Source organism: Microthrixaceae bacterium (assembly GCA_016702505.1).
GTDB lineage: Bacteria > Actinomycetota > Acidimicrobiia > Acidimicrobiales > Iamiaceae > Aquihabitans.
The window spans coordinates 1-115343 of the sequence record JADJDU010000011.1; the positions used below are offsets into that span (position 1 = coordinate 1).

Sequence of the window (115343 nt, forward strand, 5' to 3'; positions counted from 1 at the left end):
CACCGGGGATGTGGCGCAGGATCCACTCGACTTGGGGCAAGAACCCCATGTCTGCCATTCGGTCGGCCTCGTCGAGAACCACAACTCCTACGTCGACGAGATCGACCTCTTTGCGATCGATCAGGTCGATCATTCGCCCGGGTGTGGCTGCCACCACCTCGACGCCATCTTGGAGCTCTCGGATCTGACGCTCGATGTCGGCACCGCCGTACACGGCTGCCACCGTGATATCTCGCGCTTGGCCGATCAGACCCAGCTCATCTTTGACCTGGGTGGCCAACTCTCGGGTTGGTACCAAGATCAGTGCCCGTGGCCGCCGAGCCTCGGCCTTCTTGACAGCCTGGAGAACCGGCAGCCCGAAGGCGAGCGTCTTGCCCGACCCGGTCTTGGCCTTGCCACAGACGTCCCGGCCAGCAAGCGCATCGGCGATGGTCAGTTCCTGGATGGCGAAGGCGGTGGTGATTCCTCGGGCCGCTAAGGCTGCGACTAGGTCGGGGGCGACGCCGAGTGCGTCGAACGAGGTGGTCATGGTCTGAGCTCCGATGGCGTCTGCGGCTGGAGGGTCCGGCCTCCGGCGTCAGGCTTCGAGCACGCATTGGAAGTAGACCCACGGGGCCGCCCGGAAACGAGGGTGGGCGCCGCCCCGTCTCACCAGGGTACCGTGCCGAACCTCACCGCCTGAGATCGCCACGCCCGATGCGCACCTGACTCGGCACTACCCTCGGCTGGCGACATGTGCGAACCCACCAAGGCGACGGGGCTCGAAGGACCCACTCGTCCACCCCTCGACGCGAACGACCATGGTTGACCTGCTCGACGAGGCGTTGGCCCAGACCGCCACATGGCCCGCGGCCAACGTGTCGGCCGCGGTTGTGGCTCCTGACGGGCCCATCGCCACCGTTGGCGACCTGGACCACCGCTTCGCGCTCGCCTCGGTGACCAAACCGCTCGCCGCGCTGGGCTGCCTCATCGCCGTCGAGGAAGGCACCTTGGACCTAGACGAGCCAGCCGTTCCCGATGAGGCTCGAGATGTGACGGTCCGACACCTTCTAGCCCATGCCGGCGGATATGGGTTCGATACCGGTCTGCTCCAACCACCGGGACGCACCCGGATCTACTCGAACACCGGGTTCGACGCGCTGGCCAATCACCTGACGGCACGGGCCGGAATACCCGCCACCGAATACGTCACCGAAGCGGTATTCGTCGCGTTGGACATGCGGTCCACAGATTTGCGTCTGGACTCGCTGGCATACGGGGCCACCTCGACGGTCAGTGACATGATCAGAACTGCTCAGGAACTGATGCGACCGACCTTGGTACACACTGAAACGCTCCACTCTGCTCGGTCGGTCCAGTTCCCCGGGCTGGACGGCGTACTTCCCGGGTTCGGACGCCAGACCCCCAACGACTGGGGACTCGGGTTCGAGATCCGTGGTCACAAATCTCCGCACTGGACCGGGTCGGCCAACGCGCCATCGACGTTCGGCCACTTCGGAGCGGCCGGCACCTTCATCTGGGTAGATCCGAACCTGGACCATGCCCTCGTCGTGCTGACCGACGAGCCGTTCGGCCCCTGGGCTCGCCACCGGTGGCCCGAGCTGAACGACGCGGTGGTGTCAGCACTGTCCTGACACCGAAAGACCCGATCGTGACCGGACCGCTGGCAACGGTCAGAAGTCGTGGACGACCTCTCCGTTGAAACGATCCAGATACGAGCTACCTCGCAAGACGTTGGTCAACCGCCGGTAGGGGTGATGGCGGTGCAGGTTGCGCAGGGTGTCGCTGGGTGGGTACGCCAACATCTCCCGCACGTCCCACGCCACGCTGTACACCCGGGATCGGTCGAACTGGCGCGGATGTGCGAACAGCTCGGGGTAGTCCTCGGCCAACCACCACGGGACCTCGGCGTAGTCCTCGGGGCGGGTACGGGCCTCGTAATCGGGGGCCACGTGCAGTTGGGGCAGGCTGACGAAGCGGAGCAGCACGTCTAGATCGAGATCGGCTGGGGCGGGGCGGGCGAACTCGAAGTCCAACATGGCCGCGATGTCGGTCCCGTTCCACATGATGTTCTCGAAGGTCAGGTCGCCGTGAACGATGGTCGAGGAATCGAACGGGTCGAGCGCCGAACAGATCGAGGTGACCAGGTCGGCCGCTTCGCCCATGACCGCAGGATCGACGTTGGGAAGGCGAGCCGCCTCGTCGATCGATTCCAACAGCCGGGTGACGGCCTGGGCCCCGGTCGGAGCCGAGTCCAAGAGCTGAGGCACCGAGCCAAGACCGTCGAGACGAGGACAGATGGTGGAGTGGATCACCTTCAGCCGGTCGGCGAGCTGGGACACGGCTCGGCGTCGCTGCTGCATGGTCATGTTGGGCCACGCCCGACTCAACGGAACGCCGGGGATCCGTTCCAGGATCAGCCAGTCGCTACCGATCTCTCCGCCGTGTTGAACGATCGGCGGATACCCGACCTCGGACGGCAGGACTTGGGACAACACCGCCTCGCGGTACAGGCGGGGGCTGGCATCTCGGTTAACCCGGACCACGTAGCTACCGGTGAACCACACCTCGTTGGTGACGCTGTCGGCTCGGACCAGACCATCTGACGGCAACCCGACCTCGGCGAGGGCGCGCACGGCCCGCGCCCGGGCCAGGCCCGTCGACATGGCTGAGGTCATGGCCTCCGAGACTTGGTATTTCTGCACTGTCAGTGCCAATCGGCAGGCATCAGGCCGAACTGAGGACCGCCCGCCCTAAACCCGGTTCCGGATCTAGGGTTCGACTCCGACGGCAACGTGGACCTTCCACGCCGAGGTTCAGTTCACCACCAAAGGCGCGCGCGGTGAGGCGAAGCTCTCGCGCGCGCCTTTGGTCGGACCTCCTGGCGACTAGAACTGGTCGGCGGTCAACGCGAACAGGTCGGTCTTGCCGGCCTTGACCGGTGCCACCAGCCCGTGGACCTGGGGTAGCAGGTGTTCGGCGAAGAAGCGGGCCGACACCAACTTGGCCCGGGCCTGGTCGGCGCCAGAGGTGCCTTCTCCCACCGACACCGCGGCCAGGGCCTGCTGAGCCATCAGCCAGCCGGCCACAGTGGTGGCGAAGAGCCGCTGGTAGGGCGTGGCGGCCGAGAGAGCCTGAACCGGATCAGCGAGCCCCTCGGAGAGGATCCAGTTGGTGGCGTCTTCCAGCGCGTCGAGGGCGGCAGCCAACTCCCGGGCCACGGGAACCAGCTGATCGTTCCCGGCCAGGTCACCCAACGTAGAACGCATGCGGGCCAACTGGTCCTGGTAAACACCGCCAGCACGCATGGGCAGCTTGCGTCCCACCAGGTCCATGGCCTGAATGCCATTGGTTCCTTCGTAGATCTGGGTGATCTTGGCGTCCCGGTAGTGCTGGGCCGCACCGGTCTCCTCGATGAACCCCATGCCACCGTGCACCTGGATGCCGATCGAGGTGACGGTCTCGGCCACGTCGGTGCAGTAGCTCTTGGTGAGCGGGATCAGCAGGTCGACCATCTCCTGGGCCTCCGTGCGGGTGGCCTCGTCGGCGCCGTGGCGGGCGATGTCGATCTGCTCGGCAACCTTGTAGCAAAGGGCGCGCATCGAGTCTGTGTACGACCTCATGGTCAGGAGCTGACGGCGAACATCGGGGTGCTCGATGATGAAGGATTTCTCGCCGCGGACCGCTCCGGGGGCATAGCCCTGCTTGCGCTCCTTGGCGTAGGCGAGGGCTTGCTGGTAGCTCCGCTCGGCCAGACCCAAGCCTTCGACACCGACCCCCAGGCGGGCGTTGTTCATCATGGTGAACATGTAGCGCATGCCCGCGTTCTCCTCGCCGACGAGGAAGCCCACCGCGCCATCGGAGTTGTCGCCGTAGGCCAACACGCAGGTCGGGCTGGCCCGGATGCCCATCTTGTGCTCGACCGACACCACGTGGACGTCGTTGCGTTCGCCAAGCGATCCGTCGTCGTTGACCATGAACTTGGGCACGATGAACAGCGAGATCCCCTTGGTCCCGGCGGGAGCATCTGGGGTGCGGGCCAGGACGAGGTGGACGATGTTGTCGGTGAAGGAGTGCTCACCGAAGGTGATGAAGATCTTCTGGCCGCTGATCAGGTAGCTGCCGTCACCGGCAGGCACCGCCTTGGCCCGCAGCGCGCCCACGTCTGAACCGGCGTCGGGTTCGGTGAGGTTCATGGTGCCCGTCCACTCGCCCGACACCATCTTGAGCAGGTAGGTCTCCTTCTGCTCCTCACTTCCGTGGTGCAAGATCGCGTCGATGGCACCCTGGGTGAGCAGTGGAGCCATGGCCAGCGCCATGTTGGCGCTGTTGAGCATCTCCTGCATCACGATGCCCACGATCCACGGGAAGCCGCCGCCGCCGTAGGCCTCCTCGAAGGGAACCGCTCCCCACCCGGCATCGCGGTAAGCCTGGTAGGCCTCCTTGTGCCCGGTGGCAGTCCGAACGGTGTCTCCCTCTACATGGCTGCCCTCGTTGTCTCCCGCCGCGTTGGTAGGAGCCCAGACGTCGGCCATTAGCCGCCCGAACTCTTCTAGGACACCGTCGACCGACTCCCGGTCGACGCCGGAGTAGGCGTCGAGCGCGGTGAGGCCTGCGATCGGCGTGATGTGGTCGAGCAGGAAGGCGATGTCGCTCAGTGGCGGGGTGTAGTCGGACATGGGGTTGACGCTAGAGCACCTCCCGGGGGCTGCCGCCACCCCCTGACGGTCCGTCAGATCCGTGCGATCCGGCCCTTTCAACGGCCTCGTTGCTCCCATGCTGACTTGGCCGAACAACGGGTCACGACCCCGCACCTGCAACTCGCCGGGAAGAAGGGTTGGCCTGAGCAACGCCGGGCCCGCCGGTACCCTGGCCCAATGGCCCGGAAGATCCTTGTGATAGAGGACGAACCTCTCATCGCCGACGCGGTGGCAGCCCGGCTGCGCACCGAGGGCCACGAGGTGCACACCGCACCAGACGGGCTGAGCGGACTGGCCCAAGCCGATTCCTGGCAGCCAGACCTGGTCATCTTGGACCTGATGCTGCCGGGGATGGACGGGCTGGAGGTGTGCCGAAGGATCCAGCGAGATCGACATGTTCCGGTTCTCATGTTGACCGCCCGCGACGACGAGACCGATCTGGTCGTGGGCTTGGCCGTGGGCGCCGACGACTACCTGACCAAGCCGTTCTCCATGCGAGAGCTCCAGGCTCGAGTCCAGGCCCTGTTCCGTCGGATAGATGCCCTGTCGGGCGCTCAACCGACGCGCACCATCACCCTCGACGACGGGATCGAGATCGACGTCGAGGCCCGAAGGGTCCGAACCCACGGTGAACCGCTCCACCTGACCCCCACCGAATTCGACCTCCTCGTCTGTCTGGCCGAACGGCCGGGTCGGATACTCACCCGTGAACAGCTTCTGGCCGACGTTTGGGGTTATCGCGACGGATCAGGCGCTCGCACCGTCGACTCTCACGTCCGGGCCTTGCGCCGCAAGCTCGGCGACGACGTGATCAGAACGGTCCACGGTGTGGGTTACGGCCTGGGAGATCAGCCCGACCAAGCCGAAGGTGCTGGCCGCGGCGCCACCGGGCCAGCACCGCCGACCCTGGGTTGAGCCATGGCCAGTCCCCTCAGCCAACTTCGCTCGATCAAGGTCAAGTTGTCGATCGTCATCGTGGCCGCGGTTGCGGTGACCCTTGCCGTCAACGAGCTGGGAATCGTGCTCAACTTCAGAGCCCAGTTTCGTGCTGGCGTGGCGGCGTTGATCGCCTTGGGGATGGTCCAGCTGCTCAGTCGTGGCATGACCTCACCGTTGCGGTCCATGGAACGGGCCGCCACGTCCATGGCCGCCGGCAACGTGGCCGAACGGATCGAGGTGTCCTCAGCCGATGAGGTGGGGCGCCTGGCCGACGCCTTCAACCACATGGCCCGAGAGCTGGCCGAGGTGGACCGCCAACGACGGGACCTGGTGGCCAACGTCTCCCACGAGCTCCGAACACCCATCTCCGCCTTGAGAGCAACGTTGGAGAATGTGGTCGACGGGGTGGTCGAGCCTGATCCCACCCTGTTGAGGACCATGCTGGCTCAGACCGAAAGACTCCAGCGCCTGGTCACCCAGCTCCTCGATCTGAGTCGTCTGGAATCGGGTGGAACCCTGCTCCACCGGCTCCCGTTCCTGGTGGCCGCGATGCTCGAGGATGTCGCCGACGAGGCGGCGTTGCACTCCCCCCGGATCGAGTTCAGGGTCGACGTACAGCCGATCGACCTGACTCTCGACGGCGATCCCGAGCGTCTCCACCAGGTGTTCGCCAACCTTGCCGACAACGCCGCTCGTTTCACCCCCGATGGCGGCGAGGTCGTGTTGACGGCACGGCTGGTTGAAGGCGCGGTGGTGATGGAGGTGCTCGACACCGGGCCGGGGATCCCACCGGAGGCAGCGTCACGGGTGTTCGAACGCTTCTACCGAACAGATGAGGCCAGGTCGGCCGACGAAGGGGGATCCGGCTTGGGTCTCGCCATTGCCCGATGGATCGTCGAATTGCACGACGGCCGGATCCGGGCCGAGCAGCGCCACCCCAAGGGCTGTCGGATGGTGGTGGAACTGCCGTCTCGCTGAGGAGGCGAACGGATACGCGAGCCGACCCATCACCACGGCAGGGCTGGTCAGGATTCGTCGAGCAGGAGGTTCCGGGTCAGCACCGGGTCAGAAGCCATCTCCTCGGGTGTCGCCGTGTCGGTGTGAAGGGTTCCGTCCCGGCTGAGCTGGGCGATGCTCCCCACACCCAACTGCACCGAGCCGACCGGCCGATCCAGCGAGGCCGTGCCGCGCACCACGCTTACGAACACCGAGCCATCGGCTTCCACCACGGTCAAGGCGCTGGTCCCAGCCGGGATGCTCAGCGTGCCTGTGGTCAACGTGAGCAGAACCGGCTCGGCCCCGGCTGGCGAGGCGACCCAGCACCATCCAGCGTCCACCCGCAGGCCGATTGTCCCCCCGAGCCTCGACACCTCTCGCACCAGACCCGGAGCCAGCCTGATGCTGCCGACCTCGACCGCCACGGTCCCATCTGAGCGAACATCGAGGATGTCCATCCCAGCGATGGCGGGCGGAGACGGTACGCCCACAGCCCCAAGGTCCACCGCTGATGAGGGGTCGAGCGTGGTCGACATGTCGTCGGGTTCGACCGAAGGATGACCTGTCGGGGCGGGCACCGGGTTCCCGAACAACGAACGCCGGGCGGTGGGAGTGGTCATGGGCCCAGACGGTGCCGGCGGCATCGAACCAACCGACTCAGGCCCTTCGGCCGGGGCGGCGGCCGGTGTGGCTACATGTGAATCCTCGCCACGGAGCGAACCGTCCGAGATTCGGAAGCGCTTCCCGATCGGCCGGCTCGGAATGGGCTCGATGCCCTTGGGTTGGGGCGGAACAACGTCGAAGACATCGGACGGTGGCGGTATCCGGGCAGGTGGCAGGTCCGGGCTCGCTACTGGTTCGATGGGTGGGGACACACCCCAGTCCGCGGGGCTGGAACCGATCAGCGGTTCGGCCGGCTCTACCCCCAGGTCCGAGGCATCGAATACGTCATAGGGCGGCGGGGCCGAGTCGGCAGGATCTACACCGGCATCACCGTCACCGCCCACCCCCAGTCCAAGGGCATCGAAGGAGCCCCCACCCAAGGAGAGGTCACCAGCACTGACCGAACCATGCTCGACGGCCTGACCAGACGCTTCGCCCCCGTCCGGAACGATCACCTCCCCCGGCGAGAGACGTTCCTCATGTGCTGGTGGTTCCGGTGGGATCAGACCGATCGACAGGTCGGGGTGCCACAGCTCGCTTGGCCGTTCCCGATGTGGCTCGGGCCGGTGGTCGGGGGCCGGTTGAACCCGAGATGGTCGAGCTTCGTCGACCTCTGCCGTTTCGGAATCCCGCGGGGTGTTACCCGACGCTCCGATGCCGACTTCGGTGACTTCTGGTGGCTCGATGTGGTGGCCTTGCTCGCCCTCCCCGTCTGGTTCTGGTTCTGTGGCGTCAGGAACTTCGGAGGGATCGATGGAGATCGAGCCGGAAGGATCAACCTCCCGCATTGATTCGGCCGAATCGGGCCGTTCGATGTGGGGACGTTCATCCAGGCCGGCCGCATGGTCGCCAAGCGCATCGGTCCTGATGTCAGCCAGTTCTCCCAGCCATTCGTCTCGGGCCCGACGCCTGAACACCCCGAGCGGAGAGAGCGCACCCCCAACGAACAGGGCGAGGGTTCCAGGCTTCACCTTCACCTCATCGGCCCGAACCGAGAGTTCGTAAGGACCACGGAAACTCCACCCCACACCGATCGCGTCCGCCCGGTCGCTACCCTGCCAGCCGTGCCCGAGCTGCCCGAGGTCGAGACGGTCAGAAGGGGCCTGGCCCCGCTCGTGACCGGGCGACGAATACAGAATGCCGGCAGCCACCCCTCGGACCGCTTCCAGGCCGCTATCGAGGCCGAGGGGCACGTGATCACCGGCGTCGACCGACGGGGAAAGTACCTGTTGGTCACCCTCGACGACGGACGCCGGCTGGTCGTGCACCTGGGTATGACCGGTCAACTTCGAGTCGACCCCGAGTTCACACCCGCCGATCGGTACGACCGGGCTTGGTGGAATCTCGACGACGGGACCCGTTTGGCCTTGCGAGACGTTCGACGATTCGGTCGGGTGGCGGTGGTCGACCAGGACCTGTCATCGCTGCCCACGCTGGCCGCGCTCGGACCGGAGCCGTTCGATGCCGAGTTCACACCGGCCAGCCTGTGGTCGGCGCTGCGTCGAAGTAGCCAGCCGGTCAAGACCCAGCTCCTCAGCCAACGCCCGGTGGCTGGCGTCGGGAACATCTATGCCGATGAAGCCCTATGGTCCGCCCGGCTCCATCCAGCCAGCCGCCGGATTAGTCGCCCGGCGGCCACTCGGCTTCACGCCGCCATCCGCGAGGTCTTGTCCGCTGGCATCGATAACGGAGGCACGACGCTGCGCGACTACCGGGCGGTGGACGGCTCCACCGGTTCGAACCAGCTTCACCTGGCCTGCTACGGCCGAGCCGGCGAACCGTGCCCGCGATGCCAGACAACGCTCCGGCGGTCGGTGGTCGCGGGCCGCGGCACCACGCACTGCCCAACATGCCAGCGGCGGTGATCACCTGGGTATCCGCTCACCTCCTTATCCTGGATCCACCGATCGACCTTGGGTCGTGTTCGATTGTCCCTGGTCACCCGGGCGAATCCGGCTCTATGTGCGCCCACAATTGGGGCTCGACTGCCTGACGAGCTGAAGTCACAGGACTGGGCGGGGGTTCGGGGGCAGAGCCCTTCGTGGCGGAGCCCCCGAGACCTGCGGAGATCGGCTTCGCCGGTCGCAGCAGCGAAGACGTCGGCCGTCAGGCCGGCGACCCAACTCCGCCGGAAGGCTCTGCCTTTCGGCGGATCCAGGCTTATATTCCCCCACGTCGCCCCGGCATCGGGCGGCGCCCTGACCGGAACGGCCCCGGTGTACCTTGCCCGCCATGACCGACACTGACCACCACATCGCCCCCACCTCCCCAGCCGACCTGTTCTCGGTGGCCGGCAAGACGGTGGTCGTCACCGGTGGCACCAGCGGAATAGGCAAGATGATCGCAGCTGGGTTCGTGGCCGGCGGGGCCGAGGTGATCGTGGCGTCACGAAAGCCCGATGCCTGCCAGGCCACGGTGGACGATCTGTCTCGCTTCGGCACCATCAGCGCCATTCCCGCCAACCTGTCCACCGAGGATGGGTGCCGCACCTTCGCCGAATCGGTGGCCGCCAGCCATCCCGAGGTTCACGTGCTGGTCAACAACGCCGGAGCAACCTGGGGTGCTCCCTTGGACCAACACGACGCCTCGTCGTGGAACCGGGTCCTCGACCTCAACGTGCAAGGCGTGTTCCACACCACGAGGTACCTGCTTCCCCAGCTACGGGCTGCCGCCCGCCCCGAGGACCCGGCCAGGGTGATCAACGTCGGCTCCATCGACGGCATCCACGTGCCGATCCTGGAGACCTATTCGTACTCGTCGTCCAAAGCCGCCGTACATCAGTTGACGAGGCACCTGGCCAAGCATCTGGCCCCCGAGGTCACGGTGAACGCGGTAGCTCCCGGCCCGTTCCCGTCCAAGATGATGCGGGCCACGCTGGAGGTGGCCGGAGACGCCATCGCCGCCGGCACCGCTCTGAAGCGGATCGGCCGAGACGACGACATGGCCGGGGTGGCCTTGTTCTTGGCATCGCGAGCGGGCTCGTATCTGACGGGTACCGTCATCCCGGTTGACGGTGGCATGGCCACCACCAAATGACCTGGCTTCAGTGACCTGATCCTGCCGAGGAGAACCGGTGAGCGACGACAACGACCCGACCCGAGCCTGGCGACCCGACGACACCGGTGCTTGGGCTCCCACCTCTGGCGAGGACGCCACTCAGGCGTGGAGCACTGCGCCCACCGACGGAGCCATCGACCCCACACCCACTCCACCCGCGGGCTACTACGTCCCAGCCCCGGACCCCGCCGCTGTCGCCGCGGCTACCCCGGTTGGCGCAGCTCTGCCCGATGACCGATACCGGCCCGAGGAACCTCGTCGGTCGAGCACCGGCGCCCTGGTCGCCGTGGTCGTCTTGCTGACGCTCATCGCCGTGGTGGCGGTGGCGTTGGTGATCGTTTCGGGATCGGGCGACGACTCGCCGACCACCACCGTTCCGGTGGAAACCAGCACCACCACCAGTACCACCGAACCGACCACCACGACCGAGGCCACAACCACGACCACCGAGGCCACAACCACCACGACCGAGGCCACAACCACGACCACCGAGGCCACCACCACCACGACCGAGGCCACAACCACGACCACCGAGGCCACAACCACCACGACCGAGGCCGAGACACCCGGCGGCTGAAGCCCGGCATCGACCGACCGGCCTCGGGTGGTGGGTCGTGCTAGCGACCGTGGCACTGCCGAGCAACGGCGCGTGGATCACCAAGCCAAGCGGCGCTGATCGGTCAGATGGAGCTGCCAGTCAGATGGCGCTGCTCAGCTCCGCCTGACCGAGAGCGAAGGACTCGTACTCGTCGCTGGTGTCGGTCCAGTCCTCGAACTGGATCACGCCCAGCTCCCCGAACCGCTGACGGAGCCAGCCGTCCCCGGCATCGAGAAGTCCCAGCTTCTTACAGTTGGGCACGATCTTGGAGAACAGCATCTGCTGGAAGACCTGCCGTCCCGGATCGTTCATGGCGAACTGGACGGCGCCCTTGACGTCGACGTCGAGGCGGTGCAACACCTCCTGCATCAGGAGGCGGTCTCGCATTCGCACCGCGGCTTCGAAGGCGAACTCCTGACGTTCGCGGATCTCGGCCAGGGTGAGCTCCTGGTAGTACTCCTTGAGGGTGAGAACACCAAAGGCCACGTGGCGGGCTTCGTCGCTCATCACATAGCGCAGGAGTTGCTTGAGCAGCGGCTCAGGAGTGGTCATGTGCATGAAGCCGAAGGCGGCCAGGGCTAGGCCTTCAACCATGATCTGCATGCCGAGGTAGGTGAGGTCCCAGCGGGAATCTTCGATGATGTCGTCGAGCAGCAGGCCGAGGTGGGCGTTCAGCGGGTAGTGGCCGTCGAGCTTCGAGTCGAGGTAGCGGGCGAACACCTCGACGTGACGGGCCTCGTCCATCACCTGGGTGGCGGCGTAGTACTTGGCGTCGATCCACGGAACCGTCTCCACGATCTTGGCCGTGCAGATGAGCGCCCCCTGTTCGCCGTGCATGAACTGGCTCAACATCCAGTTGTTGGATTCGAGCGCCAGCTCGTCGAACTGGGCGTCCGACCACTTCTCGAACGGGGTTCCGCGGGTGTTCTCCTTGCGGAGCTCGGGGGTCATGCCGAACTGGGCTCGTTGCAGCTCGACGAGGTCCATGGGGTCGACGGCGGTCTCCCACGGGAGGTCGGTCTCACCGTTCCACTGGGACACCTTGGCCTTCTCGTAGAGCTTGTTGAGGGCCGGGCGTCGACCCTTCTCGTAGTCCCAGGTGAAGATGGCATCCGCGTGATCCTTGACCGCTCGGATGTTGGCCTCGCCGTCTTCGGCGGCGACGGCCATGATGGCCTCTATGGCCTCGATGTCGTTGACATCGGCACGGCCGATGAGGTCTTCGGTGGTGGACATTCCCCGGTCCCTTCAGTTCTCTACCGGCCGTCCCCTGACGACCGATAATGAACGTTATCGGGCCGAAGGGCCCAGATCCATGAGCAATTTGTCACAGCTCATTTTGGAGGCGAGCCATCAGGCGGGCTGACCCAGCAATACGGCATGGGTCACACCAAGTGTCGGCTCTGGTCGGGTCAGGCGATACCGGCCTGCCCGAACACCCGGTTGGCGTTCTCTCGCAGGAACTTGGGCCAGACTTCATCTCGCAACGGAACCGTCGGGAGTTCGGCGTGGATGCGATCCAGCGTCAGGCCTGCGGCCCAGTACCCGGCATGGATGATCTTGTCGGCCCCACGAGTGTTGGCGAAGTCCAAGATGTCCTTGGGGTAGTACTTCGGGGCGAAGGCCGACGTCGAGTAGTACAGGTTGGGGAACTTCAGCAGCATCTTGACCATCAGCTCGGTCCAGGGCTCCCCACCGTGGCGGGTCACGATCTTCAACTCGGGGAAGAAGCAGCAAACCTCGTCGAGCAGGATCGGCAGTTGGGGCGCCATGGGGATCCGAGGTCCGGGCACACCCACGTAGAGAACGATCGGCAGGTTGACCTCCACGCACTTGGCGTAGATCGGGTACATCTTCTTGTCGTCGATGGCCACCGACGGCTGGAGCGCCGTGCCCCACACGTGTACGGCCTTGAGTTGGGAACCCCACTCCTCCACCGCCCGGTCGATGGTTCGCAGGGCTTCCATACCCTGGTTGGGGTCGGCGTTGATGAGCCCCCAGAACCGATCCGGATGGTCTCTCAATGCCCGCTTGCCCAGTTCTCGCTCGGTGACGTTGGTGAGGAAGCGGGTGATCCCGAACCGGTCCATCTCGGCGAGGGTCAACTCCAGCGGGTCGTCGATCTCGTCCCAGCTCGGAACGTCCTTGAACATGTAGCCCGCTGGCATCTCCATGGTCTGGGTCTCTTGGTCCAGCGACGCCTTTCGGATGTAGTCGTAGACCTTGGCCTTGGCCGCCTTGACGTCGGGGAAGGACAGGAAGGTGTCGACTATTCCGCCGGCACGGGCGGCGTCGAAGGCAGCGTTTCCAGTGGGCTCAGGCATGCCCGCACCCTACCCGGCAGGACTAGAACACGTTCTAATAGGCCGGCGGCCAGATCCGGAGCCGTTCTTCCTCGGCCATGTAGCTCGTTTCCTCGGTCATGTTGTTCCGCGATCGGCCATCATTTGCCCATGCGAGGTGCCTGGGTTGCCGCCCTGTTGATGATCACCGCTCTCACCGGCTGTGGCGACGACGGCACCCCCGTCACCCAAACCGATACCTCCAGGGCGACCGTCACCACCGAAGCCACGGGCACCACCGAAGCGACCGGCACCACCCAAGCCACTGGCACCGAGTCCCAACCTGAGACCACGACCTCGAGCCCCGCTGGGGCGGTCACCTATCGGCACCGGGCCGAGGCGTTCACCTACGTGCAGCGAGGTGACGACACCGCCATCATCGGCGACTCAGATGTGATCATCACCCAGGCCGGGGAGGCCCCGATCGGCTGCTGGGACCGGGACCAAGGCTGGGAGTGCCTCTCCTTCGCTGCCGACTCCACGCTCGGCTCGCTGTCCGCCCTCGGGAGCTTCGCCGCCATCATCGACCAACTCCCGCCCGCCGACCAGCTCCCCGAGGCACAGACAGTGACGGGGCGCGCCGCTCGTTGTGGGTCCATCGACGCGTCCGAAGACCTCCTGGAAGCCATTACCTACTTCAGCGGGACCGACGTGAACCGAGGCGCCCTCGACAGGGACCCGACGGCTCTGTGCCTGGACGAGCAGACAGGTCTGCTCTTGTCATTGCGGACCCCGGTACCGGGCAAGGACGGGGCGGTCGAGATCATCTCGACCGACTTCCGCCCCGCCACCGACGAGGACTTCACCCCCCCGGCACCGGTACTACCCGGCGCCGAGATCGACCTGAACGACCCCGACCTGGACCAGGACTGCTGCGACGGTTCCTGACCGCGGTTCCAGTCGAGCCCGTGCGATCCCGACAGGGAGCAAACCTGGCGGCGAACGCTCTCAGGCGAAGGTCTCGTCCATGAGCTGGTTCTGCTCTTGGACATGGATGGCGTGGCTACCGGTTGCCGGGCTACCCGACCCGGTACGCGAAACCTGGCGGAACTTCATCCGTTCGGGTACCAGCGGCCGCAGCCTCTCTGACACGAACGCCCGCGGCCCCATGTTGTCTGGCTCTTCTTGCAGCCAGGTGACGTCGGCGGCATTGGGGTAGCTGGCCAGCAGGTCGGTGATCTGGGCGTATGGGAACGGGTAGAGCTGCTCGATCCTCACCACCGCGGCGGAGTGGTTGCGCTCGTCCCGACGGGCCATGGCGTCGTAGGCGACCTTGCCCGAACAGAACACCACCCTGGTGACCGCCGAGCGGTCGGTGACGTGGGGATCGTCGATCAGCTCCCGGAACGAACCCTGGGTCAGCTCCTCGATCGGCGAACGGGCCTGCTTGGCCCGCAGCAACGACTTGGGGGTCATCACCACCAACGGCTTGCGGACATCGCGACGGATCTGGCGGCGCAGCAGGTGGAAGTACTGGGCCGAGGTGGTGGCGTTGGCCACCTGGATGTTGTCCTCGGCGCACAGCGTGAGGAAGCGCTCCACCCGTCCCGAGGAATGCTCGGGTCCCTGACCCTCGAGACCGTGGGGCAGCAGCAACACCAGACCAGAGGTCTGGCCCCACTTGTCCTCGGCCGCCACCATGTACTGGTCGATCACGATCATGGCCCCGTTGACGAAGTCTCCGAACTGCGCCTCCCAGCACACCAGAGCGTCCTTGGCCACCACCGAGTAGCCGTACTCGAAGCCCATGGCCGCGTACTCGCTAAGCAGCGAGTCATAGATCCAAAACTTGCCCTGATCGTCGGCCAGGTGGGCCAGAGGCGCGTATTCCTCGCCAGTGCCATAGTCCGACAGCACCGAGTGTCGTTGGGAGAACGTGCCCCGCCGTGAGTCCTGGCCGGCGAAACGGATGTTGTTCCCCTCCAGCAGGATCGAGCCCATGGCCAGGGCTTCTGCCGTAGCCCAGTCGACCTCGCCATCGTTGACCATCTTCGTTCGGGCCTCGAACTGCTTGGCCAGCTTGGGGTGAACGGTGAAGCCCTCGGGCACGCTCGACATCACCGAGTAGATGCGGTCGAGGGTGGGCCGATCGACTCCGGTGTCGATGGTGGGTAGCACGCCGACCGCGGGCGGCACCGGCTTGGCGATCACCTCGGTGTCGGGCTTGGCATCACGGGTCTCTGTCAGCGCGGTCTGGAGCCGGGCGCTGAAGTCGTCCAGCGCCTTCTCGGCGTCTTCGATCGAGATGTCTCCCCGCTTGACCAGAGCTTCGGTGTAGATCTTGCGGACCGATCGGCGGGCGTCGATCCGCTTGTACATGAGGGGCTGGGTGTAGCTGGGGTCGTCGCCCTCGTTGTGACCGTGGCGGCGGTAGCAGACCATGTCGATGACGACGTCCTTGCGGAAGGTCTGACGGAACCGGTAGGCGAGGCGGGCAACCCGAACGCACGCCTCGGGATCATCACCGTTCACGTGGAAGATCGGCGCCTCGATCATCTTGGCCACATCGGTGCAGTACTCAGATGAACGAGCCGAGTCAGGTGAAGTGGTGAACCCGAGTTGGTTGTTGATGATCAGGTGGATCGTTCCACCGACCCGGTAGCCCTTGATCGTCGAGCAGTTGAGGGTCTCGGCCACCACGCCTTGGCCGGCGAAGGCGGCATCGCCGTGCAACAGCACAGGCAGCACCGAGAACGCCTCGGGATCGTTGATGCGGTCCTGCATGGCCCGCACCATGCCTTCGACCACCGGGTTGACCGTCTCGAGGTGGCTCGGGTTGGCCGCCAGCTCCAGCTCGATGGAGTTGCCGGCCCGGCTGGTGAAGGTGCCGGTCTGACCCAGGTGGTACTTGACGTCGCCCGACCCTTGGGTGGATTCGGGGTCGATGAACCCCTCGAACTCCCGGAAGAGCTGGTCGTAGCTCTTGCCCACGATGTTGGTGAGCACGTTGAGCCGACCGCGGTGGGCCATGCCCATGACCGCACCCTTCAGGCCATCGTCGGCGGCGGCGCCGAGCACCGCGTCGAGCACCGGAATGGCCGACTCGGCACCCTCGATACCGAACCGCTTCTGCCCCACGTACTTTGTGGCCAGGAACTTCTCGATGGCTTCGGCCGCGTTCAGGCGCCCCAGGATGTGACGTTGCTCGTCAGCGTCGATCCGGTCGGTGACGCCCTCGACCTGGGACTGGATCCACCGCTTCTGCTCGGGATCTGAGATGTGCATGTACTCGATGCCCACGGTCCGGCAATAGGCGTCGCGCAACACGTGGAGGAGGTCACCCAGCTTCATGCGGGTACGCCCTGACACTCCACCGCACAAGAACTCCCGATCGAGGTCCCAGATCGTCAGGCCGTAGGTGGCGGGGTCGAGCTCGGTGTGCAGCACCGGTTCCTTCCACGCCAGCGGGTCCAGATCCGCGATCAAGTGGCCCCGCACCCGGTGCTGGTTGATCAGCGTCTGCACGTGCATCTGCTTTTCCAGCCGGGCTTGTTCCTTGTCTGCGGGGTTGTCGTCTACCCGCCACTGAACCGCCTCGTAGGGAACTCCCAGCGACCGGAAGGCATCGTCGTAGAAGCCGTCTCCACCCATTAGGAGCTCTTGGATCCGCTTGAGGAACAACCCCGATTCGGCACCCTGGATGATGCGGTGGTCGTAGGTGGAGGTGATGGTCATCACCTTGGACACACCGAGCTCGGCCAGTGCCTGCTCATCGGCCCCTCCGAAGGCCGCCGGGTAGTCCAGACGGCCGACGCCCACGATCACGCCTTGGCCCGGCATGAGACGAGGTACCGACTGGACCGTGCCGATCGTGCCGGGGTTGGTGAGGGTGATGGTGGCGCCGGCGAAGTCGTCGGGGGTGAGCTTGTTGTTGCGGACTTTTCGGATCAGGTCCTCATAGGCACCCCAAAAACCCCGGAAGTCGAGGGTGTCGGCGTCCTTGATCACCGGCACCAGCAGGGTGCGGGACCCATCGGCCTTCTCCACGTCCACCGCCAGACCCAGTCCCACGCTCTGGTTGCGGATCACCCGAGGCTTACCGTCGGGCCCCTCCAGGTAGGAGTTGTTCATGACCGGGACGGAGTCGGCGGCAGCCCGAACGATGGCGTAGCCGATCAGGTGGGTGAAGCTGACCTTGCCCCCGCGGGTTCGCCCCAGATAGCCGTTGATGACCCGGCGGTTGACCTCCAAGAGCTTGGCCGGCACCTCGCGGAACGAGGTGGCCGTCGGGACGGCGAGGCTGGCCTCCATGTTGGTGACGATCCGTGCCGCCGCACCCCGCAGCGGCTCACCCGGGGTCTCGACGGTGCCGTCAGCGGCGATGCCCGTCGACGGAGTGGCGCCGCCGGCCGTAGGCGCTTTGGCGGCACCGACTCCGACCGCGGGGATCTGGCTGGTGTCTCCCACCCGCCCGGTGGCGGGCAATGCCGCGTCGGGGGTGCTGGCCACCACGTCTCGGTCACGCTGGTAATCGGCGAAGAAGTCCCGCCAGCTCTCGCTCACCGACCCCGGGTCAGCGAGGTACTGCTCGTACATCTCGTCGACCAACCAGGCGTTGGGCCCCAGGACTTCGGTGGAGTTTGGTGTTTCGGCCATCGCGGCCGATCCTACCGATGGTCCCAGCGCACAACTTCCTTCGACCGCTGTGAGCGGCTGTGAACTAGGCGATATCAGCCCGCTTTTCCACCAGATCCAGGGCGAAGCGGTACAGGTCCATGTCCATCTCGCACTGGTCCCTGATCAACTCCAGAATGCGGTCAGGAACGTCGGTGGGGTCGGTCGTGTTGGAGTGGGGTGGCGGACCCAGATCCCAACCGAAGGTCGAGTCGAGCGCCCGGTAGAACACGTCTATGTGCTCGAGCACACCGACCACGTCAATGTCGGCCAGGTTCTGTTTGGCCCGCTCGAGGTCGGCTTCTTGGGGGTCCGCCACGGCAATCGGCGACGCCGACATCACGTCTTCGAGGGGACGTGACAACATCCGAACCATGTACTTGTGACGGTTGGCCAGGTTGTCCTTGATGTCGTAGAAGGCCTCGGTGATGGACTTGTGCTCGTAGCTAGGGTCGACCACCGCCTGGTAGCGAAGGTGGGACAGAGTTCGTTCCACCGGGTCTCGGAGCATGGTGAACGTGCGCAGTGGAAAGTCGAACAGTTCGCGGGTGCACAACGGATAGTGACCGGCGATGACGCGGATCTCGTCTCCTCGACGCTCCATGAAATCGACCATGAACCTGGGGTCCCACTTGGACTGGTAGTTGCCCTCGTGCTCCAGGAGTGGATACACAGCGTGGTCGCCGAACTGCTTGCGCAGCGACAGCAGCAGGGAGTGGCCTCCCGTCTTCGCCAGGTGGCAGAAGAAGTATCGATCCGGAGCCATGGCCGCCGAGGCTAGTGATCAGAGCACCAAGTCGGGCCCGACCTAGGCTGACCGGCCGCTACGTCATCGCACCGCGCGCCTCGTCGCACCGCCACCAAACTCCGCTGCCCCAGGAGGTCCCTCGCCCGTGAGCGCCCAGTTCATCTACACCATGCGCAAGCTCACCCGGTTCTACCCGCCCGACCGCGAGGTCCTGAAGGACATCAACCTGTCCTTTTATCCAGGAGCCAAGATCGGTGTGTTGGGCGCCAACGGTGCGGGCAAGTCCTCCCTGCTCAAGATCATGGCGGGAGAAGATGACGGGTTCACCGGTGAGGCCCGCCTGACCCCCGGGTTCACCGTGGGAATGTTGCACCAGGAACCTCACCTCGATCCGACCAAAGACGTGAGGGGCAACGTCATGGACGGCGTGGCCGAAGTGGCTGGCCTGCTCGAGGCCTACGACGCCTGCCTGGCCCGCTACGCCGACCCCGACGCCGACTACGAGAAGATCGGCGAGGAGCAGGCCCGCCTGGAAGCGGAGATCGCAGCCAAGGGCGCCAACGACCTCGACCGCAAGATCGAGATCGCCATGGACGCCCTGCGCCTCCCGCCGAGCGACGCCGATGTCTCCATGCTGTCGGGTGGCGAGAAGCGCCGGGTGGCCCTCTGCCGCCTGCTGTTGTCGGCTCCCGACCTATTGCTGCTCGACGAACCCACCAACCACCTCGACGCCGAATCGGTGGCCTGGCTGGAACGGTTCCTACGTGACTATGCCGGCACCATCGTGGCCATTACCCACGACCGATACTTCCTCGACAACGTGGCCGGGTGGATCCTCGAGTTGGACCGGGGTCGAGGCATACCGTTCGAGGGCAACTACTCAGGTTGGCTCGACCAGAAGTCGGCCCGACTGGCCCAAGAGGAGAAGCAGGAGTCGTCGCGCCAACGAACCCTCAAGCACGAGCTTGAGTGGGTTCGGATGGCTCCCAAGGCCCGCCAGGCCAAGGGCAAGGCCCGTCTCGCCGCCTACGACAAGTTGCTCGAGGAGTCCAAGGCCGCCGAGGGTCGTGCCGCTGAACTCCAGATCATGATCCCGTCGGGCAATCGGCTCGGCGACCAGGTGATCGAGGTGTCGAACCTGTCCAAGGGGTTCGGCGACAAGCTGTTGATCGAGGATCTGTCGTTCTCGCTGCCCAAGGCCGGGATCGTGGGCATCATCGGCCCCAACGGCGCCGGCAAGACCACGCTGTTCCGCATGCTGACAGGACAGGAACAACCCGATTCGGGTTCCATCACCGTCGGCTCCACCGTCGAGCTGGCCTACGTCGACCAGAGCCGAGACAGCCTGGACGACACCAAGACCGTGTACGAGGAGATCACCGGCGGCCGCGACGATCTGGTGGTCGGCGGTCGGGAGATCCACGGCCGCGCCTATGTGGCGTCTTTCAACTTCACCGGGTCAGACCAGCAGAAGCCGGTAGGGGTGCTGTCGGGCGGTGAACGCAACCGGGTCCACCTGGCCAAGCTGCTCAAGGAGGGCGGCAACGTGTTGCTGCTCGACGAGCCCACCAACGACTTGGACGTGGAGACGCTCCGCGCCTTGGAGGACGCGCTGGAGGCCTACGCCGGTTGTGCAGTGGTCATCTCCCATGACCGCTGGTTCCTGGACCGCATCGCCACCCACATGCTGGCGTTCGAGGGCGAGTCGCAGGTGCGGTGGTTCGAGGGCAACTTCAGCGAGTACGAAGCATTCCGCAAGAAGGAGCTAGGCGCAGAGGCCGACCAGCCTCATCGCATCCGCTACAAGCCTCTGGCCCGCTAGCCCGCTAGCCGCGGGTTCCCGGGCGCACTCCACCCCGCTCTGAAACCAGTTTCTGGGCGTATTCGTAGAGCTCGACATCGAGCAGGTTCGCCATCTCCAGGTGGGTCCTGAGCTGTGGCGTCGCTTCTTCGTCATCGGTGGCGTTCACGTGCTCCACCGGTCCGAGGTCCCATCCGAAAGCATGTTCCAGGTCGTCGTGGAAATCGTGGAACCGGTCCTGTATGCCCACCACGTCCATGGCATCGAGCGCGTCCTTGGCTCGCTGGAGGTGATCCTCGGTGGTCCCGACCATGCCCAAGATCCCGTGTACGGCTTCGTCGCCGGTCATGGCCAGGGTCTTGACCATGTGGTTGTGAAGGTAGGAGAACAGGACCTGTGGAATGGCGTAGATCTCGTGTAGTGAGAGGTCGCGGTACCGCGGGTCGACTCGGCGTAGGTAGCGCAGGTGCGACAGGCTGCGCTCGATCGGATCCCGCAGGATGGTGAACGTGCGAAAGGGTACGCCGAGGCGATCGGCCGCACACAGGGGGAAGTGGCCGCCGATGACGCGGATGGTGTCTCGGTTCTGGTCGAACACGCTGGCGAGGTGGTCGATGTCGGTCCCGGCCATGGCCACGTCGAGGCCGTCGATGTCGGCGGGGCGCGGGTAGATGGCGTCCTGACCGAACTGGCGCAACAGCGAGACGGTGAGCGACGAACCGCCGGTGCGGGGGAAGTGACAGAAGAAGAAGCGTTCCTCATCGGTCATCACCGGAGGGTACCAGTTGACCTCGAAGCCCCAGATCCGGTCCGGGTACCGGAGGTGGGCGCCGCCCGATCGCGATCGAGCCGGTCCGGGGGTCGGGGACCTTGGCCCCTACCCGTCGTTGGTCGCCGGTGGCACCCTGGGCCCATGACCAGCGCTGATGAACGAATCGCCCGACTCGAAGCCCAGATCGCCACCCTCGAGTCCGAGCAGAGGCGTCTCCGGGAGAAGCTCACCGACGCTCAGGTCGAGCAGTGGCAGGGTCGCATCGAAGACCTCGAGGTCCAATCACATCTGGCCTCCCTCGATGCACAGGACCGGCTTGCCCCGCTGCGTGAGGACCTTCGGAATCGATGGCTGGATGCTCGGGCCCAGCTCGACCACTCCCGCGAGCTGACCACCGATGCGATCGAGACCATCCGCGATGGGGTCGGCTCAGCGGTGAATGCGTTGCGAGAAGCGGTTCTGGACAGTCGCCGCCAGTCCGAGGGCTGATCGGGCTTCGTTCTCGGAGTCAGCCGAGGCGGATCGCCACCTCGTTGGCTAGGAGGCGACCAGCCGGAGTGAGGACCACCCGGTCCCCCACCTGTTCGACGAGGCCGTCGAGATCGGCCACCACCGCTGGGTCTACCTCGGCTGCGGCAACACCCAGCCGGGTGCGTATGGCCAACTGGCGCGCTTCGGCCGCCCGTTCGGGTTCGTCCAGCATCTCCGAGCCCGTTTCGGGTGAACGTCCGGCTTCGACGGCTTCGATGAAGCGCTCGGGCGTGCGATGGTTCCAGTAACGACGGCCACTGATGTGCCCGTGGGCCGCACAGCCGACGGCCAGGTACTCGCCCCCGGTCCAGTAGAGGAGGTTGTGCCGACACTCGTGGCCGGGACGGGCCCAGTTCGATATCTCGTACCACTCGTATCCGGCCGCTGACAGGGCCTCGGTCACGTGGAGGTACCGGTCGGCCTGGGCATCGTCGTCGGGGTGACGGGACTGATCGGCGGCCAGCGGGGTGCCGGCCTCGACGGTGAGGGCGTAGGCGCTCAGGTGGTCAGGTTCGAGGTCCACGGCCGCAGCCACGGTTCGGGCCCACTGGGTGTCGGTCTCGCCCCGGGACCCGTAGACGAGGTCGAGGTTGACGTGTAGGCCAGCGCCGCGGGCTGCGGCCACCGCACGCGACACGTTGGCCGGGTCGTGCTCCCGACCCAACAATCCCAAAACGTCGGGCACCATCGACTGCACGCCGATTGAGAGTCGGGTCACCGGGCCCGTGGCGTAGCGCTGGGCCAGTTCGGGGGTTAGGTCGTCGGGGTTGCACTCGATGGTGACCTCGGCGCCCCGGGCCAGGGGGATGCCATCGAGCACGTTCACCAGGAGCTCGGGGTCCACCAACGACGGGGTACCACCCCCCACGAAGACGCTGGTGACCAACGGCAGACTCGGCCGCGCCTCGTCGATCTGGCGACGACAGGCCGCCAGGTAGCAGTCCTGGAGGTGGTGGCGGTCGGTCCAGGTGGCGAAGGCGCAGTAGTCGCATCGCTTTCGACAGAAGGGGATGTGCACGTAGACACCGAACGGACGGGTCTGGTCGAGGGGCGTGGCGGCGGCGGGCACCGTGACCATGGTAGATGGGTGGCCGGGTTCACCCCCATGGTCGCGATCCGTCTCGGGGTAGTCATCTGACCCAGGCGGGCCCGATGCATGACTCCGGCACCTGGCTCGAATGTCTGGGTCTGACGGCCTAGGTTCACCCACGGTCCGTGACATGACTCACGCCACAGCGCGCAAATCACCACGGTTCGTGACATAACGCTCTCCGTGAACTACGCTACGAGATGTAGCGCGCTGTGTGGCAGCGCCCAGAGGTCCAGGAGCCCGACGATGTCCCCCGAACCTGAGCTCGATCCCGCGTCAGCAGACTACGCCCGAGCCGTGGGCGAACGCCTCCGTGCCATCCGTCGCCAGAAGCGCCTGTCTCTGCAGGACGCGGAGGAACTTTCCAACCAGGAGTTCAAGGCCTCGGTCCTCGGGGCCTACGAGCGAGGCGAGCGCGCCATCTCAGTACCTCGCCTACATCGTCTCGCCCGCGTGTACCAGGTGCCCGCCGATCAGCTTCTGCCCCGAGACGACGATGACCCCCGAGCCGAGCAGGCTGCCTACCTCGACCTCACCGCACCTGCCCCGAGCGCGCCTCGCAAGGTGATCCTCGACCTGGCTCGCCTCGACGAGGTCGGTGGCCCCACTGGTGAGATGCTGCGCCGCTACGTGGCCATGATCCAGCTCCAACGCCAGGACTTCAATGGCCGGGTGCTGACCATCCGGCGCGACGACCTACGGGCCATCGCCTGCATCTTGGACACACCCAGCGAACGGGCCGGTGAACGCCTGGCCGACATGGGCATCCTGCTCCACGGCGCACCGGTGCTCGACGGCCCTCACTGACCTCCGGGGCCGACCAGCCCGGCCCGGAGCGCAGACAGGACGACCCCGGCGGAGATAGCCGCCGTCTCGGCCCGCAGAACCCCGTCACCTAGCCCGACGGTCGCCATCTCGGAGCGAGCTTCGGTGTCGTCCCATCCACCTTCGGGGCCGATCAGGATCAGGGGATGGTCCAGGCTGGGCGGGCCCCCGCCGGGCTCGGCCCGACAGGACTGGGACCGGCTGGCCAACTCGGTCCACGTGGTCACCGATTCGACCACCGGCAACCACGCCCGTCGGCTTTGCATGGCCGCCTCCCGAGCCACCTTCCGCCACCGCTCGGCGTTGGCCTCAGCCTTGGCGTCATCCCAGCGGACCACGGATCTGGCGGCCACGAACGCCACGATCCGGTCGACCCCCAGCTCGGTCAACTTCTGCACCACCAACTCGGGCTTGTGACCCTTCACCAGGGCGAACCCCACGCCGATCTCGGGGCTTTGACGCGGTGCTAGGTGAAGGGCGCCACTGGGCTCGGGGTGGCTGCCGGCCATCTTGGCGTCGCGCCACCGGCCCCGCCCATCGGCCAGCACCAGCTCGTCACCGTCGCGCACCCGTCGGACCCGGGCCAGGTGATGGTGGTCGTCCTCGCTGAGGATGGGAGTTTCCAGGTCGTCGACGAAGACCAGAGGGCCGCCGCTCCACCTCACTGCGGCCGTGTCGTCGGCTCCGCTCACCGTCGAGCTCAGGTGAAGGCCGACTTGATCTTGGACATGAGCCCCTTTTCGGCCGGAGCGACCGTCTCGCCCCTATCCTCGGCCATCCGTCTCAGGGCCTCTTCGACCTCGTGGCTCAGGTCGGTGGGGGTGTCAACCACCACCTCAGCCACCAGGTCACCGCGGCCCCGGCCCCGCACGTGGGGGACTCCACGGCCGCGCAGGCGGAACACCTTGCCGGTCTGGGTACCACGGGGCACCACGATCTCCTCGTCGCCGTCCAGCGTCTCGAAGGTGATGGTGGCCCCCAGCGCAGCCTGGGTGACGGGCAGGTGCAGTTGGTGGACGAGGTCGTTGCCGTGGCGCTCGAAACGGTCGTGCGGTCGCACGCGGACGTGGACGAAGAGGTTGCCCATGCCCCCACCCCGCATCCCGGCTGCGCCCATGCCGGTGAGGCGCAGGGTTGAACCGGTATCGACACCGGCGGGGATGTCGACGGTGTAGGTCTTCTCAGTGATGAGCCGACCGTCGCCCGAACAGTGCGCGCACGGATCGGGGATCACCTGCCCCGCCCCCGAACAGGCGGGGCAGGGTACCGCGGTCACCATCTGACCGAGGATGGACTGGCGGACCTGGCGGACCTGGCCGGCTCCCCCGCACTGCTGGCAGGTCTCGGCGTGACTACCGGGGGCGGCTCCGCTGGCCTCGCACACCTCACACGGCACCGCAGTGCGCACGGTGACGGGCTCGGCGGTGCCGAAGACCGCGGCCTCGAAGTCGACGGTCACAGTGGTCTCCAGATCGGGGCCGGGCTGAGGACCGGATCGGCCACCACCGAACCCTCCTCCCCCGCCGAAGAAGGCGCTGAAGATGTCTCCCATGCCGCCGCCGAAACCGAACGGGTCGCCGCCCATGGACGGGCCATCGGCCCCGAAGCGGTCGTAGTGGGCGCGCTTGTCGGCGTCGCTCAGCACCTCGTAGGCGGTGGCCACCTCCTTGAAACGGGCTTCGGCCTCGCTGTCGTCGGGGTTGGCGTCGGGGTGGTAGCGCCGGGCGGCCGCCCGATACGCCTTCTTGATCTCCTCGGGGGAGGCGTTGGAGTCGACGCCGAGAAGTTCGTAGTAGTCGGTGGTCACGTCAGCCTTCACTCAATCGGTGCCCGAGGCGCTGGCCCACCACGGCCACCGCGGCCAGGGCCTGGGGGTAGTTCATGCGGGTAGGTCCGAGAACGCCAACGGTGCCGATCCGCTCACCGTCGACGGTGTAGGGCGCCACCACCAGCGCGCATTCGGCCAGGGGTTGCATGCCGGTCTCGCTGCCGATGGCCACGTTGAGGCCACGGTCCACGACGTCTCGTAGCAGCGACACCACGACCAACTGCTCCTCGAGGATGGAGAGCACCGAACGGATGGTGTCGACCGCCTCGAAAGACGAGGCCATCCGAGCCGCTCCCCCCACGAAGACGTGCTCGTCTCCAACGGTGGAGGCCACGCCCGCCACCCTGATGCGGGCCAGCACGTCATCGACGGCCGCGTCGGTGGCGGCCGGGGTTGATCCCAGGGCGCTCAAGGGCTGGCCCACGAGGTGATTGGCCAGGTGCTGGGCGGCCCGGGCCAACACCGCCTCGTCTGTCTCTGAACCCAGGTCTATCGGGGCCTTCTCCACCGCCCCATCGGCCAGAACCGCCACGAACAGCGCCGCCGTCGAGGTCAGGCCCACCACCTGCACCGACAGCACCGGGCTCGGATCTCGACCCGGGCCGATCACCACCGCGGCGGCGTCGGTGAGACCGCTCAGGAGCCGGGTGGTGGCCGCCAACATCTGCTCTATCTCGCCATGGGTGCGGTCGAAGAAGGCTCGGATCTGGTGGGCCGAAGCCCGGTCCAACGCCGGGCGCGACAGGGTGTCCACGAAGTAGCGGTAGCCCTTCTCGGTCGGGATGCGCCCGGCGGAGGTGTGGGGTTGAGCGAGGAAGCCCTCGGCCTCGAGGGCGGCCATCTCGTTGCGGACGGTGGCCGACGACACGCTTACCCCGGGCGCGTTGGCCACATGGCCTGAGCCGACGGGCTGGGCCGTTTCGATGTACTCCTCCACCACGGCCCGGAGGATCGATGCTTTTCTCTCGTCGAGCATGGCCATCCTCGAACGGTCAGTCGTTGGCACTCGATGCTACCGAGTGCCAACCCGAGCCGGGGGGTCTGACCGGGCGGAACGCCCTGATCACATCGGAGACAGCCGGAAGAGGGCCATGGCGTGTGGCTCGAGGTCGGCTCCCAGGGCGCCGTCTACCACTCCCCCGTCGGCCTGGGCCCACACGTCACGGACCTTCCAGCGGCCCGGGTCGATCCCCACCTCGGCCAGGTCGGTGTCCACCCGGGTCGGAGCGTCACCGCCGTTCAACAAGGCCACCGCGAACTCTCCGTCGCTGAGCGGGCGGACCCACACCTGGACCCCGGCATCATCACGAACCCGGCGGGCCTGACGGCCGAGGGGGTCCTGGTCGATGGCGATCACCTCAGGGTTGGACAGGGCCGCCAGCACTCCGGGGGTGACCTTGTCCAAGTCGGTGCCGATCATCAGCGGTGCCGCCAACATGGCCCACATGCCTACGTGAGACCGGGCCTCCACATCGGTGAGGGGCCCGTTGCCGACCTGCAACATGTCGGGGTCGTTCCAGCTACCCGGCTCGGCATAGGGGTGAAGGTCGGCCTGGCTGTTGATGATGGTGGCGATGGATGCCCACATCGGCAGGATGTCCGAGGTGGTGCGCCACATGTTGGCGATGCCCGGCGCCCACTTCCACGGCTCGTTCCGCCCGTACTCGGAAATGCTGTAGACGATCGGCCGATCGAGGCGCTTCAGCTCGTCCCTCATGTGGGCGAAGGCAGTTTCGGGCTCGAGCCCGTCGACCTCGTCTGCACCACACCAGTCGTACTTGAGGTAGTCGACGCCGATGTCGGCCAGCATCTCGGCGTCCTGGCGCTCATGACCGAGCGACCCCAACCCGGTGGCGGGGTAGTCATCCCATTGCATGGCACAGGTCTCGCTGCCCGGCGACAGGTACAGGCCGAAGCGGAGGCCCTTGTCGTGGATGTAGTCGGCCAGGTCGGCCAGGCCCGAACTGAACCGCTCGGGGTCCGGTACAAGCGCTCCCTCCGAGTTGCGCTCCGGCGCCTGCCAGCAGTCGTCGACCACCACATAGCGGTAACCGAGGTCGTCGAGGCCGTGGCGCACGATGGCATCGGCGGCCCGCTTCACCACGTCTTCGTTCAGGTCGTAGCAGCGGACCTGGTTCCAGCTGTTCCAACCCATGGGCGGCGTGGCCGCCAAGGTCTCCGCGTCGGGACCGTCCGAGTTTGCGGGTTCGGTGGTCGATGACGAGGCCGGCGCGGTGGTTGCAGGTCGATCCCCGTTGTCTTCGCCCGTGCCGCAAGCTCCGACCAGGGCGGTCAGCGCCAGGGCGATACCCACGATCTTCTTGGTTGCCACGGTTGTCGGCTCCTTGGAGGTAGGTCGTGTAGGCGTCGCCAGGGCGGGCCCACCGGCGGGTCGACTTCAGTCCTCGAGCTTGAGGGCACTCACGAAGGCTTCCTGGGGGACTTCGACTCGGCCGATGTTCTTCATCTTCTTCTTGCCCTCCTTCTGTTTCTCGAGGAGCTTGCGCTTGCGGGTGATGTCACCGCCGTAGCATTTGGCCAGCACGTCCTTGCGCTTGGCCTTGACGGTCTGGCGAGCGATGATCCGCCCACCGATGGCCGCCTGGATCGGCACGTCGAACATCTGGCGGGGGATCAGCTCACGGAGCTTCTCGCACATCTTGCGCCCGTAGTCGTCGGCCTTGTCCTTGTGGATGATCATGGAGAAGGCATCCACCGGCGTCGAGTTCAACAAGACGTCGACGCGCACCAGCTTGGACATGCGGTAACCGGCGGGCTCGTAGTCGAGGCTGGCGTAGCCCTGGGTGCGGCTCTTGAGCTGATCGAAGAAGTCGGTGACCACCTCGGCCAGGGGGATCTTGTAGCGCAGCTCCACCCGCTCAGGCGACAGATACTCGAGCTTGTCCATCTCACCGCGCCTGGTCTGGCACAGGTCCATGATGGTGCCGGTGTAGTTGGACGGGGTGAGGATGGTCACGTCGAACCACGGTTCCTCGATGCCCTCCACCTCGCTCATGTTGGGCATGGCCGAGGGGTTGTCGACCTCCACGATCGAGCCATCGGTCTTGTGGACGAGGTAGGCCACGCTGGGCGCGGTGGCGATGAGGCTCAGGTCGTACTCACGCTCGAGCCGTTCACGGATGATCTCCATGTGCAACAGCCCCAGGAAACCGCACCGGAAGCCGAACCCCAGCGCCCCCGAGGTCTCGGGTTCGAAGGTGATGCTGGCATCTGAGAGCCGCATCTTGTCCAACGCCTCGCGCAGGTCGGGGAATTGGTCTCCGTCGATCGGGTAGATCCCACAGAACACCATCGGCTTGGGGTCCTGGTAGCCCGACAGCGGCTCGGCCGCTCCATCCTTGACGGTGGTGACCGTCTCGCCGGAACGAGCCTCGGCCACGTCTTTGATACCGGCGATCAGATACCCGGTCTCACCGGGGCCCAACTCCTTCACCGGGCTCGGCTCGGGGAGACGGACCCCGACCTCGTCGGCCTCATAGGTGGCTCCAGCCTGCATGAACCTGAGCTTGTCGCCGGTGCGCAGCCGCCCGTTCATGACCCGTACCGACGACACCACGCCGCGGTACTGGTCGAAGTGCGAGTCGAAGATGAGGGCCTGGAGCGGCGACTCGGGGTCTCCGGCTGGGGCCGGGATGCGTTCGATCACGGCGTCGAGCAGTTCGGGGACCCCCTCGCCGGTCTTGGCGCTGATGCGCAAGACCTCAGAGGCCGGGATCCCCAGCACCGTCTCGATCTCGGCCGCGTAAAGATCCGGATCGGCTGCAGGCAGATCGATTTTGTTGAGACAGGCCACGATCTCCAGATCGTTCTCCAACGCCAGATAGCAGTTGGCCAAGGTCTGGGCCTCTATGCCCTGGGCGGCGTCGACCAGCAAGATCACCCCCTCGCATGCGGCCAAGGACCGGCTCACCTCGTAGCCGAAGTCGACGTGACCGGGGGTGTCGATCAGGTTCAGGACGTGATCCCGGTAGTTCAGCCGGACCGACTGGAGCTTGATGGTGATGCCCCGTTCCCGCTCGAGGTCCATCGAGTCGAGGTACTGGGCGCGCATCTCCCGCTCGTTGACGGCGCCACACACCTCGAGGATGCGGTCGCTGAGCGTGGTCTTGCCGTGATCGATGTGGGCGATAACGCTCAGCGAACGGATCTTGGAGAGGTCCATCGGGGCCTTCGGGACTGTGGGGTGGAACGGTTCACGCTACCGGTGCGTGACCGGGCACGACCAACGCAGTTCGGTCCTGTCCGATGGGTCCGGTCGTCCTCGCTGCGATGGTGATCAGACCGTGGCTTCGCCTCGGTTAGACCATGCTGTGCCCAGGGGTCGGCTCGCAATTGGCTCGCCTCCGTAGCGTCGGTTGGAAGGTTCGGCCCCCCTACCGCTAGCCTGTCCCAGCTTTCGCACGACCCTTTGGAGCCCAGGCACCGTGGCCAACATCAAGAGCCAGATCAAGCGCAACCGTCAGAACGAGAAGCGTCGCGTCGCCAACAAGGCCGTGCGCTCCGAGCTGCGTACCCGCACCAAGTCCGCCCTGTCTGCTGCCGAGTCCGGCGCCGACAACACCGCCGAGGCCACCAGCGCCGCCATGAAGCGCATCGACAAGGCCGCCAACAAGGGCGTGATCCACAAGAACGCCGCCGCCCGACGCAAGTCTCGGCTGGCCAAGCGCGTCAACGCCGCCTCGGCCGCCCAGTAACCAGCACCGCCGGGTCCGTCCCGGCTGGTTTCGGTCACGCCCCGTCGCCTCCCGGCCCGGGGCGTTTGCCGTTTTCGAGTGACCCGGAGCCGACCCGACTAGCCGACGACTAGCCGACGATGGGCCGGAGCGTCCCGATCAGCGTCCGGAGCGAGCCAGTCGGGCCAGGCGAGCCACCAGGACCTCCATGACCAACTCACCAGGCCAGGCCCGGGCGCCTCGCAGGTCGACGTCGGCAGCGGCCACCAGCTCCACCGATCTCCTGACACCACTGGAGCCGAGCCTGGACAGTTGGGCCATGGCCTTTTTGGCCGGATAGGTGGAGCCCTTGAGCCCCAGCACCGCGGCAGCGTCCTTCTCGTTGCGGGCACCGGCACCGTCGAGCTTGAGCATGCGCAGGTAGTGGGACTGGATGGTGGCCATGATGGCCAGGGGGTGACGATCTCCTCCCCGCATCATCCGGTGCAATTGGTCAAGGGCCCCGGCCGCGTCGCCTCGGTCGATGGCATCGGTCAGATCCCAGGGGGCCACCCCTCCCGAGGGACCGAGGAGCGGTGCCACCTGGTCGACGCCGAGACGAGTACCGGGCGGGAAAGCCCCCTTGAGCCTGGTGGTCAGCTCGACGATGCCGCCGGCGTCGTCTCCCAACGAGTCGACGATCAGGCGCACGGCCCGGGAATCCACGTCGAGCCCGGCTTCGGCCAACTGGTTTGGTACCCAGGCGTCGAGCTTGCCCGACGGAGACGGATCCACGACCTCGCCACCGGCCGCCTTGATGGCCTTGGTCAGGGCCTGGGGTACGGCCGGCTTGGCCGACACCGACGCCCCGGTGTCGGTGGGCTTGACCGGCTTCTCCCACACCAGGACCACCGTGGTGGACTCGAGGGGGTTGTCCAGGTAGCTCACCAGTTCGGCCACGTCCTCACCCTTGGAGAAGCGGCCGAAGCGGCGGACCACCACGATCCTGCGATCGGTGAGGAACGGGATCGTTTGAGCGGCGTCTATGGCGGCACCAAGCGTGGTGGTGTCGAGGTCGAACTCGTCCACCAACAGCGATCGGTCCCCACCGGCCACCAGCTCGTCGAGCAGCCGGCTCAGCGCCTCACCACGCAAGATGTCGTCGCTTCCCTTGATGAGGTGGACGGGAGCGCTCACCGCCCTCCCTCCCCAACCGCGCCAACCCGGCCGGCCCCGGCCAGGGCGTCGAGAACCGCCTCAACTCGCTGGACCCGCACCGGGTCGGCATTTCGGATGGTTGCCACCCCCATGTCGAACAGAGCTGTGAGCGCACCCAACTCCCACCCGGCGTCGTTGTCGCCGACCACCGATGCGGACGAGTTGAGGCAGGCTCCCACCCGGCTACCGGGGCTGCGCTCCATCAGCGCCCGGGCTTGGGCCACCACGTCACGGCCGGGACCGACCTCGAACACCACCTGCGCGAGGTCCACGCCGGCCTGCTCGAGCCAACCACCCACATCGGTCGCGTCGCCTGCGCACCCGACTTGGACCAGAGCCCACACCTCGGAGCTAACCACCGTCACCAACTCGCCGACAGCGCGGTCTACCCCATCGACCACTACCAGCCGCGCCCCCGAGTCGAGTGCGGAGCGGAGGTTGACGACGTCACCGCCGACCAAACCGACAGAACCGGTGTGACGACAGACGGCCTCGGTCACGACCGTGCGGACCTGATCGCTGGTGAGGCCAGCAACATCGACCATCAGGACCTGGTCTTGGGATCGGGGTTCGGGGTGCAACACCAGGGTCTGTCCACCCCCGACGAGACGGGGTAGAGAAGGCGAGCGGGTCACCGCCCGACCATACCCGTCACCCGAACCGGCTCGTCCCGCCCGGGCCCGACGGAGATGCGCAGTGTGCCTATGGTGACGATCACCGCCTGGTCGAGTCGGTCGCGGCTCACCACCCTGCCCACCGACCACCGATGCCGAAGGGCTCCTTCCATCTCGTGGTCGTGGGTAGGCATCACGGCCACGTCGATTCGTCGCACTCCGGCGCGACGGAGGGCCGCCAGCGTGTCGGGCGGATCGGCACCACCGTCGAACACCACCACGGTCGCCCCGCCACCCCGGTGTAGGACTACACCGGGGGTCGGGAAGGTGCGCGCTGGCGGGTTGCGCAGGGCAAGGGCTGGCATCATCACCGCTCCCACCACAGATACTGCAGCCACCCGACGGATGGAGGTTGGCCAGCCTCGGCGGCGACCTGCCAGCACCAGCGCTACCGCGGTGGTGCTGATCACCGCTGCTCGACCGTTCAGCTCACCCAGGGGCAGCCGAGCCGAGACCCGGGCGACCCCCGCCACCCATTCGATGGCTAGTTCGGTCGGACGATGGAGCCACGACCCCATCGCCGCTCCGAACCCACCGGGTACGACGCTGTCGGCCAACCCCGCTACGACGCCGGCGGGCAGACCCCAGACGGTCACCAGCCCGGCGACGGGGCCAGCAGCGAGGTTGGCGGGCACCGACACCACCGGAACACCACCGAAACGCACGATCAACAAGGGAGCCACCGCCAACTGAGCAGCCACGGTAACGGCCAGCGCCTGACTGAAGACTTCGGGTCCGGGAAGCAGCCGGGCCAGCGGGCGCGCTCCCAACACGATCCCGGCGGTGGCCGCCACCGATAACTGAAATCCCACCGAGTGGACCAGGAGCGGGTCGATCACGATGAGCGCCGCCACAGCCAGGGCCATGACCCGTAGCGGTGCCGACGGCCGCCCGGCCAAGCCAGCACTGACCGCGATGGCAGCCATAGCCGAAGCCCGCAAGATCGAGGGCTCGAACCGGGTGACCAGTGCGAAGGTTGCGATCACGGTCATGGTCACCACCCACCTGGCCCCGAGCGGTAGGCGACCCTTGAGGCGGGGTCAACAACACCAGCAGGTAGGCCACGTTGGAGCCCGACACCACCAGCAGGTGGCTAAGGCCTGCCCCGCGGAAGTCGTCTTCGACCGGCGCCGACAAGCCGGACTGGTCTCCCAGCACGAAACCGCCGTAGAGGGAACGGGCTGGTTCCCCCATGGTGTCGGCTCCACGTTGCAACAACCGTCGGAACCGGTTGGCACCCCGCCACGGCCATGCCCCTCGGTCGTGGGCTTCGGCACGACTGACGCTGAGCCTGGCCCCCACATGTCGAGGAACCAGCCAGGGGGCATCAGGTGGGACCGGTTCGATGCGGCCACGCACCGAGATGCGTTCGCCAGCGCGGGCGGACGCGACCGCGCCCGAGGCCGATGCGCTGGCCCGCAGCTCGGCCCGTTTGCCCCCGACGGCCACGTCGACAGTGGTACCCCAACGCCCGATCCTCGGGTCTGCGACCAGGGTCACCACCCCTCGAAGGAACCGGTAGTCGGCGGTTGCAGCCCGGACCAGGCCCTTGCTCCCATGGTGGACGCCAGCACCAACCCGGCCAACACCACCAGCCAGGGGCGACGCCCCGCCACAGCCACCACCCCTGCCGAAACGGCCATGACCATGGGGAACGGGTGAGCCCACCACGCTCCGATGGCCACGGCCAAAGCAAGGCCCACCGCGCCGGCGTCTCCGAGCGATGGCCGCGGCTGAGGTGATTCGGGAAGCCAGACCGGACCGTGACAATTCGCCGATTCGGGAGCCGAATCCAGCGGCAGGTCCGGCGACGAGTCCAGCGGTGATGTCGCGCTCGAAGATGGGCCAGAGGCCGAGCCGGCCGGGCCTGTGGGTCCGCTGGTCATCGCTGGTGACGCAGATGGGACCGCGGCCACGGCCGAGCCGTGCAGGGTCTCGTCCCGAATGGCCCGACACGGTCGGCCCTGGTCACACCGTGACCAGGGGACGGATCTGTTCCAGCTTGGCGTCCCCGATGCCTCGAACGTCGAGCAGGTCCTCGACCGATTGGAACGGTCCGTTGGCGTCCCGGTGGGCCAGGATCGCGGCCGCCGTGGCCGGCCCCACCCCGGGGAGCGCATCGAGCTGTTCGGCGGTAGCGGTGTTCAGGTCGAGCGGACCGGCGAGTGCGGCTGTCGCCGATGATCCGGGTGAACCGCCACCAACACCGGCACCACCACCGGACCCTGCACCCGAGCCCCCCGAACCCCCCGAAACTACCGACGGGACCTCGACCTCACCTCGACGAGGGATCCAGATTCGTTCTCCGTCGGCGAGGAGGGCAGCCAGGTTCACCCGGTCCAGGTCGGCTTCGGGTGTGACCCCGCCGGCAGCCCGCACCAGGTCGTCCACCCGCGAGCCGACCGGAAGCCGGTGAACCCCAGGGGCGTTCACGGCTCCGGCCGCCTGGACCACCACAGCAGGGACGACAGACGGGTCAGGATCGACCCCACGCTCTGTCTCTGCCTCTGCCTCCGACTCCGACCCCGACGCGGTCGCCCCGGTCACGGTAGCGGTAGCGGTAGCGGATCTACCCCCGGAGGTCCGATCCGAAGCCCCGCTGGCTCCGGCGGCGGGAAGCACCGACTCGATGGGAGCGGGAGCGGGAGCCACCAGCCACCAACCGACACCGACCAGGGCCGTCACCACCAGCGCGGCCATGACGTTCCGGCGCCACCGGCGGATCCCCGACCCGGGCATCGCTGGCCAAGTCCAGTCCGACCGATCTGGCCAACTCGATTCGCGTTGGCCCTCGTTCTCGTCGTCTCGTTCTAGGCCCGAGGCAGGCTCGTGGCGGTGGCCGACCCGAGGCGACGAACCCGTCGGACCGAAGGACCGCTGCCTCCACGCCCGTTCCTCCCAGTAGGCCAGGGCTCGGCTGAACCTGCTCTGGGTAAAGGTAGGCCGAGGCGGCCCGGCTCCGGTCGACGGCACCGGGCTGGCAGAGTCTCGCAACGGTGAGGCCATGGCGCCCTCCGAGATCGCTTAGGTCGACGGGAGCGGGGAAGGCGCCAGCCAGCCCCTACCCCGAGACGTCACCCGTCAACCAATTGGCCTGGGTCCGCCGAAAGGCAGAGCCTTCTGTTGGTCAGTGGCCTGGGGAACGACCCAGACCGAGAACTCGCCGGGAACGCCAGTCGGCTTCGATCTCGGCGGGGATCCGGCGGTAGGCCGCACCGTGGCCGTACCCCCGCAGGCGGGCGGCGCCGTAACCCGCCAGGTACCAGACCAGAAACCCGACCACCCCGCGCTCGCGCCACTGACGGACATGCTCGGCCTCGTGGGCCCGTAGCAATGCGCTGTTGGCGTAGCGACGGCGCACGATCACCAACGAACCCAAGGTCCACGCTGCCGCCCCCCGGGGCACTGGACCCCCGACCCACACACGATGGTCCGGCGCGGCCTCGACCCACATCGGCAGCCACCGTCGTCGTTCCATCACCGACCAGGCCCCGGGTCGAGAGACCAAGGGGACTCCAATGTGCGCCAAGAAATCGACGCGCCAATGTCACAGCTCAGCACGGCAAAGTTCCCTCCGGTGGTGGACGAGGCGAGGCGAGGCGAGCGGTCCCCAGCGTCTCAGAACAGTTGACGGCTGAGCGCCTTGCGGTACTTCGCCGTTCGAGGGTCGGCCGGCCCCATCAACTCCAGCAGGTCGACGTATTCCTGGCGGGCCTCGTCGTCGTCCTTCACCCGGGGCAACAGCGCATCGAGGGTGGCCTCCACATCGGCCAGGGCCGGATTGGCACCGTCGACGCCCTTACCGGCCGCCTCGGCCACCTCCGCGCCCAGCGCCGCACCGGTACGGGCCAACGCGGCCACCCGGCGGGTTTCGGCTGACTCGGGGATGCGGGCCAGCAGGGCCAAGGCCTCTTCTGTTCGCCCCTGGGCCACCAACAACTCAGCCAAGGCCACGATGGCCCCATGGTGGTCGGGGACCGACTCGATCACCTGGGTGAGCGACGCCTCATCTCCGGCGGCCAGCAGGGCGGCGAGGCGACGATCCTCTTCGGTGGGGCGCAGCGCGTCCACGAACTGGCGGACCACCGATTCGGGCTGGGCACCGACGAACTGGGAAACGACCTTGCGGTCCTTGACCGCGTAGACCGCGGGAATTCCCTGAACCTGGAACAGGTCCGACAGACCGGGGTTCTCGTCGGTGTTGACCTTGGCCAAGACCACCTCCCCCCCGGTCTCGGCAGTGACCTGTTCGAGGATCGGGCCCAATGTGCGGCAGGGACCACACCACGGAGCCCACAGATCGACCACCACTGCGGCGGTCTCGGATCGCTGGAGAACCTCGGTTTCGAAGGTGGCATCGGTGACGTCGACCATCCCTTCACGTTACCGGCGGTAGGTTCAGACCATGACCGTCACCGACCACCCCTCGCCGACCCCCGGCGTCGCCGTCCCTGCCGTCACGGCGTGGTTCGAAGCGAACGTGGCCGGTGTGGTGCCGCCACTGGATTTCGAACTAATCGCCGGGGGCCGTTCGAACCTCACGTTCCGAGTCGATGACGCCGCCGGATCGTCATGGGTGCTGCGTCGCCCCCCTCTGGGACATGTGCTGGCCACCGCCCACGACATGGGACGTGAGCACCGGATCATCTCGGCGCTGGCGGACACCGACGTTCCCGTTCCGGCCACCACCGGCATCTGCACCGACATCGAGGTGAACGAGGCGCCCTTCTACGTGATGGAGTACCTCGACGGGCTGGTGCTCCGAGACGCACGGGAGGCATCCCAGATCACTCCCGACACCAGGCGCCGGGCCGGGCTGTCCATCGCCGAGACGCTGGCTCGCATCCACGCCGTTGATCCCGATGCTGTGGGGTTGGGCGACTTGGGCCGCAAAGAGGACTACATCGCCCGCCAGCTCAAGCGGTGGAACAGCCAGTTCGAGAGCGGCCGCACCCGAGAGGTGCCCGAGGTGACCGAGGCGTTCCAACGGTTGTCGGCGGCCATTCCCGAACAGCGCGGTGCCACCATCGTCCACGGCGACTACCGGCTCGACAACTGCATGCTCCGCCCCGATGGCACGGTGATGGCGGTGCTGGATTGGGAGATCTGCACCTTGGGCGACCCCCTCGCCGACCTCGGTCTGCTGATGGTCTACTGGACCGAGGCCGACGACCCCTTCGCCGCGCTGCCGGGCTCTGCCACCGCCCTGGAAGGTTTCCCCACTAGGGCGGAGCTGATCGACGCCTACGCCACGGCCAGCGGCCGCGAGGTCGGGGCCCTCGACTACTACCAGGCCTTCGGCTACTGGAAGCTGGCCTGCATCCTCGAAGGCGTGTTCACCCGCTACAAGGCTGGGGCCATGGGCAACGACGGTGCCGATGCCGATGCCTTCGGGGCGGTGGTGACCCTGTTGGCCCAGGGCGCCCTAAGCGCTCTTGACCGGGTAGGAAGCTGACATGGCGCTCTATGACCTTCACGACCGACCTTCCTTCGATCACCCGGTGATGGTCGTGGTGCTCGAAGGCTGGATAGATGCCGGGTTCGCGGCCGGACGGGCCATGCAGACCCTGCTGTCAGAACTGGACACGTTTCCGGTGGCTTCGTTCAACGCCGATGCCCTGTTGGACCATCGTGCCCGTCGACCGATCATGCACCTCGTCGACGGTGTGAACACCGGTCTGAGCTGGCCCGGGATCGAACTGCGGGGCGGTATGGACCAGGAGGGAAACGACGTGTTGCTCCTGGTGGGAGCTGAGCCCGACCATCTGTGGCGTCGCTTCGTGGACGACGTGTTGGAGCTGGCCGAGATCTTCGATGCCCGGATGCTGGTGGGTCTAGGCGCCTATCCGGCGACGGTGCCCCACACCCGGCCGGTGACAATGTCTGTCACCGCCGCCACCGAGGAGTTGGCTGCCCTGTCCGGGCTGCTACGAGGCACCCTCGATGTCCCGGCCGGGGTACAGGCCGCACTGGAGCATCGCTTCGGCGAGGCTGGCATCGCCGCGCTGGGGCTGTGGTCCCAGGTCCCCCATTACGTGAGCGGCGAGATGACGCCATACCCGGCGGCATCGCTGTCCCTGTTGGAACAGTTGAGCCGTACCGCCCGCCTCAGCTTGCCGTTCGGCACCCTTGCCGACGATGCCGAACGCACCCGCAATCGCATCGATGCTGCCATGTCGTCCAACTCCGATCACATGGCGATGCTGCGGTCTTTGGAGGAGAGCCACGACGCCCAGACCCAGGCCGGACCCGGTCGACCCGACCAGCTCCCCTCCGCCGACGAACTGGCCGCCGAGGTCGAGCGGTTCTTGCGCGACCAGGGCCCGGGACCTTCGGCCTCGGGCGACGACGCCCCGTTCTGAGGGCGACAGGCCACGCCACCGGCCACCGGCCACCGCAATCGAGCACCGACCCACTCGAAGCACTGGCGACCTAGGGTGCCGAGCACCGCAACCCTGCGACCCGGCAACCCCCGCAACCCGCAACCCGCAACCCGCAACCCGCAACCCGCAACCCAGGTAGGTCGCCATGCCCGTTCCGCCCCTACCCGACATGGTCGAGGTCCTCGACCGTTCCACCTGGATCGATTCCCGGCCGGGTCTGCGCGATCACGCCCGGTTGTGGTTGTTGTGGGGGCCCGATGCCCGCGCCCGCGTGGCCGAGGAGGCCCGACACCTAGCCCAGCCATCGCTGCGCCCCCGTACCCTCGGCGCGGTGGGCCGGACGGGCATGGACCTAGCGCGGGGTGTCGCTCCGGGCCTGAAGGAGGATGCCCGCCGGCGGATCAAGGACGGTCCTCTCGAGGACGGCGCCGCCATCCGTCACGTCCAGGAGTTGGTCAAGGCCGGCGGGTCTACCTACATCAAGCTGGGCCAGTTCGTCGCCACCGCCCAGGGCCTTCTCCCCGATGAGTGGGTGGATGCTTTCGGCTGGTGCCGGGACACGGCGTCACCACTCCCCTACGGCTTGGCCGAGGAGCGCTTCGAACGCCGATTCCAGGTCCCGGTGGAGCGGGTCTTCGCCGAGTTCGACCCCGAACCCTTGGGGGCAGCGTCGATCGGTCAGGTCCATGCCGCCACGCTTCACGACGGGACGTCGGTGGTGGTGAAGGTCCGTCGCCCCGGCTTGCGTGGCCAGTTCGACCGTGACCTGCGAGCCATGGCGCTGGCCGCCAGCGCCGCGGAACGGGCGTCTCGTTCGGCACGGGTGGCGAACCTGACCGGATTCGTGCAGCTCTTCGCCCAACTCGTGCTCGAGGAAATCGACTTCCGATTCGAGGCGCTCAACCAGGTCGAGATCGCGCTGGCCTCAGAGGCCGCGGGCCATGACTTCGCCCGCTTCCCGCAGCCCCTGCCCCACCTCACCGCCGAGGACGTGCTGGTGATGACCCGGGTGGAAGGGGTTCCCTACACCGCAGCGTTGGACGCCTACCCCGATGTGGTCGACGGGGAGAGGCTCCTCAACTTGGCCATTACCGCCACCTTGGAACACATGGTCGCCTACGGGATCTTCCACGGTGACCTGCACGCCGGCAACGTCCTCATCAACGAGGCCGGAGATTTCTCGCTCATCGACTTCGGTATCGCCGGACGTATCGACGCCGACCAGCGGGCCGCCACCGTGAAGTTCCTGTTCGGGTTCGCCCGCAACGACACCCTCATGCAGCTCGAAGGCATCCAGGCATTTGGGGCCGTCCCCGACGGTTGGGACCTGGCCGCCCTGCGCGACGAGATCGAGGCCCAGCTCAACGCCGTCGATCCCAACCTGTTGGACCGCTCGGGCGAGATCACCGTGGATGCGTTGGGCCAGGCCCTGGGGACGATCATCGGGGTCCTGGCCCGCAACGGCTTCTCGCTACCCAAGGAGCTGGTCCTGTTCTTCAAGAACCTGCTGTACCTGAACGGCTTCGCCGCCACGTTGGCGCCCGACACGAACCTGTTCACCCAGATCGAACCGGCCTTCACCTACTTCGTCTCCCGCTACCCCGAGGAGCTGAGCCAGATCGTGTCCGACATCATGTGATCCCGTTCCCAGGGAGAGATGTGGCCTCTCCGGCGTTGGCTTCAGCAGTTCAGTCGGCGTCCACACCATCGAGCTCGGCGAGGATCTCGTCTCCGTAGCGGTCCAGCTTGGTGGGGCCGATGCCGTCGCAAGCCAACAGGGCCGCGGCATCGGTGGGCCGGGCCAGGGCGATCCCCCGCAGATGGGCGTCTGACAGAACTACGTAGGCCGGCACCGCGTCGGTTCGGGCCCGACCGGCTCGCCACCGTCGCAACGCTTCTTCAGCCTTGGCGGCGCTGCCCCACAGCTCAGCGGGGGGAGCGAGAGGCGCAGTTCGGCCCCGCTGTTCGACGCGCTCGCCGTAGCGGACAGTGAGCGTGCCGCCGTTGTCCAGCCGGAGCCGGATACCTCGGGCGTCGGCGTCTATCACCGTTCCGGCATAGCCGCCCAGGACCTTCAGCTCATGGCCATGGCTCGCCACGATCCCCTCGGTCACCGTGGCCGCGGGCCGGGCCCTCCCACCGGCGCCAGAGCGGTCTCGGCTGCGGTCGGTCCTGTCACGGACGGTGCGGTCGGCCCGGTCGGTTCGGGTCGATGTGCCGGGGGCCGGTCGGTGCGGTGCGGTGCCGGTCAGTTCGCCCAGGAACGGGGACGGTCTCGACCGATCGGTTAGCACCACGACGCGGTGGCGACCTCGGGTGATCCCCACGTGGAGCACACGTCGCTCCTCTTCCCGGTCGATAGCCAACCGATGGGGCACGACACCGTCGACCACCCCGCTCAGCACAACCCGATCCCACTCCCTGCCCTTGACCCGGTGGATGGTGGACAAGGTCACTCCCCCCGGGGTCGATTCCCGGTTGAACACCGAACGTAGCCAGGTCTCGAACCCGGCCGGATCGGGATGCAGATCAGCCACGGCCAACAAGGCGTCTATATCGTCTAGGTGGCTGGTTCCCTGCCCGTTGCCACTGCTGTCCAACAGGGTCATGGCCGACCCGAGCCCAACACCGTCTCGAACCGTTTCGAGGACGGCCCGGGTGGTGCCCTGACGGGCGGCTCGCTGCACCGACGCCAGGTCTCCGGCCAAGCGAAGCACCTTGGCCGATTCCTTGTCTGGTACCTGGTCGGCGATCTCGGCGATGGCCTCGGTGGACCAGCGGGTCCGCCGAGCCAGGCGGTCGGGGAACCATTGAGGCAAGCCTCGGGTGGGGCGCCGGAGGACCTCGACCACATCTTGGGGGGCGATGGCATCTCCGGCGGTGGCGATGCGCAGGTAAGCCAGGGCTGCTCTCAGGCCGGTACGTTCGAGGATGTCGGGGGTGAGGACCGACGTTAGGGATACCCCAGCCTCGGCTAGGGCCACGTGAGGTGCCAGCAGCAACGAGTTGACCCGGGCCAGCACGGCGATGGCGGTGGAGTCGATCCCGTCGCCCACCCAACGGCTCACCACGTCCACCACGGCGCCGGCCGATCCGTCGGGGTCGTGGGTCACCACCTGCAAGGCCCCTGGGGTCGGGTCTGCGTCGGGCCCCGGCGTTATCTCCTTGGCCACCCGGCGGTGGTTGTAGCCGAGCAGGTTGCGGGCAGCTTCGACCACCGGCACCGGGCAGCGGTAGTTGACGGTGAGGGGATGGTCTCCCGCTCCGGGGAAGAGCCGTTCGTAGTCGATGAGGAACGCCGGGTCGGCGGCGACGTGACCGTAGATGACCTGGTCATCGTCTCCGACGCCGAATACATCTAGACCGGGCAGGGCCAGGAGCCGGATGAGCAGGACGTGAGCTGGGGTGAGGTCCTGGAACTCGTCTACCAAGAGGTGACGGCACCGATGCTGCAATCGTCGACGTAGTTCTCCGTCGGCGAGGAGGGCCTCGACCGCGCCATACACCTGGTCGTCGAAGTCGACCGCTCCCCGCTGAGCCAGGTGATCCCGGTAGCGGTCGAACATCTCGGCCAGACCGTCAACGTCGTCTCGCTCGGCCTCGACCACGGCCGGGTCGACGAGACCGAGACGCACGGTACCCAGCGCTTCCAGGTAGGGGCCGATGGGGTCGGTGTTGGCCCTGGGCCTCCTGCGCCCGGGTAACAGCGAATCGACCAGGCGCCGGCAGTCTCGCTCGTCCATCAGGGCTGGCTGGCGTCCGTGGTAGGTGCTCAGCACCCACAGACCCAGGGAGTTGAGGGTGCGGGCCCGGGGCGCGAAGGATGAGGTGCGACGCTCCAGTTCGAGTTGAGCCTCCTTGTTGTAGGCCACCGCCAGCACCGTCTCGGTCTCCCAGCGTCGGTCTCCGAGCAGGTGGCGTAACCGTTCGGTGAGCACTCTGGTCTTGCCCGAACCAGCCGGCGCGATGACGCGGGCTGGACCGGAGCGGTGGGCCACCGCCGCCAACTGGTCTGGAGCCAGATCTGCGGCTGGGTCCACCGGGGGCGGTGACGGGGTCAGGCGACCGAGCTCGATGGTTTCGTGGTGGATCAAGCCAGCTCCGTCGAGGCCGGCCAATTCCAGCGGACCGCGGGGTCCGCCATCTATCCACACGGGGTTGCCGTCGGCCAGCACCACATCTCCGACCGCGGAGTCGCCAGCGATCGTGGAGCCGACTCCCGACGCTGTTGGTGCCGGCAGTGGTCTGGCGCCGAGGCGAAGAGCCTTGCGACCCCACCACCAGATCAGGTCATCACCACGGGACTGGTAGTTGTTGTTCCACACCAAGAAGTGGAGACGGTCGAACCACGGCTCGGACTCCGGCCCCAACTGCCACACTGGCCGCTCGATCACCTGCGGCACCCGGAACTTGACCGGGTCCACCGCCAGCTCCACCACCACCGGGTGCCGACCAACCCAAGCGCGGTGCAGCCGTTCGACCACCTCGGCTGGGGATCGCAGGACCTCGGCGTCGATGGTGAGGACCGGGGCGGCCATCCACGGGGCGGGGATAGCGGCGCCGGCTTCGATGATCACGCCGCGCCCCAGCGCGGCCGGCCCGGGAGCGGTCACAAGGCCAACCTACGCACCCGGACCGACAACGAAGCGGACAGAGCCGCCCCAAGTGACGGCCGATAGACAAGCCGTTTCGACCAGCCGCGTAGACCGGCCAGGTAGACCGGCGCGTGATGGTGCCGGTCTACAGGTTCAGACCAGTTCCAGGTCCTTGCCGAGGTAGCGGTCTCGGCACAGGGAGCGTTGGAGCTTGCCGCTCGAGGTTTTGGGCAACGTGCCCGGCATGACCAGCACGATGTCGGTGGCCGACAGGCCCACGGTCTCACGGACTCGGGCCTGCACCACCTGTCGTACCGAGTGGGCGTCGTCGGTGCGGGCTTCAGCTACCACCACCAGCCCCTCGCTTCGCTTGCCCTCCACCCCGAAGGCGATCACGTTTCCGGCCCGCACCCCGTCGACCTCGGCCACGCTGCGCTCCACGTCCTCGGGGAACACGTTGCGGCCGGCCACGATGATCACGTCCTTGATCCGTCCGCACAGAACCAGCTCGCCCTCGACCAGATAGCCGAGGTCTCCGGTTCGGAGCCATTCCCCATCGAAGGTGGCAGCGGTGGCGTCGGGACGCTGGTGGTAGCCGGGGGTGACCGACGTTCCTCGAAGCTGAAGCTCGCCGACCTCTCGCTCCTGACGGAGTTGACCCGTGGCCGGGTCGACGATGCGCATCTCGAGGCCCTGCACCGCGAAGCCGAGGCGGGCCAGCCGCTTGACCCCTTCGGCTCCAGGGTCGGCCGGGGCGGCGTACTGCTCGGTTTCGAGCACCCGCATGTCGACGTCGTCGGTGACCATGCCCCGCATGACCGGGGGGAAGGTGCCAGCCAGGGCCACCTCGGCCATGCCGAAGGCCGGGAACACCGCACCGGGGCGAAGGCCGTGGCGTGCTCCGGCCTCGATCAGGGCTTCCATGGCGGTGGCGTTCACCTGTTCGGCGCCGCTGAGACCGACGCGCAGGTGGGAGAGGTCGAGGTCTTCCATGCGCTTGAGGGCCCGGGTGGCAAGCACCCACGAGAAGTTGGGTCCGGCCGTGTGGGTGGCCTTGTAGTCCGACATCCACTGGACCCAACGCGACGGACTGGCCATGAAGGTCTGCGGACCGGCCAGCACGAGGTCGATGCCGTAGGTCATGGCGGTACCCAGCATGCCCACCAGACCCATGTCGTGGTACAGCGGCAGCCAGGACACGGCCACATCGGTCTCGGGGTGCAGGTCGAGGCCTACGAAGATGGCGTCGATGTTGTTGAGCAGGGTGCGGTGCGGGATCATCACACCCTTGGGGTCCGAGGTGGACCCGCTGGTGAACTGGAGGATGGCCAGCGCCTCGGGATCCGCTGGCGGGGCCTGCCATGCGCCACCGTCGCCGTGCAGTTCGGCGAAGGTAACCATCGGCGGGTCGCCGGGGACGGGTTCCACGAACGGGGCCATCTCGGCGTCCACCACCAACAGGCGGGAGTCCGCCCCCAAGATGCGGGCCCGGGTGGTGGAGACGAACTCCTCCATGGATGACATTCGCATGGGCAGGGGCAGGACCACCACGGTGGCCCCAGCCAACCAGATCCCTTCGATGGTGGTGACCAGATCCCGGGTGGTGGGGCTGAGCAAGGAGACCTTGTCTCCGGGACGCACGCCCCGGGCCGCCAAGCCCACCGCTACCGACCGGGCGTCTCGGTCGATCTCGGACCAACGGACCGGCTGGGCATCGTCTCCGTCGATGAAGGTGATGGTGCCGTCGCGACGGTCGGGCGAGCTGATTCTGAGCGGGATGGTCTGCATCGCCAACTACGACCCGGTAGGTGACCGGATGGTTACCGATTGATGACGGAACACGGTGAGACGATCGTCACCCCCTTGGTCGACCCAGCTCGCTGGTGGGTCGGGCAGACTCCCGACATGGCCCATCCCCGTCGCTTTCGCTTCGCCGTTGAACTGCACCAGCCCTTGCCGGGGCGAACCTGGCTTGATTCGGCACGAGAGGTGGAGCAGCTCGGCTACTCCACGCTGTTCCTACCCGATCATTTCGACGAGGGCCCAGGGCCATTGACGGCCTCGGCTGCCTTTGCCGCCGTCACCACCACCCTGAACGTGGGGATCTTGGTTTTGGACTGCGATTTCCGCCATCCCGCGGTGCTGGCCCGGGAGCTGGCCACCATCGACCAGATCTCCGAGGGCCGCTTGGAGGTCGGGTTGGGGGCTGGGTGGAAGGCGCTCGACTACCAGCGCAGCGGGATCCCCATGGACCGCCCCGGGGTTCGGGTGAGTCGCCTCCAAGAGCACGCCGCCGTTCTCCGCGGCCTATGGGCCGAGGGGCCGTTCTCGTTCTCGGGCGAGCACTATCAAATCAGCGAGATGGACGGTTCCCCGGCGCCATATCGGGCTGGTGGCCCGCCCATCGTGGTGGGAGGGGGTGCCCCACGGTTGCTCCGGTGGGCAGGGGCCACCGCCGACATCGTGGGTGTGAACGCGTCGATCCACTCCGGCGAGATCGACGCCGACGCTGCCCTCGATGCCCTGCCCGATCGCATCGACGAGAAGGTGGGTTGGGTGCGCGAGGGCGCCGGAGACCGCTTCGAGGACCTCGAGCTGAACGCGTGGTTGGCCGCGGCTGAGGTCACCGACGACCCGTCGATGGTCGAGACCATGGCTGCCCTGTTCGGTACCGATCCCGAGAGCTTCAGCCGGTCCCCGTTGGCCCTGGTGGGTAGCGCCGGTGACGTGGCCGAGATGTTGGCCGAACGTCGTGAGCGGTGGGGCTACTCGTATCACGTGATCCCCGGCGACAAGGCTCACGACTTCGCTCCCCTGGTGGCATCCCTGACTGGGTCCTGAGCCTGCGTCCGCCGGAAGACGGAGCCTTTCGGCGGAGCGAGGCTCAGATCGCCGCGGCCCTTGCGGCTTCGGCCTGGTCTACATCGGCGTAGGCCAGGATCTCGCGGCCCGCGGTGTAGGCGATCCGGTCGTTCCACACCGCGTCGGGGGTGAGCCGTCGCCGGGTGTAGCGCAACGCCACGAGTGCCTTTCGGGGGTCGGTGGCACCCGCCTCGGCCAGCAGTGCCGCCGAGGTGACCTGCACCAACAGATCGGTCAGGCGACCGGCCCCGGCCTGGGTCCACTCGGCGTCAACGGCATCGATCCGCTCGGCCCGATCGGCCAGCTTCTGGCGGGCGATGCCGATGGCATCCACCGCAGGCGCCAGGTAGCCAGGACCGTGGGATGCGTTCTCCAGGGCGGTGTCGATGCGAGACAGAACCGCCTCGTGGGCGTTGTCTCGGCGGATGGCCCGCACCACATCGAGGGCGCAGATGTTCTCGCTGCCCTCCCAGATCGGGTGGCAGACGGCGTCTCGCAGCAGCCGGGTCAGTCCCCAGTCTTCGCAGTAGCCGTTGCCGCCGAAGAGCTCGACGGCATAGGTCGACGCCTCGACCCCGAGCCGGCACAGACGGACCTTGGCCGCGGGGACCACCACCCGACGGAATCGGGTGCCGTCGGGGAAGCCGCCGGCTGCCGCTGTCTCGAAGCCGAGGGCGAAGGCGGCTTCCAGCTCACACAGCAGGTCGACCATCTGTTCACGCACCAGCGGCAGGTCGACCAGCACGCGCCCTTTGGCCTCTCGGTGGTGGGCCCACACCGCCGCCTCCAGGAACGAGCGCCGGGCGATGCCCAGACCCATCATGGCCACGCCGAAACGCGAGCCGTTGACCATCTCCATCATGCGGTTGAGTCCCCCCAGATCCGAGGAGTCGCTGCCTCCGTCGCTCCGCTTGGGCCGCAGGGCGTAGCCGAGGGCGTCGTTGAGCTCGACCTCACCGGTGGGGACGCTGCGGGTGCCCAGCTTGAGCTTGAGCCGCCGTTTGGTGAACCGGTTGGGCGTGCCGTCCTCCAGGTGGCTGGGAACCAGGTACAGGCCGATGCCCGCCGACCCCTCCGAACCCCCTTCGGGACGAGCCAGCAATACGATGGCCTCGCCGTCGATGTTGGAGCAGAACCACTTCTCGCCGCTGATGAGGACCCGGCCGTCGCCGATGTCTCGGGCCACGCAGTGAACGGTGCGGCCCAGGTCCGAGCCGCCATCTCGTTCTGTGAGGAACATCGAACCGTCGGCACCGTGGTCGAAGTTGTCGCTGCGAAGGCGGGCCAGCATGTCGTCGCGCATGTCTTCGGGGGCGTAGGCATCGACCAGACCGGCCACGCCGCTGGTCATACCCAGGGAGCACACCATTCCGGTGTCGGCCTGGGACAGCAGGTAATTGGCCCCGGCGTGGAGCACCCCAGGGGCGCTCTGGCCGTGGGCGGCTTCATCGGCGGCGAAACCAGACACGTACCCGGCGGCCCACAGCTTCCGCTTGGAGTCGATGGTGGCACCGGGGTGGTTGACCTGGCCGACCTCGTCAGCCCAGCGGCCGTAGCGGACCAGTTGGGGCGGGTTGGCGTCGATGACGTCGGCGTTGCGGGCGATGTCGCCACCGCACAAGTCACCGAAGTGGCGCAGCTTGGCGTCGACCCACGGGTAGCTGACCGACGGGCAGTCGGCCTTGACCCGGTCGACGAGCATGGGATCGAGGTCGTACCAGTTGTGGCCGACGGCTCCGTCGAGGGCTTGGTAGTCGATCACGGCACATCCTCCAGTGCAGCGGCGGTGTTGCCGGCCGAGTCTGGCACCGTTGGTCGGTACGGTGTCTGGCTTCGTCCCCCTAGCTCCGGAGCGAACCTTGCAGTTCCGCCTTCTACCCGTGCTTATCCACGACGTCATGGACGGGCGTGCCACCATCGATCGCCGCGAGGTGATCGACGGGGTGTTGCGATTCATGGGCGACGACACCGCGGCCTCGGTGGCTCACATGCTCGACAATGTGGTGGACCAGGTGGTGCAGGACGTCCCCACCTTCGAGCGGGTCGGGGATCTGTTCGTGGATCTGGAGGTGGTGGCCGAGCAGGCCGGGCCATTCGCGCACCGTCTGTCGGCCGAGGATATCGACCGCGATGAGTTGGATCTGGATCCCGACCTTTCGTTGCTCGCCGCCTTGGCCGGCGATGCCGGGGGTCTGCACCGTGGTGAGGACGGCTGGCCGCTGGACTTGCGGGTGGTGCGCAGCCCTGGAGCCGGGCGCGGCGGAAACCTCCGCCTGCGGCGATACCTGAGGGGGCCGGCTGGTTGGCTGGGGCACTTCGCTCCCGGTGACCTGGTGTCCGCCAGCGTGTACGAAGGCCTGCTTCACCTGACCCACGTCGAGGGCAGCGCTGATGTAACCGACCGTGCCGATGGAGCCAATGCCGATGTCGGGCTGCTGGCCGGGGTGGTCGAAGGGCTGGATGCCGCGGTGGCCGCCGCCCAGCATGGTGACGAGGTACCCGTCGATGCCGTCGAGCTGATGGCGAGCGGACTCGTCACCGGTTGGTTGAAGGGCCTGGTAGACGCCGACGTAGGGGCCGGTGTGGAAGCGGGTGTGGAAGCTGGTGGCGAAGCCGGTGTGGATGGCGGTGGCGGGCTCGTGGGTCTCGACACCATGCCATTCGGTGAGGTCCTCGAGGCCGCCGGCTACGAGGTCGACGGGCCGACGGTGGCCAAGGCCGATCTGTGGGAGCCCTACGCCAAGCTCGCTGCCGTCATCCGCCGGACATGGGCCCACCAACACCACGACCGTCAGGAGATGGCTGCACTGGTGGGACTTCTGGAGGCTTTCGCCAACTGGTCGGCGGACCGGTCGATGACACCGGCATCGGCCCTCATCGCCGAGATCCACCGCCATGAAGGGGTGGCGTTCTGCGTCGAGGAGGAGTTGCTCGACGATGCCCACGGTCGGATGGGTGATCTGCGGACCTTCCTCGACAGTTTCGAGGTGCCACGAGGCCGGCGGGCCGCAATCCTCTTGACGTTGAAGGCAGTGGCCGCCGAGGCCGACGGTGACCTCGACGTCGCCCGTGAGCTCACCGACGAAGCATTGGCCGCCGACCCCACCTGGCCACCGGCTATCGAGACTCGGTTCCGGGAGGTGTCGGCCCGCGGCAACCTGGCCGAGGCTGTGCGTCTGCTCCAGGTCGTGCGCAGCCACGAGGACAGGGAGTTGGGCCAGCTACGTGCCATCCAGAAGGCGTTGTCTCCCGACACGCCCCGCAACGCCCCGTGCCCGTGTGGTTCGGGCCGCAAGTTCAAGCAGTGCCATCTGGGCAAGATGGAGCTGAGCCCCCTTGATCGGGCCTGGTGGATATCTCTCCGAGCCCACGACCATCAGGACCGATGTGGTCCCCTCGACCGAGACCTGTTGGTGGGCGGTGGTGAGCGGTCGCCGCTCGAGGAGGCCCCTCACCTGGTGGAAGACGCCTGGTTCCACGATCACGGTGGCATGGCTGCTTGGCTGAGCGCGTACGGCTCGGTGTTGGATCCGGCCGACAGTTCCCTGGCCGAATCGTGGCTGGAGGGCCAGCGACCCGGCGTGTACCGGGTGGATGCCACCGCCGGGAACGAGCTGACCGTCACCGACATGGGCCGTGGCGACTCGCTGGTGGTGTCACGCCGAGGTGAGACCCACAACTACCTGGAGCCCGGCGATGTGGCGTGGATGCGCCCGGTGCCGTGCGGTGATCTTTGGTGGACCGGAACGGTCACCCGATTGCTGTCCGACGTGGAGATCGAGGCGCTGCTGGCGTTGGGCGTCGAGTCGGGCGATCCGGCGGTGGCGCTGGCTCGCTACCAGATAGTGGCTGGAATCCACGTCGTTCCCGAGTTGAGCGACCTGGGTCGGCCGGTGGTGTTCTGCGCCCAGAGCTGGTCCTTTCCCGATGACGACGAGGACGCGGTCCGAGCCGTGTTGGACGAGGTGGCCGAGGCCGATGCCGTCGTACCCATCAGTTGGACGTGGTCCGGACCCGACCGCGACAGGGGTTGGCTCCACTTGATCCGGCCCAGCGACCACTTCGACGACGACGAGGCCGGCCTCGATGACGAGGCTGACGATGGCGAGGCCGACTTCGACAACGACGCGAACGATGGTGACGTAGTCGAAGTGGATCTCATCGACACCGGAGTCGCCGACGAGGTGGATCTGGTCGAGGACCCCGGCCCCGACCTCGCCGATGCCTTGCGCCATCTGAGTGTCTTGGCCGTCACCCGGACCATGGCCGAACGGGATGCGGTGGCCGCCATGATCGCCGAGCGCTTCCCCACCGCCATCGCCAACTACTCAACCGCGTCGCCGCGCCGCCGCCGCATCGCCATCGAAGCCGACGAGAAGATCCTCCGCGAAGCCACCTACGGCCCAGACGAGGACTGGCTGGACGACGATGACTACGACGATGACTACGACGACGTCGACGAATCCGACGGGTAGGTCCACCGACAGGACCACGAACCGTTTGACCGGCACTCCTAGGAAACGCGCTGCCAGGCGAGCTGACCCATAGGCACACCGATCGGCCTCCCTGGTCCGACACGGTCACTCAGCGACAGCACTCGGCCACTGTTCGTAATTCTCATTATTTTTTGAGATCGATCAAGTGTTTGCATTGCTTTTTGTCACATGGCCTGGGGATCATGGTGGACATGGAGCACGACGATCACGAGGCGCCCCACCAGGAACCGTCGATCGGTGAGAGCACCGGCTCGATCCGAGGCGTCTGGGAGTTCGGAGCTAGCTGTCCCCCTGGAGCACCCGACCCCACAACGGAACCAGACCCCCAGCCCAGACACAGCTCTAAGTCCCCACGGAGCACGGGCCAGATATTGGGGCCGGGCTCACCCGGCGCAGGGCAGACTCCGCAACCCGGCCAAGTCCACGATCGCACCTCCTTTGGACGAGGCATGTGGGACAACGCAGAACGGTCCTCGGGCCCTCTGTGCGGACTGGCCGCCGAACTGGCCGAGGCGATCGAGGCGATAGAAGGCCCTGAAGGCGTAGACGACGAAACCCTGACCAACACGGTTGTCGGGTTGATGCGGTTGCCCTCGATGCTGGACTCGGTGACGGCCGGATTTGTGGCCCGCTGGGACGCTCGGGTTCTGTGGGCCAATGACGGGTCCAAGGCGCCCGGCGCCCGCCTGGGCCGAGACGTCGGCTGCCGCAAGCAGACCGCCAGTCGAGCCGTGCACACAGCCCGGGCAACTCGGGCCATGTCCCACGTGTCGGGGGCGTGGCGAAACGGCGAGATCTCCACCGACCACGTAGAACGACTCACCCGCGCCGCCACCCCCGAACGTGCCGCCGACTTCGCTGCCGTAGAGAAGGAACTGGTGACCGTGGCCATCAACGCAGACTGGGCCACCTTCGAGCGGACCGTCGCCATGTTCGAGACCGCGTCAGACGATGCTCACAGCGACCCCTCCAACCCCGATGACCTGGCCAGGCGAGACAAGAGACAACGGGCCCATCGCAACGCTCGCGCCACACAGGTCGGGGATCGGTGGGAGCTCCTGGGCAGCCTCGACAAGGTCTCGGGCCAGATCGTGGCCGACACCTGGGAACGCATCAACCACGAGCTGTGGGAGGCCGACCTGGCCTCCGCCCGCGCCACGCTGGGGCCCAATGCCGACCCCGCGGAGATCACCCGCGCCGCCCAGCAGTTGCGCACCTCGGCCCAACGAAACGCCGACGCCCTGGTCGAGATGGCCACCCGAGCCGCCGCCACTCCCGTCGATGCCCAGCGACCACGACCCCTCATCACCGTGGTCGTATCCGCCGGTGAGCTGTTGGGTCCCATCCGGGAGACCTTCAACGGGCTGGTCCTAAACCGGCTCGAGGTCGCACAGCTCCTATTCCGAGCTGACTTCGAGCGGATCGTCTTCTCACCGACAGACCAGCCCGTCAACATCACCAGCCCCCAAAGGTTCTTCACCGGCGGCTGGAGACGAGCTGTCGAGGTCAGGGACCGCCACTGTCAACATCCGACCTGTGACGAACCCGCCGAGTACTGCCACGTGGACCACATCACTGGACACTGCGACGGCGGCACCACCAGCGTCGAGAACGGCCGCCTCCTGTGCCCCAGCCACAACCACCAACGCCCCGGCAGACGCCCTCCCCCCACCAGGCGCCGGCCACCCACCGAAGACGACGATCCCGATCCACCCGCCTGACCGGACAGTCCACGTGACCGCATCAGTCCACGTAACCGGATCAGTCCACGTGACCGCATCAGTCCACGTGACCGGTCAGACCACCTGGCCGGATCAGTCCACGTGACCGGTCAGACCATCTGGCCGGATCAGACCACCTGGCCCGATCGGTCCGCATGAACCCTGATCGGCAAGGGTTGGGCACTCGGCGGGTCGGCCAGCCGAAGGTCACTCGTAGGCCAGGCGAAGGTCAGGCGAAGATACTCGTAGACCACGGGAATGCCACGTGAGGGCAGCGGGAAGGCGAACTGGCCTCGGCACTAGCTTTCCCCCATGTTCGATGCCGACATCCGCTGGACCACCCACGGCGTGGCCCACATCCGGGCCGCGGACTGGGCCAGCCTTGGCTTCGGCCAGGGCTGGGCCTGTGCCCGCGACCACCTCCCCACCATCGCCGACCAGATCGTGAAGGTCCGGGGCGAACGGGCCCTACACCTGGGTCCGGGGGTGGAGGACCAGCACCTGGCCAGCGACTTCGGCTATCGGGTGCTGGGGTTGGCCGAGCGGGCCCCAGCCCTGCGCGAGGCGCAACCCCTCTACATCCGTGACCTGGTTCGCGGCTACACCGCTGGCTACAACGCCTGGCTCGCCGAAGCCACCGATCAAGACCTGCTGCCCCGGTGGTGTGCGGGGCGTCGTGGGTGAACCCCATAGACGAGCTCGATCTCTACGCCTACCTCGGTGACGTTGGTCTGCTGGGTAGCGGCCGAAACTTGGTACAGATCCTGGGTCGGGCCGTAGCGCCCGGTCCCGACGGTCCCCATCCTCCGTCTCCCATTTCGGCGCTGGGCAGCGCCGAACCAGGCGCTGCCAGCAACGGATGGGCGTTCGGAGGCGAGGCCACCGCGTCGGGCCATGGGCTGGTCATGGCCAACCCCCACTTCCCATGGGGTGGCGAAGGCCGATTCTGGGAGTGCCACCTGACGATCCCCGGGGAGCTCGACGTTTACGGCGTGTCGTTGTTGGGCGCGCCCGGCGTCCAGATGGGGTTCAACGAGAACGTCGGCTGGTGCCACACCTTCTCGGCTGGCAACCGCTTCACCCTCTCGCGCCTGGACCTGGTATCGGGGTCACCCACCTCCTACCGCTACGGCGACGACACCAGGGAGATGACACCGACCAACTACACGGTGTCGGCCACCGTTGACGGTGAGGTCCTAGAGGTGGAGCGCACCCTGTGGTCGAGCCACATCGGCCCGATGGTGAACCTGCCCCTTATCGGTTGGGGCCTAGAGATCGGCTTCACCTACCGGGACGCCAACATCGACAACACCTCGATGCTCGAGCAGTTCTTGTCCATGTGCCGGGCCAGCGACATGGATGACTTCCAATCGTCCTACGCCCGGGTCCAGGGCATGCCGTGGGTCAACACGTTGGCCGCAGATCGGACCGGACGAGCCTGGTACATCGATGCATCTGCCACCCCGAACCTGTCGCTGAGCGCCCAGGCCCGGTTCCGGGTGCGCATCACCGAAGACCCGATCGCTTCGTTGCTCTACGACAACCGGGTTCCGCTGCTCGACGGCAGCGACCCCGACGACGACTGGCTCGACGACCCCAGCGCCAACCGGACCGGCGTGATCGGCCACCCCCACCTGCCTCAGATCGAACGCCGGGACTTCGTGGTGAACGCCAACGATTCACACTGGCTGACCAACCCCGCCCAGCCGTTGGAGGGCTACTCGGTGTTCCACGGTTTCGAGCGCACGGCCCGGACGTTGCGCACCCGCCAGAACACCCGCGTGGTGCAACGCCTAGCCGAATCCGGTGATCTGACGGTGACCTCGGTGCTCGACGCCTTGTTGGACAACGAGAGCCTGAGCGCGGAACTGTTGCGCGCAGAGGTGGTCGCACGGTGCCGCTCGGTGGCGACCTTCCCGACCGAAGGTGGCGAAGTCGACCTGACGGCGGCCGCCGAGGTGCTAGAGGCATGGGACGGGCGTTTCGACCTGGACTCGGTGGGGGCGACGTTGTGGCGGGAGTTCATGGCCGGGTTCACCGTGGCCGACATCCGCAACGGTGGTGCCCTGTTCGCTCATCCGTGGGACCAGTCCGATCCGATCGCCACCCCCAACGGCCTGGCCCCCGAGGTGGCGGGCTTCGACCCCGTCGCCTTGGCGGTGGCCGCAGCGGTGACCCACCTGGACCATGCCGGGGTGGCCATCGACGCCCAGTTGGGCGATGTTCAGTGGGCACAGCGAGGAACCGAGCGAGTGCCGGTGCACGGGGGCGGCGAGGCCGACGGCGTCACCAACATCTTGGCCCCGGTCGGGTCGTTGAGCACGGCAAGCTTGGAACCGGGCCACCCTCCCCTGGCCCCCATCGGAGACCGGACGGCGCGCACCGGTTTGGCTCACGGCGGCTATCGCTGCACCTATGGCACCAGCTTTCTGATGGCGGTTGAACTCACCGACGACGGACCTCGCGGGATGGGGCTCCTGGCCTACGGCCAGAGCGGCGACCCGCGGTCAGACCATCACGCCGATGGCACCAGGGCCTACGCCGCCAAGGCTGTCCGACCGCTGCTGTTCCGTGACCGTGACATCGATGCCGATCCCAACCTGGTCACCCGCCACCTCACCGGATCGTCCTGACCGTCGGTCTCCTCGACGAGTCACGGCGACGGCGACGGCGACGGCGATCGAGGCGACAAAAGACAGGCGAATTGGTTCAGCTCGGCTCGGCAAACAACGACGTCGGGTGGATCCGTCGTCCTGACACCGTCGCCGGCTCGATCCCGAGGACGTGACCCTTCTCGCCCTCGGCCCACGGCTTGGGCAGTAGGCCCGCGGCCTCCCACCGGGCAACCTCGTTCGGAAGTGCTTCGAAGAGCTGACCCCGAACCACGACGCTCCAACCGCTGCGACCGGCTCGGTCGTAGTCGTCCACCTCGAAACAGACCGAACGGTGGACGGCATCGACCTTGGCGCCGGGAGCGGTAAGGACCACCACCCGGTGCCCGATCATGGCGTAATTGACCGGGAAGATGATCGGAGCCCCGCCTTCCACCACCGCAATACGCCCAAGCACGTGTTGCTCGAGAAGGGCCATGCACTCGCCTTGATCGATGATCTCGAGTCCGCTCCTGCGGTCAACCTGCATGATCGCTCCTCTCGTCAGGCCCATTCGCTGGCTCCGATGATGCCCCGAGATCAGGGGGCCTCGACAGGGCATTCGGTCATCTCTCTGTCACCGGTCCACCCCAGAGGCACAAGCGTGTCCACGTCGGCGGGTGCAGGGCCGAGGATGTGAAGCACCCACACCGCCATGGCGATACGGTGCCCACATGCCCTCCGAACTGATGAAGGTCGCCTCGGTACCGCCCGTCACCTGCCCCGAGTCGGCACCGCTGAGCCAAGCGGCCCGCACGATGTCCGAGCACGGGATCGGCTGCGTGGTCGTGATCGATGACGAGCGAACCGTCACGGGCATCCTCACCGACCGGGACATCGCGGTCCGGGCGGTGGGCCGGGAGATGGCGCCCGACACGAAGGTGTCCGAGGTGATGACGCGCGAGGTCGCGTCGGTTGCCACCCATGCCTCCACCCTCGATGCCGTCCGACAGATGGCCACCCGCCAATGTAGACGCCTGCCCGTGGTCGACGAACAGGGCGCAGTGCTAGGCGTGGTCTCACTAGACGACATCTACAAGGCCGAGGGTGCGGTCATCTCGGAGATGAACGACGTGATCGGCAACCAGTGGACCGACATCCGCCAACGAATGCGCTACTAACCGAATCCGACGGGAACCACCAGCAGCCATGACCGGCACGTCCCGAGACGGGCGCGACGCCACCGTCAGGCAGGTTCTGGAGGTGTTGGCCCGCCTGGCACCGGACCGTCGGCTTCCCCGCTTCGATGTGACCAGGCCTGCGGACCCGCCGATGGCCTGGCTTGGCTTTTCCGGCCGGGCGGAGGACACCTTCACGCCCGAACCCGAGAGCCTGGTCCGACCTCTGACCCCGGCACTGAGGGCACTGCACCGCTATGACGCAGTCAACCCCGAGTCGACCGACCTTCGACTGGGTTGGTTGTGGATCGCCGGCACCGCCGAGATAGATGGTGCCGAGCGACATCTATGCCTGCCACTCGTTTCTCGCCCGTTGACCATCAACGATCCACTCGGCCAAGCCGTCGGCCCTGCGGCTGGGAGCTGGCTTCGTGACGAAAGGCTGTGGCAACGGAAGGTTTCGATCAAGGGTGTGGGACCGTGGGACCTGTGGCCATTGGCTGAAGACGGGGCGGGCCTGGAGAGCTCAATCGAGTGGGGCGGTGGGGTGCTCGCCGATGACATAGCTCCCGAGCTGATGTCCCGCCTGACCAACCTTCGGGCCTGGGTCGACGCCGTGATCGCTGCATCGAGACTGCCGCCGGTAACCGAAATGCTTGGTCCAGGTACCGATCCACGCACCGTGGCGCGGGGCCGTGACGCCGGGCTGGTCGCGGTCACCGGATTCGGAGCCTACGCGGACGTTCCCCTGGATCCGGGCCGACCCCGTGATGCACTGCGGGGTTGGGCGATGACACCAGCGGTTGCAGATACAGCTTTCGCGTCGCTGTACGCGCCTCGTCCCGATCCCCCAGCAGAGACCGATCCGGAGGCTGCCGATAGCGTCGATCGCCTGCCACCCGTGCCCCTCACTACGGCGCAAGCCGAGGTGGTCTACCGGTCCCGCACGGCGGGGGTGACGGTGGTGTCGGGTCCTCCCGGAACTGGGAAGAGCCACACCGCCGCGGCGGTGGCGCTCGACGCGGTGGCCCGGGGAGAGTCGGTGTTGGTGGCCACCCGATCCGTCACCGCGGCCGAGGTGGTGGCCGGTCTTCTCGACGAGATGGGTGGACCGACGCCCGTGTTGTTCGGGGGTGGTCGCCAGGCTGGCGCGTTGGCGGCCAAGCTGGCCGATGGGCTGGGGGCCGTGAATACCCCTATTGGCCGCCACCGGGCCGTTGATGCCGACGGCCGCCAACGTCAGATCAGGGCGGCCGTGGCGGGTGAGCTCGACCTGGTGATCGATGCTCAGCACTGGGCCGAGGAACTGTTGAACCTCACCACCCGATCGTTGGCCGCGCCCCGGCTGTTCGAGACCGATGACGGTTGTGACCCCACCGAGGCCCAGCAGTTGGCCCATGCCATCGACCGACCCCGGCGCCTTCTGGCGGGATGGAGGCGTCGGCGGGCCGAAGCCCGTTTCCGGAGCCTGGTGGGCGCTGATACCGCCACCGCGCTAGCTGAAGTTCTCGAGGCCGTTCGTGTCGCCGCCCTACGCGACCGGGCGGCACGGGCCCGCGTCGGCAACGAGGCACTCGACGAGCAGCGTTGGGCCGCGCTGGTCGAGGCCACAGCCGCCCACCGAAAGGCTTGGGCCGAGGCCTTGGCCGAGGAAGTGACCAGTCGACCTGGCCCCGACGAACGAAGGGAGGTAGCGGCGCTGGCCACCGCTCTGCGAGCGGGGCGGGCGGGGCGTAGGGCTCATCTACTGGGTGTGGACGTGGCCACCCTCACCCGGGCGCTGCCGCTGTGGGTAGGCACGCTGGATCAGATCGAGGGCCTGCTTCCGCCGCGTGCCGGTGAGTTCGATCTGGTGATCTTGGATGAGGCATCCCAGATCGATCAGGTGTCGGGTGCGGCGGCCCTGTTGAGGGCTCGACGCCTGGTCGTGGTCGGAGATCCCCGCCAGCTTCGGTTCGTGTCGTTCCTGTCCGACGAGGCGGTATCAGCCGCCATCGCCGCCACCGATCCCGCGACCGCCACGCCCCTGCCGGCCACCGGGTCCGAGGTGCCCTCCACTACTCCGACGGTCCTCCTGCCCGTGGATCGCCTCGACGTGCGACGGATGAGCGCCTTCGATCTAGCCGCGGGGGTGGCAGCGGTGACCTTTCTGGACGAGCACTTCCGCTCGGTTCCGCACCTAATTGGCTTCTCGGCTGAGCGGTTCTACGGGGATCGGCTCACGATCGCTACCCGCCACCCCGCCAACGAGACTCGACTTGCCATCGTGTTACAGAGGGTCGCGGGGTCCAGAACGGATGGGGTCAACCAGGCCGAGGTCGATGCGGCATTGGTGTCGATCCTTGACCTGGCCCGCTCTCATCCGTCGTGGTCGTTGGGCCTGATCAGCCCATATCGGGCTCAGGTCGACGCCTTGGAGGCGGGCCTGGACCGGCCCGAGTTCGAGAACCTGGTGACGTCGGGTCGACTGAAGGTGGGTACGGTTCACGGGTTCCAGGGGCGCGAATGCGACGCGGTGGTGGCATCGTTCGGAGTCGAGGCGACAGCCAGCCGCAGCCGAGCGTTTCTGGAGGATCCGAACCTGTTCAACGTTCTGGTCACCCGGGCCCGCGAGCACCTGGTTGCTTTGGCCACCGCCGAGGACCCACCCGCTGGTCTCTTCGCGGACTACCTGCGTTGGGCGGTCACCCCTCCCCCCGCCGTCGCGGGCTGCGGCGGCAGTGGGACCGCGTCGGGACAGGCGCAGAAGTGGCGGAACCAGCTAGCAGAGGTGATCATCGATGCCGGGGTGGTGGTACGGATCGATTACCCGGTAGGACGCTGGACGGTGGACCTGGTGGTGGGTGACGGTGTCGACGCCGTGGCTGTTGCCACCTCGGTCCATCCTGATGGCGTCGACGCCCACATCGCCCGTCACCTCGCGCTGGATGCACTTGGGTGGACTCAGATCCATGCCTTCAGGGTTCGCTTCGATGCCGATCCGGTGCCCGTGGCTATGGATCTGATCGGCCGGGTCAGGGGTCGGGACCCAGGCGGGACCTGACCACCGAGACCGTGGCGCGCCTGACCCCGGCCCGCTCCCGTTCGGAGGCCGCGGAGGCGGACGGGTACCGTCATCGACCATGGCCGACCGCTCTCCCACCGACCAGCCCGCTCACCGCTACGACGCATCCATGGCCGCCACCATCGAGGCCCGCTGGCAGGATCGTTGGGAGGCCGAGGGCACCTTCCACACCCCCAACCCGGTGGGAGCGTTGAGCGAGGGCTTCGAGGCTGTGGCCGACCGCCCCAAGCGCTACGTGCTCGACATGTTCCCGTACCCGTCGGGGGTTGGCCTGCACGTGGGCCACCCGTTCGGCTTCATCGGCACCGACGTGTACGCCCGGTATCTGCGCATGACCGGCCACAACGTGATGCACACCATGGGCTACGACGCCTTCGGTCTGCCCGCAGAGCAGTACGCCCTACAGACCAACACCCATCCCCGGGTCACCACCGAGACCAACATCGCCAACATGCGTCGTCAGCTCCGGCGCCTGGGGCTGGCCCACGACCCGCGGCGGTCCATCTCCACCACCGACGAGGACTACTACCGCTGGACCCAGTGGATCTTCCTCCAGCTCTTCAACTCCTGGTACGACACCGCCGCCGACGACGGCGGCCGGGCCCGTCCGGTGAGCGAGCTGGAAGCCGAACTCGATGCCGGCACCCGTCAGCCCGATCCCGGCACCAACCCGAGCGGCCGCTCCTGGAGCGACCTCGATGCGACCGGACGGAGGGCCGTGCTCAACGCCCACCGTCTGGCCTACCTGGCTGAAGTGCCGGTGAACTGGTGCCCGGGTCTGGGAACGGTGCTGTCCAACGAGGAGGTCACCGCCGACGGGCGCAGCGAGCGGGGAAACTTCTTGGTGTTCCGGCGCCCCATGAAGCAGTGGATGCTGCGCATCACCGCCTACGCCGACCGCCTCATCGACGATCTGGAGCTGTTGGACTGGTCCGAGGCCATCAAGACCCAACAACGCAACTGGATAGGCCGCTCCACCGGCGCCCAGGTCACGTTCTCCACCCCGGCTGGTCCGCTGGAGGTGTTCACCACCCGGCCCGACACCTTGTTCGGCGCCACCTACATGGTGGTGGCACCCGAGCACCCCCTTGTCGGAGGGCTCACCGCTTCGGCTTGGCCGGAGGGCACCTCGCCGTCGTGGACCGGCGGTGCCGCCACCCCGGCCGAGGCGGTGGAGGCCTATGTGGCCGTGGCCCGCAACCGTTCGGATCTGGATCGCCAAGCCGACGCCAAGGACAAGACCGGGGTCTTCACCGGCTCGTTCGCCACCAACCCGGTCAACGGCGAACCTGTCCCGGTCTTCGTTGCCGACTACGTGCTCATGGGTTACGGCACCGGGGCGATCATGGCCGTTCCCGCCCACGACCAACGAGACTTCGACTTCGCCCGAGCCTTCGACCTAGACATCGTGGAGGTCGTCTCCCCCACCGACGCGTGGCGAGCCGAGAACGGGGTTGAGGCCGGCGCTCCGGCCGGGACGTGGCCGCTGGCCTTCACCGGTGACGGGGTGGCCACCAACTCGGCCAACTCCGATGTGAGCCTCGACGGCCTGGCGGTGGCCGAGGCCAAGGCCGCCATCACCGCCTGGCTGGAGTCGGCTGGCCTGGGCACGGGAACGGTGCAGTTCAAGTTGCGGGACTGGTTGTTCAGTCGTCAGCGCTACTGGGGGGAGCCGTTTCCGATCGTGTTCGGTGACGATGGTGAGCCTCGGGCCCTGCCCGCCTCGGCGTTGCCGGTGGTACTGCCCCCCATGGAGGACTTCACTCCCCGAACCTCAGATGACGAGGACTCCGAGCCCGAGCCGCCGCTGGGTCGGGTGGATGATTGGACCACTGTCACCGTGGATCTGGGCGACGGTGACGGGCCCCAGGCCTACCGGCGCGAGGTCAACACCATGCCCAACTGGGCCGGGTCGTGCTGGTACGAGCTGCGCTATTGCGATCCTGCCAACTCCGAGTCGTTCGTGGACCCGGTCAACGAGCGCTACTGGATGGGGCCGACCGACGACGACGATTGCGGCGGCACCGACCTGTACGTGGGCGGGGTCGAGCACGCCGTGCTCCACCTGCTCTACGCCCGTTTCTGGCACAAGGTGCTGTTCGACCTGGGCCATGTGTCCTCTCGTGAGCCTTTCCGACGCCTGTTCAACCAGGGCATGATCCAGGCCTACGCCTACTTGGACGACCGCGAGTTCTACGTGGAGGCATCCGAGGTGACCGAACGGGACGGTCGTTGGTTCCTGGGCGACGCGGAGGTGCGGCGGGAACTGGGGAAGATGGGCAAGTCGCTGAAGAACGCGGTGGCTCCCGACGAGATGTGTGAGCGTTACGGAGCCGACACGCTGCGGCTCTATGAGATGTTCAGTGGACCGCTGGATGTCAGCCGCCCCTGGGACACGACGGCGGTGGTGGGCATGTACCGCCTGCTCCAGCGGGTGTGGCGGTTGTTCGTGGACGAAGAGTCCGGGGATCTGCGCGTAGGTAACGGCGATCCCGACGAGGCCACCACTCGGGCCTTGCACCGGGCCATCGACGCTGTGCGCGAGGGTATGGAGACGTTGCGGTTCAACACCTCGATCGCCCGGATCACCGAGCTCACCAACCACCTCACCTCCGCCTTCCCCGATAGTGGCGTGCCCCGGGCCGTGGCCGAGCCTCTGGCCCTGCTGTTGGCCCCCGTAGCCCCGCATGTGGCCGAGGAGCTGTGGGCCCGGCTGGGACATCCCACGTCGCTGGCCTACGAACCCTTCCCGGTGGCAGTTCCGTCGTGGCTGGTCGATGACACAGTCGAGGTTCCGGTTTCGGTCAACGGGAAGGTGCGGTCCCGCATCACGGTTCCCGCTGATGCCGATGCTGCCGCTCTGGAGGCGGCGGCCCGGGCCGATGACAAGGTCGCGGCCCTGTTGGATGGGGCGACGGTCCGCAAGGTGATCGCGGTACCCGCCAAGATGGTCAACTTCGTAGTGGCCTGATCTACGCAGTCACGGGTTGGCGGGTGGGTTTGGGCACGAGGCCCTCGATCAACTCAGCCAGACCGCGGGCGTCGGCAGCCCAGCCATCGGCGCCGCTCAATTCGGCAATCTCCGGGCTGGCCACAGCCTGACCGCCGGCCAGCACGGTGGTCGTCTCCAACCTCGACTTGAGGGTGGTGACCACATCTCGGGCATCGTCGAGATGGGGCGCGTGCGTCACTCCGACGCAGACGGCGGTCAAGCGATCCGCCCGCTCGGCAGCGGCCACGAACACGGCCGCGGGGACATCGGTGCCGAGGTCGAGAACGGTGAAGTTCCTGAGACGCAACACGTCGGCGATGACGGTGAGCCCGAAGCCGTGGCTCTCGCCCGCTGGTGCCCCCACCACCACCGATCCTCGGGTGCGACCCCGACGCCGGAACCGGGCAGTCAGCAGAGCCGACATGCGGGTGCCCGACACCACCGCCAGGCGAGACGAGGCCAGGTCGGAGGGATCGTCGGTGGCATACACGGCCCGGGCCACCAGATCGACCAGCACCGACTCTGGCTCCCACCCCGCCACCAGGGCGGATTCGACGACCAGCCAGGCACCGGGTTCGTCGGCCTCGATGAGTCGGTCTCGGAGGCGGCGTACCAGGTCGGATTCGTCGCCCGTGGCCGAGGGGGTGAGCAGAGCGGCCACGTCGTCTGCGTCCACCACCCACGCGGTACCGACCCGACGGGCCGGCAGGCGCCCCGATCGCACGTAGCGGTAGGCGGTCATGTAGTGGACGTCGAGCAGGTTGGCCACCTGCTTCAGGTTGAGTTCCGACGCAACGCCTGAGTCCATGAGACCTCCATCCTCGTGGCCGTGGACGCGGTGCCCACGGGCCCGGGAGGTGTCTGGCTTCCCCGGCAAGTCGGTCGTCGGGGTCACAGTGGCGGGACCGCTCCGGATTCGAACCGGATTCCCTACACCAGGCGGACCGAACCTAGGGGCGATGGCTCTCCGCCCTCCAATCCATGCCCGCCAAGGAGGCGAGCGAACAGGCGAGCCGACCCACCCGGGCGAATTCGGGCGCCAACGGAAGCGACCCGGTGGCGTAGGGGACACCACCGGGTCGCGATCACGCCGAGCCCGCCAGCTCGGAGATGCAGTCGGCTCTCGCCGCCGCGATCAGCAGGGTCGGGCCGAGATGGCGGTAGCGGGCATCCACTGGCGACGGAGGGCCTGAATGGCCTGCGAGGTGGCGTAGGTGTTGAGACCCCAGCCGTCGTTGGGGCTGGTGATGTGACCATCTATGGCTTGCTGGCTGGCCAACCATGTCGTGGGCGACACATAGGGATCACCGGACTTGGCCGGGGCGAACTTGTTCCGCCAGCACGCGCTGAGCGGGTTGTGGCCAGCGCCGGTGATGGCCATGGTGGCCATGGCCGTGGCATTGGGGTCATCGGTGCCGTAGGCCTGCCACGCTCCGCTGGCGCTCTGCTGGTTGGCCAGGAAGTCGAGGCCGTCGGCCACGTCGGCATCGGTGTCGTCGAGCCCGGCCGCGCCAAGGGCGATGATGGCCTGAGACGTGGTGTCCACGTCGGTTCCGGTACCCGATGGGTCACCCAGGTAGTCCCAACTTCCATCGGCCTTCTGGGCCGCACGGATGTAGGCCAAGGTGGTGGCAGGCACGGATCCGCCCGATGCCTTCTTGGCGATGGCAGACATGAGGGTTGCTCCGAAGGCGCCGTATGACCCGTTGGGCTGAAGGCCCGAATCGATGACCGCGATCAGGTCACGGGCCCCGTCACCTTGAGGGTCGAACGCTGTGGGCGACAGACCGAGGGGCAGGGCCACCAGCGCGGTGATCTTCGCTGCGGAGCCGGCGTTGAGGGTGCCGTCGGCCTGATCGTCGAGGGCGTCGAGTGGGTCGTTGCCGTTGTTCTGGGTGGCCTGAACCGCGCTGAGGGCCAGGGCCTGGTTCCAGGAGCCGTCGGTCTGGGCGTTCTCGGCGATGGCGATGACGGCGTCTGCGGTTTCGAACCCGGGGAAGCCGGCTACCTCGAAGCTTCCGTCGGGCAGTTGCTGCCCGGCCAACCAGGTGGCGGCGGTGGCGGCGACCGCGTGGGACGGGGTATCGCTCCAGCCGGTGATGCGGCAGCCACCGAGACCCGCGGCCAGGACGGTTGCGGCACCAAGGGTTGCGACGGTTCGACGGGTGGACATGGGGGGTTTGCTCCTTGTGGGGTACGGGGTGGCCGAGGGTTCGGCCACTGGGAATGACAGGCCTTGGGCCCGTTAGCGGTGCGTCATCCGGAGGCGGGTGGCCATGGCTAGGGCCGCCCCGCCGGCTGCCACCGCGGCGACGGCCAGCGCCGTCGAGGTCTGAGTGTCCGACCCGGTGCGAGGCAGCGGCCGGCCACCGGTGGAACCACCGCTCACGCCACCAGCGCTCGGAGGTCGGCCGCCAGGTTGGGTCGAGCCGGTACCGACCGTGGTGGTGGACTGCGGATCGGTGGATCCGGGGCCAGTGGTTCCGGGAACGCTGGTTCCGGGAACGCTGGATCCGGGAGCTGAAGTCTCGGGTCCAGGTGTGCTCGTGGTGGTGGACGGCACCGTGGATCCGGTCACGGTGCCCTGGGGAACCGTGGTCGTGGTCGTTGTGGTGGTCGTGGTCGTTGTGGTGGTCGTGGTCGTTGTGGTGGTCGTGGTTGTGGGTGGGGCCGTCACCTCGTCAGCGCCGGGGGCAGTGGATTTGAACCCACCGGCCCAGGACCACCCTTCGATGGCGTCGACGGGGATGGGGCCGGCCGCACCGCCGGTCGGGCTGAAGCCCCACGACCCGCCTCGGGCCTTCTTCCAATACGACCAATAGCCGCCGGTGGTCCAGCAGTACGGGTAGCCCTCGGCGGGTTGGCCGTTGATGGTGCAGGCCATGCCCGGGCCGCCTTCGAAGCCGGTGGTGAAGCCGGCGGCGGTGAGCGCCGCGAAACCGGAGGCCTGCTGGCCGGGGGCGCAGCCCACCACCACCCCACCGGGAAGGCTGGTGAAGTCGACGACCACGGTCACTCCCACGCCGGGGGCGCACGAGCCCCCGGTGATGGCACCATCGGCCTGGCTCAGCGAAGGTGGGATCACGGCCATCGCCCCCACGAGACCGATCGAGACCGCCGCCAGGACCACGGCCAGCACCCGACTGCGCTGGCCACCCCGGGCCGACATGTCGACAGCGGATAGTCGGGTCTGGTTCGGATCGGCGGTCGAGGTGGCTGTTTGGGTGGAAGTTGGGGTGGACGCGGTCGGCGAGGTCCAGAGCTGAGACATTGGGCTTCCTGAGGTGGCGGGCGCCTCATGGTGAACATGCCCGCCGGCCGCTGCCAAGGTCCTTCATTTAGCGCAAACACCATCGAGTGACTTTTGACGCAAACAAGCGGGCGGACGGGCCACGACCGCACCGTCGACGACCTATGGTCGGTCCCCGCTGCGGGTGATCCATCCGCAGTTCGACTACACGTGGGCGAGCCGAAAGGTGAGCCGACTCACCGAGCACGGAACGGCTGAAGCCCTGTACAGCAAGGCAGCCAACCGTGACCGGGGCGAGACGTGACCAATTCACCAGGTACTCGAAGGGGATGAGATGGCACAGCAGGTGAAAGCGGTGGTGGCCCGAGCCAAGGGGGCTCCGGTCGAGGTGGTCACAATCGAGGTGCCCGATCCCGGTCCCGGCGAGGTGGTGGTGAAGGTCCAGGCCTGCGGGGTGTGTCACACCGACCTCCACTACCGAGAGGGTGGGATCAACGATGACTTCCCGTTCCTGCTCGGCCATGAAGCGGCCGGGATCATCGAATCGGTGGGGCCCGACGTCGTAGACCTGGTGCCGGGAGATTTCGTGGTCCTCAACTGGCGGGCGGTGTGCGGGGACTGCCGAGCCTGCAAGCGGGGCCGGCCCCAGTACTGCTTCGCCACCCACAACGCCACCAACAAGATGACCTTGGACGGCGTCGAGCTGTCACCGGCGTTGGGCATCGGTGCCTTCGCCGAGAAGACCTTGGTCGCCGCCGGTCAGGCCACCAAGGTGGACCCATCGGCGCGGCCCGAGGCGGTCGGTCTGTTGGGTTGCGGGGTCATGGCCGGCCTGGGTGCGGCCATGTTCACCGGAGAGGTCGGCTTGGGTGACAGCGTGGCCGTGTTCGGCTGTGGCGGGGTCGGCGACGCCGCCATCGCCGGGGCCCGCCTGATGGGGGCGTCGAAGGTGATCGCCGTCGACCTCGACGCCCGAAAGCTGGACCTGGCCACCGAGTTCGGGGCCACCCACGTCGTCAACGCGTCCGAGGTCGACCCGGTGGAGGCGATCCGGGACCTGACCGACGGCAACGGCGCCGACGTGTGCATCGAAGCCGTCGGCAACCCCAAGGTGTTCGAGCAGGCGTTCTACGCCCGGGACCTGGCCGGAACCGTTGTTCAGGTCGGGGTCCCCAACCCTGAGATGCGTCTCGATCTCCCCATGATCGACTTCTTCGGTCGAGGCGGCCGGCTGAAGCCGAGCTGGTACGGAGATTGCCTGCCGTCTCGGGATTTCCCGATGCTGGTCGACCTCTACCTCCAGGGCCGCCTGGACCTGGACCGCTTCGTGAGCGAGACCATCGGCCTGGACGGCGTGGAGGAGGCGTTCCACCGCATGGAACGGGGCGAGGTCCTCCGGTCTGTGGTGGTCATCGACTGCGAGGCCCGGTCATGACGGCCCGGATCGAACGGGTGGTCACCTCGGGCACGTTCTCCCTTGACGGTCAGGACTTCGAGGTCGACAACAACATCTGGCTGATCGGCGACGACGCCGAGGTGGTGGTGGTCGACGCCGCCCACGACCACCATCCCATCGTGGAAGCCATCGACGGCCGACGGGTGGTGGCCATCGTGTGCACCCACGGCCACAACGACCACATCAACGCCGCGGTGGCCTTGGCCGACGCCACCGGCGGTCCGTTGTGGCTGCACCCCGACGACGCCATGTTGTGGCAGGTGGTCAACCCGGATCGGCCCGCCGATGCCACCCTGGCCGATGGCCAACTGATCGAGGTCGGCGGCACCACGCTCACAGTCCTGCACACACCGGGCCACAGCCCGGGCGGGTGCTGCCTCTACAGCGAGGCCGACGGGGTCCTGTTCTCGGGTGACACTCTGTTCAACGGGGGTCCAGGGGCGACGGGACGGTCGTTCTCGGACCGGCCGACCATCTTGGGAAGCATCGCCGATCGACTGCTCCCCCTTCCCGCCGACACGGTGGTGCACACCGGCCATGGAGACAGCACCACCATCGGCGCCGAGACCCCCGGCGTGCGCGCCGCCCTGTCCGAACTGTCCGACCTGACCTGAGATGTCCCAAGGTCATGACCCAAGATCAGGTCCCGAGGTCACGGCTGCGGACATTGTGACCCGGTAGCGGGCTGGGCCTTCGATCCACATGGGGAAATTGGTACCCCAGCAGTTGTCGGCCAGCAGTATGTGCCAGCCACCGGACATGTCGGGTACGGGCGGGTCGGCATCGAGCAGGTTGGGTCGTCCCGGTGCCACCAGCGGGGCGTCGGGAGTACTCAGGCGCAACTCACCGTCGGGGCCCTGGTAAGTGAGGCCACCCTCGCCAACGGCATGCAGGCTGCGGCCACCGCGCCGGACGACGTCGAGCGGTGAGACCGGCTGGCCCAGCTTGTCCATCGTCCAGTTCTCGGGGTGGTCGACGGGCGGGTTGAACGTCCACCACAGCGCCTCGGGAAGACGGTTGGCGGGCTTGTGGTCCCACCACAGCGAAGCGGTGAGGTTCGGCCCGACCTCCCAGCAGATCCAAGCCTGGGGTGGCGCGCCCAGCTCCTCGGACAGCTCGTCGGTGAAGCGGACCTGGATCCACAACGACGGCATCGGACCGTTCCCCGCTCCGGCCATCGCTCCCGTCATCGCTCCCGTCCGCGGTGTGGCCACGGGCCCAGCCATCGGCGCGGCACTGGTACCGCCCATAGACCCCGAAACGGAGAGGGACACGGCGATGTCGGTGACGGTTGGGGTCCACAGCCCGGATCGGGCCGCGGCTGTCGTCTCGATGCCGGGCTTGGTGTTGTCCCAGCGGGCCCACCACTCGTCGTCGGGGGTGGGAGCGAGCCCGGCGTAGAACCGCTCGTAGTCGGCGGCGTCGAAGGACTGGTAGCGCACCAGCCCCAGGGGATGGTCGGCGTCGGCCAACACTCTCCCCGACCGTTCATCGACCAGACCCACTACGGCACCGGCGCTGTCGACGGTGAACCGCCAGGTACCGACCGAGACCGGTTCTCCGGCCTTGACCCGGCCAGCACCATCACCAACGCCCGCACCCTCTAGATCCAGATCCATATCCAACGGTGACCGGCCGGGTCCGGGCGCGGGCGTGGGCGCTGGACGGATCAACTCATAGAGCGCAGCCGATGACCCCACCTGGGCCGCGTCGCCCGCCGGCTCGTCAACTGCACCAACCCGACCAACCCCACCAACCACCGACGTTGCCTCCACCCTCGGTGAAGCCGGCGACACCAGCCGAGACTCCCGGCCCGGAGCGGTGCCACCCGTAGCCCTTGCCGTCAACGAGGCGAGCTGTTGGGCGGCCCGGGTCACATAGGCGCGCTGTTCGGCCCAGGACCGTTCGAAACGCCTGGCCTCCGGGGTGGAGCGCAGCTTGGCCAGCCCGGGCCGATCCCAGTGGGTGGTGTCGGGGAGGGCTTCCTTCTGGTCGAGACCCCAAGTGTGCTCGGCCACCAACAACAGGGACCGGTCGACACGCTCGAACGGCGCCGGAACCGCTTCGCCGTCGGCTTCCAGCCGTTCCCGTTCCACCAGCCGGGTTCGCAACAGGTGCCGGTAGGCAGCCACCTTGGCCGGGTCCGACCCGGCGCCGAACAGCCACGGGTCTCCGATCTCGGCGGTGACCACGGGCAGGTCGGCGGTGGCGCCCGACGCGAACAGGGCCCGGGCGAAGTCGTCGAGGGTGGACGCCCGGATCTCGGCGTCGGGAAAGGTCGCGGCCAGGTCTCGGTGGGTCGAGATGACCTGCCCCACGCTGGGTGGGCCCAGGTTGTCGCCAGCATGGAGGAAGGTGAGGACCTCGTCACATCCGGGTACGCGCACAGTCCCGCCGTAACCACCGGCCTGGTAGGCCACCACCACCTCGGAGCCATCGGGTGACCGCCACCGGAACACCGGTGGGACATCGGGGACGGGCCAGGCCGGGTTGACGCCGATGTGCAGGAATCGCACGCCTGCTGCGGCCAGCAGGGGGACGAGGCTGCGAGTGTGGCCGGGGACGTCGGTCATCTTGACAGCAATGGTTCGGCGGGACGGGCCCGCCCGGTCGAAGCGCCGGTCGAGTTCGGAGCTGATCCCCAATCCGCTGCGGACCAGTCCGGCGTCCATCAACTCGGTGTGGGTGGTGACGGAAAGAGCATGCCAAGCCAGATCACCCCGTTCGATCCCGGCGGCCACGCGCCGGCGGCTCGCCCTCCGCCCTGCAAGGCCCGATGCAGGATCCACGATCCGGTGGTCCACACCAGCCGTTCGGGCCCACCTCGGTCTCGTAGCACCGCAGCCACATCGAGGGCCTTGGGGAAGAAGGCGGTCAGGTACCGCAGCTCGACGTCGGTGGCCAGGCCGGTGAAGCCGAGGTCGAGGTGGGTCTTGGCCACCACGTGGACCACGGCCGTCGGCTGATCTGCTCCTACCGGCCCTACTCCGGGGATGCTCATCGAGACCGAACCTAGAAGAAGCGGAGGGTGGTATGACGGACGCTTTGGGTGAGGCCACGGAGCGTGGCATCGGTCACCGTCGTTCGGTTCGGTGCGTGAGGGCGCGCCAGCGTTAGTGTCGATCAATCCTGTCGTCGACCTGTCGGAGGCCCAACGTGCGCAGGTTCTGGTCAGTTCTGGCGGTTCAACTCGGTAAGCGGGCCGGGTTGGTCTCGGTAATAGGTCTGCTGGTCACCTTGATCATGGGTATGGGCCTGACCAAGCTCCAGTTCGCCACCGGTCAAGACAGCTACCTGAACAGCGATGACCAGGTCGCCATAGACAACGTGGCGTACCAGAAGCTCTTCGGCGGACAGATCATGGTGGTGCTGTTCACCATGGACGAGGGCCACTCTGTGGCCGAACTGGCATCTCCCGCCAACCGCAAGATCTTCGACCAGGTCAAGGCCGAACTGGCCGACGTACCCGAGGTCCGCACCGTGGTCTCACCGCTCGACGGGCTCGAGTACAGCGCCAACCTCTTGGCCCGAACCCCCGCCGACCCCACCAACGCCGAGGTGTTCGACCCCATCGGTTCCATCGCCAACGCCACCCTGACCGCGGCCACCGAGGCCGCCAAGGAAGCGGGCGACGAGAAGTCTGTCGAACTGCGCGAAGCAGACATGGCCAAGACCACCGAACGCATCGCGCCGTTCCTGGCCCCCGACGCCGACCGCAGCTTCGACAACCCCGACTGGGTCGAGATGCTGCTCATCGACAACACCGGTGAAATCCGCAAGCCGCTGCGGTCATTCTTCTTCGACGACCGCCACGCTCAGATGGTGGTTCGCCTCACCGGCAACGCGTCCATCGAGGAAGAAGGCGTGGGCGCGGTGGCGGTGAAGGACGCGTGGGCACGCCACGACCTCGAAGGTGGCGAGGTCCTGGTCACCGGCGCCCCCGTCCTGCTCAAGGACCTCAACGATTACCTGCGGGGTGGCATCTTGCGCCTCGGTGGCATCGCCTTGGCCGTGATGATGTTGATCCTGCTGGTCCTGTTCGACGTGCGCTGGCGACTGCTGCCCTTGGCCGTGATCGTGGTCGGCGTGATCTGGGCCTTCGGCCTGGCCGGGTTCCTGGGCATCCCGTTGTCCGTGGTCACCATCGCCGGCCTACCGGTGATGATCGGCGTTGGCATCGACTACGCCATCCAGATGCACGCCCGCGTTGAAGAGGAGGTGCTGATAGACCGGGCCGACCATCCCATCCAGGAGACGTCTCGCAACCTGGGGCCGGCGCTGCTGGTGGTCACCTTCGACGCCGTGTTCGCCTTCTCGGCCCTGATGTTCGCCAAGGTCCCGATGATCCGGGCCTTCGGCCTGCTGTTGGCGGTGGGTATCGCCGTCATCTGCATGTGCTCGATCTTCGTGCCGTTGGCCGCGCTTGGGGCTCGCGAATACCGCTCCCCCACCACCGGCAAGGACTTCCGTGAAGGCACGCTGGGACGATTCGTCCGGTGGCTGGGTGCCATCTCGCCCAAGGCCGCGGTTCCGTTCGCCATCTTGTCGCTGGCCGTGTTCGTGGGTGGTATGGCCGTCGAGGACGACCTGACCCTCCAGACCGACCCGGTCCAGTGGGTCAACCAGCAGTCCCAGAACCGCAAGGACGTGGCCACCCTCGAAGAGCGTGCCGACGTGTCCTCTGAACTCGGCGTGTTCGTCCAGGCCGACAGCACCGAAGAGATCTTCACCGACGAGACCGCGGCGTGGATAGATCGCTTCACCGACGACAGTGCCGAGCGCTACCCCGATCAGGTTCTGGTCGCTTCCAACCTGTTGACCCCGCTTTCGTTCCTGGTCGACGTCGAGGGCGCCAACGACTTCAGCCCGACCGGTGCCCTGATGGAGGCAGCCCACCAGGCTGCTCCCCAGTCGATCCAGGAGTTCACGGTCAACACCGAGGCTGCCGCGGTCAACTTGTTGTTCGTGACCAAGCCCAAGTCGCTCGAGGAACGGGCCGTGATGGTCGACGACATGCGCGAGCGCCTCGCCGACACCGGAGACGACGGCATCGCTCCGCCCGAAGGAGTCCGCGCCACCCCGTCAGGCCTGGCCGTGGTCGGCGTGGGGCTGCTCCAAAACCTGGAGGCCAACCGGGTGGAGCTCACCTACCTGGCGCTCGTATTCGTGTTCTTGTTCCTCACCATTCGACTGCGCAGCGTGTGGCGATCCCTGCTCTCGCTGGTCCCGGTGCTGGTGGCCACCGGCGCCGCCTCGCTGGTGGCCTGGGCGTTCAGCCTCAAGCTGAGCCCCATGACCGCGGTGGGCGGCCCCCTGGTGATCGCCATCTGCACCGAGTTCACGTCACTGATCCTGTTGCGGTTCGTGGAGGAACGGCACCGAGGGTTGGCCCCCGATGCCGCCGTCCACGTGACCGCGGCCCGAACCGGACGGGCCTTCGCCGTGAGCGGCCTGGCCGCCGTTTCGGGTGTGGCCGTGATCGCCACCTCGTCGCTGCCGATCCTGCGCGACTTCGGGATCATCGTGGCTATGAACGTGGTGGTGGCCCTGTTCAGCGCCCTGGTGATCTTGCCCCCCATGTTGGTGTGGGCTGATCAGCCCGGGCGTTGGTGGGTTAGCCGCCACCTCGTCCCCATGGAGATCCTCGAGACCGCCACCCTCACCCACGACGAGGCGTCTCCCGACACCGAGGATCTAGGCCAAGCCGGGGCTCGCCCCAACGCCACCTGATCCCGGCGATTGCCGCCCCGGTATAGCGGGCGCCTGACCTTGGTGACCCCGGCCGATCAACTGCCGCGACCCCAGGGCGACTGACCGCCGCTATCACGGGCGATCAACCACCGTGACCCCGGTGCGATTGATCTTCGCTGCCCCGGGCGATTGACCTTCGCGAGCATTGGGTAAGGGTCCCCGATGCCCCGCACCATCCGCGCCGCCGCAATCCTGGCCGCCTTCATTGCCGGAGCGCTCATCCCCGCGTGCTCCAACCAAGACGATTCCCCCGCCGCCGTCCGGCCCACCACCTCGGCAGCCGCCACCACTTCCGCCCCTGACCCTGCCCCAACCACGACCACACCCACCCCGCCCCCAACCCCCGAAGACGAAGTATCCGCCGCCTACGTCGCCATCATGGCCCGGTACTTCGAACGCCTTAGCCATCCGGACACGGACGACCCAACTCTGTCACAGGACCTTGAGGGTGCCAGCCTTGATCTGGCCGCAGAGGTGCTGTCCAAGTACCTCGCCGAGGGTCTTCAGAGCAGTATCGGACCATCGGGGCACTGGCCCGAGACCCAGGTTCTATCTGTGGCTCTATCGGACTCAACTGCAACCGTCATGGCTTGTCACGTTGACGACTCCATTGTCAAGGAAGTCCAGACAGGCCGGATCATCAATAGCGCCGTTGTCTCCAAGTTGACCGAGGCAGCCCTAGTCAGAGTCGATGGTCGCTGGGTCTTATCGGACCACACCACCAAGAACGAATGGCAAGACTCGCAAGGCTGTAGGCAATGAACCGCATCATCACCTCTATCGCGACTGGGCTGAGCCTCACACTCCTGTGGACTTCGTCGGCAACGGCTGACTCGGTCATCGCAGACCGGGACTCAGTGGTTGTGGGGCGGGTTGAGGTGGCTCGGCCGGCGTTGCTTACTACGGGGAAGGAATCTGACCCGGTTTACCGGGACTGCACGGTGATGCCGCTGGAGCTGTCTCCGTTCATCGACAACACCGACTCGTTCAGCGCCATCTTCAACCCGGTCTCCCCCACCGAAACCATGGCGTGGCAGTACTGCGTGAGGATCGCCGACAACCAGGAGGTGGCGTGGATCATCGACACCGCGGTGGGTGAGATCGAGGTCGATCCGCTCACCATGATGATCGAGATGGCCCGGGCCACCATCAACATCCCGTTGCCAGCCATCGCTACCTCGCCCCCGGTGGGTGGCACCCAGCTGGTCGGGCTTCCGGTGTGGTTCTGGTCCAACACCCACTACGCCCGCTCGGTCACCGCTTCCATCCCCGGGCTGTCGGCGACTTTGACGGCCACACCGGGAGACCTGGTCATTGACATGGGCGATGGCACCACCCTCACCTGCCCCAGCGGGGGTATCCGCTACGACCCGGCCTTGTCCCATCGGGACCAGAGCACAGATTGTTCTGGCCCCTATGACCGTCACGGCCAGTTCACCACCACGGCCACCGTGGTCTGGGCACTGACCTGGACGGCCAGCAACGGTCAGTCCGGCACGCTGCCGCCTGTCGTTCGGCGGTCAACCACCGTTCTCAACATCCAACAGGCCCAGGCCGTCACCGACTGACCCCACCCCACACCCCGAACGCGACCCACCCGAGAAGCTGCGGCTCCACCAACCCCGGCAAGCTCAGCCCAGCAAGGCCAGGACCATGCCAGCTTGGGTGTACGGGTCCCCGTGATCGGGGGTGAGGGTCAGCTCGGGCTCCAGCGGGGCCTCGTAGGGGTCGTCCACACCGGTGAAGCCGGTGATCTCGCCCGCCCTGGCCTTGGCGTAGAGGCCCTTGGGGTCGCGTTCTTCGCACACCTCGATCGGGGTGTCCACGAACACCTCGATGAACGGGATACCCCGCTCGTGGTGCGCGGCCCGGGCCCGGTCGCGGGCCTCGCGGTAGGGGCTGATCACCGGCACGATGGCCACCACGCCAGCTTCGGCCAGGATGGCGGCCACCTCGCCGGCCCGGCGCACGTTCTCGTCTCGGTCGGCGGCACTGAAGCCGAGGTCGGAGTTGAGGCCATGGCGCAGGTTGTCGCCATCGAGGCGGAAAGCAGGGCGACCGGCCAGCACCAGTCGTCGCTCCAAGGCCACCGCCACCGTGGACTTGCCCGAACCCGACAGCCCCGTCATCCACACGGTGGCACCCAGCCACGGCCGGTCGGCGCGGGACAGGTCGCCCTCGTGCCAGGTGAGGTTCCGATCCCCGGCGTTCGACGAGTCGGGGACGTCCCGACCGTCTGGGTCGGTCATGTGGCCGGGCCCAGGATCATGCCGGCGGCCACGGTGTTGTTGGTGGCTTCGTCGATCAGGATGAACGAGCCGGTGGTGCGGTTGCGGCGATACTCGTCGTAGAACAACGGCACGGTGGTGCGCAGGCGGATGCGGCCGATCTCGTTGAGCGACAGGGTGTGGGCCGAGTCGTCTCGATGCAACGAGTTGATGTCCAGGCGGTACTGCACCCCTTTGACCAGGGCCCGGGCGGTGCGGGTGGTGTGCTTGATGACCAGCTTGTTGCCCTCGGCGATGGAGCCGGTCTCGCTCATCCAGCACACCATGGCATCGATGTCCTGGCCAACGGTGGGATGATTGTGGGGGCGACAGATCATGTCTCCCCGGCTCACGTCTATCTCGTCGGTGAGCCGGACGGTGACGGCCATGGGGCCGAATGCCTCATCCACTGGCCCATCGGCGGTTTCGACGGCGGCGACGGTGGAGGTGAAGCCTGAGGGCAGCACCATGATCTCGTCTCCGGCCTTGATCACGCCGCCGGCCACCGTGCCGGCGTAACCCCGGTAGTCGTGCCAGTCCCCGGAGTGGGGCCGGATCACGTACTGGACGGGAAAGCGGACGTCTATGAGGTTGCGGTCGCTGGCAATGTGCACCTCTTCGAGGTGGTGGAGCAGCGAGGCCCCCTCGTACCACGGCGAGTTGGGCGACCGGGTGACCACGTTGTCTCCGTGGAGGGCCGACACCGGGATGAAGGTGAGGTCGGCGATGTCGAGCTTGGTGGCGAACTGGCGGAACTCGTCCTTGATCTCCTCGAAGCGGTCCTGGGACCAGTCGACGAGGTCCATTTTGTTGATGCACAGCACCAGGTGCGGAATGCGTAGCAGCGAGGCCAGGAAGGCGTGACGCCGGGACTGTTCGACCAGGCCCTTGCGGGCGTCGACCAGCACCAGGGCCACGTCGGCGGTGGAGGCGCCGGTGACCATGTTGCGGGTGTACTGGATGTGGCCGGGGGTGTCGGCGATGATGAACTTGCGGCGGGGGGTGGCGAAGTAGCGGTAGGCCACGTCGATGGTGATGCCCTGTTCGCGCTCGGCGCGCAGGCCGTCGGTGAGCAGGGCCAAGTTCGTGTATTCCGCGCCCATGGCCTCGCTGGAGCGCTCTACCGCCTCCAGCTGATCCTCGAAGATGGCCTTGGAGTCATAGAGCAGGCGTCCGATGAGGGTGGACTTGCCGTCGTCGACGGACCCCGCTGTGGCGAAGCGCAGAAGTTCGCTCATGCCCGTGCTCCCTGGTCAACCCGCTGGACTACTGGTCGGCCCATCAGAAGTAGCCCTCCTTCTTTCGGTCTTCCATGGCCGCGTCGGTCACACGGTCATCGGCGCGGGTGGCGCCCCGTTCGGTGACGCGGGTGGCGGCCACTTCGTCGACCACCTCCCACGCGGTGGCAGCCGAGGATTCGACGGCGCCGGTGATGGTGGCATCTCCGACCGTGCGATAGCGCACGGTCGTCACGAACGATTCGGCGCCTTCATCTACCGCTAGATGGCGGGTGACGGCCAGCAACATGCCGTCGCGGCGGAACACCTCGCGGCGGTGGGCGTAGTAGATGGCCGGGATCTCGATCTCCTCCTCGGCGATGTACTGCCAGATGTCGAGCTCGGTCCAGTTGGACAACGGGAACACCCGGATGTGTTCGCCGGGCTTGATGCGGCCGTTGTAGAGGTGCCACAGCTCGGGCCGCTGGTTCTTGGGATCCCACTGCCCGAAGTCGTCTCGGAAGCTGTACACCCGTTCCTTGGCCCTGGCCTTCTCCTCGTCTCGACGAGCACCACCGAAGGCGGCATCGAAGCGGTGCTCTTCGATGGCGTCGAGCAGGGTGGTGGTCTGGAGCCGGTTGCGGCTGGCCCGGGGCCCGGTCTGTTCGGTGACGCGGCCCTTGTCGATCGACTCCTGCACCGAGGCGACGACGAGCTTGAGCCCTAGGTTGGCGACCCGGCGATCCCGGTACTCGATGACCTCGTCGAAGTTCTGCCCGGTGTCGATGTGCATGACCGGGAACGGAATGCGGGCGGGCCAGAACGCCTTCTGGGCCAGGTGCAGCATCACGATGCTGTCCTTTCCGCCCGAGAACAGCAGGACGGGCCGCTCGAACTCGGCGGCGACCTCGCGGAAGATGTGGATGGCCTCGGCTTCTAGGGCCTTGAGGTGGGTCAGTTCGTAGGTGTGTGCCATGCGCCTTTGGGACCTCGCCCGTTGGGGTCGGGGGCGAGCGTAGCGGCGAGTCTCAATTCCTGACCAATTAGCTCAACAATTACCGTTGCTCTTCGATCGAGTGGTTCGGACCGGACCCGGACCCAGGTCAGGCCTCTTGGAAGTCCGCAAGCGCGGCCTTGACCGCATCGGCCATAACCGGGTGGCAGATCAACAGGTCGGGCATGAACACATCGGCGTTGTTGTAGACGAGCGGGGTTCCGTCGAGACGGCTGGTCCAGAGCCCGGCGGCGCGGGCCACCGCAACCGGAGCACAGCTATCCCACTCGTACTGGCCGCCGCTGTGGGCGTAGATGTCGGCCTTGCCCAGCATCACGGCGCTGGCCTTGGCTCCCGCGGACCCCATCTCGACCACCGCTCCATCGAGGGACTCGGCCAGGTAGGTGGCTACTGCGGGGCGACGGGTGCGGCTCATGATCACCCGAGGGCGCACCGGGGGCGGAGCGGGAAGGGCTGGTGGTTGTAGCGTGGACAACGTCATCCCCTGGGCGGGAAGGGCCACGGCCCCCGCCACCGGAACTCCGGCCACCACCAGGGCTACGTGGACCGCCCAGTCTTCCCGGGGGGGTTCGCTGAACTCCCGGGTGCCGTCGAGCGGGTCCACGATCCAAACCCGTTCGGCGTCGAGGCGGCCGGTATCGGCGGGGCCGACCCCGTCGCGCCCTTCTTCGGACAAGACGGCGTCGTGGGGACGGGCGCCAGCCAGTCGTCCCATGAGCAGTTCGTGGGCCTGCTGGTCGCCGGCGGTCTTCAGTTCGGCGGCTGACGCGCCGGCCGCCGCCATGTCATGGCGGATCGACACCAGTAGCCGTCCGGCTTCATGGGCCAGTTCCGCGGCCAAGCGGTGGTCGTCGGCCGAAGCCGACGGAACGTCATGGGGAGCCATCTCGAAGTGTCTACTCGCGTCGGGGACACCAGCGCCCCGAGCGGTCGGGTCATGTGTCATCGAACCTGAGCAGATAGGTCCGGTCGTCGTCTCTGCGAGGTTGATCAGACCGAGGCTCTGCCTCTGCTTGACCATGCCGTACCTATGGGTCGGTCCGCTATCGGCGCGTCCCCTTACGGTGCCGAGTCGACGAGATCGGCTCGATTCCGGATCTGGACCACCACAACGGCCATGTCGTCATCAGCGCCGGCACGATGGCGACGCACGGCGTCATCGAGCGCGCCAACGATGGAGTCGGGTGTTCGTCCCGCCATCGACGCCAGGACAGCCAGGAGCCGGTCTTGTCCGAACAGACCGTCGGGGCCTCGGGCATCGGTCACCCCATCGGTGTAGAGCACCACAGAATCGCCAGGACCGAGAGTGGCCACGACCTCGGTGAAGGTGGGCTCGGCCACCACACCGAGGGCCACGCCTCCGCAGTCGAGCACCTCGACCCGTCCGTCGGCTCGCACCAGCACGGGGCGGGGATGACCTGCACTGCTGACCGTGATGGCAACCACCGCAGACACGCCGAGCGCCGCCTTGTCCAAGCCCTCTGCCCGGCGGGCACCCTCCGCGGCGCCGGCAACCGCGGCTGGGTCCGCAGTGGCGTGCAGGTAGGTCGCGGTGGCAAATCGGAAGTCGTCCATCTGGTCGATCACCGCCCGATTCGTCCGGGCAAGGACCTCGCCAGGACAAGGGTTGTTGATCGCTGTGGCCCGGACGCTGTGGCGCATCACCCCAGCCAAGGCCGCGGCATCGTGACCACGCCCGCAAACATCTCCAACCACCACCCCCCAGCCGGTTCCTTCGAGGTCAATGACGTCGTAGAAGTCTCCGCCCACCGCGGAGTGAGGTGAGGCCACCTGGTACCTGGCGGCGAAGGCCAGGACCGGATCATCTGGAAGGTCACCGGGAAGCAGCGTGGACTGAAGCGATTCGACGACTTCCTCGGCGCGCATGCGAGCCATGCGCTCCATGGCCAGACGGGCCTGGTTTTCGCCTCGTAGCCGACGTCCGGTGACGTCGGCCACTACACCGACCATGCACTGGACCCCGTCGCGATCGGCTTCCTCAGGACAGGCCTGACCGAGGCACTCCACCCATCTCTCGACCTGGGGGAGACGCCCGTCATCGCCGTCGAGCAGACGGAACGTGAGGTGGAACGCGTCTCCATCTCGCACGGCCTGGGCGGCGGCGGCCACCACTCGGGCCCGATCGGCGGGGTGGACCTGAAGCCGCAACGAATCGGTGTCGATCACCCCCACGGTCCGGGTCGGCGACCCAGCCTCGAACGGGTTGGACCGGACCTCACCGGTCTCGGCCGAGCCAAGCCGATCCGAGGCCGACCCTGGGCTGATGGTTTCGGTACGGCCATGGAGGGACCGGTGGCTCGGATCGGGCGCCGGATCGAAGAGGGACAAGGCGATTTCATCGAGGGTGATCTCGCCTCGCGCTGCGTTCCAGGACCATCGACCCATGCCGCTGGCCCGGGTAGCCAAGTCGGCATAGCGTTCGAACCGAGACGAGGAAAGCTCACTGGCCGTGGCCCGCAGCAGACCGGCCATGATGGCGGCAACTGCTTCGACCATGGCCACGTCGCCCTCGGTCCAGACCCGGGTGTCATGCCCGTAGACACCCAGGACGCCCCACCAGTGACCGGGCCAACCCAGCGGTACGTTCACGGCCGACCGGGCGAACACACCGAGGGCCGGGGCCAGAGCCACGAACCGTCGATCGGCCAGTAGGTCCGTGGTCACGACGGTACGGCCGGCCAGCAGGGTGTAGCCGGGCATCGACTCTCGGCCGGTGGGCAGCCTCAAGAGCGCGGCACCCGAATCGCTCGCCAGAACTCCGTTGAGCACCCCGACCCGGCACTGGAGCACACCAGCGGCCTCGTGATGCTCGAATACGGCGGCGTGGGAGGCGGTGAGGGTGTCGGCCAACAGCGATGCGCCTACCCGCAGCACCTCACCCACCTCGGTCGCCCCCGAGGCCGACGCCGCCATCTGCCCCAAGGCAGCGAGCCCGACCAACCCGACCGGTGCAGCCGGCGCGGCCGAACCCGACGATGGCGACATCGAACTCGGATCGCCCCCAGGACCGGGGGCCGCGTCCGTGCCCAAGATCGGCTCGGGCACTCGAACCGGGTTCCTCCCGACCACGACGTCGACGCTGGCCATGCGGTCTTGATCTGATGAGGAGGCCATGTGCACCTGTGCGGGATGGGGGCGGCTGGACCGATCGACGGTCACTCGGTGTGCCCTCTCTCCGCCTGCCCCGCACCGAGCGTAGTCGACCGGCTTGGCGTGCAACTTGCTCGCCTCCTGAAACTGAAGCTGTTGGCGAGTCGCCCCATCGACACGACAGGTGATGTGGTAGGTCAGCTCGACCATCGAGGTGGGCACCGATCTGGCGGGAACGGTCCGGGGCCTGGTCCCCGGTCGAGGCTGGTCCCCTACTGTGGACGGGTGCGCGTAGTGATCGCCCGCTGTTCTGTCGACTACCAGGGTCGGCTCAGCTCCCACCTGCCCTCCGCGGTTCGCCTCATCATGGTCAAGGCCGACGGCTGTGTGGCCATCCACGCCGATGGTGGTGCCTACAAGCCGCTCAACTGGATGAACGCCCCGAACCGACTGGTCACCGGCGACGCGGAGTGGACTGTCACAAACCCCAAGGGTGAGACGCTGCGAATCTCCTTGGAAGAGGTGATCAGCGATTCGGCCTGGGACATGGGCGTTGATCCCGGCCTCCAAAAGGACGGGGTGGAGGCCCACCTCCAGGAGCTTTTGGCCGCCAACACCGAGCACCTGGGGCAGGGACTTCGTCTGGTTCGTCGGGAGTACCCCACCGACATCGGTCCGGTCGACCTGCTGTGCCGCACCTCGGACGGAGTCGCCATCGCCGTGGAGATCAAACGCCGAGGAGAGATCGACGGGGTCGAGCAGCTCAGCCGCTACCTCGAGTTCTTGAACCGGGACCCGATGCTTCGGCCGGTCTCAGGAATGTTCGTCGCCCAGCAGATCAAGCCTCAGGCCAAGGTGCTGGCCCGAGACCGTGGCATCGAGGTGCGCGAGGTCGACTACGACCTGTTGCGGGGCATCGAATCCGACGAGCTCCGCCTGTTCTGAAGGCGGCGGCGCCGCCCGCTGCGGTGGCGCGGCTACGGTCGCGACCGGTCACGCCCGACGTGCGGTGACCGCTGCCCCATCAGACCGATTCGTTCCGAGCCACTGCCCATGAGCGCCAACCCGACCGCCAGCGAAGTGCCCGCGGGGCTAGAGCCGTGGTGCAAGACCTTGCGGGGCGAACAGGCTTGGCGCATGGAGATTCCCGGCGGCGAGGCGGCCTTGGCCCGATGGCGGGCGCTGCGAGACCAACACAGCGTCACCGGGATGTGGCCGGTGATCTTGGGGTCAGATTTGAGCATCATCGATCAGATGACCTGGCGGGTGAGCATCTTGGCCGAGGATTCGCCTGGCATTCCCGACGTCACAGCGGTGGAGACGGCCCCCGAGTTGTTCGTCAAGTGGCTGGGCGACCCCAAGCACGACGACTACCTGGGTGACGTCCCCCGCCACCTGGCCAAGTTGGAGGCGGATCAGGCCACCATCCGAGCCCGCCTGGAGTCCCGCCCCGATCACGCCGCGGTGAGGGCGGTGAAGGACGCCCGGGTGCACCTGGGCCTGGTGCCGGCCCGGGGCGGTTGGGAGTTGCCGGCTTTGTTGGCATGGTCAGCGGGCGAGGGCCTCGACATCGGTGGCCCCGAGCACCTGTCGGTGCTGCACTTCTGGTACGAGGCCTATGGCGCCGAGGTGGTGGCCATGGGGCTCGAGCAGCTCGAGTGCCTGGTCACCCAGCCTCCCGACGATGCCAGGGGTGCTTTCGAGCTGGCGGTGCAGCATTATGCCTACTGCCCCGCACTCATGGACAACCTGGCTCCGGCGATGGGGGCGTTGGCCGCCACGCTGTTCGGCCGTCACTGGTTCTTCGACTGGAGCTGACTCCAGCCTTTGCTGGAGCCGACTCCGGCCTCGGCGGGATCCAATCTGGCTGGCGTGGGGCTCAGCGCTCGTCGTAGCCCAACATGTTGGCGTTGGGTCGAGCCTCGGCCACCAGCTCGCGGACCACAGCGCCGAGCTCGGCGGGATCGTCGGTGGGGTGTTCTCGGGTGGGGCCACGGTGCCAGCCTTCGGCCACCGATAGGGCCTGACCGGTCACGTCGAATACCCGACCGGTGACGTCGGCGGATTCGGCCGAGGCCAGCCACGTCACGACCGGGGCGATCCAACGAGGCGACATCATGGCTTTTGTCATTTCGTCGGCTTGGCCCATGCCGAGGTTCTCGGTCATGCGGGTGAGCGCGGCGGGGGCGATGGCGTTGACGGTCACGCCGTAGCGGGCCAGTTCCTTGGCCGCGATGACGGTGAAGGCGGCGATGCCGGCCTTGGCCGCGCCGTAGTTGGTCTGGCCGACGTTGCCGTAGATGCCCGACGGTGAGGAGGTGTTGATGATGCGTCCGTCTACGGGCTCGCCCGCCTTGACCTTGTCTCGCCAGTAGGCCGCGGCGTGGCGGGCCGGGCCGAAGGTGCCCTTGAGATGTACGGCGATGACCGCGTCCCATTCGGCTTCTGTCATGTTGGCGAGCATCCGGTCCCGAAGGATGCCGGCGTTGTTCACAACCACGTCGAGGGTGCCGTACGTGTCGACGGCCTGGGCGATGAGCCGCTCGGCTCCATCCCAGGTGGAGATGTCGTCTCCGTTGACGGTGGCTTCACCGCCGGCGGCAACGATCTCCTCCACGACATCGTGGGCGGGGCCGGTGGATCGGCCCGAGCCGTCGAGCTCGCCGCCGATGTCGTTGACCACGACCTTGGCGCCGTTGGCTGCCAGCATCAGGGCGTGTTCACGGCCGATTCCTCGCCCGGCGCCGGTGACAATGCAGACCCGTCCTTCGCAGATACCCATGGGCCGAACCTTAGGCACGAAGACGCCACGGCCTGGACCTCCGCTCGCCTCACCGGCAATGTGACCCACGAAGGAGCGGCGAAGAAGCAGCGAAGCGACACAGAGGTGACGGACGAAGTGATCGCGGAACACCAGACCAGGTGATCAACAGTGACGGGTGCGACACCGGGGGGTGCCCGGGTACGGGGGGTGTGGTCTGCCACGCTGGATGTCATGCGTCGCCCGTCGCCCCGGGTCTTGATAGCCGTGGGCTCCCCCCTCCTCGTGATCATCTTGCTCTTTACCGCCTGGGCAGTCGACGACACCGTTGCCGATCGTCAGGTCCCCCGGAACGTGACCTTGGCAGGTCGAGACATCGGCAAGCTGCCAGAGGATCAGCTCCAGGTGGTGGTGGCCGACATCGCCACCCACTACATGACCACCCAGGTGGAGATCCGCACCACCGAGCGCACGTTCAAAGCCAGCGCCGGTGATCTGGGCCTGCGCCTCGATCAACAAGCCACCATGAGGGGCGCGCTCACCATCAACGACGACGTGTCGTTCTGGCGGCGGCCATTCACCTGGCTGGGGTCGTTCTTCGATGCTCGCACCGCCCCGCTGCAGTTCACCTTGGACGAGCGCGCCATGGAGTCGGCGCTGGCCAGCACCGCTGGCGACGCGGCCGCGGTGGAGCCTCGGCTGGTGGCCACCGGCAATGCAATCACCATGGTGAGTGGCTCACCGGGTACCAGGATCAAGTCCGACGGCGTAGCCGAGCAGCTGTTGGCCCGGGCCCGTTCAGGTGAAGAGCCGCTGGTGATCACCACCGAGGTGGAGTCGGCGGCGCCGACGGTGGACGATGCCGAGGTCAAGGAGGTAGCGGCTCGACTCACGGCGTCGACCGCGCCGGGGCTGACCATCAAGGCTGGCGAGCAGGCGACCACGCTCACCCCCGACACCGTGCGATCCTGGATCGGGTCTCGGGTGGTGAACGGCAGGTTCGAGGTCACGGTGGACACAGCTGCGGCGGTGGAGGCGGTGAAGGTGGCCCTGCCGCCGCCCTCGGAGCCGACCGACGCCCGCATCACTTTGGAGAACGGTGGTCCCCGGATCATCCCCAGCGCCCAGGGCCAGGTCTGTTGCGCTGATGACACTGACGACCGGATCCTGGCGTCGGTGATCGGCGGCAGTCCGGAGGTCACGGTGGACTTGGAGTTGACCGACCCCGAATTCACCACCGCCGACGCCGAGGCCCTCAAGGTGGTGGAGCCGGTCGGCACCACCACCGAGTGGAAGGGTCAACCCCAGGTGAAGAGCTTCACCACCTATTTCCAGGCCGGTGAGCCTCGGGTCACCAACATCCATCGCATCGCCGATCTGGTGAGGGGGACGTTGGTGAAGCCGGGTGAGACGTTCTCGATGAACGCGGTGGTGGGTCAACGCACCCGGGAGAAGGGCTTCGTGGAGGCTGGGGCCATCGCTAACGGCGTGCACGTCGAAGAGGTGGGTGGGGGTGTGTCCCAGTTCGCCACCACCATGTTCAATGCCGCGTTTTTCGCCGGGTTGCCCTTCGGTGAGTACCAGGCTCATTCCGAGCACTTCTCGCGCTACCCGTTCGGCCGGGAGGCCACCATGGGTTGGCAACACCCCGATCTCCAGTGGAAGAACGACACCCCCTACGGGATTTTGATCTGGACGAGCCACACCCCCACGTCGGTGACGGTCACGTTGTGGTCCACCCAGCATGCCTGGGGTGAACAAACCGGCCAGAGCACGGGACGGTCAGGCAACTGCACCACCGTCACCACCCAGCGCACCATCCATCACCCCGATGGGTCGACGTCGACCGACACGGTGGGGGCTCGCTACCGGGACCGGGGTGCCACCCGCTGCTGACGAGCGAGCCCCGGCTGGCGACCGGGCTTGGCGGGGGTGGGGATCCAGGCCGTACCCTCCTCGCCTGTGAGCGAGGACGGGACTGGCATCGATGTCGATGTCGAGGAGGCAGCGGTCCTGGTTGGCGACGTCTCCGAAGCAGCGAGTCCGGTGGTACGTGGTTCGGCGGTTGATGTTGTGGCGACATCCGTGTCGGGCACCGACCACTTGGTGGCCGATGTGGTGGTTGTGGGGGCAGGCCCGGCCGGGGCCGCAGCCGCCATCACCTTGGCCCGGGCCGGACGGTCGGTGGTGTTGGCCGACAAGGCCCGTTTCCCTCGGGACAAGATCTGCGGCGACGGGCTGACCACCGGCGCGTTGCGACTGCTGGAAGACCTTGGGGTTCAGCCTGAATCCGTGGGCTCGTGGATGCCGGTGCACGACGTTCACGTGTCTGGCCCCAAGGGGCACACGGTTACGTTCCCCCTTCCCCGAGACCGTGGCCAGTACGCGGTGGTGGCTCGTAGGGCCGACCTGGATCACGCCCTGGTGGAACAGGCTCGCGCCGCAGGGGTCACCGTGGTGGAGGAGGTGTCGGTGTCGGCAATAGACGACGGCCCCGGCCACATCACCGTCACCTTCGTGGCCGCCGGAACCGAACCAGGCCCCTCAACCGAACCAGGCCGTTCGGAGGAGTCTGACCCGTCGGAAGGTTTGGACACATCGGCCCAGCCCGGCCATGAGCCCGGTGACGGCACAGACACGGCGAACACGGCGAACACGGCAACCACTGGGAATGAAGGGCTGGTGGTCGAGGCTCGCTACCTGGTGGCGGCCGACGGTATGTGGTCCCCCACCCGCAAGCTCTTGGGTACCACCGAACCGGGGTATCTGGGCGACTGGCATGCTTTCCGCCAGTACTTCACCGATGTCTCGCCCAAGGCCAAGGACCTGTGGATCTGGTTCGAGGAGGACCTGGTCCCCGGCTACGTATGGGTGTTCCCGCTACCCGACGGGCGTGCCAACGTGGGCTTCGGTATACAACGGGGCGGCAAGGTGGCCACCAAGGAGATGAAGGCGCTTTGGCCCGAGATCCTCGCCAGACCGCATGTGGCCGAGGTCTTGGGGCCTGATGCTCGCCCCGAGAACCGCCATCAGGCCTGGCCCATCCCGGCCCGGGTCAACGAGATGGCGCTCACGTCGGGGCGGGTGTTGTGGGTTGGCGACGCTGCTGCCGCCACCGACCCGATGACCGGTGAGGGCATCGGCCAGGCGTTGTTCAGCGGGGTACTGGCCGCCGAGGCCATCGTGGCCCGCGCGCCTCGGGTGAGCGGGGCGGGAGCTCCGTCCCCATTGGTCGGTTCGAGCCCAGCCGAGGCCGCGGCGGTACGGGCCCATTACGAGCAGGCGGTGGCTCGAAGCCTGGTACCGGACCACAAGATGTCGGCGTTGTTGGTGCGTGCCCTAAAGCACCGCAAGGGGGCGCGGGCCGCCATCCGGGTGGCGGGCCTGACGGCGTGGACCCGTCGCAACTTCGCCCGCTGGTTGTTCGAGGATGAACCCCGGGCCGGGTTGTTCACCCCCCGGCGGTGGCACCGCCGGTTCTTGACCCGTGACGGCGCCTACCGGGCCTGATCCACCCGGGCCAGAGCGGCTTCGGCTTGGGCCACGAACCGGGCCACCATTTCTCCGGCCGGCACAAGTTCGTTGATGGCGCCCCCGCCCTGCCCGGCGGGCATGAACTCCCGGTCGGGGTTCACATCTGGCGTGGACATGTCCCCGCCGAGGTGGTTGGCCCCGTCCTTGAGCGACTTGATGTACTGACCGGGAAACGGTTCGGCCTTGGCGCCGGCGGCGTCAAAGTCGTTGGTGTACTCGTTGCGCAGCACCCGGCACGTCTTGCCGGTGTAGGCCCGGGTGACGACCGTGTCGTCTTCGCGCATGGCCAGGATCTTGTCCTTGTAACCGATCACCGATCGGGCTTCGGGGGTGGCGATGAAGCGAGTACCGACCCATACGCCGTCGGCACCCAGGGTGAGGGCGGCGGCAAGGTGGCGACCGTCGTAGATGCCCCCGGCGGCCACCACCGGCACCCGGTCGCCGACCGCGTCCACCACCTGAGGTACCAGGGCGAAGGTGGCGACGGTACCGGTGTGTCCGCCGGCCTCGGTTCCCTGGGCCACCACGATGTCGCACCCCGCTTCGACCGCGGCGATGGCGTGGCGGACCTTCCCGCACATGTTGACCACCAACATGTTGCGCTTGTGGCAGAGATCGACCACATCTCGGGGCACGCCGAGACCGGCCACGAACACCGTGGCCCCGCCATCGGCCATGGCATTGACGTCTCGGACCATGTCTCCGGGGGCGGCGGTCAGCAGGTCCACTCCGAAGGGCTTGGTGGTGGCGGCCCGGACTTGGGCGATCTGTTCGACCATGACGTCGTGGCCCATGGTGGACGCTCCCAAGCAGCCGAACCCGCCGGCCTCGGTGACGGCGGTGACCACCTCGGCGTAGGAGACGCCGCCCATGCCGGCGAGCATCACCGGGTGTTCGATGTCGAGGATCTCGGTGAGTCGGGTGCGCATGGCCGCGGATGGTAGCCCTGAAACTTGACTGATGGGTCAAGTTCTGAGCCGCTCCGTGGACTCGACCCCCCTCCCAGGACCCGAGCGGATAGGTCCAGTCGTCGTCGCTGCGAGGTTGATCAGACCGAGGCTCCGCCTCGGTTTAGACATGCCGTGCCAATGGGTCGGCCTATCGGCTCGCCTCCCGAGACTAGGGGTGATAGTGATCGCGATCACCACAACCCGGAGGGAGCAGTCGAAATGAAGCGATACATCTACCTGGTGATGTCGGTGCTGTTGGTGGCGGGCGCCGCCGCTTGCAGTTCCAGTGGAGACAAGGAAGCCGCCGATGACACGACCACCACCGCTGCCGAAGGCGGCGGTACCGATTCGGGAGATTCGGGAGATTCGGGAGATTCGGGAGATTCGGGCGACTCGCCCGAGACCACAGCGGCCGATTCGGGCGACAGCGGCACTGACGAAGGCAGCGATGGTGGCTCCGACGTCGACACCGGTTCGATCGAGAACGCGGATGTGGCCGACTTCTGCCGTCAGGTCGACGAGGTCATCGAGAAGTACGGCGATGTGCTGGCCGACCCGGAGGCCGACATCTCGGCCACCATGGAGGCCCTCGACCCGTTGATGGAACTGGCCGAAACGGCCATGAGCATCGACGTGTTCGACATGAGCGAGGCCGACACCGAAGCTCTCAACGCTTGCTCGGAGAAGCTCACCGAGGCCACCGAGAAGCTCAACTCCTGACCGGGACGGTGCGGGTGTCCCGGAGTGGTTGACTGTCGGGGTGAGCGACCTCGACCTCATCGAGAGCCAGGACATCCGCACCACTGAAGACGGCGACCACGAGCGGTTCGCTCACGTGGTGGTTCCCGCATCGGCGGTGACCGAGGCCTACATAACCGGAACCCCGGTGACGGCCTTGTGCGGCAAGACATGGGTCCCCACCCGCGATCCAGGGCGCTACCCGGTCTGCCCGACGTGCAAGGAGATCCTCGACGCGGCGCGAGCGATGCGCGGCGGCGGGGGTTGATCGGCCAAGTTCTCCCATGAGACCTAGGGGATAGGTCCGGGCGTCGCCGCTTCAAGGGCGACGCCTGGAAGGTTTCACCTCGGCCTAGCCATGCCGTTCACATGGGTCGGCTCGCCTAGCCTCTCGCCTTCTACCCCGGAGGCAGCTCCCCGGGACCTGATCGGAGCTGCGGCGGTGTCGGACCACCCGCCTCACCAAAACCGAGGTGCGAACCAGTGAGCGACCAGACGCCCGACGACGTCCCCGCCGACCCCACCGACCCCGCCCATCCCGCTCCCAGCGAGGTTTCGTCCACCCGTCCGGCAGCCAGCGAGCCGCCGTCGGGCACGGTGGTGGGCGATTCGGTGGTGGTCGACCTGACCCCCACCGGGTTGGCCCAGGCTCTGGCCCGTCACCACGCCGTCACGCCACCCAACCCCGCGGGAGGCGATTCCGACGACGAACCCATCGGCCAGGCGATGACGTCTGAGGCCGATGTGCCCTCGATCCCCGGGAATCCGGTGATCGATCTGACCGAGCCCGACGCCTACCGCAGCGGTGCCGATCATCGGGGAGCCACACCGGTCCACTCGCCGGGCCCGGATCGACGGGTGGCACGCGCAAGCGGTGAGGTCACGGTGGGCACGGTGGCGTTGGTGTCCATCGGTGTCTACGTGGGTGCCCAAGTCATCTCCCAGGTGACCAGCCTCAAGATCGGCACGGTGGCCGACCGAGCGGTGGACATGGGCACGTTCATCTACCCGATCACCTTCACCTTGCGAGACATCATCCACAAGGCGGCGGGCCGCCGAGCGGCGCGGATCGCCATCTGGACCAGCGCCGGCGTCAACCTGTTCCTGGCCGCGTATCTGGCGTGGGCTGCCGCGTGGCCGACCGACCCGTCCTACCCGCTGGGGGCCGAGTACTCGGCGGTGCTGGGCCCACTGTGGCGGATCGTGATCGCTTCGCTGTTGGCCATGGTGGTCAGCGAGCTGATCGACACCGAGGTGTACCACTGGTGGGTTACCCGCATCACCACCCGGTTTCAATGGCTGCGGGTGCTTGTGTCCAACGCCATCAGCGTCCCGGTCGACAACCTGATCTTCGCGGTGGGTGCCTTCGCTCCCCTGTTCTTCTTGAGTCAATACCAACGCGATCAGTCATTGCCGTGGGATGTCGTGTGGGACATCTTCTGGGTGAACCTGGTGGTCAAGGGGCTGGTGAGCCTGGCCTCGATCCCCTTCATCTACCTGACCAAGGACCGCCACCTCGACCAGGCGTGAGTACAGTGAAGCCCCCTTCACCACAGAGCAGCCACGAACCACCAACCACAGCACGTAGCTCGACGGGTGCCGGCGTCCAGGGGTGGGGCGGGTAGCGTCGGCGCCGCCCGGCCGCAGATCCGGCCGGGGGTACTCCCGGGGAGGGATCAGTTGTGGCGACGTTGAGCAAGGTTGTGGTGACGGGCGGTGCGGGGTTCATCGGCGCCAACCTGTGTCGCCACCTGGTCGAATCGGGTGCGACGGCAGAGGTGGTGGCCTACGACAACCTGTCCACCGGTTTCGCCACGAACGTAGACGGCCTGGCCGGAGTCACCCTGGTGGAGGGTGACATCTTGGACCAAGCCCACCTCACCGAGGTGTTGGACGGGGCAGATGCCGTGGTGCACCTGGCGGCGCGCCCCAGCGTGCCCAAGTCGATCGAGGATCCCCTGGCCAGCCACGACGCCAACGCCACCGGCACCATCCGGGTGCTGGAGGCCATGCGTGCCGCGGGAACCAAACGGGTGGTGGTGGCATCGTCGTCGTCGGTTTACGGCGCCAACCCCACACTTCCCAAGGTCGAGACCCTGACGCCGATGCCGGTGAGCCCCTACGCCGTGTCCAAGCTGGCGACGGAGTCCTACGCCTTGTCCTACCAGCAGGTTTTCGGTCTGGAGGCGGTGGCGTTCCGGTTCTTCAACGTGTTCGGTCCCCTTCAGCGGGCGGGCCACGCCTATGCCGCGGTGGTGCCAGCCTTCGTTGACGCGGCACTGGCCGGGCGCCCGCTGCCGGTACACGGTGACGGAGGCCAGACCCGTGACTTCACCTATGTGGGCAGCGTGGCCGAGGTGATCACCGAGGTGATGGCCCGGGGTCTCACGTCGCCGACCCCGGTGAACCTGGCCTTCGGCACCCGGTATTCGCTTCTCGAGGTGATCGCCCTGCTGGAGCAGATCTTGGGCCGTCCACTGGAGCGCCACCACGTGGACCCCCGGGCCGGTGACGTGCGCGACTCCCAGGCCGACCAGAGCGCGCTACGGGTGTTGGTGGCGGGCCTGGAACCGGTCGACCTCGAAACCGGCCTGCGCCAGACGATCGCCTGGTTCGAGACGCTCACCTGACAGCGCGGCAGCAGGCGTTCGGACAGAACCCGGCTCTCGCCACCCAGGGGACAGAAGTCACAATATATTCCCTGGGAAATAGTTTCACTTGCTAAGTAGTTGTGGTGCATGATGGATGTCATGACCACTGCTCCCCCGTCCCTCGACCTCGACCGGGAGGATCTGGTGGAGGACGCGGAACGGCTGCGGCTGGCCACCACCCGTCTGGCACGCATCTTGCGCCAGGAGACCCACACCGGTCTGACCCCCACCCAGGTGGCGGCCCTGGCCACCCTGCAACGGATGGGTGCAGTACCGCTGAAGGCCCTGGCCGAGGCCGAACGGATCAGCGCCCCCACCGCCACCAAGGTGGTCGACAAGTTGGCCGAGGTCGACCTGGTGGAGCGCCTCCCCCACCCCGACGACCGCCGGGTCACGCTGGTGTCAGTGACGCCAGCAGGCCATGACCTTCTGGCGGCCACCCGCCGTCACAAGACGGCATGGTTGGCCACCCGACTGGCCGATCTGTCCCCCACCGACCGAAGTCGCCTACTCGACGCGGTGGAGGTGATCGAACACCTTGTCGCCCCTGATGCCGCGGGGTCTGCCTCACCCACCGACGACATTCCAGTCGTCACCACCACGGCCACCGGCACGGGCACGGCCACCGGTCGCCCCGTCAAATCCGCCAGAACGACCAAGACCGCCAAGGAGGGAACACCATGACCGATCGCATCAAGGGCGCCTCCGCAGACACGTTCCGCTCGTTGCGGACCCGCAACTTCCGCCTCTTCTTCCTGGGTCAACTGGTGAGCCAAACCGGCACGTGGCTGTCGATGATCACCCAAACCCTGCTGGTCTTGAACCTGACGGCTTCCGGGGTGGCACTGGGGGCGTTGACCGCCTTCCAGTTCGGGCCGATGCTGGTGTTGGGGGCATGGGCCGGGGCGGTGGCGGACCGCGCCGACAAGCGCCGCCTGTTGATCACCGTCCAGTCCCTGTCGATGCTTCAGTCGCTGGCGTTGGGGGCGCTGGTTTTGAGCGGTCACGCGTCGCTCGGGGTGATCTACGCCCTGGCCGCGGTCCACGGAGTGATAAACGCCTTCGACAACCCGGCCCGACGTTCGTTCGTTGTCGAGATGGTGTCCGACGCCGACCTCCCCAACGCCGTGAGCCTGAACAGCGCGGTGATGACCGGTTCGCGGGTGCTGGGCCCGGCCGCGGCCGGGGCGTTGGTTGTGGCCTTCGGCTACGGCTGGCCGTTCGTCATAGACGGCCTGTCGTATGTGGCCGTGATCGCCGGCTTGGTGATGATGCGACCCGGGGAGCTGAACCGGGCCGAGCCGGCACCTCGCCAACCGGGTCAGGTCCGCGACGGGTTGCGCTACCTGCACAACACCCCCGAGTTGTTCGTGCCCATGGTGATGATGACCATCATCGGCACCTTGGCCTTCAACTTCTCGGTGACCATGCCGCTGCTGATCGAGGGACCGCTGGGCGGCGGGACGTCTTCATTCACCACGTTGTTCTCCATCGTGAGTCTCGGTTCGTTGCTCGGGGCTCTGGCCACGGCCAGACGCGCCAGCGTGGATGGACACCATGTGGTGGTGGGGGCAACCGGTTTCGGGCTGTCGCTGGCCGCTCTGGCTGTTGCCCCCAACCTGGCCGCGGCCTTCGTGGTTGCCCCGGTCCTAGGCGTGACATCGATCCTGTTCCTCACATCGTCGACCGCAACCGTGCAACTCCTAGCCGACCCGGTCTACCGGGGTCGGGTGCTGGCCATCCAGGCCATGGTCTTCTTGGGTTCGACACCGATCGGTGGCCCGCTGGTGGGTTGGGTGGCCGATTCCGTCGGCCCTCGCCTCGCCGTGGCGTTGGGGGCGGTGGCCTGCCTGGGGGCTGCCGTCTACGGCCATCGAGCCATGGACCGAATGACGCCGACCAACCCCCTCCAGGGCGCCCACGACACGACCGAGACCGCCACGGTGACCCTGGCTGACTAATCCTGGATCCGCCAAAGGCAGAGCCTCCCCGCCCACAACCTTTGGTGGGCGGGGTCGGTCCTGGGCAGGGGGGTTAGCGTCCGGGGGTGCCCGTGACCGGTGATCAGCCCTCATACCTTCAACCGTCGGCCGTCATCGGGGGTGGGACAGGCGCGGTGAAGTTCTCGGCAACCCAGACCTCGGGCTCAGGGGCAACAGCGGACGAGCCCGCCCCCACGACGCATGGTCAAGCCGACCCCAGTTCTGGCGGGCTCCGAAGCGACGACGACCTCTCCTCGGTCGGGCACGTTTCCCCCGGCGAGGCCGGTTCTGCCCCCACAGGGCACGTCGGCCGCGGCGAGGCGGTGCTCACCTGGGCGGTGCGGGGTCCTCAATGCGAAGCCGTTCTCACCTGGTCCGACACCGAACCCGACGATGACGCCAGTGTCGGGCCCCTGGCCGATGCCGTGGCTGGCGAACTCATCCGGCTTCGGTCCGAACTGGAGTCGAACTCACCGCCGATCCAGGTGCTGCTTGTCGCCGACCACCGAGGCGCGAGCGTCCATCCGTTGCCCGAAACCGCAGCCAACGCCGCTGGCCTGACCGAGGTGAGAGACCTGTTCGAACTGCGTCGGCCGCTACCAGTCGAGAGGGATCACCCGGCTCGGGACATGGCACCACCACTCGCTCCCCGGGCCTTCCGCCCTGGCTATGACGACGATGCATGGCTGAGGATCAACAACCGGGCCTTTGCCACCCACCCTGACCAGGGTCGAGAGACACCTTCCACGCTGGAGTCACGGATGGCAGAGCCGTGGTTCGATGCAGCGGACTTCCTGGTATTGGACGACCTGGACCGCCCCGATGAGCTCTCGGGGTTCTGTTGGACCAAGGTGGAAATCGACGACACCGCCAACCCCGGCCCAGGATCTGGGGAGATATACGTGATCGCAGTGGACCCGGCTCACCACGGCGAAGGGCTCGGTGCCGCGCTGGTCCTGGCCGGCCTCGACCACATGACCGAACGAGGTGTCACCACCGCCACGCTTTATGTAGATGAGACCAACACCGCGGCCCGGAGCCTGTACAACCGGCTGGGCTTCGTCGTGCACCACCGACGCCGGGTACGCACAACCCCAATGGAACCGGTGACGCAGTGAGCGAGGGTGACGGCGAGATACCCGCCCACGAGCGGCGGCGCGGCTCGCAAAAAGGCGATGACCCGACCACGGACTTCCCTCCAACGGCCGGCGACGACTCGTCCAATGGCCGCTCGACCGATGACGCCCACTCCGCCGATAGCGACCACTCGATGGGTGCGAGCGGGGATCGGTCGACACGGTCCCGATACGACTGGAGCCGCGACCAGCTGGCTGACCTTCTGGCTGACCAGCCCCGGTACCGAGTCGACCAGGTCTGGACCGGCCTGTACGGCCACGGGGACGAACCCGAGGACTGGTCAAACCTGCCCAAGAGCCTTCGTTCGAATCTCACGGTGGCCCTACCGTCGGCATTGAGGTTGGCAGCCGAGTCGGTGAGCGACGACGGCGACACCGTGAAGTGGTTGTGGACGCTGGCTGACGGCCACCAGGTCGAGACGGTGTTGATGCACTACCCCGATCGGGCCACCGTATGTGTGTCATCGCAGGCTGGCTGTGCCATGGCCTGCGGATTCTGTGCCACCGGTCAGGCCGGCTTCGACCGTCACCTCACCACCGGCGAGATCGTCGAGCAGGTCGTGCGAGCCCGGCGTCGAGCCAGATCAGATGGTCGACGGCTCTCCAATGTGGTGTTCATGGGCATGGGCGAACCGTTCGCCAACTACGACCGAACATGGGCGGCAGTGGAACGGATCCATGATGATCTTGGCATGGGCGCCCGCCACTTGACCCTGTCCACCGTTGGCATCGTGCCGGGCATCAGGCGCCTCGCCGAGGCGTCTCTGCCGGTGAACCTGGCTGTTTCTCTGCACGTCGCCAACGACATCGAACGTGACGAACTGGTGCCCATCAACAGGCGTTACCCGTTGAAGGTGCTGGCCGAGGCCTGTCACCACTACGTGGAGGCCACCCATCGACGCCTGTCCTTCGAATGGGCCCTGATCCATGGCGTGAACGACAGCGAGCGCCATGCCCGTGAGTTGGCCGCCTACGCCCGACCGCTTCGTGCCCACGTGAACCTCATCCCCCTCAACCCGACTCCTGGATATCGGGTGAGGGGCTCATCGCCAGTTCAGGTTCGCCGCTTCGCCAGCGTGCTCGGAGATCTCGGGATCAACGCAACCGTCAGGCGAACCCGCGGTACCGACATCGACGCGGCCTGCGGCCAGCTCCGTGCCACTCACTCGACCGCGGTCGCATCTCCCAGCAGGTCCAGTCACAGAACTCAGGGTGAGACGTGACCGACCTCCAACCAGGCGCGCCGAAAGGCCAGCCGGCTCATAGACGCGGCCTAGGACCCGAGCTGTCGGCGCGCCGGAACTGACGGGCCGTCAGGTCTTCGTGGCATGCTGGGCGCCATGACCACGGTTATCAACGGCATTGCCGGACTCAAGGAACTCGTCGGTACCCACCTCGGGTACTCCGACTACATGGAGATCACCCAGGAACGGGTGAACACATTCGCTGACGCCACCGGCGACCACCAGTGGATCCACGTCGATCCGGAGCGGGCCAAGGCCGAGAGCCCCTTCGGCGGGCCGATCGCCCACGGCTACCTCACCTTGTCTCTGGGGCCGGCCCTAGCTCCCCAGATCATGAAGGTCGAAGGCGTGAAGATGGGCGTCAACTACGGCTGCGCCAAGGTGCGGTTCCCGTCACCGGTTCCGGTCGGCTCCAACCTCCGCCTCGGCGCCGAGCTCACCGCGGTCGAGGACCTGCCCAACAACGGGGCCCAGGTGTACATGACCTTCACATTCGAAGTGGAGGGCGCCTCCAAGCCTTCGTGTGTCAGCGAGATCATCTTCCGCTACTACGAGTGACATCCCGCGGCGGCGGGTGGTTCAACCGCCCGTCGCCGTACGGACACATTTCCCCTTGCCACGCCGCCGAGGGACCAGCGGTCCGCCAGCGGTTCCGAACACCCCGGTCGAAGTCGGAGACGCTGGTAGAGGTCAGGTGACCGACACGTCGAACAGTCGCCCGACCATCCAGGTGACAGCCATGCCGGCCGCGCCTCCCAACACGACGCGCACGGCGGCGCGAACCATGGGTGCGCCTCCCAGGCGGGCCCCGGCGGCTCCCAGCCCAGCCAGACCGAGCAGAGCGGTTACGACCACGGCTGGGACCCAGAGCCCGGCCGGGAACCCGAGGACGACGAGGATCGGTACCAACGCTCCGAGGGCGAAGCTGATGGCCGAGGCCACGGCGGCCTCGACCGGCCGAGCCAGGCTGTCGGGGTCTATGCCCAGCTCCTCTCTGGCGTGCGCCCCTAGGGCATCGGCCTCGGTCATGGCCTCGGCCACCTCACGAGCCAGGCCATCGGGAACACCTCGACCCTTGAGGTTGGCGGTCAGCTCCGCCAGCTCACGGCCGGGGTGATCCTCCAGGGCTCTGGCCTCCATGGCCAGATCGGCGGCCTCGGCATCTCTCTGGGAAGACACCGAGCTGTACTCGCCCATCGCCATCGACGCCGCTCCCGAGATCAACGCCGCCACTCCGGTGGCAAGCAGCACCGACCGCTGCGCTCCGGCGGCGGCCACGCCGACCACGAGGCTCGATGTCGACAGCAGGCCGTCGTTGGCGCCCAGCACTGCGGCCCGAAGCCGCGGGGCACGGTGGCTGGTGTGGGCCTCATCGTGCCACTGCTCGGGACGGTGACGGGTTCGGCCGCTCCTGTCGGCGGTCACCATGGCCAGTGGGTTCATTCCTCCATGGTGGCGGATCGGATTCGGTTTCGGCTTAGTTGCTCGGACCCGACCAGCAAGGCGAGCATGCCGAGTTGACGTCACCGGGCACCGGTGGTCAGGCACGCTGAACAGGGGCTTTCGGCGGAGGCGAGCCGCAGTCGCTACGGTCCCCCGCCGATGGAGAGCTGGAACCTGGGAGACCTGTTCGAGTCGGTGGTCGAAGCGGTGGGCCACCGTGAGGCAGTGGTCACCTCAGAGGGCCGCCTCAGCTACGCCCAGCTAGACGCCCGCACCAACCAACTGGCCCACGTGTTGTCCACCATGGGCGTCGGCCCCGGCGACCATGTGGCCCTGATGCTGCGGAACGGCAACGAGTACCTCGAGGCCATGTTCGCGGCGTTCAAGCTTCGGGCTGTCCCGGTCAACGTGAACACCCGTTACACCGCCGACGAACTCGAGTACCTAATGGGTGACGCCCGGCCATCGGTGGTGTTGGTAGAGCCCGACTGCTCGTCGCGCGTCGGGATGGCACTTGATCATCTCGACTTCAAGCCCACCCTGATCGAGCGAGGCTCGGATTACGAGCAACTCTTGGCCGCGTCCAGCACCGTGCGTCCCGAGGTCGAGCGGAGCGGCGATGACATCTATGTGATCTACACCGGGGGCACGACCGGATTCCCCAAGGGCGTGGTCTGGCGCCACGAGGACCTGCTCTTCGGTGCCCTGGGCGGAGGCAACCCCGGTGGAGATCCGGTTTCGTCACCCGCTGAGGTGGTCGAGATCGCCAGGGCCGGTCACACCCGATGCCTTCCGGCATCGCCGTTCACCCACGGCACCGCCCATTGGACGGCGATGTCGACGCTGCTACGGGGCGGGACCGTGGTGATCGACTCCGGTGAACATCTCGACGCCACCCGCCTGTGGGCGCTGGCCGAGTCCGAGCGGGCCGGGATCCTGGTGATCGTCGGCGACGCATTCGCCCGTCCGCTAGCCGATGCCCTGGCCGCCGAGCCGGACCGTTGGGACCTGACGGAGCTGGTGGTGGTTCTGAGCGGTGGAGCCGTGCTGTCGCCGGCCGTTCGCAGCGAACTGCTTCACCACCTCCCCTGGGCGGTGGTGGTCGACGGGTACGGGACCTCTGAGACCGGCGGGCAGGGACAGATGCCGGTCTTCTCCGGGCAGAGCACCGAGTTGGTCACCCGGTTCCACGTCGACGAGGACACCGCCGTCCTCGACGATGCCGGGCGTCCGGCACCTCCCGGCAGCGGCCTGGTCGGCAGGCTGGCCCGCAAGGGTCGAATCCCGTTGGGCTACCTCGGAGATCCAGCCGCCACCGGCGAGACGTTCGTCGAGCTGCACGGCCAGCGTTGGGCCATTCCCGGCGACCTGGCCAAGGTGGAGGCCGACGGATCTATCACCCTGCTGGGCCGGGGCTCCCAGTCGATCAACTCAGGTGGAGAGAAGGTCTTCCCCGAGGAGGTGGAAAAGGTCCTCAAGGGACATCCCGCCGTATTCGACGCCGTCGTGGTCGGCATCCCTCACCCCCGCTTCGGTGAACAGGTGGCTGCGGTGCTCCAGGCCCGGGCCAACATCGACCTGGATCTGGACTCGGTCGACCGCCTCGTCCGCGATCACCTCGCCGACTTCAAGGTTCCCAGGCGGGTGGCGGTGGTAGGCGAACTGATCAGGCGACCCACCGGCAAGCCGGACCTGGTGTGGGCCCGATCGTGTTTCGACGATCCACCGTCGACGCCTCACTCGGACTGACAGCCGGCCTGTCGAGGTCCCGGCCGACCACTACTATCTGACGACCCGTCAGAGACGAACCCAGGGGACATCGTGGACCAGTACAACCTCGCCGTGGTGAACGAGGCCGTGGCCGCGGCCAACCCGGACCGTCCAGCCATCATCACCGCTGACAGCACAACCACCTACGCCGAGCTGACGGCCCGAACCCGCCGCTTGGCCAATGCGCTCCACCAGCGCGGCTTCGGGTGCCACACCGAGAGGTCCGAACTCGCCGGCCATGAGTCCGGCCAGGACCACATGGCGATCTACCTGCACAACGGCCCCGAGTACATCGAGGCCATGATCGCAGCGTTCAAGGCCCGAGTCGCTCCGCTCAACGTCAACTACCGCTACGTGGCCGAGGAGCTCCGCTACCTCCTCGACAACTCCAAGGCCCGCATCGTCGTGTACCACGACGCGTTCGCCCCCACCCTGGCCGAGGTGCTCCCCGACCTTGACGACGTGGCCCTGCTGATCCAGGTGGCCGACGAGAGCGGCAACGACCTGCTCGAAGGAGCGATCCGCTACGAGGACATCATTGCCGAGGGCTCTGAGGAACCGGTGCCGGTGGAACCCTCACCCGACGACCTCTACATCCTCTACACCGGCGGGACCACCGGCATGCCCAAGGGCGTGTTGTGGCGTCAACACGACATCTTCATCTCAGCCATGGGAGGCCGACCTTTCGGCCAGGCCACGGCCATGGAAGACCTGTCCACGGTGGTCGAGAACTCTCGCAACGGCGGAGCCCGCATGATGTCTGTTGCTCCACTCATGCACGGCGCGGCGCAGTGGTCGTCTTTCACGGGCTTCACCGGGGGCAACACGGTTGTGTTCCCCCGGGAGGTGACCCGCCTGGATGTCCACGATGTGCTCGGCACCGTGGAACGGGAGAAGGTGCTGACCCTCCAGATCGTGGGAGATGCCATGGGTCGCCCGCTCATCGAGGCGCTGGAGCAGTCCGATTACGACATGTCGGGGTTCCTGGCGTTGGTGAGCGGCGGGGCCGCGCTCAACAGCGCTCTGAAAGATCGCTTCCTCGAGGTGGTTCCGCACGCGATCGTGCTCGATGCGGTTGGGTCTAGCGAGACCGGAGCCCAAATGGGCCACACGTCCATGAAGGGTGCCACCGCCACCGGCACCTTCACCCCCGGCCCCGAGACGTCGGTGGTCAACGCTGAGCTCACCGCCGAGCTCAGCCCTGGCGATGAGGAGACCGGTTGGCTGGCCCAACGGGGTCACGTACCGCTCGGCTACCTCGGCGACGAGGCCAAGACGCTGGCAACCTTCCCGGTCATCGGTGGTACCCGCTTCGCCGTACCTGGAGACCGGGCCATCTGGAAGGCCGACGGGATCATCGAGTTGTTGGGGCGCGATTCGGTGACCATCAACTCTGGCGGCGAAAAGATCTATGCCGAAGAGGTAGAGCAAGCCATTGCCCGTCACCCGAAGGTGTACGACGTGATCGTGGTGGGCCGACCCAGCGAACGCTGGGGTTCTGAGGTGGTCGCCGTCGTCCAACCCGCCGAGGGTGAGTCGGTCACCGCCGACGAGTTGCTGGCTGAGATCACGTCTTCGTTGGCCCGTTACAAGCTTCCCAAGGCCTTCATCTTCCGCGACACAATCGTTCGCTCGCCCGCTGGCAAGGCCGACTACCGCTGGGCCCGAGCCCAGGCCGAAGCCACCCTGCCCGGCGACGCCTAGGCGTCGAGCCCGAGGTGTCGCCGACCCCTGGGTGAGGCACGATTGGAGCGTTGTGCGCTACGGCTCCAACCAACCGCGAGCAGGATTGGCCGTGACCCATCCACCAGCGCCACTGGGCCGGGACCGGGCTCAGGCCACCACCGCCAGGTCGGCCAGAGGACCGAAGCGCGGCTCGGCTTGAGCAAGGGCTCGCAGGCGTAACCGCGTTCGACGGCTCTGCTGGCGGACGCTGGCCGGGTTCATCCCGAACAGGGCTCCGACGGTGACCGCCGGAGACGGATCCCCCAGTGCCACCTGGATGCCCAGCTCCATGAAGACGACCTGATCCCTAGCCGACGCCACCCTTTCCAGTCCTTCGCACAGCAGCGCCACCTCGGGCAGCTTGGATGCCAGGCGGCGGAGGTGAACCGACGTGTCCTCCTCTACCGCGGGCCGAGCCGGAGGCTCCTCGCTCTGGGCCTGACGCTCGTCGTCCAGCTCGTCTACCCAGCGTCCACTGAGGTGGCGGTCTACCGCGGCGCTGATCCGGCCCCGCGCCCACACCCATGGGGGTGCACCCCGGTCGGCTCGCCACCCTCGGGCGACGGCCTGGATGGCCAGGGCGGTCTCTATCACCAGCTCGTCGACGTCCTCGGCGCTGAGGCGGGAGTAGCGGTCTGCGGCCAGCTTCCTCACAGTTCGCTCCAGGTCGCCCCGATGAACCTCTATCAGCCAGGTGAACGCCACCATGTCTCCGGCGGCCAGTCCCGCCATGATCTCGGCCAGCCCTGGTTGGCGCAACAAGTTCCCTTCCATGTTGTGGGTGCTCCCTCCTGCCTCCACAGCGGAGGCACACCCCCATCGTGCGGAGGGGGTGTGACAAACAAGGCGCTCCTCATCGTTCGGGCGTCCCCCGAGCCGATTCCGAGGTCAAAGGGGCCCACCAAAGGCACACCTCACCGCTCGTCGATACCGTCCGTGACGCGAGGTGCCTCACGTGAAAGTGAGCGCGTGGGGGTTGGTGGTGCCTCACACACTTTGAGCGCTTGAGGGCTTGCGTTTGGTGGGTGTCAATCGGTTGATCGACGGTTGTAAGGATTCCAGATCGAGGGGCTTCGCTGCGGCGATGGCTTCGGTCTTGGCTCTAGCGGCGGCGGTGAGCTGGGCCTGGATGTGGTTGATCTGGCGAGGAGGTCGGCGGGGTTGGTGCCGTGGATCCGGGCTTGGACCTCAGCGATGCGGTTCTCGGTGAGGATCTCGGCGTCGAGGCGCCAGGGGGTCTTGGGGTCGGTCGGGCCGTCTGGGCGGTGCGGTAGTCGAGGGGTTTGCGGGTCGGGGTGAAGGAGTTGGGCCGGGGGGGCACCAGCGGCCACAGCTCGTTGAGCAACGTGAGTTCTTCGGGCGTGCGTGCGCCAGTAGAAGGGCTTGGCGCACGACGTGGTTGTTCTTGACTCGACGGTTGCCGGTCGTTCTTGCGGTAGGGCCGTGATCGTGGGGTCTGGGGGGCTTGGAGCCACCCGGCGACGTCGTGGTTGATGAACTCGATCCGTTGTCTGAGTCGAAGCTGATCAACGGGAACGGGAACTGGCCTGTAGGTCTTCAACAGCTTGGGGATCCACAGTGAGGCGTGTTGGCGAGCGGGGTTCTCGGTCCAGCCGGTGCCCATGTCGGTCATGGTGAGGGTGCGGGCGAACTCACCGATGTAGGTCGGTCCGCAGTGTGCGACCGTGTCGGCTTCGATCGCTCCGGGGCGGTCATCGCGTTCGTCGCCGACGGTTCGGATCTTGATCGAGTTGCGCAGCTTCCGCCGCCCTTGTTGTGGAGATGCCTTTGATCCGCATCCGGTCACGGGCCGGGCGCAGGTAGCGGTCCACGGTGGCTGCTGACATCGCCATCAGTTCGGCCCGGGCCGCTTCTGTGGCGAATGGCTTGTCCAAGTCGCCGGCCGCTTCGAGCAAAGGAAGCCACAGGTCGCATCACCACGAAGTACTTCCCACATGGCATGCCCATGAGCATCCACACGTGCTCGAGCAACAGCCGGGTGTCGTCGCTGTATAGGCGGGATTTCACCGAGCGCTTGTCGATCTGGTCTTTGGGGTCTGGGAGCTGAGGGCCACTCAGCAAACGACGAGCAGTCGAGCGGCCCATCCCGGTGGTGTCCACGACCTGATCCAAGATCTGGCCCTTGTCAGCCTTGGAGCCTCTGCGGTATGCGTCGCGCAGCTTGTTCGTGACCTGACGTCGAGCAGCCATGTCGATCTTGCCTTCCATTAAGAGGCAAGCCTTCTCCCAGGCCTGGGATCATGCGCTCAAAGGTGTGAGGCACCAAACATCTCCAAGCGCTCAAAGTGTGAGGCACGTCGTGACGTTGACATTCCGTTGCTGGTTAGGCAGACTTACCAACTGATGGTTGTGTGTCATTGCAACGTCGTGAGCGATCATGAGATCCGGGCCGCGGTGGCGGCCGGGGTGCTCGACGCCGAGGGCCTAGCCTCGGCCTGCAATGCCGGCACCAAGTGCGGTGGCTGCCGCTCGATCGTCGACGCCATCGTGGCCCAGACATCGGTGACCATCGTCTCCGCAGCCTGAACCGCCGTCTCCGCAGCCTGAACCTCGCCACGCTCGCGGCGGAAGGCAAGCCTGTCGCCCAGCGTGTACGGCTGTGACCCCACGAACCCGTTGCTATGTTCCCAGGTGAGCAGCCACTTCAGGAGACGACGTTATGTAAGGCGATGCCGAGATCATCGAGGTCCTCAACGAGATCCTCACCGCTGAGTTGACCGCCATCAACCAGTACTTCATCCACGCCAAGATGCGGGAGAACTGGGGTTTCCCTCGCCTGGCAGCGGTGGCCCGCAAAGAATCCATCGAGGAGATGGAGGATGCCGACAAGATCATCGAACGCATCCTGTACCTCGACGGCGTCCCCAACCTCCAGCGATACAACCCGGTTCTGGTGGGCGAGACCGTGCCCGAACAGCTCGCGCTCGAACTCGAGACCGAGAAGGCCGCTATCGACCGCTACAACCGTGCGGTGGCCCTGTGCGTGGCCAAGGGAGACAACGGCACCCGGGAGCTACTCGCCGACCGTCTCGTCGACGAGGAGTCGCACGCAGACTGGATCGAGAGCCAGCTCCACGTGATCGCCACCGTGGGCGCAGAGAACTACCTGGCCCAGCAGATCCACGACTGAGGATAGACAAACCACAACCAGGCCGGCACCCCTCGGGGGTGAGCTGACCGTCCAAGACGATCCTCCATCGCCCCTACGTTCCGTGCCGATCGCCGGAAATGTCCGCCACTTCCACTACTGTGAGTGACGTGTTGGAAACTGGCAGCCGGGGGGCAACAGGTCAGTCATCGCCGCCGACCTCCCAAGCGAAGCAGGCCGAGGCCCTCCGCCTCGGCCCTGACACGATCGTGTTGGTGGACCCGGCAACCGGCCTGATCGACTGGGTCAGCGATCGAATGGTCGATCTGTGCGGCTGGGAACCGACCCGACTGTTGGGTCGCGCCTTCCACGACTTACTACCCCGTTTCCCGGTAGAACCCGGCCAATGGAAACCGATGGTGGATGCGCTGCGCACCGGTTCGGTTGCAGTTCACAGCGGACGAATACGAGGCCTGCGCCGGGCTCCCCGGCCGGTGGAGGTCCGTTTCACGATCACCTCCATCGACCACCAGCCCGTGGTTGTGGCTGCAATCAGAGAAGCCGAGGCCCGCTCCAGCGTGATCGCCCGAATGCAGAGCCGCCACGACGACCTCGCCACCCGAGACCCTCTTACTGGCCTCGCCAACCGCCACCACCTGCTCAATGTGGTGGGCCGCACATTGGACACCACCAGACCGGGGGATCACGTGGGCCTCCTGGCGGTGGACATCGCCGGGTTCCGCAAACTCAACGACTCGATGGGCCACGACCACGGTGACGAGATGCTGCGACAAGCCGCAGCCCGTATCACCCGCAGCATCACCCCAGACGCCACTGCGGCCAGGATCGGAAGCGATGAGTTCGTGATCGTCCTCCCCGGTCTCGGCCACGATCGCCGTAGCGCCCAAGACACAGCCATGGGGCGAGCAGAGACGGTGGCCGCCGCCATCGAGTCACCGTTCCGACTCGGAGCAGACGAGGTTCAGGTCTCGGTCCGGGTCGGAGTCGCGGTGGAGATGTCGGGCTCGGTCGAGCCCCTCGAGCTGCTCCGCCGAGCTGATCTCGCTCGACGCCCCTGCCTCGAGAGCACCGGATCGTCCCGACAGGTGTTCGACGTCCGGATGGACCTCGACGCCAAGCGGGCCATGGACCTGGACCGGTCTCTGCGGCGGGCCATCGATCGCCGCGAGTTGGCAGTTCACCTCCAGCCCCGCCTCAGGGTGGCGAACGGTGGCCTGGCCGGGGCCGAAGCACTGCTGCGGTGGAGGAAACCGAACCCTGCCAATCCGGACCCGGCCAGCCTGGTGGCCACCGCCGAAGGAAACGGTCTGATCGTGCCTTTGGGACTGTGGGTGCTGGAGGAGACCGTCGGCCACGCTGTAGATCTGGGGCGAGCTGGCGTCCTGCGCCCCGGCATGTCGGTGAGCGTGAACGTCAGCACCCACCAACTCCAGGCCACGCATTTCGTGGACGAGTTGGCCGTGCTCTTGGACCATGCCGGGCTCCCTCCGTGCGCGCTCACCGTCGAGTTGACCGAGTCGTCGCTACTCACCGACCTCCACGGAGCAAAGGGCCAACTCGACGCCTTGGCCGAACTAGGCGTGGGCCTGTCGATCGACGACTTCGGGACCGGATACTCATCACTGGCCTACCTCCGAGATCTTCCAGTCAACGAACTCAAGTTGGACCGGCTCTTCGTGTCCGACCTCGACCGAGACGCCGCGGCCGAGGCCATCGTGCGGGGAATCCTCGAGATCGCCCGGGGTACGGGATTGGAGACGGTGGCCGAAGGCGTTGAGCGCACGACCCAACTCGACGTGCTGCGCGCCACGTCCTGTGACCAGTACCAAGGACACCTCACCAGCGCGGCCGTGCCGATCGGCGAGTTCCTCAGCCGCTACGGCCGCTGACCCGGGAAACCTAGATCCGCCGAGGGGCAGAGCCTTCCGGCTGAGTTCGTTTCGCCAGAAGGTCGCGTAGCCGCCGAGCAGGCTCGACCTATCAACCCACCCGCATCGCGGCCGGGGCGTGGGCCGGGACGGCGGGACGGGCTGGCACCACCCGATCGACCCGTTGGTAAGGCTCCCCCATCGCCGGACGCATGTCGGTCTGGCCTTTGTTGGGCCACAGGCTCATGGCCCGTTCGGTCATGGCGGTGATGGTCAGCGACGGGTTGACACCGAGGTTGGCCGATACGGCCGAACCATCGGCCACGGACAGACCTTCATATCCGAAGACCCGTTGGTAGGGGTCGATCACCCCCGCGTCCGGTGAATCACCGATCACGCATCCACCCAAGATGTGGGCGGTGGTGGGAGCGTCGAGAAGAGTCTCGTTCCATGCTCCCCAGGCATCGCCCTCGAGCATCTCAGCGGTCCGCCGGGCGGCCTCATTGGCTACCGGCAGGTACGTCGGGTTCGGTTCACCGTGTCCAGGCCGGCTCACCAACATGTCGAGGCGGTCATGGCGGCGCAGGCTGATGCTGTTGTTTCGGCTTTGCATCACCAGCAAGATGATCGAGCGCTCCGACCATCGACGAACCGACAGCGACCGCACGAAGGCGATGGGGTGGCGGACGACTTTGGCGGCGAAGCGGGCCTGGCGGGGGACTCGGCCTCCACCGTCCACCAGAACGGTGGTGAGCAATCCCATGGCGTTGGAGCGCGGCGGGTAGCGAACGGGCTCAATGTGGGTGTGGTCGTCGGGGTGAATGGACGAAGTGATGGCGACCCCATGGGTGAGCTCAGGCATCGGGGTACGAGCCGATGCCCCCACGATGGCTTCGCTGTTGGTACGAACCACGTCACCGAGCCGGTCCGACAACTCCGGCAGCCGGCCTTCGTCACGGAGACGCAACAGCAGCTTCACCGTGCCGAGCACTCCCGCCGACAACACGACCTTCTCGGCGGTGAAGGTGCGGGGACGATGACGAAGCACCGCGCCGGGCCGATCGGTGGTGATCCGCCAACCTCCGCCCGACAGGGGTTCCAGGTCGGTGACCTGGGTGTCGGGGTGGACCACGGCGCCCTTCTTCTCGGCCAGGTACAGGTAGTTGCGGTCGAGGGTGTTCTTAGCCCCCACCTTGCAACCCACCATGCAGCTACCGCAGTGGGTACAACCGACCTTGTCGGGGCCTTCGCCTCCGAAGTAGGGGTCTGGGACCTGCTGACCCGGTTCACCGAACCACACCCCAACCGGTGTCCGGTGATAGGTGTCGGCCACACCCATCTCGTCGGCCAACCGGCGTATGTACTCGTCTGCTGGGGTGTCCTCAGGCACCTCGTTCACGCCCAACATCCGCCGGGCTTGGTCGTAGTGGGGGGCCAGCTCGTCACGCCAGTCAGTGATGTGCCCCCATTGCGGGTCGCTGTAGAAGGGGTCGAGCGGTTCGTAGAGGGTGTTGGCGTACACCAACGATCCGCCGCCAACCCCAGCTCCCGACAACACGGCAATGTCCTTGAGCGGGGTGATCCGCTGGATGCCCCGCAGGCCCAGGACCGGCGCCCACAAGAACCGCCGCAGCTGCCAGCTCGAACGGGGCAGCGTCTTGGTGTTGAACCTTCGGCCCGCTTCCAGCACCCCGACCCGGTACCCCTTCTCGGTGGCCCTCAGCGCGGTGACGCTGCCCCCGAATCCAGAACCCACCACCACCACGTCGAAGTCGAAATCGGCCATGGCCAGCATCGTTCCATGCCCACCGCCGCTGTGCCCACCGCATCGTCGGATTGGTGACGACCATCACGCCCGAGAGGCCGACCGCCCCGAACATGGATCAGCGGGCGGCCACCACCACTGCCGGTTTGACGGTGTCGCCTCGGAACTTCTCATAGACGGCCAACAGCTCACCCTCGGCATCGGTCACAGCCCATGGCCCTTCACCCTCGGCGCCGATGGCGGATCGGTCCAGGACCTTGCCCACCCCCACCGCCTCTGCCATATCGGCGTCCGCCGGCAGGATCGCCAGGTGTCGAACTGCTTCGGCCATGGGCCGCACTGCTTCCGGGCCGACCTGCTCGAGTGGTACGGCGTCTTCCAGCGTGAACGGGCCAACCGAGGTGCGCCGCAGGTTGTTCAGATGAGCGCCCCCACCGAGGGCGTGGCCGAGGTCGGCGGCCAGGGTGCGTATGTAGGTGCCAGACGAGCAATGGACGTCGATGGTGGCCACCGGCGGGTACCCGACGGGTCCCGACAGGACCTCCAGGGAATGGATCGTGACCGGGCGCGGGGTGCGTTCGACCTCAATACCCTGTCGGGCCAGTTCGTGGAGGCGCTTTCCGTCCACCTTGACCGCCGACACCATGGGTGGGATCTGGTGGATTTCGCCCACGAAGCTCGCAGCCGCGTCGGCCACGGCGCGGGGAGTGAGGCCGCTCATTTGGTGGGTGGCAACCACGTCACCTGAGGCATCCAGCGTGGATGTCTCGGCGCCGAACACCACATCGCCCACGTAGGACTTTCCCAGTGGGGACAAGAACCGCAACAGCTTGGTGGCTCGGCCCACCCCGAGCAGCAACACGCCAGTGGCATCGGGGTCGAGGGTGCCGGCGTGACCGACCTTGCGGGTGCCGAGAAGGCCCCGGCTCTTCGCCACCACGTCGTGGCTGGTCCAACCAGCGGGCTTGTCGACCACCACCAGCCCGTTGGGGCCGGCATCGGCACGGCGGGGGCTCAAGATGCGGGCGGAACGGCCGGGCCCGTTGGGTCTCCCGGATCTGCGGTCTCGACGGCCTGGAGGCCCCGGAGGACGTCTTCGATCCTCAGGGCGTTGCGTATCACCGTGTCGGTCTCGAAACGCAGTTCTGGGGTGCGCTTCACCTTGGCTTGACGCCCGACCGCGGCCTGGAGCCGAGGCCGCAGCTCACTGAACGCGGCCTGGATGGTCTCCTCGGCTTCCTCGCCGAGACCATGGTCGTAGTGGACGACGGCACGGGCCAGATCCCCGTCGACCACCACTGAGGTGACGGTGACCAGCTCCAAGCGTTCGTCGTCGATGCGCTCCAGCTCCTCGGCCACGATCTCCTTGACCAGGCTGTTGAGCCGGGCGGTCCGCGGGTAGTCGCGTGATGGAGTGCGCTTCTTCATTCTTCCTCCTCCAGCCACCCCCGCCGGGAGGTGACTACCTCCACCTCGGGAAACGACCAGACGAATCGATCCACGGCATCGAGAATCTCCCGAGCCTGCTTCTCGCTGGACGCCACCGTGGCGAAGCCCAGCTCGCTGCGACGCCAGTCGTCCTGATGACCGACCTCAGAGGCTGCCACCCGGTGACGGCGCCGGGCTCCTTCGAGCACAGGAGTGATCACCGACCGCTTCGCTTTCAGCGAGTCGGCGTGGGGCAGCCGGAGATCGACGATGAGGACACAGGCGAACACGGCTGGGTCAGTGTACCGACCCCGGTCCGGAGCATGTCACGGTTGGGTCAGACCCGGGGGATCTCGCGCTCGTCGAAGGTCTCGATGACGTCGCCGGGCTTGAGGTCCTGGAAGTCGGTGAGGCCGATGCCGCACTCGAAGCCCTGTTTGACCTCACGCACGTCGTGCTTGAAGCGGCGGAGCGAGGCGATGGCACCCTTCCAGATGATGGTTCCCTCACGCAGGAAGCGAACCTTGGAGCCGCGGGTGATCTCGCCGTTGGTGACGTAGCAGCCGGCGATCTTGCCGACCTTGGGCACGCTGAAGATCTCGCGTACCTCGGCTTCGCCGGTGACCACCTCTTCGAACTCGGGTGCGAGCATGCCGACCATGGCAGCTTCTATGTCCTCGATGAGGTGGTAGATCACCTCATAGGTACGGATCTCCACGTCTTCGTTGTCGGCCAGTTCTCGGACCTGCCGGTCGGGGCGAACGTTGAAGCCGATGATCGTGGCGTTGGACGCCATGGCCAACTCGATGTCGCTCTTGAGGATGCCACCCACGCCCTGACGGACGAAGGCGAGCTTGACGTCGTCTCGTTCCAGCTTCTTGAGGCTTCCGACCACCGCTTCGAGCGAACCGGTGACGTCGGCCTTGACGATGAGGTTGAGCGTGGCGACCTCGCCAGCCTGGATCTGGCTGAAGATGTCTTCCAGCTTGGCGCCACCGTGCACCACCGACGCCGAGCCGGAGATGCTGGCCACCCGCTGGTAGTGCTCGCGCTGCTCGGCGACCTTGGCGGCGGTGCGTTCATCCGGCGCCACCACGAAGTCGTCGCCGGCGTCGGCCACGTCGGACAGACCGAGAACCTGGACCGGTGTGGACGGTCCCGCTTCCTTGACCTGCTCGCCCTTGTCGTTGATCAGGGCACGGACCCGGCCCCAGGCCGCACCCGCGACCAGGGGGTCGCCGACCTTGAGCGTCCCGCGCTGCACGAGGATGGTGGCCACCGGTCCACGACCGACGTCGAGGTGGGCTTCGAGGACCACACCACGGGCCCGGCCGGCGGGGTTGGAACGAAGGTCTTCGAGCTCGGCCACCACCAGCAGGTTGTCGAGCAGTTCGTCTATGCCGATGCCCTGGAGAGCCGAGATCTGGCAGACGATGGTGTCGCCACCCCAAGCCTCGGGCACCAGATCGCGCTCGGCCAGCTGGGCCAAGACCTTGTCTGGGTCGGCGTTGTCGCGGTCGATCTTGTTGACCGCCACCACGATCGGCACGTCGGCGGCCCGAGCGTGGTCGATCGCCTCCAACGTCTGGGGCATGACGCCGTCATCTGCGGCCACCACCAGCACCACGATGTCGGTGGCATCGGCACCACGGGCCCGCATGGCGGTGAACGCCTCGTGACCGGGGGTGTCGATGAAGGTGATGGGACGGCCGTCCTTGACCACCTGGTAGGCACCGATGTGCTGGGTGATGCCACCGGCCTCACCGGCCTGAACGTTGGCGTTGCGGATGCGGTCGAGCAGCTTGGTCTTGCCGTGGTCGACGTGACCCATGACGGTGATGACCGGGGCGCGGGTGATGGCGTCCTCGTCGTCGTCGTCCATGAGCTCTTCGACACCGAGGCGGGCCTGAAGCTCTACCTCCTGCTCCTCGCCGGGGTTGACCAGGCGGATCTCGGCGCCGATCTCAGCGGCGAACAGCTCGATCATGTCGTCTGACAACGACTGGGTGGCCGTGACCATCTCTCCCTGCTGGAGCAGGAAGCGCACCACGTCGGCGGCGGTGCGGTTCAGCTTGGGACCCAGGTCTTGGGGGGTGGAAGCCCGTTCCACCACGATCTCTCCCTCGGGGACCGGGGAGTTGTCTGGGGTGTAGGACGGGAGGTCCATGGGTTGCAGCTCTTCACGGCTGCGACGGCGACGGCCCTTGCGACGCGGGGGTCGACGACCAGCGGGACCGCCGGGACGGCCGCCAGGGCCACCACCGGGTCCACCGCCAGGTCCACCACCGGGCCGACCTTGGCCGACACCGGCGCCGGGAACCGAGGCGCGGGGGCCACCAGCGGGACGGGGGGCTCCGGGGCGGGCCGCACCGGGGGCACCGGATCGGACTCCTGGGGCCCCGGGACCACCGGGTCCCGCGGGTCGGGCCGCAGCGCGACCACCCATGCCGGGGGGTGGCGGGATCGGCTTGCCGCTCATCGACCGGGGCGGCGGCGGCGGTGGGATGGGCTTGCCCGAGGACGACACTGGAGGTCCGGCGGGACCGGCATCGGGGCCGGGTACGGGTCGAGGCCGGGGTACCGGCGGTTGCGGTGCACGGGCCGCGGGCGCGGCGGGAGCCGCCGGCGCGGCCGGGGCCGGACGGGCCGGGGCCTCTTCTCGGGGCGGAGCGGGGCGGGGCGGCATCTGCGCCCCGCTGGAACGCACGACGGGCCGGTCGGCGGGAACAGCGGGGGCCGGGCGAGGCTCAGCCGAGCGCGGCTCAGCCGGAGCCTCGGGGGCCGGCGTCGGGGCCACCTCGGCGGCCTCAGGGGCCGGCGGGGCGACAGGCTCGGTCGGAGCGGTCGCCACCTCCGGCGCAGGCGCGGGCGGGGCGTCGGGGGTCTGCTCGGCCTCAGCCACCACCGGGGCGGCGGGCTGCGCGTCCTCAGCGCCAGCGGGGCTTTCGTCGGCCTTGTTGGCCGCCTTCTTGGTGGGCTTCTTGGCCGGAGCCGGCTCTTCGGGCTGCTGATCTCTGACCAAACCCTCACGCTCGGCCTTGCGGCGGACGCGGTCGGCCTGCGCCTCTTCGATGCCCGACGAGTGGGTCTTGACCCCGATGCCGAGGTCGAGAGCCAGGTCGAGGGTCTCTTTGTTGGTGAGACCGAGCTCTTTGGCGAGCTCGTGGACGCGGATCTTTGCTGCCAAAGTGGGTTCGCCAGCCCTTCTGTTCAGTGCGTGCGGCGGTGTGCCCCGGTGGGCACGGTTTCCTAGTCTCGCGCAGCCGGGGTGCCGGGCACGAAGTGGGTTCGTCAGTCGGGGGCTCCGCCGACGAGGTTTTGGTGGAGCGCGTCGATCGCGGAGCGGTCGACCCTGGTCTTGAACGCCCGGTCGAAGCCACCTCGGCGGGCGGCTGTGTCCGGACATGTGGTGGAGCCCGGGCAGAGCCAGGCCCCTCGACCCGCCAGCGTACGGCCCGGGGTCAGAGTTCCGTCGGCGCTCAGTACCACCCGGACCAACTCGGTGGCTGGTCGGGTGGTCCTACAACCGACGCAGGTACGCAGCGGTACCCGGTCACTGCTCGTCGGTCGACTCCGGGTCGGTCGAATCGTCGACGGCATCGGACTCTTCGCCGTTCTCGGCGACGAGCTCGACATCGGATGGTTCGCCGTCTCCGGCCTGGTCGACGACATCGCCGCTGAAGTCACCCTCGGAATCGGTCGACTCGGCGGGCTGTTCGTTGGGCGATTCGGCCGATTCGGCATCGGTCGATGCCTCGGCATCGCCGGTGGGGTCGCCATGGGCCCATTCCTCGGCCGACACAGCTTCGCCACCATCGGCGGGCACCCAAACCTGCTCGCCGGATTCGGGGTCTATGACCCATTCGCCCTGCGCCCAGTCGTCGGTGCGGTAGGCCTCTTCCTCGGCCAGTTGGGTCTCACTCTTGATGTCGACGCGCCATCCGGTGAGCCGGGCGGCCAGGCGAGCGTTCTGACCCTCCTTGCCGATGGCCAGCGAGAGCTGGTAGTCGGGAACGATCACCTCGGCGGTGCCGGTGTCCTCGTGGATCCTGACCTCTTTGACCTTGGCGGGCTGGAGGGCCTTGGCCACGAAGTCGGGCAGGTCCTCGGAGAACGGGACGATGTCGATCTTCTCGCCTCGGAGTTCGTTGACCACCATACGAACACGGGCGCCGCGTGCCCCCACGCACGCCCCCACCGGGTCGACGTTGGAGTCGTTGGACCACACCGCGATCTTGGTGCGATGCCCGGGTTCACGGGCACAGGCCTTGATCTCCACGATGCCATCGGCGATCTCGGGGACCTCGAGGTCGAACAGCCGCTTGATGAGACCGGGGTGGGTACGGCTGACCACGATCTGGGGGCCCTTGGCCGTCTTGCGGACCTCGACGATGTAGGCCTTGAGGCGGCTGTTGGCCTCGGGGCGCTCGTAGGGAACCTGCTCGGCCTGGGGCAGCAGGGCCTCAACCCGACCGAGATCGAGGAGGGTGTAGCGGGCGTCGGTCTGTTGGATGATGCCGGTGACGATGTCTCCCTCGCGCCCGGCGTACTCGTCGTACTTCATCTCCCGGTCGACCTCGCGCAGGCGCTGCATCATGACCTGCTTGAAGGTCTGCGCGGCGATGCGGCCCAGCGTGTCCTTGTCTGGCGTGACGTCCAGCTCGGGGCCGTAGGGGTTGCCGTCTTCGTCCAGTTCCTGGGCGGTGACGCGCATGTCTCCGGTAACGGGGTCGATGGTGGCCCACGAGTACTCATACGCGTCGGGCAGACGCTTGTAGGCCGATTCCAGGGCGTCGGCCAGGGCACCCATGAGGGTCTCGGGTGTGATGCCCTTCTCGGTGGCCAGGGCCCGCAGGGCCTCCATCATGTCGTCGTTCATGACTTCGCTGCCTTCTTCTCGGTGGAGGACTTTTCGTTGCTTGATGTCTTGGGCTTCCTGGGTCCCGCCTTGGTGCCCGCCGCCTTCTTGGCCCCGCCGACGGGTTTACCGGGCTTGGGTGCCGGTCCCCAGTCGAAGACGGTGCGCACTCGTTCGATCTCCGTGTAAGAGATGGTGCGGGCCTCATCGGTGCCATCGGGGCAGACCGTGAACCCGTCGGCGTCGGCCGAACTGAGCACGCCCTTGACCCGACGGTCTCCAGGCACACCTGCCCGCGTCTTCACCGTGACGGTGGACCCGATGGCTCGCTCGAAGTGTTCGGGCGTGCGCAACGGCCGCTCCAGCCCGGGGCTCGACACCTCGAGCGTGTACTCGCCGGCGATGGGGTCGGCCTCGTCGAGCAATCGGGACACGGCCCGGGTCACGGTGGCGATGGTGTCCAGTCCCACTCCGTCTGGTCGGTCCAGGGTGATGCGCAGCACGCCCCCGGTCATCTCCACGTCGTAGATCTCGGCACCGGCCGCAGCCACCGAAGGGGCCACCAGCTCGCGGACGCGCGCAACGGTGTCCATGGGGCTCTCCTCTCTGTGACCGACCCGCAAACGGGTCCCGACAAACAAGAAGCGTGGGCCAAGGCCCACGCCCTGCCACCCGGAGGTGGACGTCGCCAGCATAGCCGCCACAACCCCGGTGGCGCCCGTCACGATTCGAAGTGGCTGCCCGTAGCCCCCCGGGTAGACCGATGCGTGCCTCGCGGGTAGAAGTTTGGCCATGGCGTCAGCCGTTCTGCTCCTGTCGTGCCCCGATCGCCGCGGGATCGTGGCCGCGGTGGCCAACTTCCTGCTCGAACACGGCGGCAACATGCTCCACGCCGATCAGCACGTAGACACCGTAGACGGGGTGTTCTTCCAGCGCGTCGAGTTCGACCTCGACGGCTTCGGCCTGGGCCGCCACGAGATCGAGGACGCCTTCGGAGCGGCGGTGGCGGGCCCGTTCAAGATGGATGCAACGATCCGCTTCTCCGAGGACAGGCCCGCGATGGCGATCCTGGCCTCCCGCCAACCCCATTGCCTGGCCGACCTGTTGATGCGGTGGTCGGCCGGAGAGCTCCCGGCCGACCTGCGGGTTGTGATCTCGAACCACGCCGACCACACCGATCTGTGTGCGGGACTTGGGGTCCCCTACCTCCACCTCCCGGTGGGTCCCGGACCCGAAGCCAAGCTGTACCAGGAGGCGCAGGTACTAGCCGCCCTCACCGACCACGGCATCGAATTGGTCGTCCTGGCCCGCTACATGCAGATCCTCTCACCGGCTTTCGTCGCCGCCCACCCGAACCGGATCATCAACATCCACCATTCGTTCCTGCCCGCGTTCGTCGGCGCCAACCCGTACCGGCAGGCCCACGACCGGGGGGTCAAGGTGATCGGCGCCACCGCCCACTACGCCACCGATGACCTCGACGAGGGCCCGATCATCGACCAGGAGACCACCCGAGTCACCCACCGTGACGACGTGGCCCGCCTCACCCGAGCGGGCCGGGATCTCGAGACCACCGTTCTGGCCCGAGCCGTTCTGGCCCACCTCGAACACCGGGTCCTGGTATACGGACACCGCACCCTCGTCTTCTGACCCGCTTCCGCACTCCCTTGCGGACTCAGTAGGCGCGGGCCACTACTGCCACCACTTCGGGGTCGTCCTCGGCCTCGGGCACCGAGCCGTCGGGAAGTTGCAGGCAGCGGACGGTCACCGCGGTCTCGGCCAGCACCGCCTCCCCCGCCTCACCCAAGGTGGCCCATGGGATGCGGGCGAAGCCGGTCTGGGCCGCATCTCGGGCTTCGTCGATGGTGGCGACGTCGACCGTGTTGTCGTCACGGCGGCGGGTGGCGTCGGCCAGCATCGCGGCCTGGATCAGCTCCAGCATCCCCGGCACGGCCACGGCCAGGTCGGCGAGGCGGGCCTGCTGCTTCTCGTTGGTGTCCCGCCGGACCAAGGTCACCTCGCCGTTCTCCAGGTCCCGAGGGCCGACCTCGATCCGCACCGGGACACCCTTGAGCTCCCAGTCGGTGGCCCGCCGCCCGAACGACGTGTCGGTGCGGTCATCGACACGGACCCGTACCCCTCGATCGGTGAGGGTTTCGGAGATCCTCGACACTGCCGCCAGCACCGCGGGATCGTCACGGATGGCCAGCACCACCACCTGGATCGAGGCCAGGCGAGGCGGGACCCGCAGCCCGGCGTCGTCGCCGTGACCCATGATCAGGCCACCCATCATGCGGGTGGACACCCCCCACGAGGTGGTCCACGCCGTCTGCTGCACACCT

94 protein-coding genes, 4 pseudogenes and 1 riboswitch (1 of these 99 running past the window's edge) are annotated in these 115343 nt (G+C 67.2%); of the genes and pseudogenes, 47 read left to right on the forward strand and 51 right to left on the reverse strand.

Annotation, left to right across the window (positions count from 1 at the left end; genetic code table 11):
• The coding region (locus IPG97_12200; protein ID MBK6857274.1) for a DEAD/DEAH box helicase at nucleotides 1–529 on the reverse strand (529 nt) is incomplete at its 3' end.
• 271 nt (nucleotides 530–800) lie between these two features.
• Here IPG97_12200 and IPG97_12205 point away from each other — a divergent pair.
• Nucleotides 801–1634, forward strand: coding sequence for a beta-lactamase family protein (locus IPG97_12205; protein MBK6857275.1), 834 nt, complete (start codon nucleotides 801–803; stop codon nucleotides 1632–1634).
• Between the two features lie 39 nt (nucleotides 1635–1673).
• Here the strand turns inward: IPG97_12205 and IPG97_12210 are convergent, their stop codons facing one another.
• Both IPG97_12210 and IPG97_12215 read right to left on the reverse strand, forming a co-directional pair.
• Complete coding sequence (locus IPG97_12210; GenBank protein MBK6857276.1) at nucleotides 1674–2678, reverse strand: aminoglycoside phosphotransferase family protein; 1005 nt, start codon at nucleotides 2676–2678, stop codon at nucleotides 1674–1676.
• Nucleotides 2679–2888: 210 nt separating this feature from the next.
• A complete protein-coding gene (locus IPG97_12215) occupies nucleotides 2889–4679 on the reverse strand; it encodes an acyl-CoA dehydrogenase (protein ID MBK6857277.1) in 1791 nt (596 codons plus the stop codon).
• Between the two features lie 198 nt (nucleotides 4680–4877).
• Between IPG97_12215 and IPG97_12220 the strand changes: the two genes are divergently transcribed.
• Both IPG97_12220 and IPG97_12225 read left to right on the forward strand, forming a co-directional pair.
• The gene (locus IPG97_12220) at nucleotides 4878–5615 is read left to right on the forward strand and encodes a response regulator transcription factor (GenBank protein MBK6857278.1); all 738 of its coding nucleotides are present in this window, start codon (nucleotides 4878–4880) and stop codon (nucleotides 5613–5615) included.
• A gap of 3 nt (nucleotides 5616–5618) precedes the next feature.
• On the forward strand, nucleotides 5619–6617 hold the full coding sequence (locus tag IPG97_12225) for a HAMP domain-containing protein (GenBank protein ID MBK6857279.1): 999 nt from the start codon (nucleotides 5619–5621) through the stop codon (nucleotides 6615–6617).
• 47 nt (nucleotides 6618–6664) lie between these two features.
• Here the strand turns inward: IPG97_12225 and IPG97_12230 are convergent, their stop codons facing one another.
• Nucleotides 6665–7255, reverse strand: a complete 591-nt coding sequence (locus IPG97_12230; GenBank protein ID MBK6857280.1) for a hypothetical protein — start codon at nucleotides 7253–7255, stop codon at nucleotides 6665–6667.
• A gap of 162 nt (nucleotides 7256–7417) precedes the next feature.
• Between IPG97_12230 and IPG97_12235 the strand changes: the two genes are divergently transcribed.
• The 4 genes from IPG97_12235 to IPG97_12250 all read left to right on the forward strand — a co-directional run bounded on the left by IPG97_12235 (nucleotide 7418) and on the right by IPG97_12250 (nucleotide 10932).
• The gene (locus IPG97_12235; GenBank protein ID MBK6857281.1) at nucleotides 7418–8089 is read left to right on the forward strand and encodes a hypothetical protein; all 672 of its coding nucleotides are present in this window, start codon (nucleotides 7418–7420) and stop codon (nucleotides 8087–8089) included.
• A gap of 273 nt (nucleotides 8090–8362) precedes the next feature.
• Nucleotides 8363–9163 (forward strand): bifunctional DNA-formamidopyrimidine glycosylase/DNA-(apurinic or apyrimidinic site) lyase, encoded by an 801-nt coding sequence (mutM, locus tag IPG97_12240; protein ID MBK6857282.1) that lies wholly within the window; start codon nucleotides 8363–8365, stop codon nucleotides 9161–9163.
• Nucleotides 9164–9530: 367 nt separating this feature from the next.
• Nucleotides 9531–10334, forward strand: a complete 804-nt coding sequence (locus tag IPG97_12245) for an SDR family oxidoreductase (protein MBK6857283.1) — start codon at nucleotides 9531–9533, stop codon at nucleotides 10332–10334.
• Nucleotides 10335–10371: 37 nt separating this feature from the next.
• Nucleotides 10372–10932: a hypothetical protein gene (locus tag IPG97_12250; GenBank protein MBK6857284.1), complete on the forward strand. Its 561-nt coding sequence runs from the start codon at nucleotides 10372–10374 to the stop codon at nucleotides 10930–10932.
• Nucleotides 10933–11052: 120 nt separating this feature from the next.
• Here the strand turns inward: IPG97_12250 and IPG97_12255 are convergent, their stop codons facing one another.
• Together IPG97_12255 and IPG97_12260 are read right to left on the reverse strand one after the other, a co-directional pair.
• Nucleotides 11053–12189, reverse strand: coding sequence for a ferritin-like domain-containing protein (locus IPG97_12255; protein ID MBK6857285.1), 1137 nt, complete (start codon nucleotides 12187–12189; stop codon nucleotides 11053–11055).
• Nucleotides 12190–12365: 176 nt separating this feature from the next.
• Entirely contained in the window at nucleotides 12366–13277 is a 912-nt protein-coding gene (locus IPG97_12260; protein MBK6857286.1) for an amidohydrolase, read from the reverse strand.
• A gap of 129 nt (nucleotides 13278–13406) precedes the next feature.
• Here IPG97_12260 and IPG97_12265 point away from each other — a divergent pair, with 129 nt between their 5' ends.
• A complete protein-coding gene (locus IPG97_12265; protein MBK6857287.1) occupies nucleotides 13407–14183 on the forward strand; it encodes a hypothetical protein in 777 nt (258 codons plus the stop codon).
• 60 nt (nucleotides 14184–14243) lie between these two features.
• On the opposite strand, the gene IPG97_12270 is transcribed toward IPG97_12265, so the two are convergent.
• Nucleotides 14244–17891 carry a multifunctional oxoglutarate decarboxylase/oxoglutarate dehydrogenase thiamine pyrophosphate-binding subunit/dihydrolipoyllysine-residue succinyltransferase subunit gene (locus IPG97_12270; protein ID MBK6857288.1) on the reverse strand — a complete coding sequence of 1216 codons (3648 nt, stop codon included), beginning with the start codon at nucleotides 17889–17891 and terminating at the stop codon, nucleotides 14244–14246.
• Between the two features lie 64 nt (nucleotides 17892–17955).
• On the reverse strand, nucleotides 17956–18675 hold the full coding sequence (locus IPG97_12275; protein MBK6857289.1) for a sulfotransferase family 2 domain-containing protein: 720 nt from the start codon (nucleotides 18673–18675) through the stop codon (nucleotides 17956–17958).
• 127 nt (nucleotides 18676–18802) lie between these two features.
• On the opposite strand from IPG97_12275, the gene ettA reads away from it, so the two are divergent.
• The gene (ettA, locus tag IPG97_12280; protein MBK6857290.1) at nucleotides 18803–20479 is read left to right on the forward strand and encodes an energy-dependent translational throttle protein EttA; all 1677 of its coding nucleotides are present in this window, start codon (nucleotides 18803–18805) and stop codon (nucleotides 20477–20479) included.
• Nucleotides 20480–20483: 4 nt separating this feature from the next.
• Here ettA and IPG97_12285 read toward each other — a convergent pair whose 3' ends face one another.
• Nucleotides 20484–21227: a sulfotransferase family 2 domain-containing protein gene (locus tag IPG97_12285; protein MBK6857291.1), complete on the reverse strand. Its 744-nt coding sequence runs from the start codon at nucleotides 21225–21227 to the stop codon at nucleotides 20484–20486.
• A gap of 144 nt (nucleotides 21228–21371) precedes the next feature.
• On the opposite strand from IPG97_12285, the gene IPG97_12290 reads away from it, so the two are divergent.
• The gene (locus IPG97_12290) at nucleotides 21372–21719 is read left to right on the forward strand and encodes a hypothetical protein (protein MBK6857292.1); all 348 of its coding nucleotides are present in this window, start codon (nucleotides 21372–21374) and stop codon (nucleotides 21717–21719) included.
• Between the two features lie 19 nt (nucleotides 21720–21738).
• On the opposite strand, the gene hemW is transcribed toward IPG97_12290, so the two are convergent.
• A complete protein-coding gene (gene hemW / locus IPG97_12295) occupies nucleotides 21739–22830 on the reverse strand; it encodes a radical SAM family heme chaperone HemW (protein ID MBK6857293.1) in 1092 nt (363 codons plus the stop codon).
• A gap of 267 nt (nucleotides 22831–23097) precedes the next feature.
• Here hemW and IPG97_12300 point away from each other — a divergent pair, with 267 nt between their 5' ends.
• The gene (locus IPG97_12300) at nucleotides 23098–23658 is read left to right on the forward strand and encodes a transcriptional regulator (protein ID MBK6857294.1); all 561 of its coding nucleotides are present in this window, start codon (nucleotides 23098–23100) and stop codon (nucleotides 23656–23658) included.
• Here the strand turns inward: IPG97_12300 and IPG97_12305 are convergent.
• The 5 genes from IPG97_12305 to lepA all read right to left on the reverse strand — a co-directional run bounded on the left by IPG97_12305 (nucleotide 23652) and on the right by lepA (nucleotide 29687).
• Nucleotides 23652–24368, reverse strand: coding sequence for a 16S rRNA (uracil(1498)-N(3))-methyltransferase (locus tag IPG97_12305; GenBank protein MBK6857295.1), 717 nt, complete (start codon nucleotides 24366–24368; stop codon nucleotides 23652–23654). The two genes, IPG97_12300 and IPG97_12305, sit on opposite strands and share 7 nt — an antisense overlap.
• Nucleotides 24369–24376: 8 nt before the next feature.
• Nucleotides 24377–25495: a molecular chaperone DnaJ gene (gene dnaJ, locus IPG97_12310; protein ID MBK6857296.1), complete on the reverse strand. Its 1119-nt coding sequence runs from the start codon at nucleotides 25493–25495 to the stop codon at nucleotides 24377–24379.
• Entirely contained in the window at nucleotides 25485–26480 is a 996-nt protein-coding gene (gene hrcA / locus IPG97_12315) for a heat-inducible transcription repressor HrcA (GenBank protein ID MBK6857297.1), read from the reverse strand. The genes dnaJ and hrcA overlap by 11 nt, the downstream gene beginning before the upstream one ends.
• Before the next feature lie 87 nt (nucleotides 26481–26567).
• Nucleotides 26568–27659, reverse strand: a complete 1092-nt coding sequence (locus tag IPG97_12320; GenBank protein MBK6857298.1) for a glycoside hydrolase family 27 protein — start codon at nucleotides 27657–27659, stop codon at nucleotides 26568–26570.
• A 243-nt stretch (nucleotides 27660–27902) separates the two neighbouring features.
• Nucleotides 27903–29687: an elongation factor 4 gene (lepA, locus tag IPG97_12325; GenBank protein MBK6857299.1), complete on the reverse strand. Its 1785-nt coding sequence runs from the start codon at nucleotides 29685–29687 to the stop codon at nucleotides 27903–27905.
• A 262-nt stretch (nucleotides 29688–29949) separates the two neighbouring features.
• On the opposite strand from lepA, the gene IPG97_12330 reads away from it, so the two are divergent.
• Nucleotides 29950–30219: a 30S ribosomal protein S20 gene (locus IPG97_12330; protein ID MBK6857300.1), complete on the forward strand. Its 270-nt coding sequence runs from the start codon at nucleotides 29950–29952 to the stop codon at nucleotides 30217–30219.
• Between the two features lie 138 nt (nucleotides 30220–30357).
• Here IPG97_12330 and holA read toward each other — a convergent pair whose 3' ends face one another.
• The 8 genes and pseudogenes from holA to IPG97_12370 all read right to left on the reverse strand — a co-directional run bounded on the left by holA (nucleotide 30358) and on the right by IPG97_12370 (nucleotide 36443).
• A complete protein-coding gene (holA, locus tag IPG97_12335; protein ID MBK6857301.1) occupies nucleotides 30358–31374 on the reverse strand; it encodes a DNA polymerase III subunit delta in 1017 nt (338 codons plus the stop codon).
• Nucleotides 31371–32030 carry a hypothetical protein gene (locus IPG97_12340; protein MBK6857302.1) on the reverse strand — a complete coding sequence of 220 codons (660 nt, stop codon included), beginning with the start codon at nucleotides 32028–32030 and terminating at the stop codon, nucleotides 31371–31373. Before IPG97_12340 ends, holA begins: the two co-directional genes overlap by 4 nt.
• Nucleotides 32027–33061 (reverse strand): ComEC/Rec2 family competence protein, encoded by a 1035-nt coding sequence (locus tag IPG97_12345; GenBank protein ID MBK6857303.1) that lies wholly within the window; start codon nucleotides 33059–33061, stop codon nucleotides 32027–32029. Before IPG97_12345 ends, IPG97_12340 begins: the two co-directional genes overlap by 4 nt.
• Nucleotides 33062–33110: 49 nt before the next feature.
• Nucleotides 33111–33263, reverse strand: a pseudogene (locus tag IPG97_12350) (ComEC/Rec2 family competence protein).
• Nucleotides 33264–33565: 302 nt separating this feature from the next.
• Nucleotides 33566–33772, reverse strand: a complete 207-nt coding sequence (locus tag IPG97_12355) for a hypothetical protein (GenBank protein ID MBK6857304.1) — start codon at nucleotides 33770–33772, stop codon at nucleotides 33566–33568.
• Between the two features lie 265 nt (nucleotides 33773–34037).
• Nucleotides 34038–35075, reverse strand: a complete 1038-nt coding sequence (locus tag IPG97_12360) for a ComEA family DNA-binding protein (GenBank protein MBK6857305.1) — start codon at nucleotides 35073–35075, stop codon at nucleotides 34038–34040.
• A 121-nt stretch (nucleotides 35076–35196) separates the two neighbouring features.
• On the reverse strand, nucleotides 35197–35577 hold the full coding sequence (locus tag IPG97_12365; GenBank protein ID MBK6857306.1) for a hypothetical protein: 381 nt from the start codon (nucleotides 35575–35577) through the stop codon (nucleotides 35197–35199).
• A gap of 110 nt (nucleotides 35578–35687) precedes the next feature.
• The gene (locus IPG97_12370) at nucleotides 35688–36443 is read right to left on the reverse strand and encodes a tetratricopeptide repeat protein (protein ID MBK6857307.1); all 756 of its coding nucleotides are present in this window, start codon (nucleotides 36441–36443) and stop codon (nucleotides 35688–35690) included.
• A 31-nt stretch (nucleotides 36444–36474) separates the two neighbouring features.
• On the opposite strand from IPG97_12370, the gene IPG97_12375 reads away from it, so the two are divergent.
• From IPG97_12375 to IPG97_12385, 3 genes are all read left to right on the forward strand, one after another.
• Nucleotides 36475–37524, forward strand: coding sequence for a phosphotransferase family protein (locus tag IPG97_12375; GenBank protein ID MBK6857308.1), 1050 nt, complete (start codon nucleotides 36475–36477; stop codon nucleotides 37522–37524).
• A gap of 1 nt (nucleotide 37525) precedes the next feature.
• Nucleotides 37526–38431 carry a PAC2 family protein gene (locus IPG97_12380; GenBank protein MBK6857309.1) on the forward strand — a complete coding sequence of 302 codons (906 nt, stop codon included), beginning with the start codon at nucleotides 37526–37528 and terminating at the stop codon, nucleotides 38429–38431.
• A 166-nt stretch (nucleotides 38432–38597) separates the two neighbouring features.
• Nucleotides 38598–40091 (forward strand): AarF/ABC1/UbiB kinase family protein, encoded by a 1494-nt coding sequence (locus tag IPG97_12385; protein MBK6857310.1) that lies wholly within the window; start codon nucleotides 38598–38600, stop codon nucleotides 40089–40091.
• 49 nt (nucleotides 40092–40140) lie between these two features.
• Here the strand turns inward: IPG97_12385 and IPG97_12390 are convergent, their stop codons facing one another.
• Nucleotides 40141–43065 carry an ATP-dependent DNA helicase UvrD2 gene (locus IPG97_12390; protein MBK6857311.1) on the reverse strand — a complete coding sequence of 975 codons (2925 nt, stop codon included), beginning with the start codon at nucleotides 43063–43065 and terminating at the stop codon, nucleotides 40141–40143.
• Between the two features lie 135 nt (nucleotides 43066–43200).
• Nucleotides 43201–44841, reverse strand: a complete 1641-nt coding sequence (locus tag IPG97_12395; GenBank protein MBK6857312.1) for a fatty acyl-AMP ligase — start codon at nucleotides 44839–44841, stop codon at nucleotides 43201–43203.
• A 111-nt stretch (nucleotides 44842–44952) separates the two neighbouring features.
• Between IPG97_12395 and IPG97_12400 the strand changes: the two genes are divergently transcribed.
• A complete protein-coding gene (locus IPG97_12400; protein ID MBK6857313.1) occupies nucleotides 44953–45888 on the forward strand; it encodes a TIGR03621 family F420-dependent LLM class oxidoreductase in 936 nt (311 codons plus the stop codon).
• 43 nt (nucleotides 45889–45931) lie between these two features.
• Here the strand turns inward: IPG97_12400 and IPG97_12405 are convergent, their stop codons facing one another.
• Nucleotides 45932–47671, reverse strand: coding sequence for an acyl-CoA dehydrogenase family protein (locus tag IPG97_12405; protein MBK6857314.1), 1740 nt, complete (start codon nucleotides 47669–47671; stop codon nucleotides 45932–45934).
• A gap of 136 nt (nucleotides 47672–47807) precedes the next feature.
• On the opposite strand from IPG97_12405, the gene IPG97_12410 reads away from it, so the two are divergent.
• The 4 genes from IPG97_12410 (at nucleotide 47808) to IPG97_12425 (ending at nucleotide 54759) form a co-directional block, all read left to right on the forward strand.
• Nucleotides 47808–50384, forward strand: a complete 2577-nt coding sequence (locus tag IPG97_12410; protein ID MBK6857315.1) for an SEC-C domain-containing protein — start codon at nucleotides 47808–47810, stop codon at nucleotides 50382–50384.
• A gap of 470 nt (nucleotides 50385–50854) precedes the next feature.
• Nucleotides 50855–52126: a DUF222 domain-containing protein gene (locus IPG97_12415; GenBank protein ID MBK6857316.1), complete on the forward strand. Its 1272-nt coding sequence runs from the start codon at nucleotides 50855–50857 to the stop codon at nucleotides 52124–52126.
• A gap of 312 nt (nucleotides 52127–52438) precedes the next feature.
• Nucleotides 52439–52810: a penicillin acylase family protein gene (locus IPG97_12420; protein MBK6857317.1), complete on the forward strand. Its 372-nt coding sequence runs from the start codon at nucleotides 52439–52441 to the stop codon at nucleotides 52808–52810.
• Nucleotides 52807–54759: a penicillin acylase family protein gene (locus IPG97_12425; GenBank protein MBK6857318.1), complete on the forward strand. Its 1953-nt coding sequence runs from the start codon at nucleotides 52807–52809 to the stop codon at nucleotides 54757–54759. The genes IPG97_12420 and IPG97_12425 overlap by 4 nt, the downstream gene beginning before the upstream one ends.
• 76 nt (nucleotides 54760–54835) lie before the next feature.
• On the opposite strand, the gene IPG97_12430 is transcribed toward IPG97_12425, so the two are convergent.
• Complete coding sequence (locus IPG97_12430; protein ID MBK6857319.1) at nucleotides 54836–55267, reverse strand: pyridoxamine 5'-phosphate oxidase family protein; 432 nt, start codon at nucleotides 55265–55267, stop codon at nucleotides 54836–54838.
• A 184-nt stretch (nucleotides 55268–55451) separates the two neighbouring features.
• Here IPG97_12430 and IPG97_12435 point away from each other — a divergent pair, with 184 nt between their 5' ends.
• The 3 genes from IPG97_12435 to IPG97_12445 all read left to right on the forward strand — a co-directional run bounded on the left by IPG97_12435 (nucleotide 55452) and on the right by IPG97_12445 (nucleotide 61930).
• Nucleotides 55452–55898 (forward strand): CBS domain-containing protein, encoded by a 447-nt coding sequence (locus IPG97_12435; protein MBK6857320.1) that lies wholly within the window; start codon nucleotides 55452–55454, stop codon nucleotides 55896–55898.
• Nucleotides 55899–55926: 28 nt separating this feature from the next.
• Nucleotides 55927–58938 (forward strand): AAA family ATPase, encoded by a 3012-nt coding sequence (locus IPG97_12440; GenBank protein ID MBK6857321.1) that lies wholly within the window; start codon nucleotides 55927–55929, stop codon nucleotides 58936–58938.
• Nucleotides 58939–59017: 79 nt separating this feature from the next.
• On the forward strand, nucleotides 59018–61930 hold the full coding sequence (locus tag IPG97_12445; protein ID MBK6857322.1) for a leucine--tRNA ligase: 2913 nt from the start codon (nucleotides 59018–59020) through the stop codon (nucleotides 61928–61930).
• A gap of 1 nt (nucleotide 61931) precedes the next feature.
• Here IPG97_12445 and IPG97_12450 read toward each other — a convergent pair whose 3' ends face one another.
• The 3 genes from IPG97_12450 to IPG97_12460 form a co-directional block, all read right to left on the reverse strand.
• Nucleotides 61932–62759 carry a cobalamin-dependent protein gene (locus IPG97_12450; protein ID MBK6857323.1) on the reverse strand — a complete coding sequence of 276 codons (828 nt, stop codon included), beginning with the start codon at nucleotides 62757–62759 and terminating at the stop codon, nucleotides 61932–61934.
• Between the two features lie 26 nt (nucleotides 62760–62785).
• Nucleotides 62786–62915: riboswitch (cobalamin riboswitch) on the reverse strand.
• Nucleotides 62916–63086: 171 nt separating this feature from the next.
• Nucleotides 63087–64124: a terpene cyclase/mutase family protein gene (locus IPG97_12455; GenBank protein ID MBK6857324.1), complete on the reverse strand. Its 1038-nt coding sequence runs from the start codon at nucleotides 64122–64124 to the stop codon at nucleotides 63087–63089.
• A 72-nt stretch (nucleotides 64125–64196) separates the two neighbouring features.
• Nucleotides 64197–65222, reverse strand: coding sequence for a hypothetical protein (locus IPG97_12460; protein ID MBK6857325.1), 1026 nt, complete (start codon nucleotides 65220–65222; stop codon nucleotides 64197–64199).
• Nucleotides 65223–65535: 313 nt separating this feature from the next.
• On the opposite strand from IPG97_12460, the gene IPG97_12465 reads away from it, so the two are divergent.
• Both IPG97_12465 and IPG97_12470 read left to right on the forward strand, forming a co-directional pair.
• Complete coding sequence (locus IPG97_12465) at nucleotides 65536–66636, forward strand: S-(hydroxymethyl)mycothiol dehydrogenase (protein MBK6857326.1); 1101 nt, start codon at nucleotides 65536–65538, stop codon at nucleotides 66634–66636.
• Nucleotides 66633–67271 (forward strand): MBL fold metallo-hydrolase, encoded by a 639-nt coding sequence (locus tag IPG97_12470; protein ID MBK6857327.1) that lies wholly within the window; start codon nucleotides 66633–66635, stop codon nucleotides 67269–67271. The genes IPG97_12465 and IPG97_12470 overlap by 4 nt, the downstream gene beginning before the upstream one ends.
• Nucleotides 67272–67283: 12 nt before the next feature.
• Here IPG97_12470 and IPG97_12475 read toward each other — a convergent pair whose 3' ends face one another.
• Together IPG97_12475 and IPG97_12480 are read right to left on the reverse strand one after the other, a co-directional pair.
• Nucleotides 67284–69398 carry a DUF5054 domain-containing protein gene (locus IPG97_12475; protein MBK6857328.1) on the reverse strand — a complete coding sequence of 705 codons (2115 nt, stop codon included), beginning with the start codon at nucleotides 69396–69398 and terminating at the stop codon, nucleotides 67284–67286.
• The gene (locus tag IPG97_12480) at nucleotides 69329–69658 is read right to left on the reverse strand and encodes a hypothetical protein (GenBank protein ID MBK6857329.1); all 330 of its coding nucleotides are present in this window, start codon (nucleotides 69656–69658) and stop codon (nucleotides 69329–69331) included. The genes IPG97_12475 and IPG97_12480 overlap by 70 nt, the downstream gene beginning before the upstream one ends.
• 155 nt (nucleotides 69659–69813) lie before the next feature.
• Between IPG97_12480 and IPG97_12485 the strand changes: the two genes are divergently transcribed.
• The 3 genes from IPG97_12485 (at nucleotide 69814) to IPG97_12495 (ending at nucleotide 73976) form a co-directional block, all read left to right on the forward strand.
• On the forward strand, nucleotides 69814–72387 hold the full coding sequence (locus IPG97_12485; GenBank protein MBK6857330.1) for an MMPL family transporter: 2574 nt from the start codon (nucleotides 69814–69816) through the stop codon (nucleotides 72385–72387).
• A gap of 183 nt (nucleotides 72388–72570) precedes the next feature.
• The gene (locus tag IPG97_12490; GenBank protein ID MBK6857331.1) at nucleotides 72571–73170 is read left to right on the forward strand and encodes a hypothetical protein; all 600 of its coding nucleotides are present in this window, start codon (nucleotides 72571–72573) and stop codon (nucleotides 73168–73170) included.
• The gene (locus tag IPG97_12495; protein ID MBK6857332.1) at nucleotides 73167–73976 is read left to right on the forward strand and encodes a hypothetical protein; all 810 of its coding nucleotides are present in this window, start codon (nucleotides 73167–73169) and stop codon (nucleotides 73974–73976) included. Before IPG97_12490 ends, IPG97_12495 begins: the two co-directional genes overlap by 4 nt.
• Nucleotides 73977–74039: 63 nt before the next feature.
• On the opposite strand, the gene cysC is transcribed toward IPG97_12495, so the two are convergent.
• The 5 genes from cysC to IPG97_12520 all read right to left on the reverse strand — a co-directional run bounded on the left by cysC (nucleotide 74040) and on the right by IPG97_12520 (nucleotide 80015).
• On the reverse strand, nucleotides 74040–74657 hold the full coding sequence (gene cysC / locus IPG97_12500; GenBank protein MBK6857333.1) for an adenylyl-sulfate kinase: 618 nt from the start codon (nucleotides 74655–74657) through the stop codon (nucleotides 74040–74042).
• Complete coding sequence (cysN, locus tag IPG97_12505) at nucleotides 74654–75913, reverse strand: sulfate adenylyltransferase subunit CysN (GenBank protein MBK6857334.1); 1260 nt, start codon at nucleotides 75911–75913, stop codon at nucleotides 74654–74656. The genes cysC and cysN overlap by 4 nt, the downstream gene beginning before the upstream one ends.
• A 43-nt stretch (nucleotides 75914–75956) precedes the next feature.
• On the reverse strand, nucleotides 75957–76868 hold the full coding sequence (cysD, locus tag IPG97_12510; GenBank protein MBK6857335.1) for a sulfate adenylyltransferase subunit CysD: 912 nt from the start codon (nucleotides 76866–76868) through the stop codon (nucleotides 75957–75959).
• 127 nt (nucleotides 76869–76995) lie between these two features.
• Nucleotides 76996–77793, reverse strand: a complete 798-nt coding sequence (locus tag IPG97_12515) for a 3'(2'),5'-bisphosphate nucleotidase CysQ (GenBank protein ID MBK6857336.1) — start codon at nucleotides 77791–77793, stop codon at nucleotides 76996–76998.
• 173 nt (nucleotides 77794–77966) lie between these two features.
• Nucleotides 77967–80015: a SpoIIE family protein phosphatase gene (locus IPG97_12520; protein MBK6857337.1), complete on the reverse strand. Its 2049-nt coding sequence runs from the start codon at nucleotides 80013–80015 to the stop codon at nucleotides 77967–77969.
• 288 nt (nucleotides 80016–80303) lie between these two features.
• Between IPG97_12520 and nucS the strand changes: the two genes are divergently transcribed.
• Both nucS and IPG97_12530 read left to right on the forward strand, forming a co-directional pair.
• Complete coding sequence (gene nucS / locus IPG97_12525; protein ID MBK6857338.1) at nucleotides 80304–80963, forward strand: endonuclease NucS; 660 nt, start codon at nucleotides 80304–80306, stop codon at nucleotides 80961–80963.
• 108 nt (nucleotides 80964–81071) lie between these two features.
• The gene (locus IPG97_12530; GenBank protein MBK6857339.1) at nucleotides 81072–81836 is read left to right on the forward strand and encodes a DUF4253 domain-containing protein; all 765 of its coding nucleotides are present in this window, start codon (nucleotides 81072–81074) and stop codon (nucleotides 81834–81836) included.
• Nucleotides 81837–81897: 61 nt separating this feature from the next.
• Here IPG97_12530 and IPG97_12535 read toward each other — a convergent pair whose 3' ends face one another.
• Nucleotides 81898–82800 carry an SDR family NAD(P)-dependent oxidoreductase gene (locus tag IPG97_12535; GenBank protein MBK6857340.1) on the reverse strand — a complete coding sequence of 301 codons (903 nt, stop codon included), beginning with the start codon at nucleotides 82798–82800 and terminating at the stop codon, nucleotides 81898–81900.
• Between the two features lie 213 nt (nucleotides 82801–83013).
• Here IPG97_12535 and IPG97_12540 point away from each other — a divergent pair, with 213 nt between their 5' ends.
• Both IPG97_12540 and IPG97_12545 read left to right on the forward strand, forming a co-directional pair.
• Complete coding sequence (locus IPG97_12540; GenBank protein MBK6857341.1) at nucleotides 83014–84675, forward strand: VanW family protein; 1662 nt, start codon at nucleotides 83014–83016, stop codon at nucleotides 84673–84675.
• Between the two features lie 27 nt (nucleotides 84676–84702).
• Entirely contained in the window at nucleotides 84703–86289 is a 1587-nt protein-coding gene (locus IPG97_12545) for an FAD-dependent monooxygenase (protein ID MBK6857342.1), read from the forward strand.
• Here the strand turns inward: IPG97_12545 and IPG97_12550 are convergent.
• Complete coding sequence (locus IPG97_12550) at nucleotides 86277–87242, reverse strand: nitronate monooxygenase (GenBank protein MBK6857343.1); 966 nt, start codon at nucleotides 87240–87242, stop codon at nucleotides 86277–86279. The genes IPG97_12545 and IPG97_12550 overlap by 13 nt on opposite strands.
• Before the next feature lie 240 nt (nucleotides 87243–87482).
• Between IPG97_12550 and IPG97_12555 the strand changes: the two genes are divergently transcribed.
• From IPG97_12555 to IPG97_12595, 9 genes are all read left to right on the forward strand, one after another.
• Complete coding sequence (locus IPG97_12555) at nucleotides 87483–87983, forward strand: hypothetical protein (protein MBK6857344.1); 501 nt, start codon at nucleotides 87483–87485, stop codon at nucleotides 87981–87983.
• Between the two features lie 40 nt (nucleotides 87984–88023).
• On the forward strand, nucleotides 88024–88269 hold the full coding sequence (locus tag IPG97_12560; protein ID MBK6857345.1) for a DUF3039 domain-containing protein: 246 nt from the start codon (nucleotides 88024–88026) through the stop codon (nucleotides 88267–88269).
• A 458-nt stretch (nucleotides 88270–88727) separates the two neighbouring features.
• Nucleotides 88728–89531 (forward strand): queuosine precursor transporter, encoded by an 804-nt coding sequence (locus IPG97_12565; GenBank protein ID MBK6857346.1) that lies wholly within the window; start codon nucleotides 88728–88730, stop codon nucleotides 89529–89531.
• Between the two features lie 161 nt (nucleotides 89532–89692).
• Nucleotides 89693–90631, forward strand: coding sequence for an NAD-dependent epimerase/dehydratase family protein (locus IPG97_12570; protein MBK6857347.1), 939 nt, complete (start codon nucleotides 89693–89695; stop codon nucleotides 90629–90631).
• A gap of 120 nt (nucleotides 90632–90751) precedes the next feature.
• Complete coding sequence (locus IPG97_12575) at nucleotides 90752–91336, forward strand: MarR family transcriptional regulator (GenBank protein MBK6857348.1); 585 nt, start codon at nucleotides 90752–90754, stop codon at nucleotides 91334–91336.
• Entirely contained in the window at nucleotides 91333–92613 is a 1281-nt protein-coding gene (locus IPG97_12580) for an MFS transporter (protein MBK6857349.1), read from the forward strand. Before IPG97_12575 ends, IPG97_12580 begins: the two co-directional genes overlap by 4 nt.
• A 344-nt stretch (nucleotides 92614–92957) precedes the next feature.
• Nucleotides 92958–93752, forward strand: a complete 795-nt coding sequence (gene mshD / locus IPG97_12585) for a mycothiol synthase (GenBank protein ID MBK6857350.1) — start codon at nucleotides 92958–92960, stop codon at nucleotides 93750–93752.
• Nucleotides 93753–93904: 152 nt separating this feature from the next.
• Nucleotides 93905–94993, forward strand: a complete 1089-nt coding sequence (rlmN, locus tag IPG97_12590) for a 23S rRNA (adenine(2503)-C(2))-methyltransferase RlmN (GenBank protein ID MBK6857351.1) — start codon at nucleotides 93905–93907, stop codon at nucleotides 94991–94993.
• Between the two features lie 105 nt (nucleotides 94994–95098).
• The gene (locus tag IPG97_12595; protein ID MBK6857352.1) at nucleotides 95099–95572 is read left to right on the forward strand and encodes a MaoC family dehydratase; all 474 of its coding nucleotides are present in this window, start codon (nucleotides 95099–95101) and stop codon (nucleotides 95570–95572) included.
• A gap of 132 nt (nucleotides 95573–95704) precedes the next feature.
• Here the strand turns inward: IPG97_12595 and IPG97_12600 are convergent, their stop codons facing one another.
• Nucleotides 95705–96442 (reverse strand): VIT family protein, encoded by a 738-nt coding sequence (locus tag IPG97_12600; protein ID MBK6857353.1) that lies wholly within the window; start codon nucleotides 96440–96442, stop codon nucleotides 95705–95707.
• A 174-nt stretch (nucleotides 96443–96616) separates the two neighbouring features.
• On the opposite strand from IPG97_12600, the gene IPG97_12605 reads away from it, so the two are divergent.
• Together IPG97_12605 and IPG97_12610 are read left to right on the forward strand one after the other, a co-directional pair.
• Entirely contained in the window at nucleotides 96617–98206 is a 1590-nt protein-coding gene (locus IPG97_12605) for an AMP-binding protein (GenBank protein MBK6857354.1), read from the forward strand.
• A gap of 69 nt (nucleotides 98207–98275) precedes the next feature.
• A complete protein-coding gene (locus IPG97_12610; GenBank protein MBK6857355.1) occupies nucleotides 98276–99931 on the forward strand; it encodes an acyl-CoA synthetase in 1656 nt (551 codons plus the stop codon).
• 129 nt (nucleotides 99932–100060) lie between these two features.
• Here IPG97_12610 and IPG97_12615 read toward each other — a convergent pair whose 3' ends face one another.
• Nucleotides 100061–100726, reverse strand: coding sequence for a sigma-70 family RNA polymerase sigma factor (locus IPG97_12615; protein MBK6857356.1), 666 nt, complete (start codon nucleotides 100724–100726; stop codon nucleotides 100061–100063).
• 213 nt (nucleotides 100727–100939) lie between these two features.
• A pseudogene (locus IPG97_12620) lies at nucleotides 100940–102181 on the reverse strand (transposase).
• Nucleotides 102182–102340: 159 nt separating this feature from the next.
• On the opposite strand from IPG97_12620, the gene IPG97_12625 reads away from it, so the two are divergent.
• The 3 genes and pseudogenes from IPG97_12625 to IPG97_12635 all read left to right on the forward strand — a co-directional run bounded on the left by IPG97_12625 (nucleotide 102341) and on the right by IPG97_12635 (nucleotide 104971).
• Nucleotides 102341–102499 carry a (2Fe-2S)-binding protein gene (locus IPG97_12625; GenBank protein MBK6857357.1) on the forward strand — a complete coding sequence of 53 codons (159 nt, stop codon included), beginning with the start codon at nucleotides 102341–102343 and terminating at the stop codon, nucleotides 102497–102499.
• 133 nt (nucleotides 102500–102632) lie between these two features.
• Nucleotides 102633–103103: pseudogene (bfr, locus tag IPG97_12630) on the forward strand (bacterioferritin).
• Between the two features lie 233 nt (nucleotides 103104–103336).
• Nucleotides 103337–104971 carry an EAL domain-containing protein gene (locus tag IPG97_12635; protein MBK6857358.1) on the forward strand — a complete coding sequence of 545 codons (1635 nt, stop codon included), beginning with the start codon at nucleotides 103337–103339 and terminating at the stop codon, nucleotides 104969–104971.
• Between the two features lie 91 nt (nucleotides 104972–105062).
• Here the strand turns inward: IPG97_12635 and IPG97_12640 are convergent, their stop codons facing one another.
• From IPG97_12640 to IPG97_12675, 8 genes are all read right to left on the reverse strand, one after another.
• The gene (locus IPG97_12640) at nucleotides 105063–106736 is read right to left on the reverse strand and encodes a GMC family oxidoreductase (protein MBK6857359.1); all 1674 of its coding nucleotides are present in this window, start codon (nucleotides 106734–106736) and stop codon (nucleotides 105063–105065) included.
• 97 nt (nucleotides 106737–106833) lie between these two features.
• Nucleotides 106834–107733, reverse strand: coding sequence for a tRNA pseudouridine(55) synthase TruB (gene truB, locus IPG97_12645; protein MBK6857360.1), 900 nt, complete (start codon nucleotides 107731–107733; stop codon nucleotides 106834–106836).
• Entirely contained in the window at nucleotides 107730–108143 is a 414-nt protein-coding gene (gene rbfA, locus IPG97_12650) for a 30S ribosome-binding factor RbfA (protein ID MBK6857361.1), read from the reverse strand. The genes truB and rbfA overlap by 4 nt, the downstream gene beginning before the upstream one ends.
• Entirely contained in the window at nucleotides 108140–108433 is a 294-nt protein-coding gene (locus tag IPG97_12655; protein MBK6857362.1) for a DUF503 domain-containing protein, read from the reverse strand. The genes rbfA and IPG97_12655 overlap by 4 nt, the downstream gene beginning before the upstream one ends.
• 47 nt (nucleotides 108434–108480) lie before the next feature.
• On the reverse strand, nucleotides 108481–111549 hold the full coding sequence (infB, locus tag IPG97_12660; GenBank protein ID MBK6857363.1) for a translation initiation factor IF-2: 3069 nt from the start codon (nucleotides 111547–111549) through the stop codon (nucleotides 108481–108483).
• A complete protein-coding gene (locus IPG97_12665; GenBank protein MBK6857364.1) occupies nucleotides 111435–111743 on the reverse strand; it encodes a YlxR family protein in 309 nt (102 codons plus the stop codon). The genes infB and IPG97_12665 overlap by 115 nt, the downstream gene beginning before the upstream one ends.
• On the reverse strand, nucleotides 111697–113022 hold the full coding sequence (gene nusA, locus IPG97_12670) for a transcription termination/antitermination protein NusA (protein ID MBK6857365.1): 1326 nt from the start codon (nucleotides 113020–113022) through the stop codon (nucleotides 111697–111699). Before nusA ends, IPG97_12665 begins: the two co-directional genes overlap by 47 nt.
• Nucleotides 113019–113594 (reverse strand): ribosome maturation factor RimP, encoded by a 576-nt coding sequence (locus IPG97_12675; protein MBK6857366.1) that lies wholly within the window; start codon nucleotides 113592–113594, stop codon nucleotides 113019–113021. The genes nusA and IPG97_12675 overlap by 4 nt, the downstream gene beginning before the upstream one ends.
• Before the next feature lie 199 nt (nucleotides 113595–113793).
• Here IPG97_12675 and purU point away from each other — a divergent pair, with 199 nt between their 5' ends.
• Nucleotides 113794–114651: a formyltetrahydrofolate deformylase gene (gene purU / locus IPG97_12680; GenBank protein MBK6857367.1), complete on the forward strand. Its 858-nt coding sequence runs from the start codon at nucleotides 113794–113796 to the stop codon at nucleotides 114649–114651.
• A gap of 25 nt (nucleotides 114652–114676) precedes the next feature.
• Here the strand turns inward: purU and IPG97_12685 are convergent.
• Nucleotides 114677–115343 (reverse strand): annotated as a pseudogene (locus tag IPG97_12685) (proline--tRNA ligase); it runs 667 nt beyond the window's last position.

Bases quoted from the DNA above. Each gene is read 5' to 3' on its own strand.
- IPG97_12205 (MBK6857275.1), top strand. From the start codon at position 801: ATGGTTGACCTGCTCGACGAGGCGTTGGCCCAGACCGCCACATGGCCC.
- IPG97_12210 (MBK6857276.1), bottom strand. From the start codon at position 2,678: ATGACCTCAGCCATGTCGACGGGCCTGGCCCGGGCGCGGGCCGTGCGC.
- IPG97_12215 (MBK6857277.1), bottom strand. From the start codon at position 4,679: ATGTCCGACTACACCCCGCCACTGAGCGACATCGCCTTCCTGCTCGAC.
- IPG97_12220 (MBK6857278.1), top strand. From the start codon at position 4,878: ATGGCCCGGAAGATCCTTGTGATAGAGGACGAACCTCTCATCGCCGAC.
- IPG97_12225 (MBK6857279.1), top strand. From the start codon at position 5,619: ATGGCCAGTCCCCTCAGCCAACTTCGCTCGATCAAGGTCAAGTTGTCG.
- IPG97_12230 (MBK6857280.1), bottom strand. From the start codon at position 7,255: ATGACCACTCCCACCGCCCGGCGTTCGTTGTTCGGGAACCCGGTGCCC.
- IPG97_12245 (MBK6857283.1), top strand. From the start codon at position 9,531: ATGACCGACACTGACCACCACATCGCCCCCACCTCCCCAGCCGACCTG.
- IPG97_12255 (MBK6857285.1), bottom strand. From the start codon at position 12,189: ATGTCCACCACCGAAGACCTCATCGGCCGTGCCGATGTCAACGACATC.
- IPG97_12260 (MBK6857286.1), bottom strand. From the start codon at position 13,277: ATGCCTGAGCCCACTGGAAACGCTGCCTTCGACGCCGCCCGTGCCGGC.
- IPG97_12265 (MBK6857287.1), top strand. From the start codon at position 13,407: ATGCGAGGTGCCTGGGTTGCCGCCCTGTTGATGATCACCGCTCTCACC.
- IPG97_12270 (MBK6857288.1), bottom strand. From the start codon at position 17,891: ATGGCCGAAACACCAAACTCCACCGAAGTCCTGGGGCCCAACGCCTGG.
- IPG97_12275 (MBK6857289.1), bottom strand. From the start codon at position 18,675: ATGGCTCCGGATCGATACTTCTTCTGCCACCTGGCGAAGACGGGAGGC.
- IPG97_12285 (MBK6857291.1), bottom strand. From the start codon at position 21,227: ATGACCGATGAGGAACGCTTCTTCTTCTGTCACTTCCCCCGCACCGGC.
- IPG97_12290 (MBK6857292.1), top strand. From the start codon at position 21,372: ATGACCAGCGCTGATGAACGAATCGCCCGACTCGAAGCCCAGATCGCC.
- IPG97_12300 (MBK6857294.1), top strand. From the start codon at position 23,098: ATGTCCCCCGAACCTGAGCTCGATCCCGCGTCAGCAGACTACGCCCGA.
- hrcA (MBK6857297.1), bottom strand. From the start codon at position 26,480: ATGCTCGACGAGAGAAAAGCATCGATCCTCCGGGCCGTGGTGGAGGAG.
- IPG97_12320 (MBK6857298.1), bottom strand. From the start codon at position 27,659: ATGGGTTGGAACAGCTGGAACCAGGTCCGCTGCTACGACCTGAACGAA.
- lepA (MBK6857299.1), bottom strand. From the start codon at position 29,687: ATGGACCTCTCCAAGATCCGTTCGCTGAGCGTTATCGCCCACATCGAT.
- IPG97_12345 (MBK6857303.1), bottom strand. From the start codon at position 33,061: ATGACCGTGATCGCAACCTTCGCACTGGTCACCCGGTTCGAGCCCTCG.
- IPG97_12360 (MBK6857305.1), bottom strand. From the start codon at position 35,075: ATGGCCTCACCGTTGCGAGACTCTGCCAGCCCGGTGCCGTCGACCGGA.
- IPG97_12370 (MBK6857307.1), bottom strand. From the start codon at position 36,443: ATGGTCGACGTCACCGATGCCACCTTCGAAACCGAGGTTCTCCAGCGA.
- IPG97_12375 (MBK6857308.1), top strand. From the start codon at position 36,475: ATGACCGTCACCGACCACCCCTCGCCGACCCCCGGCGTCGCCGTCCCT.
- IPG97_12380 (MBK6857309.1), top strand. From the start codon at position 37,526: ATGGCGCTCTATGACCTTCACGACCGACCTTCCTTCGATCACCCGGTG.
- IPG97_12385 (MBK6857310.1), top strand. From the start codon at position 38,598: ATGCCCGTTCCGCCCCTACCCGACATGGTCGAGGTCCTCGACCGTTCC.
- IPG97_12400 (MBK6857313.1), top strand. From the start codon at position 44,953: ATGGCCCATCCCCGTCGCTTTCGCTTCGCCGTTGAACTGCACCAGCCC.
- IPG97_12410 (MBK6857315.1), top strand. From the start codon at position 47,808: ATGGACGGGCGTGCCACCATCGATCGCCGCGAGGTGATCGACGGGGTG.
- IPG97_12415 (MBK6857316.1), top strand. From the start codon at position 50,855: ATGTGGGACAACGCAGAACGGTCCTCGGGCCCTCTGTGCGGACTGGCC.
- IPG97_12420 (MBK6857317.1), top strand. From the start codon at position 52,439: ATGTTCGATGCCGACATCCGCTGGACCACCCACGGCGTGGCCCACATC.
- IPG97_12430 (MBK6857319.1), bottom strand. From the start codon at position 55,267: ATGCAGGTTGACCGCAGGAGCGGACTCGAGATCATCGATCAAGGCGAG.
- IPG97_12435 (MBK6857320.1), top strand. From the start codon at position 55,452: ATGCCCTCCGAACTGATGAAGGTCGCCTCGGTACCGCCCGTCACCTGC.
- IPG97_12440 (MBK6857321.1), top strand. From the start codon at position 55,927: ATGACCGGCACGTCCCGAGACGGGCGCGACGCCACCGTCAGGCAGGTT.
- IPG97_12445 (MBK6857322.1), top strand. From the start codon at position 59,018: ATGGCCGACCGCTCTCCCACCGACCAGCCCGCTCACCGCTACGACGCA.
- IPG97_12450 (MBK6857323.1), bottom strand. From the start codon at position 62,759: ATGGACTCAGGCGTTGCGTCGGAACTCAACCTGAAGCAGGTGGCCAAC.
- IPG97_12455 (MBK6857324.1), bottom strand. From the start codon at position 64,124: ATGTCCACCCGTCGAACCGTCGCAACCCTTGGTGCCGCAACCGTCCTG.
- IPG97_12460 (MBK6857325.1), bottom strand. From the start codon at position 65,222: ATGTCTCAGCTCTGGACCTCGCCGACCGCGTCCACCCCAACTTCCACC.
- IPG97_12465 (MBK6857326.1), top strand. From the start codon at position 65,536: ATGGCACAGCAGGTGAAAGCGGTGGTGGCCCGAGCCAAGGGGGCTCCG.
- IPG97_12470 (MBK6857327.1), top strand. From the start codon at position 66,633: ATGACGGCCCGGATCGAACGGGTGGTCACCTCGGGCACGTTCTCCCTT.
- IPG97_12480 (MBK6857329.1), bottom strand. From the start codon at position 69,658: ATGAGCATCCCCGGAGTAGGGCCGGTAGGAGCAGATCAGCCGACGGCC.
- IPG97_12490 (MBK6857331.1), top strand. From the start codon at position 72,571: ATGCCCCGCACCATCCGCGCCGCCGCAATCCTGGCCGCCTTCATTGCC.
- IPG97_12495 (MBK6857332.1), top strand. From the start codon at position 73,167: ATGAACCGCATCATCACCTCTATCGCGACTGGGCTGAGCCTCACACTC.
- cysC (MBK6857333.1), bottom strand. From the start codon at position 74,657: ATGACCGACCCAGACGGTCGGGACGTCCCCGACTCGTCGAACGCCGGG.
- cysN (MBK6857334.1), bottom strand. From the start codon at position 75,913: ATGAGCGAACTTCTGCGCTTCGCCACAGCGGGGTCCGTCGACGACGGC.
- cysD (MBK6857335.1), bottom strand. From the start codon at position 76,868: ATGGCACACACCTACGAACTGACCCACCTCAAGGCCCTAGAAGCCGAG.
- IPG97_12515 (MBK6857336.1), bottom strand. From the start codon at position 77,793: ATGGCTCCCCATGACGTTCCGTCGGCTTCGGCCGACGACCACCGCTTG.
- IPG97_12520 (MBK6857337.1), bottom strand. From the start codon at position 80,015: ATGGCCAGCGTCGACGTCGTGGTCGGGAGGAACCCGGTTCGAGTGCCC.
- IPG97_12530 (MBK6857339.1), top strand. From the start codon at position 81,072: ATGAGCGCCAACCCGACCGCCAGCGAAGTGCCCGCGGGGCTAGAGCCG.
- IPG97_12535 (MBK6857340.1), bottom strand. From the start codon at position 82,800: ATGGGTATCTGCGAAGGACGGGTCTGCATTGTCACCGGCGCCGGGCGA.
- IPG97_12540 (MBK6857341.1), top strand. From the start codon at position 83,014: ATGCGTCGCCCGTCGCCCCGGGTCTTGATAGCCGTGGGCTCCCCCCTC.
- IPG97_12550 (MBK6857343.1), bottom strand. From the start codon at position 87,242: ATGCGCACCCGACTCACCGAGATCCTCGACATCGAACACCCGGTGATG.
- IPG97_12555 (MBK6857344.1), top strand. From the start codon at position 87,483: ATGAAGCGATACATCTACCTGGTGATGTCGGTGCTGTTGGTGGCGGGC.
- IPG97_12565 (MBK6857346.1), top strand. From the start codon at position 88,728: ATGACGTCTGAGGCCGATGTGCCCTCGATCCCCGGGAATCCGGTGATC.
- IPG97_12575 (MBK6857348.1), top strand. From the start codon at position 90,752: ATGACCACTGCTCCCCCGTCCCTCGACCTCGACCGGGAGGATCTGGTG.
- IPG97_12580 (MBK6857349.1), top strand. From the start codon at position 91,333: ATGACCGATCGCATCAAGGGCGCCTCCGCAGACACGTTCCGCTCGTTG.
- rlmN (MBK6857351.1), top strand. From the start codon at position 93,905: ATGGGTGCGAGCGGGGATCGGTCGACACGGTCCCGATACGACTGGAGC.
- IPG97_12595 (MBK6857352.1), top strand. From the start codon at position 95,099: ATGCTGGGCGCCATGACCACGGTTATCAACGGCATTGCCGGACTCAAG.
- IPG97_12600 (MBK6857353.1), bottom strand. From the start codon at position 96,442: ATGGTGACCGCCGACAGGAGCGGCCGAACCCGTCACCGTCCCGAGCAG.
- IPG97_12605 (MBK6857354.1), top strand. From the start codon at position 96,617: ATGGAGAGCTGGAACCTGGGAGACCTGTTCGAGTCGGTGGTCGAAGCG.
- IPG97_12615 (MBK6857356.1), bottom strand. From the start codon at position 100,726: ATGGAAGGGAACTTGTTGCGCCAACCAGGGCTGGCCGAGATCATGGCG.
- IPG97_12640 (MBK6857359.1), bottom strand. From the start codon at position 106,736: ATGGCCGATTTCGACTTCGACGTGGTGGTGGTGGGTTCTGGATTCGGG.
- rbfA (MBK6857361.1), bottom strand. From the start codon at position 108,143: ATGAAGAAGCGCACTCCATCACGCGACTACCCGCGGACCGCCCGGCTC.
- infB (MBK6857363.1), bottom strand. From the start codon at position 111,549: ATGTCCGGACACAGCCGCCCGCCGAGGTGGCTTCGACCGGGCGTTCAA.
- IPG97_12665 (MBK6857364.1), bottom strand. From the start codon at position 111,743: ATGCCGTCGACGATTCGACCGACCCGGAGTCGACCGACGAGCAGTGAC.
- nusA (MBK6857365.1), bottom strand. From the start codon at position 113,022: ATGAACGACGACATGATGGAGGCCCTGCGGGCCCTGGCCACCGAGAAG.
- IPG97_12675 (MBK6857366.1), bottom strand. From the start codon at position 113,594: ATGGACACCGTTGCGCGCGTCCGCGAGCTGGTGGCCCCTTCGGTGGCT.
- purU (MBK6857367.1), top strand. From the start codon at position 113,794: ATGGCGTCAGCCGTTCTGCTCCTGTCGTGCCCCGATCGCCGCGGGATC.